The sequence below is a fragment of the Sphingopyxis sp. JAI108 genome, from assembly GCF_013410105.1.
Lineage (GTDB): Bacteria > Pseudomonadota > Alphaproteobacteria > Sphingomonadales > Sphingomonadaceae > Sphingopyxis > Sphingopyxis chilensis.
On the sequence record NZ_JACCCJ010000001.1, the window covers coordinates 899,980 to 1,015,322 of the forward strand.

A 115,343-nucleotide genomic window follows, 5' to 3' on the forward strand; every position below is an offset into this window, starting at 1 on the left:
CGGGGTCGGACATCGTCTCGACCAATACCTTCAGCGCGAACCGGATCAGCCAGGCGGATTATGGCGCCGAGGCGCTCGTCGCCGAAATCAATCGGGAAAGCGCGCGGCTGGGCCGCGAGACGGCGGAAAAATATGAGGCGCTCGATGGCCGCCGGCGCTTCGTCGCGGGCGCGGTCGGGCCGACGAACAAGACGCTGTCGCTCTCGCCCGACGTCAACAACCCCGGCTATCGCGAGATCGATTTCGACGAACTGAAGGACGTCTATCTGGAACAGGTCGTCGCGCTCGCCGAGGGCGGCGCCGACTTCATCCTGATCGAGACGATCTTCGATACGCTCAATGCCAAGGCGGGCATCGCGGCGACGCTCGAAGCCGAGGCGAAGGTCGGGCGCGAACTGCCGCTGATGATCTCGATGACGCTGACCGACCTGTCGGGTCGCAACCTGTCGGGGCATACGGTCGAGGCCTTCTGGTACGCCGTGCGCCATGCGAAGCCGCTGACGATCGGGCTGAACTGCTCGTTCGGCGCGTCGCAGCTACGTCCGCACGTAAAGGTTTTGTCCGAAATCGCCGATGCGCTGGTGATGGTTTACCCCAACGCGGGCCTGCCGAACGAACTCGGCGAGTATGACGAGATGCCTGACACGACGGCGGAACTTGTCCGCGAATGGGCCGAGCATGGCCAGGTCAACATCCTCGGCGGCTGCTGTGGCTCGACGCCCGCGCATATCGCGGCGATGGCGAAGGCGGTTCAGGGGCTGCCGGCGCGGCAGATTCCCGAGGTGCCGGTGCGCACGCGGCTGGCAGGGCTCGAGCCTTTCACGATGGCGGCCTGATCTCGCTCTGGAGATAGAACCCCGCTCGCCCTGAGCTTGTCGAAGGGCCGTCCTTTCTTCGGGCGAGCGTTGGATAAGAAGGACAGGGCTTCGACAAGCTCAGCCCTAACGGAAAAAGAAAAAAGCATGACCACCGCCGCTTCCTCCAGCTTCGTCAATATCGGCGAGCGCACCAACGTTACAGGCTCCGCTGCGTTCAAGAAACTGATCATGGCTGACGACTATGCCGCGGCGGTCGAGGTCGCGCGCCAGCAGGTCGAGAATGGCGCGCAGGTCATCGACGTCAACATGGACGAAGGCCTGCTCGACGCCGAATATGCGATGACGACCTTCCTGAAGCTCATCGCCGCCGAACCCGACATCGCGCGGATTCCGGTGATGATCGACAGCTCGAAATGGAGCGTGATCGAGGCGGGCCTGAAATGCGTGCCCGGCAAGCCGATCGTCAATTCGATCAGCATGAAGGAAGGCGAGGAGCAATTCCTCGATCATGCGAAGAAGTGCATGGCCTATGGCGCCGCGGTCGTCGTGATGGCGTTCGACGAGGTCGGGCAGGCCGACACCAAAGAGCGCAAGATCGAGATTTGCGAGCGCGCCTACAAGCTGCTCATGACCATCGGCTTCCCGCCCGAGGACATCATCTTCGACCCCAATATCTTCGCGGTCGCGACGGGGCTGGAAGAGCATGACAATTATGCCGTCGATTTCATCGAGGCGGTGAAGGACATCCGCGTCCGCTGCCCGCACGCGCATTTTTCGGGTGGGCTCTCGAACCTGTCGTTCGGATTTCGCGGCAACGAGACGGTGCGCCGCGCGATGCACAGCGTCTTCCTCTATCATGCGATCCCTGCCGGGCTCGACATGGCGATCGTCAACGCCGGGCAGCTCGACGTTTATGATACGATCGACCCCGAACTCAGGACCGCATGCGAGGATGTCATCCTCAACCGCAAGGTGGACGGTGAAGAGCTGAGCCCGACCGAGCGGCTGATCGCGCTCGCCGAACGTTACAAGGGAACGAACGCCGCGCAGGAAAAGGCGGCCGAGGAATGGCGCGGCTGGGCGGTCGAAAAGCGGCTCGAACATGCGCTGGTCAAGGGCATCGACGCCTATGTCGTCGACGACACCGAAGAAATGCGCCTGTTGATGCCGCGCCCGATCGAGGTGATCGAAGGGCCGCTGATGGACGGGATGAACGTTGTTGGCGACCTGTTCGGATCGGGCAAGATGTTCCTGCCGCAAGTCGTCAAATCGGCACGCGTGATGAAGAAGGCGGTGGCGCACTTGCTGCCCTTTATCGAGGCATCGAAGGAACCGGGCGCGAAGGGCAAGGGCAAGGTCGTGATGGCGACGGTCAAGGGCGACGTCCACGACATCGGCAAGAATATCGTCGGCGTCGTGCTCCAGTGCAACGGCTTCGAAATCGTCGACCTGGGCGTGATGGTGCCGTGGTCGAAGATCCTCGAGGCGGCGAACGAGAATGACGCCGACATGATCGGCCTCAGCGGCCTCATCACCCCCTCGCTCGACGAGATGGTGACCGTCGCCGAGGAAATGCAGCGGGCGGGGATGACGATGCCGCTCCTCATCGGCGGCGCGACGACGTCGAAGGTGCATACCGCGCTCCGCATCGACCCCGCTTATCAGGGGCCGGTGCTCCACGTCCTCGACGCGAGCCGTGCGGTCGGCGTCGCGACCGCGCTGGTCAGCGACACCGGGCGCGATGCCTATGTGCAGGGCTATAAGGATGATTACGCCCATGTCCGCGATGTGCGCGCGGGCAAGGGGCAAAGCGTGCTGCTCGGCATCGAAGAGGCGCGCGCCAATTATTACGACGCCTATCTCAGCGACAAACCCGCACCGCCGCTCCAGCCCGGTCTCCATCGCTTTGACGACTGGTCGCTGGAAGATTTGCGCGAATGTATCGACTGGACGCCCTTTTTCCGCGCGTGGGAACTGCATGGCACCTGGCCGTCGATCATGGACGACGATGTCGTCGGCGAGACGGCACAGGCATTGAAGGCCGACGCCGATGCGATGCTCGACCGGCTAATCGCCGAAAAATGGCTGACCGCGCGCGGCGTTTGCGCTTTCTGGCCCTGCGCGCGCGATGGCGACAGCGTCACCATCCACCTCGCCGAGGAGGAACGGCATGTGACGCTTCCCTTCCTGCGCCAGCAGATCAAGAAGAGCCGCGACCGCGCCAATATGTGCCTCGCCGATTTCATCGATCCCGCGGGCGACTGGATCGGCGGCTTCGCGGTCGGCATCCACGGCATCGAACCGCATTCGGAGCGCTTCCGCGCCGACAAGGACGATTATTCGGACATCCTGCTGAAGGCGCTGGCCGACCGTTTCGCCGAGGCCTTCGCCGAACGGCTGCACCAGCATGTCCGCACGACCCTGTGGGGCTATGCGCCCGGCGAGCAGCTGACCAACGAGGCGCTGATCAAGGAAGAATATCGCGGTATCCGTCCGGCCCCGGGCTATCCCGCCTGTCCCGATCACAGCCTGAAACCGATCCTCTTCGACCTGCTCGCGGCGGGCGACAATGCCGGGCTGATACTCACCGAAAGCTTTGCGATGCTGCCGACGGCGGCGGTCAGCGGCTTCTATTTCGGGCATCCCGAAAGCCAGTATTTCGGGGTCGCGCGGATCGGCAGCGACCAGCTCGAAGATTATGCGGCGCGGCGCGGTGTCGATATGGAAACCGCGACGCGCTGGCTGCGGCCCAACCTCGATTAACGGCCGTGGTGGCGGCTGTCCGATAAGGGGACAGGCGCGCGGTTAACCAGCTTCGCGGGCGACTGGGCCCGCGAAACCCGCTATGCGGCTGCGCATGTTCACGTCCATCCCGCGCCGGCCCCTGTTGCCGCTGCTCGCCCTTCCGTTGCTGCTGGCGCCGGTTCCGCTTCCGGCCCAGACGGGCGGCGCCCCCTACAGCGTCGACGGCCGGGGCTTTTCGCGCTTGCAGGACGCCGTCGATGCGATCGGCGAGGGCGAGGGGACGATCCGCATCGCCCCCGGCTATCACCGCGACTGCGCGGTGCAGACCGCGGGACGCATCGCCTTCGTGGCCGCCGAGCCGGGTCGTGCCATCTTCGACGGCGTGACGTGCGAAGGCAAGGCGGCGCTCGTTCTGCGCGGCGATGGTGCGCGCGTGGACGGCATCGTCTTTCAGAATATGCGCGTTCCCGACGGGAATGGCGCGGGCATCCGGCTCGAGACGAGCGATCTCGACGTCGTGAACGCGATGTTTCGGGGCAGCGAGGAAGGCATTCTCACCGCCGACGATCCAGAGGCGACGCTGACGATCGACCGTTCGACCTTTTCGCGCCTCGGCCGCTGCGACCGGGGTTTGAGCTGCGCGCACAGCGTCTACACCGGCATCTACGGCCGCGTCACCGTCACCCGCTCGCGTTTCGAAAAAGGCAGCGGCGGCCACTATCTGAAAACGCGCGCGATCGCGGTCGATATCAACGACAACAGCTTCGACGATACGCAGGGGAAGGCGACCAATTATATGATCGACCTGCCTTCGGGTTCGGTCGGACGGATTTCGAACAATCTGCTGGTGCAGGGCCGCGACAAGGAAAATTATTCGGCCTTCATCGCCGTCGCCGCCGAAGAGCGCAAGAATCCGTCGCGCGGCCTGATTGTCGAGGGCAATCGGGCGAGCCTGCCGGCGGGCATGGATCGCCGGTCGGTGTTCGTCGCCGACTGGAGCGGCGAGGCGCTGGAGATCGGGGCGAATGAATTGGGGGCGGGACTGACGAAGTTCGAGAAGCGGTAAGGCCTAGGCCTCGCCGCGCGTTTCGATGAGCGAGGCGGCGAGCGCCTCTGCGGGCGTCTTGCCGCCCCACAGCACGAACTGGAACACGGGGTAAAAGCGCTCGCATTCGTCGATCGCGCTTTCGATCAGCGTTTCGGTCAGGTCGAGCGACAGCCCCGCATCCGCACCGACGAGCATCCCGTGGCGGAAGAGGATCGTGCCGCTGTTCGACCACAGCTCGAAATGGCCGAGCCAAAGCTGTTCGTTGATCAGCGCGAGCGCCTCGTGCGCGACCGCGCGCTTGTCCTCGACGACGCGGATGTCGGGAAAGGCGAGGAGCTGGATCACGCCGTCTTCGGGGCGCCACACCGCGCGCAGTTCATAGGTCGTCCAGCTGCCCTGCGCGGTCGCGACGATCTCGTCCTCGCCGACCATCTCGTGCGACCAGTCGTGCGCGGCGAAATAGGACGCCAGCATTTCCATCGGCGCCGCATCCTGGCCGTCATCGTCGTCGTAAAGATCGTCACTCATGCGCGCTCCCCTAGCCGTTCTTGGGCGAGGTTGCGAGTCTGCAGGTCGCGTGGCCGATCGTCATCCCGGCGACGGGGGTTCAGAGGCGCGTGTCTGAACAGGATCGCGCCGGCATAATCGAAACGCGAGGCCGGAACCCCGGCTTTCGCCGGGGTGACGGTCATTTTTTGGGCGCGGCCTTGGCGCTGCGTGCCGCGGGTTTCGCCGCGGCTTTGGCGGCGGGCTTCGCTGCCGGGGCTTTTGCAGCCGCAGCGGCCTTGCCGGCGCCTTCGAGCTTGTCGAGCCGTGCCTTCAACGCTTCGGCCTCGGCGCGCGCGGTAGCGGCCATTTTCTTCACCGCCTCGAATTCCTCGCGGCTGACGAAATCCATGCGGCCGACGAATTCCTTCGCGCGGTCGCGCATCGCGGCTTCGGCTTCGCGTCCGGCGCCGGCGACGGTCCCGGCGATGCCGTTCACCATCTTGGCGAGGTCATCGAAAAAGCGGTTTTCGCTCTGCATGTCTGATATTCCTTCGTCGGGGCTATCCCCAGTTGTCCCTTGCGCCTTCACCTTATCTGGGTGCTGGCGGCGGCGGGGACAAGGGTTTCGGCATCGGGATTGCGCTGATCGATCTGGAAATTGAGGATCGCGGCAAAGCTGAGCCACATCATATAGGGGACGAGCAGCCACGCCGCGGCCTTGCGGATCGGCGCGAAGGCGAAGGCGGTCGCGATGGTGACCATCAGGATGAAGATGATCAGGTAAAGCGCGGTCGTCACCTGATGCTGGCCGAAGAAAAGCGGCGACCAGGCGAAATTGGCGACCAGCTGGACGAAGAAGAGCAGCAACGCGAAGCCGCGCCCTTTTGCGCCGCGCGCATGCAGGATCATCGCGAGCGAAAGGCCCAGCATGATATAGAGGACCGGCCAGACGGTGGCGAACACCCAGCCCGGCGGCGTGATCGGCGGAAGGTCGAGCGACGCGAACCAGCGATTGTCATAGCCGCTGTTCGACAAAAGTCCCATCAGGCTGCCGATCAGCACGATTGCCGGAACGGTGACGAGCGCCCAGCGCAGATAGGACATGCGAAGCTGGCCCTGTGTCGCGATTTCGGTCATGTCCGCAATATCCCCCAAATGCGAATCCGTTGCATTTGTGTCGCGATTGTGCGGCACAGCGTCAAGCCGCTCGCTTGCGTCCGGCGATAAGAAATTCGACATTGCCTTCCGGCCCCGTGATCGGGCTTTCGACGAGGTCGAGCACGTCCCATCCCTCCCCGGTCAGCCAAGCGCGCACTTCGGCACAGACGCGGGCATGGACCGCGGCGTCGCGCACGACGCCTTTCTTGCCGATCTCCTGGCGCTCGGCCTCGAACTGCGGCTTAATCAACGCGACGATCCGGGCCCCCTCTTTCGCGAAGCTCATCGGCACCGGCAGCACCTTCGACAGCGCGATGAAGCTCGCATCGCAAACGATCAGGTCGATGGGTTCGGGGATATGGTCGGCGGTCAGGATGCGCGCGCTCGTCTGTTCGTGGACGATGACACGGTCGTCCTGCCGCAGTTTCCACGCGAGCTGGTTGGTGCCCGAATCGACTGCGTAAACCCGCACGGCGCCGCGGCTGAGCAGCACGTCGGTGAACCCGCCGGTCGACGATCCGACGTCGATCGCGACCGCGCCCGCCACGTCCCATCCGAGATGGGTGAGCGCATGGTCGAGCTTGATCCCGCCGCGCGACACCCAGGGATGGTCGCGGCCCTTGACGCTGATTTCAGCATCATCGGCGATCTGCTGCCCCGGCTTGTCGATCTTGCTTGTCCCGACGAAGGCGAGCCCGGCGAGGATCAGCGCCTGTGCGCGCGTCCGGCTTTCGGCAAGGCCGCGATCGACGAGCAGCTGGTCGGCACGCTGTTTCGCCATCAGCGCTTCGCCTTGTCGGTGAGCAGGCCGGGCGTCAGGATCTGCGGCAGGATTTCGGGCTTCGCGGCGCCGGGTTCATACCAAAGGTAGAGCGGCACGCTGTTGCGACCATGATCGGCGAGCGTTCGGGTGATGACGGGGTCGCCGTTGGTCCAGTCGCCGACGAGCGTGATGACGCCCGCCTCGTCGAACGCCCGCTGCACCGCTTCGCGCTCGATTGCGCCGGCTTCGTTCGCCTTGCACGACAGGCACCAGTCGGCGGTGAAATAGACGAAAACGGGCTTGCCGGTCGCGCGGGCCCTGGTGAGCGCATCGGAGGAAAAGGTCGATCCCGCGCCGGCCACCGTGCGTTCGGCTTCGGCCACTTCGGTTACCGCGCCCGCAAGGCTGACGAGCAAGAGCAGGCCGGAGGCGAACAGCAGCCACGACCGCCGGTCGCCGCGCTGGATCGAGCCATAGTGCGTCAGCAGGACGAGCGCCATCGCCACGGCGAGGCTGGGCCAGAGAAGCTGCTCGCCGCTGCCGAGCTGGCGCCACAGCAACCATGCCAAGGCCAGCGTGGTGAGGCCCATCGGCAGCGCCATCCATTTGCGGAAACGGTCCATCCACGGGCCCGGCTTCGGCAGGCGATTGCGCAGGGCGGGCACAAAGCCGATCGCGAGGAAGGGCAGGGCGAGCCCCAACCCCAACCCGCCGAAGATCGGGAGCGCCGCCCACGCGGGCAGCACCAATGTCGCTCCGAGCGCCGCGCCGAGCAGCGGCCCGCTGCACGGCGTCGCGACGAAGGCCGCGAGCGCGCCGGTCCAGAAGCCGCCCGCCGCACCGCCCTTGCCGGCGAGCGCCTGTCCGGCGCCGAAGGACGGCAGCTCATAAAAGCCAAGCAGGTTGAGCGTGATCGCGAGCGCGAGGATCAGCAGCGCGAGCACGCTGACCGGATGCTGGAGCTGGAACGCCCAGCCGACCTGCTCGCCGGCGGCGCGCAGCGCGAGCAGCACGCCGCCGAGGAGCAGCGCGGTGACGATGGCGCCGGCGGTGTAAGCGAGCGCCTCGACTTTTGCCGAACGCGCATCGCCGCCCGATCGCGCGAGGCTCAGCGCCTTGAGGCTCAATATCGGGAAGACGCAGGGCATCAGATTGAGGATCAGACCGCCGAGGATCGCGCCGCCGAGTGCGGTCCAGAACAGGCCCATATCGATGCCGCCCGCCTTCCCGGCGATCACCTCTCCGGAGGCGGGAACCGCGCCGGGTTCGAGCCGCAGCGACAGGCCGCGGCCTCCGCCCAGCTTCAGCAGCGCCGCGATCGGTCCCGCGCGATCGCCCTTCGCACGGGCTTCGACGATGATCTGGTCGCCGTTGCGGCTGAAATTCTGGGGAGCGGCATAATCGACCACGTCCTGCGTCTCGACGAACAGGTGCGGCGCGTCGATCGCGGTGCTGGCGGGGAGGGGGATGGCAAAGCGCACCATGTCGCCGCGCTTTTCCCACGTGCCGTGCCGGTCGAGCGGCTGCGGGAGCAGCGCGCGCCAGCCGTCGAAGCGTTCGCGTTCGGCGGCCGTGACATGTCCGTTTCCCGCCTTCAGTGCGACCGAAATTACCGCCGTTTCGGGAACGCAGACCTTGTCGGTGCAGGCAAGCCAGTTGGCGATCCCCGACAAAGTCAGGTCGGTGCCGGGCGCGATGTCCTTGTCGACCTGCACGTCGGCGAGCAGCGCATAGGGGTGCTCATAGACATGGTTCATCATGCCGAAGAGGGTCAGCGCATCGGGGACGGGATAGCGGAAGGGCGCGATCGTCACGCCCTCGGGCGCATTCCATTCGACCGACAGGCCGAAACCCGCGTCGCCGCCATTGGCCCAATAACCGTGCCACGTCTTTTCGGGCGTCATGGTAAGCGCGAGCGTCGTCGTGCCTCCGGGAGCGGGTACGACCGACTCGGCGACGAGTTTCGGCCGGATATGCGTCGATTGCGCGTGCGCGGGGGTGAGGGCGACGAGGCTGAGCGCCAGCACCGCGAGAACCGCGCGCGCGACCCGTGTCACAAAAGCCTCACTCTGCAAATTCATGGCCATGCGCGCGCCCGTTCATCGTTCGAAGGCTTGCCATATAGGCGGCTTTCGTCGAGAGGACAGCCCGCGCTGACACCCCCAGGTTGGAGAAGCCGTCCGTGAAGCTGAAATATCTGTCCACCGCCCTTGCCACCGCGCTTTGCCTCGTCGCTGCCGGAACCGGCCTCGCGCAGGATTCGGCCGCGCCGGTGCGAAAGGTTACTGCCGCGACCCCGGCGCCGAAGCTGGTCATCATGATCGCGGTCGATCAGTTTTCAGCCGATCTTTTCGCCGAATATCGCGGGCGGTTCACCGGCGGCCTTGCGCGGCTCGCGTCGGGCGTCGTCTTTCCGTCGGGCTATCAGGCGCATGGCGCGACCGAAACCTGCCCCGGCCATTCGACGATCCTGACCGGCAACCACCCCGCGCACACCGGCATCGTCGCCAATAATTATTTCGATCTCTCGGTCGCGCGCGCGGACAAGCGCGTTTATTGCGCCGAGGACGAGGCCGTGGCGGGAACGACGTCGAAAGGCGGCGAATATGCTGCTTCGGTAAAGCATCTGCTCGTCCCGACGCTCGGCGACCTGATGAAGGCGCGCGACCCGAAGGCGCAGGTCGTCTCGGTATCGGGCAAGGACCGCGCGGCGATCATGATGGGCGGGCGTCAGGCCGACGAGCTGATGTGGCTCGTGCCCACCGGCCTCACCGGCTATCGCGGCACCACCTTGTCACCGACCGCGCAGCAGGCGAGCGCGGCGATCGCCGCCGCAATCGGCCAGCCGCGTTCCGCGCTGACGCTCCCTGCCGAGTGCGCGCCGCACGACATTGCGATCCAGCTCGAAAAGGGCGGTTCGGTCGGCACCGGCCGCATGGCGCGCGACGCTGGCGACTTCCGCCGCTTCATGGCGTCGCCCGAGGCGGACGGCGCCGTACTCGCGACCGCGGCTGCGCTCCGCCAGGTCCGCAAGATGGGCGAGGGGGATAGCACCGACCTGTTGATCGTGGGCCTTTCGGCGACCGATTATGTCGGCCACAGCACCGGCACCGAAGGCAGCGAAATGTGCCTCCAGATGGCGGGGCTCGACCGTGAACTCGGCGATTTCTTCGCGCGCCTCGATCAGGCCGGGATCGACTATATGGTGGCGCTGACCGCCGATCATGGCGGCCACGACCTGCCCGAACGCAACCGTCAGAACGCCTGGCCCGACGCCCAGCGCGTCGACAAGGCGCTCGATCCCGAGGCGATGAGCAAGGCGGTCGCCGAAAAGCTCGGCCTGCCGCAGCTTATTCTGTATGGCGACGGCGGCGACTATTATCTGGCGAAGACGCTGACCGCGGCGCAGCGCAAGGCGGTGCTCGCCGAACTGCTGCCGCGCCTTCGCGCGCACCCGCAGGTCGAGGCGGTGGCAACGCGCCAGGAACTCGACGCGCATCCGATCTCGAAGCGCGCGCCCGATAGCTGGACGCTGATGGACAAGCTGCGCGCCTCCTATTATCCGCAGCGGTCGGGCGACTTCATCATCGCGCTGAAGCCACGCGTGACGCCGATCCCCGAATCGGGCGTCGGCTATGTCGCGACGCACGGCTCGGTGTGGGATTACGATCGCCGCGTACCGATCCTCTTCTGGCGCAAGGGGCTGGCCGCATTCGAACAGCCCAACGCCGTGATGACGGTGGATATCATGCCGACGCTGGCGTCGTTGATCGGCCTTCCGGTTGATGCAAGCAAGATCGATGGCCGCTGCCTCGACCTGATTTCGGGTCCTGAAAGCAGTTGCCGGTAACAAAGAAGAATCAGGGACCATGACGAAGAATTTGAAGGGTTTTACCGGCCGGATGCTGCTGGTCGGGTGCGGCAACATGGCGGGCGCGATGCTCGATCGCTGGCTGAAGGCGGGGCTGGATCCCGCTGCGGTCACGATCGTCGATCCGTTCGCGGCATCGCGCGAGGGGATCGTGCGATTCGCGTCGCTCGCCGAGTGGCTCGCCGCGGGCGGAGCCGCCGAATGGGTCATGCTCGGCATGAAGCCGCAGCAACTCGGCGACGTCGCGAACGAGCTCGCCGAGGTCGTGTCGGGCGACGTCCATCTGCTGTCGATACTCGCAGGCGTTTCGCTCGCCGACCTGGCGGCGCGTTTTCCGGCGGCGCGGGCACAGGTCCGCATCCTTCCCAACCTCGCCGCGCGCATCGGCGCCGGCGTGTCGGCGGTCGCGAGCCTCGGGGACGCCGACGAGGGTGCCATCACCGGCCTGCTCGATCCGCTTGGCACCGTCGTCGCGCTTCCTGACGATGCGGCGATGGACCTCGTCACCGCCTTCACCGGCAGCGGGCCGGCCTTCGTCTTTCGCCTGATCGAATCCTACGCGGCGGCGGGCGAACGGCTCGGCCTGTCGGCCGAGGATGCGTTGAAGCTCGCCACGGCGACCTTCGGCGGCGCAACCGCGCTGCTTGCCGACAGCGGAGAAAAGCCCGGGGTGCTGATCGCGCAAGTCGCGAGCAAGGGCGGGACGACGCAAGCGGGGCTCGACGTGCTCGACAGCGACGGCCAGCTCGCGGCGCTGCTCACCAACGTGCTGCGCGCGGCGCGCGACCGCGGCCGCGAGCTGGCGGATATTGCGCGGGGCGAGGGCTGATCTAGCCCGCGTCTTTCCCCAATGCCGCGATCCGGCGGCGCTCGCGCGCGGGCACGAGCGCTTCGCTGACTTGCCAGAACCCGGTTACCGCCTGCTGCCCCGCATGGGTATAGGCGCGGCTCATCGTATCGCGGAGCGCCGTGAATATCTCGCGCTCGGTCGCGCGGCCGGCGTCGGTCAGCCGCAGCTCCTTCGCGCGCCGGTCGCGATTGCCCGGCCGCGTCGTCAGATATTCGCGCGCTTCGAGATCCTTAACCACCCGCCCCAATGATTGCTTGGTGATGCCGAGCAGCGCGAGCAGATCCGAAATCGTCAGACCCGGCTGGCGCGCGATGAAATAGAGCGCGCGATAATGCGCGCGTCCCAACCCCTTTTCGGCAAGCCGCGTATCGATCGCGCGCCACAGCGAGGCGTGGGCGAAAAAGAGGAATTCGATGCCGCGGCGCACCTCGTCCTCGCGCAAGAAAAGGGCAGAAGCGGCGGGAACTTGTGAAAGAAAATTTTCATCCGGCATAGTCGCTACCGTTGCGCGCGGTCCCGCTCTTTGGCAAGAGGCGCGCTCCCGAAACCAGCAAAGCAAAGGTGTTTTCGCATGACCGCTCCCGCCTTCACCCACCTGTCGCACCCCAATCCGGTGGCGGACGACGTACGGGCGGCGGCGATTGCGGACCCGGTTTTCGGACGTGTCTTCACCGATCATATGGTGTCGATCCGCTATACCGAGGGGCAGGGCTGGCACGATGCGCAGGTGATGCCGCGCGGGCCGCTGACGCTCGATCCCGCGACCGCCGTGCTTCATTATGCGCAGGAAATCTTCGAAGGGCTGAAGGCCTACCGCCTCGACGACGGCTCGATGGCGCTGTTCCGCGTCGAGGCCAATGCCGCGCGCTTCAACGCCAGCGCGCGCCGCATGGCGATGGCCGAACTGCCCGAGGACATGTTCATTGCGGCGGTGAAGGAAGCTGTCGCTGCCGACGCCAAATGGTTCCCGCCCGTCGATGGCGGCGCGCTGTACCTGCGCCCCTTCATGTTTGCGAGCGAAGTGTTCCTCGGCGTCAAGCCGGCTTCCGAATATCAGTTCCTCGTCATCACCTCGCCGGTCGGCAATTATTTCAAATCGGGTGCGCCCGCGATCTCGCTCTGGGTGTCGGAGGATTATACCCGCGCCGCGCCGGGCGGCACGGGCGCCGCCAAATGTGGCGGCAATTATGCCTCCAGCCTCGTCGCACAGCGCGAGGCGACCGCCAAGGGACATGATCAGGTCGTTTTCCTCGACGCGGCGGAGCATCGCTGGATCGAGGAGCTCGGCGGCATGAACATGTTCTTCGTGTTCGACGACGGCAGCATCGTCACGCCGCCGCTGACCGGCACGATCCTGCCCGGCATCACCCGCGACGCGATCATCACCCTGGCGCAGGACGCCGGGCTGACGGTCCGCGAGGAACCCTATGCGATCGATCAGTGGCAGGCCGATGCGGAAAGCGGCAAGCTGACCGAAAGCTTCGCCTGCGGCACCGCCGCGGTGGTCACGCCCGTCGGCAAGGTGACGCGCGGCGAGAAAAGCTTCACGATCGGCGCGGGCGGCCCCGGGCAGGTCACCGAAATGCTCAAGGTCAAGCTTGTCGACATCCAGCGCGGGCGCGCGGCGGATCCGCACGGCTGGGTCACGCGGCTCTGATCCGACCCGCCTTGCATTCAGCGGCGCCGCGCTATAGAGCGCGCGTCGCACCGGCTGTTGGGGCGTCGCCAAGCGGTAAGGCAGCGGCTTTTGATGCCGCCATGCGCAGGTTCGAATCCTGCCGCCCCAGCCAGCCGGTTCTGTCCGATATTCCTGTCCGCCCGCTTGACGGATGCGCCGCCCCTTATTGGAGCTGACAGATGTCGAGGACGTTCATGTCGTCATAGTCCTGATTCTCGCCAGCCATGACCCAGATGAAGGCATAGGCGCTGGTGCCCACGCCCATGTGGATCGACCAGGGGGGAGAGATCACGGCCTCGCCGTTCGCCATGACGATATGACGGGTGGCGTCGCCCCGGCCCATGAAGTGCATCACCCGCCCTTGCTCGGGATCGTCGAGATCGAAGTAGAAATAGATCTCGCTCCGGCGTTCGTGCACGTGCGGCGGCATCGTGTTCCACACGCTTCCCGGCTTGAGGATGGTGAGACCCATCGCCAGCTGCGCGCTGTCGCACACGCCCGGGATGACGAGCTGGTGAATCGTCCGGTCGTTGGCCGTCGCCAGGCTACCGCGCTCGAGCATCCTGGCGTCCGCGAGCGGCAGTTTGCGCGTGTCGCAGGCGCGATGTGCGGGGGACGAAGCGAGATAGAATCGCGCGCCGTTGCCGGAGAAGCGGACGTCTTTCGCGCTCATTGCGACGTACAGGCTGTCCTTCGCGCCGAGCGCGAATATTTCGCCATCGACGGTGACGGCGCCTTCGGCGCGCCCGACATTGACGATGCCGAGCTCACGCCGCTCGAGGAACGGGTGGCCGGCAGCCGACGCGGGCTCCGATTGATCCGGTAGCCGGACGCTCCCGCTCTCGACCAGCACCCCGCCGATCACCAGCCGATCGGCATGCGTATAGTTGAGCACGCACTGGTTCGGACGGAACAGGTTCTGGATGAGATAGCGATCGCGCAGTTCGTCATTGGACACGCACGCCATCATGTCCGGATGGGTGGCGTAATAGGTTCGATCGAACATGACTGCTCCGAAGAAGGACCGGGCCGGACCGGCGCGCCGATGTCGCCATTCCAGCCAAAAGGGCCGCGTGCAGTCGCCAGGGTGCGAAGCGCTGACGACTGCACGGGCAGGGGGGAGGGCTATTTCGCTTTCGGAAAGACCGGCGGCGTGTATGCGCCGTTCGTCGCGACGTCCCACACCTCGATGCGCGCCCATTTGCGGCCGCTGAGGTTGACGCGTTTTTCGATCGCGCGCGTACTGAATGGCGCGCTGCCGGTCAGGTCGATGCGATCGCGATAGACCTTGGTGCCGTCGCCGCTGACGATCTCGGCGAAGGCGAGCGGGAAGGTCCAGTCGATCTTCGCCCGCACCACGCTATTCCGCCCGAACGCCGCTTCCTCGCCGCTTTTCGCGCCGTTGATCGTGAATTCGGGTATCAGCACTTCGCCGGTGGTGGTGAAGAAACGGCCGCCGCGCAGCGCATCAAGCACGCTCTGCCAGCCGTCGGCATAGCGCGGCAACGGCCCGTCGAGCCGCAGGTAATTGATGTTCATATGCGCGTAGAGCTCGCTCTCGTCGGAGAGCTGGAACACGTCGACCTCGCCGGGGGCGAATTTGCGCTCGGACGGTTTCGCCGCCCAATTGTTCATGTCGTCGAGCGTGTCGAGCACGCGCGTGCCGAGGCGCGGCAGCGAATAATCGACCGGCATGTTCTTCCACGCGCCGCCGAGGAAGCGGTCGCTTTTGAAAAAGGCCGTATCCTTGTGCTTGTCGGGAAAGCCCAGCGAGCCCTTGATCCGCGGGTGCGCGGTCCACATCAGGCCATTTTCGTCCTGCATCAGCTTCAGGACATCCGCCTGCGAGCCGACATGATAGACCTTGCCCAGCTCGGGATCATTCTCGACGAAGGGCTGCCCCTCCTTGCGGTCCAGTGTCCAATAGACCGGCTTGGGGAAGAAGCTGATCCAGTGCCCGCCTAGATGGACGTTGGGTTCCTCGCCCGGGAGCAGCAGCAGCTTGTCGTCCGACAGCCGCGCGGTCTCCGCGTGCATCGTCTTGAGCAGCGTCAGCCGGTCGCCCGCGCGATCGAGCGCCTCGCGCCCCAGGTGAAGCTCGGCGAGGTGGACGATCTCGACGTTCATGTCCTTGAAGCGCTTGACGAAATCGGGGGACTCGAGCCCGTCGGGCACGCTCGTCGATTGCTGGAATCGTTTCGTGTTGAGAAAGGCTTCGGTATGCTCGACATGATAATGGCTGGTGAAGGTGCGGTGCCCGTCGAGCGCCTTGAAGCGGTCGCCGCGCGTATAGGCCAGCGCGGCCTTGGTGACGCTCGCCGCATCGCCACCGTCGGGCAGCAGGAAGACGCCCATGTCCTGCGTCGTGCCCGGCGGCGCGTTGACCCACGGCACATAGCGCCGATCGCCCTCGAGCGTCTGGCGCACGCCGAAGCTCGTCCGGCCGGCGAGGTTGCGATAGTCGTTGCCGTACCAGGCCGAATTGTCGTTATTGGCATAATCGAGCGGGTAATAGAACTGGTGCGGCGGCGGGACGATGCCAAGCGAACCGCCCGCGGCGCCTTCCGCGACGATCATTCGGGCGCGGACCTTGGGGGAAACCGCTGGCCCCCGCGACGCATCGCCTTCCTTGCGCACCATCGCGTCGCTGGTGTCGGTGAAAGCGATCGATCGCCACGGCAGCGCCGCCGAGGATGCAACCCCGAGACCGGCGTCGAAGGTATAGGCGGTGGCCTCGCGCGCGGTCGACATCACCATGGCGGCGCGGACCAGCCGCGAGCCCGGATAGATGGTGAACTCATAGGTGCCGGAGAAGGGCCCGGCGGCCGCACCGCCGACGATCACCTTGGTATATCCGCCCTCCGCGCGCACGCTGATGTCGTTGCGCGCGAGCGTGAGGGGGAAGCTTTCGAACGGGCGCTTGCGCGGGTTGTCGAAGAAGATCGTCCAGCCCTGCTTGAGATCGCGCGTGCCGACGGTGACGACGCCGGCGGGATCGACGCCGCCGAGCACCGTCTTGCCGGCGACTGCGATCGACTGGATCAGCGGTTTTTCGCGGTCGAGCGACAGGACAAGCTGCGCGCGCTCATTCTGCGCGGAGGGCCAGTCGATCGTCACCGAATCCTGCGTCTGCGCCACGCGCACGTCGCCGGGCAATGCCTTGCCCGGCTCGCTCAGAACCGTCGCCGCTGCCTGCGCGTGCGCTGTGCCGGTCATTGCGGCGCTGCCTGCCGCCAGAGCCGTCGCCAGCCCGAGCGCCGCGAACATCCGTTTTCTGTTCAAATCATCCTCCTTTTAGTCGTTCCCGGCACCCGTTTGTCCGGCCCGCGCCCGACGGGGCGGGCCGGACATATGATCGGGCTCAGAAGTTGAAGCGGACCCCGAGCGAATAGGTCGTATCGTCGTTCCGCACCTCACGGACGAAATCCTCGCGCGATTCGAAGTTGCGCGTTTTCTGGCCCGTGATGTTCGTGCCTGCGAGGCTGACCGTGATATTCGGCGTCACATCGTAATTCAGGCCGAAGTCGAGCCGTCCCGCGGCGCGGATGCCGTTGAGCCCCACGGGGATCGAAACCGGCCGGAGCGAGAGGCCATTGGTGATATCGCCGTCGAAATATCGGGAGCGATAGGTGTAGATCATCCGCGCCGAAATGCCGTATTTTTCGTAGATCAGGCCGATGTTGTAATTATATTTGGAAACGCCGAGCAGCGGCAGACCCTGAAGCCGGTCGCCGGGGGTCGTCACCTCGCTGTCGATGACCGTGAAGTTGCCGATCACGCCCGCGCCGTCGAGACCTTCGGGAAGGAAATCGAGGAACAGCTGGCCGCCCACCTCGACGCCCTTGATCTTGGCCGAACCCAGATTGCGGGGGGTCGAGATCACATATTGCAGGCCGTCGATCGTCCGGACCTCGGTCCCGTTGATGATCCGGTCCGTGATGTCGCGATAGAAGCCGACCACCGAAACATAGTTGCTGCGGCCGAAATAATATTCGAGCGACGCATCGAAGCTGTCGGCCTTTTGCGGCCTCAGGTCGGGATTGCCGCCCGACCCCGAATTCTGGATCGTGTTGACGTAGGAGACGACGTAGCTGAGCCCTGGATTGAGCTCGCCGAAGCTGGGCCGAGACAGCGTCTTCGAATAGTTGAAGCGCGCCTGGAGGCCGCCGCCGAACCGGATGCGCGCGCTGGCGTTGGGCAGGAGGTCGGTGTCGCTGGTCGAGCGCCGGACGAGTTCGATACGCGACGTGCCCGTCGCTGGATCGGTCACGCGGCCAGAACCCGCAATATTCCGGTCGGTACGGGTCAGGCGGGCGCCGACCATGCCGTCGATCGAGATCGTATCGCTGAGCGAGAAATCGTAACCCGCCTGCAGGAAGCCGGCATAGCTTTTTTCCTGCGCGTCATAGTCGCGCGTCGGATCGAAAGCGGGCGTGCCGGGCGAGATGCCATACAGCGTCCTGAGCTGCCGCTTGATCGATTCCTGTACCAGATAGTCGGGGTCGAGCTGCAGGAAGGACGCGCCGCCGTTCATCTGGGGAACGCCGGGAGCCTGCGAAAGGATGTCGCTGGGAAGTCCGGCACCGTCGAGCGGCGTCACGAACGATCCGCCCGGTGCCGGCGGGCCGCCGAGATACTGCTCGAACGCGGCCTTGCGCTTCGCAACGCGAACGCCCGCCTGGACATAGTCGAGAACCCCGTCGAAATCATATTTGGCGTCGCTCATGACGGCCCACAACGTGCCTCGGCTGCGGTTGATATTTTCGCTCATGCCGTTGACGAACGCCAGGTCCGCCGGGTCGTTCATGGGGTTGCCGGGCATCGTCGCCTCAACCTCGTGATTGACGTCGCGAACCAGGACCAGTTCGTCGATGCGCTTGCCGATATCGACGCGGAAGCTGTCGTTCCGGTTGGTCGAGGATTCATAGGAGATGTCGGTATTCCAGGTGAGCGCGCCGATCTCCTTGTTGAAGCCGGTGGCAACCACATAGATGTCGGTGCGCGACTTGTTCGCGACGGTCGCGGTGTAATATTCCAGATTGCGCGCCGTGTAGCCGGTGGCGTTGCACAATTCGCGGATCGTGCCGGTACCCGTCGGATTGTCCGGGCTGAGCACGTTCCCCGAATAATAGCCGTCGGGCCCGACCGCGAAGTCCTCGCAGGTATCGCCGGCGGTCGCCTCCAACGACGTGCCGGTGAAACCGCGGAAGGTCGGGCGCGCTTGGTAGACGTCGCCGCGATAACCCGCAAACAGGCCCTCGACATAGATTTTGGTGTCGGTATCGGGCGCCCATTCGAGCGAGAAATTGGCCTGCGGGCGCTCATATTTGCCGAATTCGATGGCGGCGGCGAAGCCGGTGGGCGCGTGCAGGTTCTGCGGCGAGCCCGCGGGGCCCGCGCTCGTGGCGCGCGTCCAGTCGTTCCACGCGATCGGCCGGGCATATTTGTTGCGCTGATAGGAGATGCCGACCATCGCCGCGATCTCGCCCTCGCCCGCGTCCCAGCGGTTGGCGACGAGCATGCTCAGCGCCGGATTGATCGTGTTCTTCGACCCCGCTTCCTGCAGATAGGTCGCCCGCGCGCTGCCCGCGATCGTCAGTTCCTTGAAGTCGAGCGCGCGGCGCAGGCGCATGTTGACGCCGCCCGCCACGCCGCCTTCGAGCCGCTCGGCCGAACTGGATTTATAGACATCGACGCCGGCAAGCGCTTCGGCGGGCAGGTCCTGAAACGAGAAGCCGCGTCCGACCCCGGTGAAAATCTCGCGCCCGTTGAGCGTGGTAACGATGTCGTCGAGGCCGCGGATACGGGCGCCGACGATCTCGTTGTTGCCGCCGACGACCACTTGCACACCCGGTACGCGCTGGAGCGCCGACGCCGTGGTCAGGTCGGGAAGCTTGCCGATATCCTCGGCGACGATCGAATCGACCACCCCGGTCGACTCGCGTTTGATCTCGGCAGCGCGGGAAAGACTTTGGCGGATGCCGGTGACGACGATGTCGCCGTCCTGCGCCTCGCTTGCGGCCGGATCGGTGGGCGGCGCGGTTTGCGCCATTGCCATGGGCGCACCGGTTACGAATGCGATCAGCGCCACGGAGGCGCGAAGACTGACCTTCAATGGACCTCTCCCTATAAGATATCATACAAGTTTGGCAGATTGATCTTATTATTCTGCCGGACGTCATTCGGTGCCTGAGTTCTCCTTCAGGTCTGTGCTTTGGTGTGGTTCAGCCCGTCGGGCTGTTCGACGACATGAAGTCGTGCAATTCGCGGTGCCGCTTGAGGCTGCCGCTCATGTGCGTTCGCGCTGCCACCCGCGCGGCGTCAGGGTCGCGGCGGATGATGGCGTCGAGAATCGCTTCGTGCTCCGCGCTGATCACCGCTTTGTAGCTGTCGCCGATATAGGCCTGGCCTTGCCGCAGATAGAGCGAGCGAGGCGGGACGAGGCGGACGCCCAGGAAATCGATCAGCTTGGCGTAATAGCTGTTCTTGCTCGCCCGTGCGATGACGTTGTGGAATTCGACATCGGCCTTCACCGAATCCTCGAGTCCGACCGCCGCCTCGCCAAGGATCTTGATCTGCTGACGCATGTTCATCACGTCAACCTCGCTGCGCCTTTCGGCGGCCAGCGCTGCCATTTCGGTTTCGACGCAGAGCCTGAGTTCCAGCAACTGGATCACGTCGCTCAGATTCTCGACCTCGTCGCGTGTGATCTGGAAAGCCTGATAACGCGCCGTCTCGCTGACGAAGAGCCCCTTTCCTTGCCGGGCCTCGACCAGTCCCGCCGCGGCGAGACGGGCGATCGCTTCGCGAATCACCGTCCGGCTGACGCCCAGCACATCGACGAATTCCGCCTCGGTGGGGAGCTGGGCGCCGGGCCCGTGTACGCCCGATAAAATGCTGGTGCGGATATGTTCGCAAGCGGCATCGACCAGTGACGGCCGCCGCTTGCGCAGCGCCAGTCGATCATCGTGCACAGCTTCGCTGCCGCCCTGCTTCACGCGCCCATCCTCCCGTTGCTGACGCGTTCAGCGCCATGCCCGCCCACTGTACTCATTATCAGTCATATGACAACTTAAATAATTTCATTTTATTTTAAAATGTGATGATCGGTTCAGGAGGCCGAGCTGCGAGGGGCGGCGGCAAGCCCCTCGGGCTCGCTTTTGTAAGGATCGTCGCCGTGTGGATTGCCGCTGCGGCCGGTTGACGGTTGCACGCCGGAGGTTCGAATCCCGCTGTCCGGGGGGCCATCAATCCGCTTCGGCCAATTCCTTCGGCGTCGGCGCGGCATAGTCGGCGCGCCGATATTCGCGCCCGCGCTTCACCGTCATCTCGATTCGTTCGATATTGTCGATATCGGTCAGCGGGTCGGCCGCCAGCACGACGAAGTTCGCGAGCTTGCCGGGTTCGATCGACCCCATATCCTTGTCCTGCCCCGCCGCGCGTGCGCCCACCAGCGTCGCCGAATGGATGACGGCGAGCGGCGGCATGCCGACATCATGCGCCAGATAGCGCAGCTCGGCATGGACTTCGGGCCAGGGGTTGCTTGCGGGATCGACGAAGTCGGTGCCGGCCGCGATCGGAATGCCGGCGCGCCACGCTTGCCGGGTCAGCCGTGTCGTTCGCGCGCCGCTGCAACGCAGCGGCTTCGCTTTCGGGTCCGCCTTGCGCGCGGCTTCGAACTTGACGAACAGGCTGCCGGTCGCGTCGAGGATCGTGCCCTGCCGGGCCATCGCCCGGTAGAGGTCGGCGACGACAGGATCGTCGCCTGTCGGCGCGAGGCGCGTTTCGTCGACCGGCGTGCGATCCTCATAGGCCGCGAGCATCTGCGGCTGCGCCTCATAGCCCAGATAGCAGACATGGCTGACGACATCGGCGCCCGCGGCGATCACCTCGGCGGGGCGGGCAGGGAAGACGGCGCTATGTGCCCAGACCGTCATTTTCTGGCGGTGCGCCTCGGCGATGATCGCCGCGACGCGCTCGGCGGGAAGGTCGGCATAGATTTTGATCGCGGTGGCGGACGTGCCGCGCGCGAGGGTCACCGCGGTGCGCAAGTCGGTATCGGCATCGACCGCCTGCATCCACGGCGCCGTTCCCGGCGCAAAGCCGCGGCTGACCGACAGGACGCGCGGGTCGGCGAAAAAGGGCGGCCCCGCCATCAGCGCGGCGTAATAAATGTCGGGGGCGGCGATCTCGCCGACCAGCGAAGCGCGCGCCAGATCGCCCACCGCGCGCAAGTCGTCGGCCATGTCGCGCACGGCGGTGACTCCGCCATAAAGCTGGCGGCGCAGGATCGCTTCGGCGCGGGTCCGGTTCGGCGGCGTCGCGAGGTGGACGTGACTGTCGATCAGCCCCGGAATGACGAAGCGCCCGGCGAGGTCGACCCGCCGGGCCGTCCCGGCCTGCACCGCCAGCGACCCATGCGCCGCGACTGCCACGATGCGCTCGCCGTCGACCAATATGTCCTGATCGGGGCGGGCCGCGCCGCCGGTGCCGTCGATGACGGTCGCACCCGCATAGAGCGTCGCTTCGGATGCCGCCGCCATCGGCGATGTCGCGAAGCCTAGGGAGGCAAGAGTGGCGAGCGCGGCCAGAAGGCGGCGGGAACGGAGCTTGATCATCCGCGAGTGGCTAGCCGCGCCGTCTCACACCTGCAATCGTCGATGGGAAATCCGCTGCCGTCGGTCCGGTGCCGGCCGGTATCGATTGCGCCGAAGCAAGCGGTGGGTACAAGCGACGCATTCGACAGGAGAATTTTATGCGTTTCGCCCTTGCCCTGATGTTGGCCCCCATATGGCCGCTTGCGGTCATGCCCGCCCCGGCGATGGCCGAGGCGGCGCCGGCGACGACGCAGGACGAGGCGCTGCTCCGCTTTCTCGACGACGCTTTCGACGCGCGGATCGCGCTTCAGCCCGAAAGCCAGACGCAGCTCGGGCTCAAGAGCGATTACGACCGGCTCGACGATTATACCGATGCCGCCGCGGTGCGCGAACAGGAACTGCTCGAACGACAGCTGAAGGAAATGCGCGCGCGCTTCCGCCCCGAACAATTGGGGCCGAGCGCGCGCGTCAGCTACCGACTGTTCGAATATGACGTCGAGCGGCGCCGCGAATCCTTCCGCTTCCGCAAGCTGCGCTTCCCGGTCACGACCAGCGGCAGCCCGGCGGGCGATATTCCGGTGTTGCTGATCAACAATCACAAGGTCGACAGCGTCGCCGATGCCGAGGCTTATATCGGGCGTCTGCGCGACACCGACCGCGTGATGCGCGAGGTCGCCGCCACGATGCGCGAACAGGCGGCGGCGGGCGCCGTGCCCAACAAGGTCAACTTCGCGCCCGCGCGTGCCGATGCGAAGAAAATCCTCGTCGGCGCGCCGTTCGACGCTGGAGCGGATTCGACATTGCTCGCAGACTTCGGGAAAAAGGTCGGCGCGCTCGACGCGTCCGACGCGGTCAAGGCCAAGCTGATCGCCGATGCAGCTGCGGCGCTGACGGGTCCGTTCAAGCACGGCTATGACGTCCTCATCGCCGCGATCGACGAGATCGAACCCCGGTCGAAGGGCAATTTCGGCGTGTGGAGCCTGCCCGACGGCGAGGCCTATTATGCCGACCGGCTGAAGACTTCGACGACGACCGACCTCACCGCCGACCAGATCCACGAGCTCGGGCTGAAGCAGGTCGCGGCGATCCGGGAGGAAATGGAGGCGATCAAGCGCGAGGTCGGTTTTGCAGGCACGCTCGAGCAATTCTTCGATCATATCCGGACCGACCCCAAGCTCAAATATCCGAACACGCAAGGCGGGCGCGAAGCCTATCTTGCCGATGCGCGCGCGGTGATCGCCGCGGCGATGGCGGCGGCGCCGCGCTATTTCAGCGTGCTGCCCAAGGCAGCGCTCGAGGTTCGCGCGGTCGAAAAGTGGCGCGAGGCGACCGCTTCGACCGCCTTCTATAACCCGCCGTCGGCGGACGGATCGCGGCCCGGCATCTACTACGTGAACCTCGTCGACATGAACCAGACGCAAAAGGTCCAGGTCGCGGCGATCGCCGCGCACGAGGGGGCGCCGGGGCATCATTTTCAGATCGCGCGGCAACAGGAGCTGGCCGGCATCCCGAAGTTCCGCAAATTCGGCGGATACGGCGCCTATATCGAAGGATGGGGGCTCTATTCGGAACGGCTCGCGAACGAGATGGGCGTGTACAAGACTCCATATGACCGGTTCGGCATGTTGTCGCTGCAGGTCTGGCGGGCGATCCGGCTGGTGCTCGACACCGGCATCCACTCGAAGCGGTGGACGCGCGAGCAGGCGATCGCCTATTTCCGCACGAACAGCTCGGTCGCCGACACCGACATCGCGCGCGAGGTCGACCGCTATTTCAACTGGCCCGGACAGGCGACGAGCTACATGGTCGGGCAATTGAAGATCGCCGAGCTGCGCGAGCGCGCCGAACGCGAACTCGGACCGCGCTTCGATATTCGCGAATTCCACGAAGCGGTGCTGAGCGAGGGCGCGCTGCCGCTGAACATCCTCGAGGAACAGGTCGCCGCTTATATCGCGTCGAAGCGATAAGGCCGGCGGCGTTCGATTGACAGAAGGCCGGCGCTCCGCTTTATCTAAAATCGAATTATTAAAGCGACTACGCTTTATGTGACGAGTCTGTTTGGCGGGGGGCGCCGGGCATTCTAACAAGCTTGGAGGACAGACCTGCAATGAGCCTCAACTTTCCGGGTCGCGACCGCCGCCAATCGGCCACGAGCGGCCCCGAGGCACGCGACGCGCGGCTGACGCTCAGCCTGTCGGGAACGAATCTCGAGCGCGCGGGCGACTATAATCAGCGGATCGTCCTTCAGGCGATCCGTCTCACCGAAGAGACGACGCGGAGCGACCTCGCGCGAGTCACCGGCCTGACACCGCCGACGATCGTCAACATCACGAAACGGCTGATCGATCTCGGCCTCGTCAAGCCGGCCGGCCGTCTGCAGGGAAAGCGCGGCCAGCCCGCGATGCGGATCGTCATCGACCCCGACGGCGCCTTTGCGATCGGCCTCAACATCGACCGCGACCACATCACGCTGGTGACGCTCGACCTCGCGGGGAAAATCCGCAGCCGTCAAACGCGCGAGATCGCTTTCGCGCTTCCCGAAACGGTCGTCGACCATGTGCGCGACATCCTGCCCCGACTGCTCGATGAGGGCGGGGTCGACCGGGCGCGCATCCTCGGCGTCGGGATCGCGCTTCCCGACGATCTTGGCCGCATCGCGCTGCCGCATCGGCCGACGGAATATGATGCGTGGGACGGGATCGACCTCGGCGCGCTGCTCGGCGAGGTGCTTCCCTGGCCGCTGCATGCCGACAATGACGCGGCGTCGGCGGCGCTCGGCGAAGTCCATCTCGGCAACGGCATCGCGCTGCCCAGCTTCTTCTACCTGCTGATCAGCGCGGGGCTGGGCGGAGGACTCGTCATCGATCGCAGCTATGTCCGCGGCGCCGATTCGCGTTCGGGTGAGATCTGGGCGATGCCCGACCCCGAACGCGGGAAGGGGGCGAATGTGCAGGACACGGTTTCGCTGTCGGCGCTCTACGCGCGGCTCGAGGCCGCGGGGCATCACGTTGATGCCCCCGACACCCTGCTCGGCAGTTCGCCCGATCGCGAAGCGGTGATCCTGCAATGGCTCGACGATGCCGCCGATGCGCTCGTCCAGCCGTTGATCGCGGTCAATTGCCTGATCAATCCCGCCGCAATCCTGATCGGTGGGCGGCTGCCGGGCAAGTTGGTCGACGGCCTGGTCGAACGGCTCAACGCCCGGATGACGGGGCTCCAGCTTCCGGTGGTCGCACCTGTGCGGCGCGCCGGGGCGTCCGACGATGCTTCGGCGATCGGCGCCGCGATCATCCCCTTCCTCGACCATATCCTGCCGTCGGAATCGATCCTGATGCAGGCGGGCCGCTGATCCGCCGAGCTTACTCGATCCGCTGCGCCATTTCGTCGAGATCGACGCCCTTCGTTTCGGGAAAGACCGCCGCGACGACGACGAACTGCACAACCATCGCGGCGGCGAAGATCGCGAAGGGCGCGCCGGGTGACCAGGCGACGAGCACCGGAAATATCCCGGCGATCAGCGCGTTCATCAACCAGTGCGTGCTGGCGCCCAGCGCGCTGCCGCGGGCACGGACCGGCGTCGGGAAGATTTCTGAAATATAGACCCATATGACCGCGCCCTGGCTGGTCGCGAAAAAGGCGATGAACCCGATCAGCGCGGGCAGCATCAGGCCGGTGCCGAGCGCGCCGAACAGCACCCCGGCCGCGGCGGCGAGGCACAGCGTCATGCCCGCCGCGCCGGCGAGCAGCAGCGTCTTGCGCCCGAGGCGGTCGATCAGCGCCATGCCGGCGAGCGTGAAGACCAGGTTGGCGACGCCGATCATCACGGCTTGCCGGTCGGGCGACAGCGACCCCGCGCGCGCGAAAATGTCGTTCAGATAATAGAGGACGGCGTTGATGCCCGCCAGCTGGTTGAACATCGCGATCAGGATGGCGAGCATCATCGGCCGCCGGTGCCGGTGCCACGACAGCTTCTCGCCCGGCGGATCGCGTTCGAGCGCCTCTTCGATCCGGTCGAGTTCGGCGGTCGGCGCGCCGATGCGGGCCATCGCCATGCCTGCTTCGTCGCGGCGTCCCTTGGCGAGCAGCCAGCGCGGGCTGTTGGGGATCGCGAAGAGCAGGATGAAGAAAAGCAGGGCGGGGGCGGCGGTCACCCCGAGCTTCCAGCGCCAGGCCGTCTCTCCACCGACCAGGCCCGCGATCGTCGCGTTGCTGAGATAGGCGACGAGGATGCCGGTGACGATCATCAGCTGGAACAGGCCGACGAGGAAGCCGCGGTGCCGCGGCGGGGCGATCTCGGCGATATAGACGGGGGCGAGGACCGACGAGCCCCCGATCGCGAGCCCGCATATGAAGCGAAAGGCGAGGAACGAGGTCCAGCCCGGCGCGAGCGCGCAGCCGAGTCCCGCGACGAAATAGAGGATGGCGAGCACGCGCAGGCTGTCGCGGCTGCCGAAAGCGTCGCCGGGCTTGCCGGCGAACAAGGCGCCGACCAGCGTCCCCCACAGCGCGGCGGAAACGGTGATGCCCAGCGTTTCGGGGGTGAGGGCGAACAGAGCGGTCAGGTCGCCGGTCACGCCCGCGATGACCGCGGTATCGAACCCGAACAACAGGCCGGCGAGCGCCGCCGTTCCGATGGCGGCGGCAAGGACGCCGCGACGCGGGCTGACTGAAGGATTTTCTCTGGAAAATGCTGGGCCGTCGGGCTTGCCGGTCATCGTCTCTCTCCCGCGGGATCGAGCTTGGCGCTCGTCCTCGTCGATCGCCGGACATGCCATAAATGCCGAATTGATCAAATAAATTAATTTTCATTATTATCTTGACGCCGACGGCGTGGACGGGGCAGGCTGTAAAAAATCGGCCGCCGGGATGCGTTCCCGGATGTCCGGCAAACCGACCCGGAAGGACGGGCGGAGCTGTGAAGGAGGGGTTTGGTGCCAGCGATCTTGCTTGCGACTCACCGGGTGGAAAAGCCCTGGGGGCGGCGTGAATTGCGGGCCCCGTTTGGCGATCCCCCGGCGGGCGGCGAACCAGTCGGCGAAATATGGTTCCAGACGCCCGGCGACGCGGCGCCCGATCTGCTGGTCAAATATCTGTTCACCAGCGAAAAGCTGTCCGTACAGGTCCACCCCGACGACGCGCAGGCGCACGATCGCGGATTGCCGCGCGGCAAGGACGAATGCTGGCTGATCCTCGGTGCCGAGCCCGGTTCGACGATCGCGCTCGGGACGAAGGCGCCGGTCGAAAAGGCGAAGCTGCGCGACTCCGCGCTCGACGGCAGCATCGAGCAATTGCTCGATTGGAAGCCCGTCAAGGCCGGCGATTTCTTCTACGTCCCTTCGGGCACCGTTCATGCGATCGGCGCCGGACTGACGCTGATCGAGGTGCAGCAGAACAGCGAGACGACATACCGCCTCTACGATTATGGCCGCCCGCGCGAATTGCATCTGGACGACGGCATCGCGGTCGCCGACCCACGGCCCTACACCGCCTATCCGTCGCCGGGCCGGGTCGCCGACGACCGCGAGATGCTTGTCGACGGTCCGAAGTTCGTGCTCGAACGACTCGCGGGCGGCGCGCGGACAATCGCGCTTCCTGACGGCGTTACGGCGTGGCTGATCCCGGTGGCGGGCAACGGGCTCGCCGACGGCGTCGCCTTCGAAGCGGGCGAATGTCTTGCGCTCACGGGTTCGGTGACGATCGCCGCCGATGCCGGTGCCGACCTGCTGCTGGCCTATCCGGGGGAGGGGCGCCTGCAATGACCGCGGCGGCGCGCAGCCAGCCGCGCCGCACAGACGCGTAACCAACGACAAGACTACAGGGAAGAGGGTCGCAATGGAAAAGGGAATGGGTTCGAACCGGGTGCAATCGCGCGCGCGAAGGGCGGCCGCCGCGATGGCGTGCTCGGCGGCGATGCTGGCCCTTTCGGCGGCTGCCGCCCAATCGCCGGTCGATCTCGCCAACCCGCTCGTCGGCACCGCGCCGCTCGACGATCCCGCGGTGATCGGCAACGCGCCGCCGCCGGGCGAACCCGTCTATTCGGGACAGACCTCTCCGGGCGCGCGGCTGCCGCACGGGTCGGTCGAGGCGGCGCCGGTCAACAACAATATCGAGCTGCTCTATCCGAACGGCGTTCCCGTTCCCTATTATTACACCAACCCGACGATGATCGGTTTCACCGGCGGTGGCGGCTCGACCTATGGCGGCGGCGCCGAGCCTTTCATCATGCCCGTGGTCGGCGACTGGTCGCCGCCGCCCGCCTACAGCCAGTCATACTATGACAAGTCGCGCGAAAAGGCGTTTCCTGGCTATTATTCGGTCTATCTCGACAGCTTCCGCACGCAGGCCGAACTGACCGCGACGCGCTGGGCGAGCGTGATGCGCTTCACCTTCCCCGAAAGTCAGCGATCGAACATCATCGTCAACCTGCCGCGCCACGGCGGCTCGGTCGAGGTCGTCGGCGACCGCATCATACGCGGCATATCGAACGACAAGGACAGTGCCGACGGCGGCTATTTCGTCGCCGAATTTTCGAAGCCCTTTGCCGCGCTCGGCACCTTCCGCAAGGCGCCCGGCGACAATGAAGGCTGGGGCATCGGCACCAGCGACGTGAAACCCGGCGGGCGCGAGATGACGGGCAGCTACGCCGGCAGCTATGTGACCTTCAAAACGAAAGCCGGCGAACAGGTGCTGGTGAAGATGGCGCACGGCACCAGCTTTGAGCAGGCCACGCAGCGGCTCGCCGCCGAAGTGCCCGGCTGGGACTTCGACGGCGTTCACAAGGCGGCGCGCGATACATGGGCGCAGCTGTTGAACCGCGTGCGCGTGACGGGCGGCACCGACAAGCAGCGCAAGCTCTTCTACTCGACGCTGTTCCAATCCTTCGCCTCGCCGCGGCTGATCGCGCAGAAGGGCGAGAAATTCGCCGACACCAATGGCAAGGTCCAGACCGCGACGCACGACCGTTACGGCCCGGTTCCCTTCTGGGACACGGGGCGCAACCAGATCGTCCTGCTCGAACTGATGGAGCCCGCGGCGGTCCAGAACATCATGGCGTCCGAACTCGCGATGGCGCGCGAGAAGGGCTATATGAACACCTCGTTCCACGGCGACAATGCGGTGTTCCTCTTCCTCGGCGCGTGGGAACGCGGCATCGAATTCGACTACGAAGCCGCCTATGAATATCTGCGCAAGAATGCGACCGATCCGAAGGGGCCGCGCGGCTATCTCGCCGAATATATGAAGCAGGGCTGGATTTCGGACATTGTGCCCGACCATAATCCCAGCCCGCCCTATGCCGGCGGCAAGGCGGGCGCCGACAAGACGCTCGAATATGCGTGGGACGATTATGCGCTCGCGCTCTACGCGAAGAAGCTCGGCAAGGACGCCGACTACCGGATGTTCCTGAAGCGCGCGGGCAATTACGCCAACGTCTTCGACAAATCGATCGGCTTCATGCGCGGGCGCACCGCCGACGGCAAATGGATCGCGCCGTTCGACCCGCAGGAACCCTATTATAATTTCATGATGAAGGAAGCGTCGGGCTGGTCGACGCTGTGGCTCGTCCCGCACGACGTAGAGGGGCTGATCGGCCTCCTTGGCGGGCGCGATGCCTTCAATGCCAAGCTCGACGAGTTTTTCACCAAGCCCTATAATCCCACGGGCATCTGCCGCGACTGCACCGGCGTGATCGGCCAATATGTCCACGGCAACCAGCCCGACCAGCAGGCGCCCTATTATTACAACTGGAGCGGCCAGCCGTGGAAGACGCAGGCGCTGGTACGCCAGATCCTCGAGAAAACCTACGCCAGCGACGCCGCGGGCTATGGCTATCCCGGCATGGACGATCAGGGCGCGACCTCGTCCTGGTACGCGCTTTCGGCGCTCGGCTTCTATCCTGTCGATCCGTCGAGCCAGGATTATATCATCGGCAGCCCGCTGTTCGACGACGCCAGCCTCGACATGGGTAACGGCAAGACGCTGCGCATCGTCGCGAAGGGCAATTCGGATACGAACGTCTATATCCAGTCGGCGACGCTCGACGGCAAACCGTGGAACAAGCCGTGGTTCAGCCATGACGACGTCAAGGATGGCGCGACCTTCGTCTTCACCATGGGCCCCAAACCGAACAAGGCGTGGGGCGCCGCGCCCGGCGCCGCACCGCCTTCGATGTCGCGAAAACGCTGACCTGACGAGCCCCTCGCCTCCGTGTCCTCCGCGGGGGCGCGAGCCCGGGATCCGCCTTCCCCCTTGGGTCCCGGGCTCCCCTCTTCAACAGGAGATACCATGCGCAGCCTTCTGATCACCGCATCCCTTCTTGCCCTCGCGCCGCTTGCGGCGCAGGCGCAGACCGCCGCACCGCCCGCCGACGATGCCGTCTACACCGGCGAGCTGACGACGCGCTGGGGCAGGGAGGTCACCCCTGAAAACGCGTGGCGGCTCTATCCGCGTCCGCAGATGGTGCGCGAACGCTGGGTCAATCTCAACGGTCTGTGGGACTATGCGATCGCGCCCAAGGCCGCCGAGCGTCCGGCGACGATGGACGGTCAGATCCTCGTGCCCTTTCCGGTCGAGTCCAAACTGTCGCGTGTCGCGCGCAAGGTCACCCCCGACGACCGAATCTGGTATCGCCGCAGCTTCACCGTCCCCGCCGACTGGCGCGGCGAGAATGTCATGCTCAACTTCGGCGCGGTCGATTATGAGGCGACGGTGCGCGTCAACGGATCGGTCGTCGGATCGCACAAGGGCGGCTTCGACGCCTTCGGTTTCGACATCACCCCCTATCTCAAGGCCGGCGAGAACGAGCTGGTCGTCGAGGTCACCGACCCGACGAGCGCGGGGACGCAGCCGCGCGGCAAGCAGATTCTCGATCCCGCGGGCATCTGGTACACCGCGGTCAGCGGCATCTGGCAGACGGTGTGGATCGAGCCGGTGCCGAAGCTCCATATCGCCGAGGTGCGCGCGACCCCCGATATCGATCGCGGCACCGTCGATGTCGCGGTGGCGCTCTCGGGCTGGGCTAACGACACCGACGCGGTGCGCTTGACCGCGAGCGCGGGCGGCAAGCCGATCGCCTCGACGATCATTCGCGCCAACCGGCAGGCGACGCTCGCGATCCCGGACGCGCATCTCTGGTCGCCCGACGATCCCCATCTCTATGACCTCAAGGCCGAACTGGTGACGATCGCCGATCCCTATGCGGGCGAGGCCGAGCGCGACCGCAAGGCTTATGACTCGCGCTTCACCGACCACGAAAGCCGCGTCTATGCGAAGGCTCAGGTTCAGGGGGCGCCGCGCGACAGCGTCGCCGCCTATTTCGCGATGCGCAAAGTGTCGATCGGCCCCGGCCGCGTTGCGGGGCAACCCGCGATCCTGCTCAACAACAAGCCGCTCTTCCAGCACGGCACGCTCGATCAGGGCTGGTGGCCCGACGGGCTCTACACACCGCCGTCAGAAGAGGCGATGAAGAGCGACATCGTCTTCCTGAAGAAGGCGGGGTTCAACATGCTCAGGAAGCATATCAAGGTCGAACCCGCGCGCTATTATCACGACGCCGACCGGCTCGGGATGCTGATCTGGCAGGACATGCCCTCGGGCGGCGGCGAGGATCAATATCTCGCCGGCACCAGCCAGTATCAGGCGATTTTCCCTTCGGAAACGCTCGCCGAGCAGCAGAAGCAATTGTCCGAAATGGTCGGCGAACTGCGGGCCTTTCCTTCGATCGTCACCTGGGTCGTCAACAACGAAGGGTGGGGTCAATATGATTCGGCGACGCTCGCGCGCTTCGTGAAGGGGCTTGATCCCTCGCGACTGGTGAACGCCAATTCGGGCTGGCTCGACGTCGCGCCGGGGGCGTCGGAGATGCTCGACATCCACACCTATGAAGACGTGCCGAGGACGCCGCCGCTTCAGACGAATCGCGCGATCGTGCTCGGCGAATATGGCGGCGTCGGCTTTCCCGTGCCGGGCCATATCTGGAAACCGGGCAAGGGCAATTGGAGCTATCAGGTCGCGCAGGACGAGAAGGAATATCTCGTCCGTTTCCGCCGCAAGATGGAAGGCGTGATCCGCCAGGCAAAGGAGAATGGGCTCAGCGCCTCGGTCTATACCCAGACCACCGATGTCGAGGACGAGATCAACGGGCTTTTGACCTATGACCGCGCGGTGCCGAAAGCGCCGGCGGAGGCGCTGGCAAAGATCGCCGCGCCGCTGTGGACGACTCCGGCGCCCGACTGACGGGCATCGGGTGAAAGCGTGACGGCACCCGCCATCCCGGCTTGGGGTGGCGGGCGCTGAGTCGTGCGACGGCTCACCGGGGCGCAATAAACAACGCAAAACTGCGGATTTATGCCGGGTTGGCAACGATTCATCGCGTCGCGCCCCCGGTTTGAAAAATTTATTTTGACAAATTGTTTTTTATATTCTGAGAGAGGCTCAACGGATCGAAGGGTCCGCCGCTCGGTGACCCGAAGGCACCGAATAACGAGCGGGGGCGAACAGCCCCTCGAACAGGGAGGTCGATGTGATGAAGGCAGGACAAATCCATATATCGAAGGCGGCGCGGCGCGAGCGGCTGGTGCGCGAACTGATGCTGAGCGCAGGCGCCATGGTCGCCTTGTGCGGTGCGGGGCAGGCGCACGCGCAGGCGGCGCCCGAAGCGCCCCCGCCGGCTGACGACGCGGCCGAGGCGCCGGGCGACGCGATCGTCGTCACCGGCTATCGCCAGTCGATCGAACAGAGCCTCGAGCAGAAGCGCGAGGCGAACTCGCTGATCGAGGTCATCACCGCCGAGGACATCGGCAAATTCCCCGACAAGAATGTCGCCGACGCGCTGCAGCGCGTTCCCGGTGTGATCATCACCCGCGACGGCGGCGAGGGCAGCCGCGTCAGCATCCGCGGGCTCCAGTCGGACCTGACGCTCACGCTGCTCAACGGCAATTTCATCGCCGGTGCCGACAGCGGCGATCCGTCGCGCTCGTTCAACTATGTGCTGCTGCCGTCGAATTTCATCGCCAGCACCGAAGTCTATAAATCGGCCGAAGCGCGGCTCGAGGAAGGCGGCGTCGGCGGTACGGTGATTCTCAACACCCGCCGTCCGTTCGACCTGCCGGCCTGGTCGGGCTTCGTCTCGGCCGAAGGCACCTATTCGGACACGACGAAGAAATTCGATCCGCAGATTGCCGGCCAGATTTCGTGGAAAGACCCCGAAGAGCGGCTCGGCTTCCTGATCGGCGCGACCTATCAGGAACGCTCGAACCGCGAATTGCGCGGCTCGACCGAAACCTGGCGCTGGTGGAGCGACCGCGACGCGAACGGCGACATCATCACCCCCGCGACCGACGTCAACGGCAATCCTTTCGAAAACGACGACGCGATTTCCTATTGGCCGGGAGAGGGCGTGACCGCACAGGATGGCACGCATTATTCGGGCCATTGGGCGCCGCAGTCGGTCAATGCCGAAGTCTTCTCGCAGCAGCGCAAGCGGCTCGGCATCCAGGCGACCGCACAGATGCGGCCGTTCGAAAATCTGACCGTCACCGCCAATTATTTTCGCTTCGACTACAAGAGCAACTTTCAGAGCAACGTGCTGAAGATCCCCGAATGGGGCTATGGCAATTTCTTCACTGGCCCGACCTTCGACGAAAGCGGCACGATCTTTCAGTCGGCCAATTTCCAGGTTCCGGCCGCGGGGACCGGCTGTTCGGCGAATGCGACGCCCTGCACGATGGAAACGCCGCAGATCGCGGGGACGTACAGCCGCGAAAAGCAGGTGTCGAACACGTTTGAGACCGAAGTCGCCTACAACACCGATAATTTCGACGCGGTGGTGAAGTTCGGCAAGACGAAAGCGACCGGCGGCCCGTCGATGCGCTTCGGCGTCGCAGCGAAACCGCGCCTGACGATCACCGGACAGGAGCAGAACGGCAATTTCCTGAGCGCGTGGGATTTCACCGGCGGCAACCTCAACATGGAATTCTCGCCCGAGCTGCAGGAAAATATCAAGAACGGCGTCGCGCAGATCGACGTCGGCTCGACCGGATCGGGCTTCACCAACAGCGCGATCTCGCAGCGTTATGCCCAGCTTGATCTCGTCCGCCGCTTCGACAGCTTTTTGAGCGCCTTCCGCGTCGGCGGCAAGTGGCGCGAGATGAGCATCCACCGCGAAACCGGCCGCAACGAATGGTATGCCGATCCGGCCACCAAGCTGCGTTATCAGGACACGCCCGCGGGTGCGGTCGCGCGGCCCGAATATTTCTACGACAATCCGATCGGCAACATCGCCGGCGGGTTCGACGCGAACCTGTTCCCGGGCATCAATTTCGAAAATTATCTCGACTATATCAACTCGACCTATGGCCCGTCGGTGCGCGTGCCCGAGCCGAACAACACCTACGACCTCAAGGAGAAGGTGTTCGCCGGCTATGTGCAGGCCGATTTCGAAAGCGGCCCGCTGCGCGGCAATATCGGCCTGCGCGTCGCGCACACCAAACAGTCGGGCGTGACGTCGGACCGCCTGCAATATCTCAGCGACTATTGCGTCGACGGCCCCGGCGGCCCGTTTGATCCCGACGTGCCGCTCGGCCCCGACGGCAATTGCCAGGTGCGGCCGCTCGACGAGCGCGAGGAGATCGTCAACACGCGCATCGATCAGTCGAAGAGCTACACCGACTGGCTCCCCAGCCTGAACGTCGTCTACGAAGTCGTGCCCGACGTCGTCGTCCGCGGCGCGGTCGCCAAGGTGATCGCGCGCCCGTCGTTCAACGATCTGGGGTCGCAGCGTTCGCTGACCTATCGTTCGGCGGCCTATGCCTTCGATCGCGGCCAGTTCGGCGAATTCGAAGGCTGGTCGGGCAGCGGCGGCAACGCCGATCTCCAGCCCTTCTCGGCCTGGCAGTACGACCTTGGCGTCGAATGGTATTTCGATCGCGGCTCGGTGCTCGGCGTCGGCCTGTTCCGCAAGGACGTGTCCGACTTCGTCGTTCCGCTCGTGCTCGACGTGACGCGCGAAGTGAATGGCGAGCAGGTGCTGATCCAGCCCTATTCGACCGTCGCCAACGGGTCGAACGCCAGGTCGCAGGGCGTCGAAGTCTATGCCCAGCATACGCTCGACTTCGGCCTCGGCGCGCAGGTGAACTTCACCTATAACGACACCTCGGTCGCCGACATCACGCTCGATGGCGAGACGGTCGGCAAATCGGCGCTCGTCGGCAGCGCGAAGACGCAGGTCAATGCGTCGGTCTTCTATGAAACCGACAAGTTCCTCGTCCGCGCGTCGTACAACCGCCGCGGCGAAGTCGTCGGCGGGCTCGCCTCGGGCCTCAACGTCTACACCGACCCCTATGAACAGGTCGACATCAACGCCTCGTACGAGCTGATGGACGGGCTGCTCCTCACCGCCTCGGTCATCAACCTGACCAAGTCGGAAGAGCGCCAGCACCTCGGCAACGACACCGACGCGCGCTTCGTCCGGAGCAATTATTTCGGTCGCCGCGCCTATGTTGGCGTATCGTACACCTTCTGATGGGGCTTCGCCTTGGCTCTCCCCCTCGGGTGGCTCCGCAAGGAGCCACCCGCCTCTTTCGGAGAGCGGGCCGGTAAAATGGGGGACGCGAAAATGCGGGTCGGGTTGAAATCGCTGATCGCCGGCGCGGCGCTGGTGACGGGCGGTGCGGCATCGGCCGAAAATCCGATCGTTCCCGGCTGGTATGCCGACCCCGAAATCCGCGTCTTCGGCGACCGCTACTGGATTTATCCGACCTATTCGGATCATGGCGAGACGCCCGACCTGTCCGGGCATTTCAACGAGCAGCAGAAAAAGCTGCGCGAACAGAAGACGGTCCGGCCGTCCTATCATTTCCAGACCTTCTTCAACGTCTTTTCATCGCCCGACCTCGTCCATTGGACGAAACATGACCACGCGCTCGACGTCGAGAATGTGGCCTGGGCCGCCTATGCCGTGTGGGCGCCGTCGGCGATCGAGAAGGACGGCAAATATTATCTCTTCTTCGGCGCCAACGACATCCAGTCCGACGACCAGCTCGGCGGTATCGGCGTCGCGGTCAGCGACCGGCCCGAGGGACCGTTCAAGGATGCGATCGGCAAGCCGCTGATCGATGCCTTCCACAATGGTGCGCAGCCGATCGACCAGTTCGTCTTTCGCGACGATGATGGGCAGCATTATCTCTATTATGGCGGCTGGAAGCATTGCAATGTCGTCCGCCTGGGCGACGACCTGACCTCGATCATCCCCTTTCCCGACGGCACGACCTACAAGGAAATCACGCCCCCCGGCTATGTCGAGGGCTCGTTCATGGTGAAGCGAAAGGGCGTCTATTATCTGATGTGGTCGGAGGGCGGCTGGACCGGTCCCGACTATTCGGTCGCCTATGCGATGGGCCCGTCGCCGACCGGCCCGTTCAAGCCGATGGGCAAGATTCTTCAGCAGGACTTCAAGATCGCGCGCGGCGCGGGGCATCATTCGGTGGTCAATGTGCCGGGCACCGACGACTGGTATATCGCCTATCATCGCCCGCCGCTCGACGAGGACGCCGGCGAGCGGCGCCAGCTCGCGATCGACCGCATGATCTTCAACGCCGACGGGACGATCGCGCCGGTCAAAATGACGAACGAGGGCGTCGCAGCGCGCCCGCTGCCGGCACGAACGGCAAACAGGGGAGAGACGAAGTGAAGACGATCCGCAAGACGATGCTGGGCGCCGCCGCGAGCGCGCTCGTGCTGACCAGCGTCGCCGCACCCGCTGCGCTCGCGCAATCGAGCGCGAACCAGATCGCGCTCGTCGATTACGTCAATCCGCTGATGGGCACCGATTCGAGCTATCGCCTGTCCTACGGCAACACCTATCCCGCGGTCGCGGTCCCCTTCGGCATGAACAGCTGGACCCCGGTGACGGGCGAGCCCGGCAGCGGCTGGGGCTATACCTATGACGGCGAGAAGATCAGCGGCATCAAGCAGACGCACCAGCCGAGCCCGTGGATGAACGATTATGCCGCCTTCGCGCTGATGGCCGAAACCGGGCCGGTGAAGGTCAAGCAGCAGGAGCGCGGCAGCTGGTTCAGCCACAAGGCCGAGGTCGCGCGTCCCTATTCGTACAAGGTCTATCTCGCCGACTATGACGTGACCGCCGAGGTCGCCCCCACCGAGCGCGCCGCGCAGTTCCGCTTCACCTTCCCCGAAAGCGACGACGCGCACATCCTGCTCGACGGGCTCGCGGGCGGATCGATGGTCAAGGTCGACGTCAAGAACCGCCGCATCACCGGCTATGTCCGCAACAACAACGGCGGCGTACCCGACAATTTCCACAATTATTTCGTCGCCGAATTCGACCGCGACTTCACGCTCGCGCGCACTTGGGCCGGCGACAACGCGCCGACGAACGAGCTGGCGCGCGAGGGCGATCATGTCGGCGCGGTGCTGAGTTTCAAGACGAAAAAAGGCGACAAGGTCCATGTCCGCGTCGCCTCGTCGTTCATCAGCCCCGAACAGGCGCTGCTGAACCTGCGCAGCGAAATCGGCAGCGACAGCTTCGACACGACGCAGGCAAAGGCGAAGGCGGCGTGGGAGAAGGAACTCTCGCGCATCCGCGTCACCGATCCGGACCCCGAAAAAATCCGCACCTTCTATTCGTCGCTCTACCGCATGCTGCAATTCCCGCGCGTCTTTTACGAAAAGGACGCGAACGGAAAGATCGTCCACTACAGCCCGTATGACGGCAAGGTGCACGATGGTTACATGTTCACCGACAATGGCTTCTGGGACACGTGGCGCGCGGTCTTCCCCTTCTTCGCGCTGATGTATCCCGAACTCGACAGCCAGATCATGCAGGGGCTGGTCAACACCTATAAGCAGGGCGGCTGGCTCCCCGAATGGGCGAGCCCCGGCTATCGCAATGTGATGATCGGGTCGAATTCGGCGAATTTGATCGCCGATGCCTATTTCAACGGCGTGCGCGGCTTCGACGTCGAGACGCTCTATGAGGCGATGATCAAGAATGCGACGACGAGCGAGGGCCGGCCGAAGGACAAGGCGGGCAAGGTCATCGCCGCCGTCGGGCGCGAAGGCGCCGAATATTACAACCGCCTCGGTTATGTCCCCTATGACGTCGGCATCAATGAAAATGCCGCGCGCACGCTCGAATATGCGACCGCCGACTTCTCGATCGCACAGCTCGCAAAGCTGCTTGGCAAGGACGGTGATGCGAAGAAATATCGCGAGCGGGCGCTGAACTACCAGAAGCTCTACGACAATCAGAGCGGCTGGATCCGCGGCCGCAACCAGGACGGGTCATGGTCGACGCCGTTCAACCCCTATAAATGGGGCGACGCCTTCACCGAGGGTAACGCGCTCCATTACAGCTGGGCGGTGATGCAGGACGTTCAGGGGCTGATGAACCTGATGGGCGGGCGCGAGAAATTCGTCGAGCGGCTCGACGCGATCTTCACCACCCCGCCGATCTTCGACGAAAGCTATTACGGTCAGGTGATTCACGAGATCCGCGAGATGCAGATCGTCGACATGGGCCAATATGCCCATGGCAACCAGCCGATCCAGCACATGCCCTATCTCTATAATTGGGCGGGTGCGCCGTGGAAGACGCAGCATCATGTGCGCGACATCATGGCAAAGCTCTATTCGTCGGCGCCCGATGGTTATCCGGGCGACGAGGATAATGGCCAGACCTCGGCCTGGTATGTCTTCTCGGCGCTTGGCTTCTATCCGGTCGCCTCGGCGACGGGCGAATATGCGATCGGCAGCCCGCTGTTCCAGAAGGCCGAACTGACCATGCCGAACGGCAAGACGCTGACGATCAACGCGAAGAACAACAGCAATGCGAACGTCTATCTTCAGTCGGTCGCGCTCGGCGGCAAGCCGCTAACCAAGACCTATTTCACCCACCGCGCGCTGTCGCAGGGCGGCACGGTCGATTTCGTGATGGGCGCCAAGCCCAACAAGCAATGGGGCACCGCCCCCGCCGACGCGCCCTTCTCGATCAGCGCGCCGTCCAAATGAATTCGGAGATGAACATGACCCTGGGCCGCCGCGAAATCATGGCCGGAGCCGGTGCGCTCGCGCTCGCCGCCGCCGTGCCGACCGCCGCACGCGCCGCCACTGGCTTCGCCAGCAAGCGCCCCGTCCCCGCCGAGCGCGCCTTCACCAGCCCCGCGATCGAGGCCGAGATCGCGCGCGTGAAGGCGCGGATCGCCGACCCCGAACTCGCCTGGCTGTTTGAGAATTGCTACCCGAACACGCTCGACACGACGGTCCAGACGGGCACGCTCGATGGCCGCCCCGACACCTTCGTCATCACCGGCGATATCGAGGCGATGTGGCTGCGCGACAGCTCGGCGCAGGTGCAGCCCTATATCCACCTCGTCGCCAAGGATCCGAAGCTGAAGCGGCTGTTTCAGGGGCTGATCCAGCGGCAGGCGCGCTGCATCCTGATCGACCCCTATGCCAATGCGTTCGACAAGGACCCGACCGCGCCGTCGAAGCTCGAATGGTCGCAGACCGACAAGACCGAGATGAAGCCCGGCGTCGCCGAGCGCAAATGGGAGATCGACTCGCTCTGTTACGCGATGCGCCTGTCCCACGAATATTGGACGCGCACGAAGGACAAGGCACCGTTCGACGAGACATGGTCGCGCGCGATGAAGCTCGCGGTCCAGACCTTCCGCGAACAGCAGCGCAAGGACGGGCCGGGGCCGTACAGCTTTCAGCGTCCCGCGCTCCAGCCGTCGGACAGCCTGATGCTCGGCGGCTATGGCCGGCCGACGAAAAAGATCGGGCTGATCCACTCGATGTTCCGCCCGTCGGACGACGCGTGCCTTTATCCCTTCCTGATCCCGTCGAACCTGTTCGCGGTGTCGGTGCTGCGCAAGATCGCGACCGTCCACCGCGAAGCGCGCGCCGACAATGCGGCGGCGGCCGCCGCCGAGACGCTCGCCGCCGAGGTCGAGACCGCGCTGAAAGCGCATGCGCTGATCGACGACGGCAAGGGTGGGCAGGTCTGGGCCTATGAAATCGACGGTTTCGGCAATTATGTCTTTATGGACGATGCCAATGTGCCCAGCCTGTCGGGCCTGCCGCTGATCGACGTTGTCGACAGGAACGACCCGCTGTTCCGCCGCACCGCCGAACTCGCCTGGTCCGACCGCAACCCCTATTTCTTCAAGGGCACAGCGGCCGAGGGGATCGGCGGGCCGCACATCGGCCTCGATATGATCTGGCCGATGTCGATCATCACCCGCGCGATGAACGCCGACGACGATGCGACAATCCTGCAATGCCTGCGCTGGCTGAAGACGACGCACGGCGGCACCGGCTTCATGCACGAAAGCTTCCACAAGGACGATCCGAAGAATTTCACGCGCAGCTGGTTCGCGTGGGCCAACGCGCTGTTCGGCCAGCTGATCGTCGAGGTCGCCGACAAGCGTCCCGCGCTGCTGTCGCGGCCGCTGTGAGCGGGAGGGGGCGATGATCACGACCAGCCGCCGCCAGCTTCTTGCCACCACCGGCCTGCTCGCGCTCGGCGGCGCGATCCCGGCCGGCTGCTCGCGCGTCGCGGGCGGGGGCGGCGAACTCGCCGTCGGCAAGCCCAACCTTTTCATCGGCACCGGCGGGCACGGCCACACCTTCCCCGGCGCGTCGCTGCCGTTCGGGATGGCGCAATTGAGCCCCGATACGAACACCCACGGCTGGGACGCCTGTTCGGGCTATCACCAGAAAGATGGCTCGATCATGGGGTTCAGCCATACTCATCTGTCGGGAACCGGAATCGGCGACATGCTCGATGTGCTCGTCGTGCCGACGCGGCGCGAGCTGAAGCTCGAACCCGGCACGATCGAAAAGCCCGGCGAGGGCTTTCGTCAGCGCTACTCGGACGAACATGCCGAACCTGGCTATTACCGCGTGAAGCTCGAGACCGGCGTGCTCGCCGAACTCACCGTGACCGAACGCTGCGGGCTGCACCGCTATCATTTCGGGCAAGGGGCAGGGCATATCCTGATCGATTTCGCCCACGCGATCGAGGATGACTGGGACAAGGGGATCGTCGTCGAAAAGGCGTCGCTCGACCTCGGCGACGACGGCACGCTTACCGGCAGTCGGCAGGTCAACCGCTGGGCCAAGGGCCGTCACATCCATTTCGCGCTGCAGATGTCGCGCCGCCCCGACCGCGTCCAATTCTTCGGCGACGACGGTAATCCCGCGCCCGACGGCGCGACGTCGATCAAGGGTAACAAGCTCAAGGTCGCCTTCTTCTTCGACGAGGCGGGCGGCGACCCGATCCTGATCAAGACCGGCCTCTCGGCGGTCGACGTGCAGGGCGCGCGCGATGCGCTCGCCGGTGAAGCGAAGGGCTGGGATTTCGACGGCGCGGTCACGGCCGCGCGCGCCACTTGGACCAAGGCGCTCGGCGGCGTCCGCGTGTCGGGCGGCACCGAGGCGCAGCGCGTCATCATGGCGAGCGCGCTCTATCACGCGCAGCTCGCGCCGACGCTTTTCACCGACCGCGACGGCCGCTATGTCGGGCTCGACCGGCAGGTCCACCGCGCGGAAAAGGGTGAGGAAGCCTTCAGCACCTATTCGCTGTGGGACACCTATCGCGCGCTCCATCCACTCTTGACGCTGATCGATCCCGACCGTGCCGCGCTGCTGACGCGCGACATCTGCCGCCAGACCGCGCAGAGCCCCGCGGGCCCGCTCGTCTGGCCGCTGCAGGGGGTCGAGACCGCGTGCATGATCGGCTGGCACGGCGTGTCGGTGCTCGCCGAGGCGCATGCGAAGGGAATCGCGGCCGACTATGCCGCCGCCTGGCCCAATATCCGCCGCCGCGCCTTCGACCGCGACTACAAGGATATCGACAGCACCTTGGGCCGCGGCTTCTATTACGACCTCGGCTATATCCCGTGCGACGAGGTGTGGGAGTCGGTCAGCCGGACGCAGGAATATGCCTATGACGACTGGGCGATGGCGCACCTTGCCGACGCAGTCGGCGCGAAGGAGGACGCCGCGGCGCTGCGCAAGCGCGCGCAAAATTATCGCGGCGTCATCGACCCCGAAACGCGCTTCGCGCGCCCCCGCTTCAAGGATGGCAGCTGGTGGCAGGATTATGATCCCGTCCAGATCGGCCACAACGTCAAAAAGTGGCGCGACTATACCGAGGCGAATGGCTGGCAGGCGACCTTCCTCAACCAGCATGACGTCTACGGGCTGATCGAGCATTTCGGCGGCGACGCGGCGTTCGAGAAACAGCTCGACGCGCTGTTCAACGCGCCCTCGACCTTGCCCGACAATGCGCCGCCCGACATTTCGGGGCTGGTCGGTCAATATGCGCACGGCAATGAGCCGAACCACCATGTCGCCTATATGTACGCCTATTGCGGCGCGCCCGCGAAGGCGCAGGCGATGGTGCGGCGCCTGCTCACCGAAATGTACAAGAACGACCCTGACGGGGTGATCGGCAATGACGATTGCGGCCAGATGAGCGCGTGGTTCATCCTCTCGGCGCTCGGCTTTTATCCGGTCGATCCGGTGAGCGCGATCTACGTCTTCGGATCGCCGCTGTTCGACGTCGCCGAGGTGACGGTGGGCGCGGGCAAGGCGCTCACCGTCCGCGCCGAGGGCAATGGCCCCGATCGTCCTTACGTGCAGTCGGTGCGCTGGAACGGCAAGCCGTGGAGCAAGAACTGGATCGCGCACGCCGACCTGATCGGCGGCGGCGAGCTGGTCTTCGAAATGGGCGCCACGCCGTCAGCGTTCGGCACCGCAAAGGCCGATCGCCCGCCCTCTTTCGACACTGCTCTCGCATGAGCCCGAAAAAGAATAATTGGTAGCGAAAAGACAATGATAAGAACGGAATCCGTCGTGAAATCTCCCCAAATCCCGCCACACCGGCGCGCCGGATCGATGGCTTCGGCCTTGCATGGCGGTCCGGCCCCCTCCACAAGCCTGACCGACCGAGCGAAGGGGTGGCGCTGATGGATGGTCCCGTAACAGACCGCGGCGAAACGCGCCTGTTCGCCGGCGTCGAGTTGGGGGGCACCAAGTGCATCTGCACGCTCGCGTCGGGACCGGACGACATTCGCGACCAGCGAACGATCGCGACCACCGTGCCCTGGGAAACGCTGCCCGCGATCAAGGCGGTGCTCGATAGCTGGGCGTCGTCATACGGCTTCTGCGCTCTCGGTATCGCTTCCTTCGGGCCGATCCGGCTCGATCCCGCAATGGCTGATTACGGCCAGATCGGCGCGACGAACAAAGCCGATTGGGAAGGCGCCGACCTGCTCGGGCCGCTGCAATCGGCCTTCGATGTCCCGATCGGGTTCGACACCGACGTCAACGGCGCCGCGCTCGCGGAAATCCGCTGGGGCAGCGGGCGCGGTCTCGACGACTTTGCCTATGTCACCGTCGGCACCGGGGTCGGGGTGGGGCTGATCGTCCACGGCCGTCCGACGCGCGGTTTCAGCCACAGCGAAATTGGCCATGTCCTCGTGCCGCGCCTTGATGGCGACGATATGACGAGCGTCTGCCGTTTCCACGATAATTGTGTCGAGGGGCTCGCCTCGGGAACGGCGCTGAACGCCCGGCTCGCCGGCCGGTCCTTGTCGGACGTCGCGGCCGATGATCCGGTGTGGGAGCCGATCGTCCACACGCTGGCAACGATGGTGCACGCGCTCGCCTGCACGACCGGGCCGATGCGCGTCGCGATGGGTGGCGGCGTGCTCGCCGGCCAGCCGCAACTGCTGCCGCGGATCAACGCGCGGCTTGAGGAGAGCCTCGCGGGCTATATGCAGATTCCCGGCGGCGGCGCCTATGTCCGGTCGCCCGAACTCGGAACCATGGCGGGTCCGCTCGGCGCCATCGCGCTCGCGATGGACGCGGCCGGCGTCCGCGCATGAGGAGGTTGGACAGCGCCCGGGCTTCGCGGCACAAGGGCGCGATGAAACGCCTGACCGCGGCCGCCGCGCTGCTCGCCCTCCTGCCGATCCAGTCCTTCGCCGAGCAGCCGGCGCCCGACCCGCTCGCCTTGGTCGACCCGATGATCGGCACCGGCCCCGAAGGCCACACCTTCCCCGGCGCGACCGCGCCCTTCGGCATGGTCCAGCTGTCGCCCGACACCGACGCGACGTGCCAGATCCGCGACTGCTACGATCATGCCGCGGGCTACAGCTATAACGACCCCACCATTCAGGGGTTCAGCCACACGCATTTCTCGGGCGCCGGCCATTCGGACCTCGGCGACATCCTCGTCATGCCGCAGGTGGGTAAGGTCAAGCTCGATCCGGGCGATCCCCAAAAGCCCGGCTCGGGCTATCGCCAGCGCTTCGACCACGACACCGAAAAGGCGAGCCCCGGCTACTACGCCGTCACGCTCGCCGACAGCGGCATCCGCGCCGAACTCACCGCGGGAACGCGCGTCGGCGTCCACCGCTACAGCTTTCCGGCGGGCAAGGACGCGCACCTGCTCCTCGACCTCCGCTCGTCGCTCTATGATTATCCGGGCAAGATCCTCTGGTCCGGCCTCCACCTCCGCCCCGACGGCACGCTCACCGGCTTCCGCGAAACGCGCGGCTGGGCGCCGGGGCGCAAGCTTTTCTTCGCGATGCGCTTCTCGGCGCCGCTCAAGTCCCACGCCTTCCTCGATCGCGACGAGAAAATTCCCTACAAGGGCTTTCAGGCACCCGGCCGCGGTAGCGACGCGCTCGCCGAAAAGCTCGGCAAGGCGCTCGAAGCGCGGCTCGATTTCGGCGCGCTGACCGGCCCGCTCGAAGTCCGCGTCGCGCTCTCGGGCGTCGACGAGGCCGGCGCGGTCGCCAACCTCGATGCAGAAGGCGCCGGCTTCGACGCCGTCCGCGCCCGCACCGAAGCCGAATGGCGCAAGGCGCTCGGCGCGCTCGAAATCGAGGCGCCCGCGCCGATGCGCACCAACCTCTACACCGCGCTCTACCACAGTCTGCTCGCGCCGAGCGTGTGGAGCGACGTCGACGGGCGCTATCGCGGCCCCGACGATCAGGTCCATGCCGCAAAGGATTTCACCTTCCGCTCGACTTTCTCGCTCTGGGATACGTTCCGCGCCCAGCATCCTTTGCTGACGCTCGTCCAGCCCGACAAGACCAACACCGACATCGTCAAATCGCTCGTCGCGAGCCGCAAGGTGAGCCCGCACGGCATCCTCCCCGTGTGGCAGTTCCACGGCCGCGAAACCTGGACGATGATCGGCTACCACGCGGTCCCCGTAATCGCCGACGCCTATATGAAGGGCGTGGGCGATTTCGACGCGAACGAGGCATTGGACGCGATGGTCGCGAGCGCCGAATACGCCCCCTATGGCGGGCTCGGCGATTATATGAAGCTCGGCTATGTTGCGATCGACCGCGAACCCGAAGCGGCGTCGAAGACGGTCGAATATGCCTATGACGACTGGACGATCGCGCGGATGGCGGAAAAGATGGGCCGCAAGGACATCGCCGACCGCTTCTACAAGCGCGCCGGTTACTGGCGGAACAGCTTCGATGCGAAGACCGGCTGGCTGCGCGCGCGCAAGGCCGACGGCAGCTTCCGCACGCCGTTCGACCCGACCGCGATCAACTATGGTTCGGACTATACCGAGGGTAACGCGTGGCAATATAGCTGGTTCGTGCCCCAGGATCAGGCCGCGCTCTTCCGCGTCCTCGGCGGCGATGCAAAGACGGTGGCAAAGCTCGACGCGATGTTCGACTATGACATCTCGAAGCTCGATTACAGCCATGCCGAGGATATTGCGGGCCTCATCGGCCAATATATCCACGGCAACGAGCCGAGCCACCATGTCGCCTATCTCTACGCCTATGCGGGAGCGCCTTGGCGGACGCAGGAGCGGCTGAAGCAGATCGTCGACAGCCAGTATAAACCGACTCCCGACGGCCTGTCGGGCAATGACGATCTGGGCCAGATGTCGGCATGGCTTGTCTTCACCGGGCTCGGTTTCTATCCCGTAGCGCCGGGGTCGAACCAATATGTGATCGGGCGCCCCTTCGTCGACCGTGCGGTGTTGAACCTGCCGGGCGGCAAGCGTTTCACCGTCGAGACGGCGGGCCTCTCCGACGCCAATCCCTATGTCGGCAAGGTCGAATTCAACGGCAAGCCGCTCACCCGCAGCTGGATTTCTGACGCCGAAATCCGCAGCGGCGGCACGCTGCGCTTCACGATGCAGGCGAAGCCAAATGCCGCGTGGGGCAAGGCCTCCGGCGCACGCCCCTATTCGCAATCGACCGAGCGCCGCGCACCCTGAATCGGTACGGACCACCCAGCGCGCACTTCCTGACGAAGGAGAGAAGGCGCTTCAGTCCGGGTTGATCATGCTCTAAGTCTCGATTCGAGCCCGCCTCAGCCTGCGGGCTCGGGCGTTAGGATCGGGTAGGGGACCGGCCATGGCCGCCGAAACAGCACATGCCGCCGAAGCCGCCGCGCACGGGTTCGACTTGTTGCCGATCGTCATCCTGCTCGCCGCCGCCGTCGTCGCGGTGCCCTTGTTCAAACGGCTCGGGCTCGGCTCGGTGCTCGGCTATCTCGCCGCAGGGCTCACGATCGGCCCCTTCGGCTTGGCGCTTTTCTCGGACGCGCAGACGATCCTCCACGTCGCCGAACTCGGCGTCGTCATGTTCCTCTTCATCATCGGGCTGGAGATGCAGCCGTCGCGCCTGTGGGCGATGCGCGGCGAGATTTTCGGGCTCGGCGCAGCGCAGGTCGGCGGCGCGATCGCGCTGCTGATCTGCGTCGGCCTCGCGCTCGGCTATCCGGTCGCGGCAAGCTTCGTCGCGGGCACCGGGTTCGTGCTGACCTCGACCGCGATCGTCATGCAGATGCTCGACGAACGGCGCGCGATGGGCCAACCCAAGGGGCGGCGGATCATCGCGATCCTGCTGCTCGAGGATCTGGCGATCGTGCCCTTGCTCGCGCTCACCGCTTTCCTCGCGCCGGGCGGCGAAGCCGTCTCGATGACCGACCGGCTGATCGCCGTCGCGATCGGTCTCGGCGCGATCGGCGGGCTGATCCTCGCGGGCCGCTACCTGCTCGACCCGATGTTCCGCCTGCTCGGTCGCGCAAAGGCGCGCGAGGTGATGACCGCGGCGGCGCTGCTCGTCGTCCTCGGCGCCGCGCTCGCGATGCAGACGGCGGGGCTGTCGATGGCGATGGGCGCCTTTCTCGCCGGGGTGCTCCTCTCCGAATCCTCGTTCCGCCACCAGCTCGAGGCCGACGTCGAACCGTTCCGCGGCGTGCTGCTCGGCCTCTTCTTCCTCGGCGTCGGCATGGCGCTCGATCTCGATATCGTCGCCGCCAATCTGGGCCTGATCGCAATCTCGGTCACCGCTTACATGACGCTCAAGATGATTATGATCTATGCGGTCGCTCGGCTGTTCAGGAGCAGCAATGCCGAGGCGGTCGAGCGCGCGGTGCTGATGGCGCAGGGGGGCGAATTCGCTTTCGTCCTTTATGCCGCGGCGGCAGCCGTCGGGATCATCGATGCGACAAGCAACGCGATCCTCACCGCGATCATTATCGTGTCGATGGTGCTGACACCGATCATGGTGATCCTGCACGACCGCTTCATGCCGCGCGCCGAGGACAAAGCCGACGATCTCGACGTCGCCGACAATCTCGACGCCAGCGTGTTGATGATCGGCTTCGGTCGCTTCGGCCAGATCGTCAGCCAGCCGCTCTTCGCCAACGGCTGCACCATATCGCTGATCGATACCGACACGATCGCGATCCGCGAATCGATGGCCTTCGGCTTCAAGATTTATTATGGCGACGGGACGCGGCTCGACATCCTCCATGCGGCGGGAGCGCGGGACGCCAGGATGATCATTGTCGCCACCGACGACCGCGAAACGACGCTCAAGATCGTCGAACTGGTGAAGGCGGAATTCCCGCACACCCCGCTGCTCGCCCGCGCCTTCGACCGCGAACATGCGATCGAGCTGGTGAATGCCCACGCCGACTATCAGGTGCGCGAAACGTTCGAATCGGCGCTGGTGATGGCGGAGGAAGCGTTGCGGCGGCTCGAGGTCGATGAGCAGGCGATCGGCGACATCATGGACGAAACGCGGCGGCGCGATCAGGAACGGTTCGACATCGATATCTGCAACGGCGTCTACGCCAGTCGCCACCTGATCCAGGGCAATGTGCCGGTCGAAGACCGCGACCGATATATCGTCAAACCCAGCGACGGACGCTGAGCGAACCTTTATCCCCCGCCCGCCGCGCTCGGCAGCCGCGACGGGGGATGAGGTTGATTGTGCACAAAAAGAACATTAGGGGAACAAAATCTGTTCGTCAACAGATTTATCGCGCTTTTCCGTCTCCACCGTCCGCCCGGTTGACGTGAACGTCAATCGCGACCAAATGCATAGCAAGCGAAGGAAAGGGAGTGTGATGGCGGAGCAACCCAAATTCGATCTGACGGGGCGCGTCGCGCTCGTCACCGGGGCATCGTCGGGCCTCGGTGCGGGCTTCGCCAAGGCGCTCGCCGCTGCGGGGGCGAAGGTGGTGCTCGCAGCGCGCCGCGCCGACAAGCTTGCCGAACAGGTCGCGGCGATCGAGGCGGCGGGCGGGCAGGCGATCGCGGTCAGCATGGACGTCACCGACGAGGCATCGACCATCGCCGCCTATGACGCTGCCGAGGCGGCCTTCGGCACCGTCGACACGATCGTCGCCAACGCCGGCGTCGCGACCGAGAAGATGGCGATGGGCCTGTCGGTCGAAGAGGTCGACTTCCTGCTCGCCGCCAATGTCCGCGGCGTCTTCCTGACCGCGACCGAGGGGGCCAAGCGTCTCGACAAGGCGGGCAGCCGCGAGAAGCAACATGGCCGCATCGTCCTGATCGGATCGATCACCGCCGAGAAGGTGTTTCCCGCGACCTCGGTCTATGGCGCGACGAAGGCGGCGGTGCGCCACCTCGGCAAGGCGCTGGCGCGCGAATGGGCACGGCGCGGGATCAGCGTCAATGTGATCCAGCCCGGCTATTTCGAATCCGAAATGACCGCCGAATTGTTCGAGAGCGAGACGGGCGCCGCGATGGTCAAGAGCTTCCCGCGCCAGCGGATGCGCCCGCCGACCGACCTCCACGCGCCGCTTCTGCTGCTCTGTTCCGACGCGGCGCTCGGTATCACGGGCAGCGTGATCACCATCGACGACGGTCAGACATTGTGACTGCGTTGCTGATCGAACGCCGCGGCGCGGTCGAGATCGCGACGCTCAACCGGCCCGAACGCCTCAATGCGCTGAGCGAGGGGCTGGTCGACGAACTCAATGCCTATTTCGGCGCGCTCGCCGACCGCTCCGAGGTCCGCGTCGTGATCCTGCGCGGCGCGGGGCGCGGCTTCTGCGCCGGGCTCGACATCCAGGAAGACCGCTCGAGCGACGAAACGCCCGTGCTTCGCACGCTGCGCACCCAGACACGCATCGGCAATATCTATCGCAAGATGCGCGCCTGCCCGCAGCCGATCATCGCGCTCGGTCACGGCGCGGCGTGTGGCGGCGGGCTGTCGCTGCTGCTCGCCTCCGACGTGCGTTATGCCGCGCCTTCGTTCAGGGCGAACGCCGCCTATATCCGCATCGGCCTTGGCGGCTGCGATATGGCGTCGAGCTATTTCCTGCCGCGCCTCGTCGGCGCCAGCCTCGCGTCCGAAATGATCCTGACCGGCCGTTTCATCGACGCCCAGCGGGCGCTGCGCGCGGGCCTTGTCAGCGAGACCGTCGAGGAAGCGGCGCTGCTGGACCGCGGTCTCGCGCTTGCCGACGAGATGCTCGCGACCTCGCCTTATGGTCTCCGTCTTTCGAAACAGGCGCTGGATCTCAATATCGACGCGCCCAGTCTCGAGGCGGCGATGGCGATCGAGGACCGCCAGCAGGTCATCCTCTCGGCGACCGAGGACCATCGCGAAGCGCTCGCCGCCTTCCTCGAAAAGCGCGCGCCCGACTATCGCGAGCGTTAAGGTTGAAGCTCCCGCACCGCCCCATTGACTTGGCGATATATTGACATAGTAAGTGCCATATCCCGAGGGGGTGGGAGTGATGGCAGTACGCAGGAGGACCACTAAATGCCGGGTCGCTTAGGCGGGTCCCGGCGTGCTGCCATCATCGCAATCGGCGCCCTGCTAGGCGCTTGTCCCGTTCAGGCGCAGCCTGCCAAGCCCGCGCCGAGCCGCCCCAACATCGTCATCCTGCTCGCCGACGACTGGGGTTTTTCCGACGTCGGCTCCTTTGGCGCCGAATTCGCGACCCCCCATATCGACGCGCTCGCCCGTGCCGGGATGCGCTTTTCGAACTTCCATGTCGCAGGGTCCTGCTCGCCGTCGCGCGCGATGCTGCAGACAGGGGTGATGAACCACCGCAACGGCCTCGGCAACATGCCCGAGACGATCCCCGACGAGCATCGCGGAAAGCCCGGTTACGACACGGTGATGAACCACCGCGTCGTGACGATCGGTGAGCTTTTGCAGGCGGCGGGCTATCGCACCTATCTGACCGGCAAGTGGCACCTCGGCAGCGACGCCGCGCGGTTGCCGCACGCCCGCGGCTACGACCGCGCCTTCAGCCTCGCCGATGCGGGCGCCGACAATTTCGAACAGCGCCCGATCGAGGGCCTGTACGACAAGGCGAACTGGACCGAGAATGGCAAGCCGGCGACCTTGCCCAAGGATTATTATTCGTCGCGCTTCGTCGTGCAGCGGATGATCGACTATATCGAGGAGGGGCGCGCCAGCGGCAAATCCTTCCTCGCTTCGATCAACTTCCTCGCCAACCATATCCCGGTGCAGGCGCCCGACAGCGACATCGCGCGCTATTCGGCGATGTATCGCGATGGCTGGACGGCGCTCCGCGAAGCGCGGGCGAAGCGCGCCGCGGCACTCGGCATCGTGCCCGCGGGCGCGGCGATGGTGACGATGCCGACGACCCCCGACTGGCGCAAACTCGACGCCGACGAACGCGCCGCGGCGGCGCGCGTGATGCAGGCTTATGCCGGCATGGCGACCGCGATGGACCGCGAGGTCGGCCGCCTCGTCGCGCATCTGAAGGTGGCCGGCGATTACGACAACACGATCTTCGTCTTCCTGTCGGACAATGGCGCCGAACCGACCAACCCGTTCGCCAGCCTGCGCAACCGGCTGTTCCTCGGCCTGCAATATGACCTCGCGACCGCGAATATCGGCCGGCGCGGCAGCTTTTCCGCCATCGGGCCGGGCTGGGCGAGCGCGGCGTCGTCGCCGCTTTCGGGCTACAAGTTCAGCGCGGCCGAGGGCGGCCTGCGCGTCCCGCTGATCATCGCATGGCCCGGCCATGCCGATATCCGCGCGGGCGGGATCACCGACGGCCTCGCGCATGTCACCGACATCTTGCCGACGCTGACCGAGCTTGCCGGGGTGGCGGGCCATGGCGGAAGCTGGCGCGGCAGGGCGGTCGAACCCATTACCGGGCGCAGCCTTGTCCCGATGCTGAAGGGCGGCGCGGGAAGCGTCCATGGCGACGCGCCGCTCGGCTATGAACTGTCGGGCAATGCGGCACTGTTCCGCGGCGATTACAAGCTGGTGCGCAACCTCGCGCCGACCGGCGACGGCCAGTGGCGGCTGTTCAACCTGAAGGTCGATCCCGGCGAGACGCGCGACCTCGCCGCCGCCGAACCCGACCGCTACAAGCGGATGCTGGCCGATTACCGCACCTATGCAAAGGCGAACGGCGTGCTCGACATGCCCGCCGGCTACACCGCCGACGAACAGATCAACCGCTATGCCTTCGAACAACAGGGCAAGCCGCGGCTGATCCGCTTCGGCCTGTGGGTCGGCGCGTTCGTCTTGCTGGTATCGGGTCTGATCTGGGGACTTCGCCGCCGGCGCCGCGCGAAAAGCGGCTGGGCGCTCAGTCGGCGGTGATCGCCGCCATCTGCGCTTCGACCATCCGCCCCATCACCGTGCCTGCTTCCTCGGCCGACAGGCTCTGGTCGTGGCGCAGCGTGCGCCAGCTGTGGAAAGACAGCGCGGCGACGAGCGCCTCGACGCCGATCCGGTCGGCGCGCACGGCCGCAGGCAACAGGCGCAGGATCAATTCGCGTTCCAGCATCACGACGCGGCTGTACTGCCCCATCAGGAATGGCGACTGATAGCGTTTGATATTGGCGGCAAGGCGGAACGGCAACGTCGTCTCGAACAGGCCGACGCGCCGGCGGACCAACTCGCGGACATTGTCGCGCCACGGCTGGTCGGGATAGGGCGCCATCACGACCGGCATCACCTCTTCGGTGATCGTCGCGGTGATCTCGGCATAAAGCGCATCCATGTCGTCGAAATGACGGAACACGGTGCGCAACCCGATGCCCGCCTCTTCGGCGACGCGCGCCGCGCTTGGCGACAGGTCGCCCTGGACGATCAGCTCCATCATCGCCTCGACGATGCGCCGGTGGCTCGACCGCCCGCGTTCGCGGCGGCCGTCGACCCGTGGCGGTGCGACCTCTTGTGCGCTCGATTTTTCCAACCCTGTCGCCATTGCGCCCCTGCTGGCCCGACTTCGCGCCGGGGTCAAACAATCTTGCGTATCGGCGCATATAGTGGCACATATAGTGTCAATAGTTTTCGGGCAAGCCGACGGCGCGATATGGGGGATGATGATGAAGAGAAAATGGGTCGCCCTCGGCGCATTGTTACTGGCCGGCGCGGGCGGATATTGGGCCTTTGAGGCGAATAAATACCGGCTGCCCGGCGTTCTTCAGGACTGGAACGACCCGGTGCAGCCCCATCGCGCGATCAGCTGGCAGCAAGGCCCCGCCAACCCGCCGGAGGGCAAGCGGCTGCCGAACATCATCCTGATCGTCGCCGATGATTTGGGTTACAACGACATCAGCCTCAATGGCGGCGGGGTGGCGGGGGTCGTCAAGACGCCGAACATCGACGCGCTCGCGCGCGAGGGCGTCAATTTCACCACCGCCTATGCCGCGAACGCGACCTGTTCGCCGTCGCGCGCGGCGATGATGACCGGGCGCTATCCGACCCGCTTCGGCTTCGAATATACGGCGGTTCCCGTCGAGTTCGCCGAAAATCTCGCGCATGGCGAGGGCGTCGGCCCGCACCGGGCGATCTTCCACGACGAGCTGATCACCCCCGACATTCCCGCCTATCCCGACATGGGCGTCCCCGCGAGCGAGGTGACGATCGCCGAGGCGGTGAAGGCGGCGGGTTATCACACGCTTCACATCGGTAAATGGCATCTGGGCGAGTCGCCCAAACTCCAGCCGCAGGCCCAGGGCTTCGACGAAAGCCTCGCGATCCTCGCGGGCGCGGCGATGTTCCTTCCCGAGGACGACCCGGACACGGTCAACGCCAAGCTGCCGTGGGACCCGATCGACCGCTTCATCTGGGCGAACCTTCGCCACGCGGTCACGTTCAACGGCAGCAAGCGTTTCCATCCCAAGGGGCATATGACCGACTATTTCGCTGACGAGGCGATCAAGGCGATCGAGGCGAACCGGAACCGGCCTTTCTTCATGTACCTAGCCTTCAACGCCCCGCATACGCCCTTGCAGGCGACGAAGGCCGATTACGACCGGCTGCCGCAGATCAAGGATCACAAGGCACGCGTCTATGGCGCGATGATCGCGCAGCTCGACCGCCGCATCGGCGACGTGATGGCAAAGCTGAAAGATGCGGGGATCGACGACAATACGCTTGTCATCTTCACCAGCGACAACGGCGGCGCCTGGTATAACGGGATCCAGGGCCTGAACGCGCCGTTCCGCGGCTGGAAGGCGACCTTCTTCGAAGGCGGCATCCGCACGCCGCTCTTCATGCGCTGGCCGGGCGGGATCGCGGCGGGGACGCAGCGCGCCGATGTCACCGGCCATCTCGATATCTTCGCGACGATTGCCGCGGCGGGCGGCGCGAAACTGCCGGAGGACCGGACGATCGACAGCGAAAATATCCTCGCCACCCCCGCGAAGCGGCCCGCGATGTTCTGGCGCTCGGGCAACTATCGCGCGGTGCGCGCGGGTGACTGGAAATTGCAGGTGACGAAGCGCCCCGAAAAGGCGCGCCTCTACAACCTCGCCGCCGACCCGACCGAGCGCCACGATCTCGCCGCGAGCGACCCGCAGCGCGTCGCCGCGCTCCGCGCGCTGATCGAGGCGCAGAACAAGGGCATGGCGAAACCGATCTGGCCGGGCCTCGTCGAAGGGCCGATACGCATCGACGTGCCGCTCGACGCGCCGTGGAAGGACGGACAGGATTATATCTACTGGACCAATTGAGGCGCGCTGCGCCAGCCAACGCCCGCCTTGGGCTGAAAGCGGCGGGGTGCGGCCCGCGAGGTAATTGGCCCGGTGATCGCTTTGTGGCAGGGCGGGCATATTGTTTCGCGCACCCGGAGATATCATGCGAGCCCTGCTGCTTTCGATCGCCTTGCTTTCGGCGCCTGCCTTCGCGCAGGACGCTGTCGTCGACACCCACGTCCACCTGCACAAGGGCGAAGCGTCGCTCGCCGAATATCGGGCGCAGCTAAAGGCGGCGAACCAGCCCGTCGCGGCTTTCGGCGCGATGTGGTTCGGCGGCCCGAATCAGGCGCTCGCGGGCAATCCGGCGGACATAGCCAGTCGCAATGACGCCCTGATCGCGCTCGCTGCGAAGAACCCCGACATGATCGCGATCGCGACGGTCCACCCCTATGACGGCGAGGCTGCGCTGGCCGAGGTCGACCGCGTTGCCGCGCGCGGTGTCCGCCTGCTCAAGATCCATCCGCATACGCAGAAATTCGACACCGCCGATCCGCGCGTGCTGACGCTCGTCAAGCGCGCGGGTGACAAGGGAATGACGGTCGTGATGGACAATGCGAGCATCGTCCCCGCCGATAACGAGAAGCTCTTCAACCTTGCGCTCGCGGCGCCGAAGACGAAGTTCATCTTCGGCCATATGGGCGGGCTCGCCTTCCGCTTCTGGAACATCCTTGCGCTCGCGCGCACCGCTGAAAATCTCTTCGCCGACAATATCTATTTCGACCTTTCGGCGAGCGTGATCCTCGCCGCCGATTCGCCGATCGAAGAAGAATATGTCTGGACGATCCGCAACGTCGGGGTCGATCATGTGCTGCTCGCATCGGACTTCCCGCAAATTTCGCTGCCCAAGACGCTGGAGGCCTTCGCCAAGCTCGATCTCACCGATGCGGAGCGCGCGAAGATCCGCTCGGGCAACGCCCGCAAGCTGCTTGGACTCTGACCGATGCCGGTTCATCTTCCCGCCCCCGCCAAGCTGAGCGTCGCCGGGCACGAGCTTGTGCCCATCGCCTGGGGTATGTGGCGCTTTGCCGGCGTCGACCTCGCCACCGCCCGCGCACGCATCGACGCGGCGTTCGACGCGGGCGTGACGCTGTTCGACACGGCCGACATCTACGGCTTCGACACGCCCGGCGGTTTCGGCTCGGCCGAAGCCTTGCTCGGCGAAGTCTTCGCCGAAGCCCCGGGGCTTCGCGACCGGATGGTCCTCGCGACGAAGGGCGGGATCATTCCCGGCGTACCCTATGACAGCAGCGCCCCCTATCTGGCGTCGGCGCTCGACGCCTCGCTCCGCCGCCTGCGCACCGACCGGGTCGAATTGTGGCAGATCCACCGTCCCGACCTGCTCACCCACCCGCAGGAGGTCGCGCGCGCGCTCGAGGAGGCGCACCGGGCGGGCAAGGTCGGCGCGTTCGGCGTCTCCAATTTCACCCCGTCGCAGACGTTGGCGCTGGCCCGCTTCCTTCCCGTGCCGGTGGTAAGCCATCAGAGCGAATTTTCGCCGCTCCATCTCGCCCCGCTATTCGACGGCCTCCTCGACCAGTCGATGGGGCAGGGGATGGCCTTTCTGGCCTGGTCGCCACTCGGCGGCGGCCGCCTCGGCGATCCGGCGGACGAGCGCGGCCAGGCGATCGCCGGGCTGCTCGACGCCAAGGCCGCCGAATATGGGGTCTCGCGCGCCGCGGCCACCTACAGCTGGGTGATGGCGCATCCCGCGCGCCCGATCCCGATCGTCGGCACGCAGACGATCGAACGAATCCGGGAAATCCCGCAGGCGTTCATGCCGCGCTGGACGCGCGCCGAATGGTATGCCGTGCTGCAAGTCTCGATGGGAGAGCGGCTGCCCTGACGTTTTCGCGGCTCGCAATGACGCGATTTCTGAAGGAGATGCCCCACCTCCACATCGAGACGTAGGAGAGCGGGAGGCGGGGCGAGCGCGCTTAAGCAGGGTGCGGCTTGCGGGTCAATGAATGAAGCGCGAATTGCAGGCGGGACGCCGGTCTTGTTTGCCCGGCCCGCGGTGATATGCCTTCCCGCCATGGAACGCACCGCCTCCTGTCATTGCGGCAAGCTGGTCCTCACCTGCACCGGCGAGCCCGCGAAGGTTTCGCTCTGCCATTGCTTCGATTGCCAAAGGCGAACCGGATCGCTCTTCAGTGTCGCGGCCTTTTTCCCGCGCGACCGCGTGGAACTGCCCGTCGCCGGCGCCAGGGCCTTCCGGCGTCCGTCCGCCAGCGGCCGCGACGTGTCCTTCCATTTCTGCCCCGACTGCGGGTCGTCGCTCTGGTGGGAACCCGACCGGCTCCCGCACCTGATCGGGGTTGCGGCGGGCGCCTTTGCCGATCGCGACTTTCCGATGCCCGAACAGGCGGTATGGGCCGATCATCGCCACGCGTGGCTCGACCTTCCGCTGCCGGAACATCCGCAAAACCCTCACCCTAAAGTCGCCGGCCAAGGCTGATGCGATCCTCGACCGCATATCCCAGCGCCCGATAGAATCGGACGACATCTTCGTTCGCCGCGCGGACCTGCAGGTTGATCTTTTCGCATCCGAGCGCGCGTAGCGCCCGTTCGGCTTCGCGGACGAGCGCCGTTCCGACCCCGCCGCGCTCGCACGTCCGCCGGACCGCGACCGAATAAAGCCAGCCGCGATGCCCGTCGTACCCCGCCATCACCGATCCGATCACCGCGTCCCCCTCCAGCGCCACGAAAAACAGGCCGGGCTGAAATGCGAGCTTGGCGGGGATCGCCACTTCGGCGCGGTTCCAGGGCGGATCGTTCGGAAACGCCTCTTCCCAAAGCCGTTTCACCCCGCCGAAGTCGGATGCCGCATAACGCCGGATTTCCATGACTAGCCCGCCCAGACCTGCGCATAGAGCATCGCCATCTCTTCGACGTCGGGCACGCGCGGATTGTTCGCGGGCGAGCCCGATGCGGCCGCCTGCGCGCACATCGTCGGCACCAGCGCCTCCCAGCGCGCCGCGTCGATGCCCCACGCCGCCGGCCCCGGTACCTCCAGCTCGCGATTCAAGGCTGCCAGCTCGTCGAGCAGGCGCGCGACCGCCGACTGGTCGCCCTCGGCCTCGTCGGCGATCCCCATCGCCCGCGCGCAATCGGCATAGCGATGGAGCGCGGCAGGCGCCGACCAGGCGGTCACCGCGGGTAGCAGCATCGCGTTCGACAGCCCGTGCGGCACATGGAAATGCGCCCCGATCGGCCGGCTCATCCCGTGCACCAGCGCGACCGAGCTGTTCGAAAAGGCGATCCCCGCCTGCGTCGCGCCCAGCATCATCGCCTCGCGCGCCGCCGCGTCCATCGGGTCGCCGCACACGCGGCGCAGATTGGGTGCGATCGCGCGCATTGCGAGCAGCGCCATGCCGTCGCTGAACGGGTTCGCGCGCTTCGACACATAGGCCTCGATCGCGTGCGTCAGCGAATCGATGCCCGTATCGGCGGTCAGCCGCACCGGCTTGGTAAAGGTCAGCTCATAATCGACGAGCGCCGCGACGGGCAGATAGGCGAGCCCCGGGCACAGCATCTTCTCGTCGGTCGCCTCGTCGGTGATGATCGTGAAGCGCGTCGCTTCCGATCCCGTGCCCGCGGTCGTCGGGATCGCTATGACGGGCAGTCCCGGCGCGTCCTGGACATGCGGCGCCTTGTAATCGGCCATCGCGCCGCCGTGGCTCGCGAGCAGCGCGATCGCCTTCGCGCTGTCGAGCGGGCTGCCGCCGCCAAATCCGACGACGCAGTCATGTTCGCCCGCTTTCAAAAAAGCCACGCCCGCATCGACCGACGCCACCGTCGGGTCGGGCACCGTATCGGCGAACGCGCGCGCCGCGATCCCCGCCGCCGCCAGCCCGTTCTCCAGCTCGGCGACGCGCCCGCTGCTCATCAGATAGGCATCGGTCACGATCAACGGCCGCGACAGGCCCAGGCTTGCGAGCACTTCGGGCAATTGCTTCGACGCGCCGCCGCCGATGCGGAAGATGCGGGGCAGGGCGATGCTGGCGATATTCAACGGTCCATCTCCTCGAGGACGATATGCGTCCCTCTTGTTCGCCCACTACCTAGCCTCATTGGAGCCGGCAGGAAATCGCCGCATTGGGGACGCGCGGCTTCGCGCGAGGCGGCCGGGCGGGCGTCATCAAAAATCTATCGGGATGGGGGGCGAAGCTGGCCGGCACCTGTCAGCCCCGGCATCGGCTTCGGTTTCCGGTAATGATGGTGCGGTCGAGAAGACTCGAACTTCCACGGCCTTTCGGCCACAACGACCTCAACGTTGCGCGTCTACCAGTTCCGCCACGACCGCACATCATGATGGTCCGGATCGGGTCCGGCACCAGGTAGGAGCGGGCGCCTAGCAAAGCTTTCGGGGCGATGCAAGCGAGCTTCGCCGCTTTTATTTTTGCAGGTGCGAACGGGCACGCCCTACGGCCGCCGCGCTTGTCATCAAAGCGACTCGAAAGAGTCATGCAAGTGTCACGGCTCTGGCGTCAGACCGTCATCGAATCACCCTAGTGGCGGCCTCACCGGGGGCGAGACGACAATCCTTATTCTTGCTCGCGGCGTGTTTTTCATCAGGGGCGCGCAGGCGCACACCGGGAACGGAGATTTTCATGGCGGCTTTCGCACGCATTCGTTTGGTCATGCTTAGCGGCGTGGCCTGTTCCATTCTTGCGGCGTGCGGCGCCGATGGCGTCGCGTCGCCCGGTGAAGGCGTGATCGTCATTCCCGCGCCGACCCCGACCCCGGCGCCCACTCCGACCCCGACGCCGACCCCCACGCCGACCGGCGTGACCCCGGCCGACGCCTGCCCGGCCATCAACGGCGCCGACCAGCTCGCCGACCTTGGCACCATTTCGGGCCCGCAGGGCACCTGGCGCAACTGCGGCTTCCCCGCGAAGTTCAACTCGACGACCGCGATTCCGAAGGTCGACGGCGTGATCTATTCGCTTCCCGGCCGCGTCGATGTCGGTAGCGACCAGGGTCCGACCGAAGAAGCCGGCGATACCGCCGACGTCACGCTGACGATCGATCCGGGCGTCACCATCTTCGCCTCGACCGGCACCGCCTTCCTCGCCGTCAACCGCGGCAACAAGATCGACGCCGTCGGCACCCCGACGCAGCCGATCGTCTTCACCGGCCGCGGCAACGTCGTCGGCTCGGCGACCGATAACACGTCGCAGCTGTGGGGCGGCGTCGTCCTGCTCGGCCGCGCGCCGATCACCGATTGCGACGCGGCGGGCGCGGTTCCCGGCACCAACGACTGCGAACGCGACACCGAAGGCACGTCGAACGCGCTCTACGGCGGCGAGATCACCAACGATAACTCGGGCCGTATGAGCTATGTCCAGATCCGCTATTCGGGCTTCAACCTGTCGCCCGACAGCGAATTGCAGGGCCTGACCCCGTCGGGCGTCGGTTCGGCGACCCAGTTCGACCATATCCAGATGCACAACAGCTCGGACGACGGCATGGAAGTGTTCGGCGGCCGTCCGAACTTCAAGCATCTCGTCGTCACCGGGGCCGAGGACGACAGCTTCGACACCGACGTCGGCTACAAGGGCAATATCCAATATGCGATCGCCGTCCAGCGTGCCGGCGGCACGGTCGGCGACTCGATCATGGAAATCGACTCCGACGGCGATGAAGATGCGGTTCCGCGTCAGGAAGTGAATATCGCAAACTTCACCTTCATCCACCGCAACGCAGCGGCCGGCAACGGCGCCGCGATCCGCATCCGCGGCGGCGCCGACTACACCTTCGCCAACGGCCTGATCACCACCGGCGCGTCGTGCATCCGCATCGACAGCGCCACCACGGTGCAGCCCGCCGACCCGGCGCTCGACGAAAACGGCCCGCCGGTGTTCCAGTCGGTGTCGATGCAGTGCAACGACCGTCCGTTCCGCGGCTCGAATGGTCCCGACGACGCCGCGGTCCGCGCGATCTTCGAACTCGGCACGAACAACAGCTCGACCTACACGCCGAGCCTGACCGACCTGTTCGTCAACGGTGCGACCGAAACCGCGCTGACGCCGTTCGATGCCAAGACGCTCGCGAGCTTCTTCGACACGACGGCCTATGTCGGCGCGGTCGCCGACGCCAACGACACCTGGTACGCGGGCTGGACCTGCAATTCCGCCACGGCGTCGTTCGGCGACACCAGCGGCAACTGCACCGACATCCCCGTAACCTGACGCGCCGACGTCCGATACCGGGGCGGGGCGCACCACGGGCGCGCCCCGCCCCCATTTCAATCTGCCAATAGGGGTTATCCAACATGACCAAGCGGTCGCTATTCGCCAGCTTCCTGCTCCTTTCGTCGGCGCTGGTGTCGCCCGCGGTGCTCGCCCAGACGGCCGAGCCCGATCCCGCGCCCGCCGAAACGCCGCCCGCCGACCCGGCGACCGATGCGGCCGAGGAAGAGGTCGATGTGTCGATCCCCGGCGGCGCCGACGCCGAAATCGTCGTGACCGGCCGCTATACCCCCAATGTCGTCCGCGCGACCCCCGAGGTCGTGTCGGTCCTCTCCTCCGCCGACATCGCGCGCACCGGCGAAGGCGATATTTCGGGTTCGCTGCAGCGCGTGACCGGCCTGTCGGTGGTCGGCGGCGGCTTCGTCTATGTCCGCGGCCTCGGCGACCGTTATTCGCTCGCGCTCCTGAACGGCTCGCCGCTGCCCAGCCCCGAACCGCTGAAGCGCGTCGTCCCGCTCGACATCTTTCCCACCAACGTCATCGATTCGACGCTGGTGCAGAAAAGCTATTCGGTCAATTTCCCCGGCGAGTTCGGCGGCGGCGTGATCAACCTCACGACCAAGTCGACCCCGCGCGAGACCTTCCTGACCTTTTCGGGCGGCATCGGCTGGGACAGCGAGACGACGAACGAGCTTGGCTATACCTATTATGGCAGCGACACCGACTGGACCGGTTTCGACGACGGCACGCGCGACGTCCCGCCGCTGCTGAAGGCGGCCTTTGCCAGCGGCAAGCCGATCCTCGAAGGCGCCGACTTCAGCCTCGACGACCTCAAGGCGATCCAGATGGAACTGGTCAACGCCGAGACGAGCCTGCTCCAGCAGAACAACCACATCCCGGTCAACTGGTCGGCGGGCGTGACCGGCGGCACGACGATCCAGCTCCCCGACGGCGAGCTCGGCATCATCGCGACGGCGGGCATCAGCAACAAATGGCGCACGCGCGACACGCTCCAGCAGACGTCGCTCGAAACCGACCTGTCGGGTGAACCGCAGACCAATTTCAACCGCGTCGTCACCGACAACCGCATCGTCGTCAACGGCCTGCTCGGTTTCGGGCTCGAGCTTGGCGATCACAAGTTCCGCTGGACCAATCTTTATATCCGCGACACGCTGAAGCAGTCGCGCCTCGGTCTCGGCACCAACCGCAACCAGTCCGACCGCGATATCCTGCAGCAGGACACCGCCTGGTACGAACGCCAGCTGATCAACACCCAGCTCGTCGCCGAATTCGACTTCGACCAGATCCAGCTCGACCTGCGCGGCGGCTATGCCAATTCGCAGCGCGAGGCGCCCTATGAGCGCAGCTTCACCTATGTCCGCACCAACCTGCCCACCGACGTCGATCCCGTGGGCGACAAGTTCGTCAACGACCTTGGCGGCAATCGCGGTTCGGCCGGCATCTCCTTTTCGGACCTCAATGAGGATCTCTGGTCGGGCGGCGTCGATCTGTCCTACGAACTGGCGCCGCGGATCACCGCGACGGTCGGCTATGCCTATAGCGACACGCACCGCACCTCGGTGCGCCGCGACTTCCTGTTCCGCGCGCAGAATCTGCCGATCGAGGTGCAGCAATTGCGACCCGATTACCTGCTCTCCGACGCCTCGATCCAGCTCTATGATATACGGCTGGTCGAAACCTCGGCCCAGGACGGCGCGGCGGCATTCGACGCCAATCTGACGACGCACGCCGGCTATGCACAGCTGCAGGCCGAAATCGTGCCCAGCGTCAATATCAACGCCGGCGTCCGCTACGAGACGGCAAAGCAGACCGTCGTGCCGGTCGACCTGTTCAACACCGGTTCGTCGGTGTTCGTGCCGACCGATCTCGACAACGACTATTGGCTGCCGGCGGTGACGCTCACCTGGGAAATGGCGCCTGACATGCAGCTGCGCCTCAACGGGTCAAAGACGATCGCCCGGCCGCAGTTCCGCGAACTGGTCGCGCAGGTCTATCTCGACCCCGAATCGAACCGCCTCTATCGCGGCAACCCCTCGCTGTCCGACAGCGAGCTGTGGAATGCCGAACTGCGCTACGAATGGTATTTCGACCGCGACCAGCGGTTGACCGTCGCGGGCTTCTACAAATCGATCGATAACCCGATCGAGGCCTATACCTCGGCGTCGGACAACCAGGTCAGCACCAGCTATGCCAATGCGCCGAAGGCGACGCTCTATGGCGCCGAATTCGAGGTGCAGAAATATTTCCCGCTCGACACATTGTCGGACGCGCCCTTCTGGCAGAGCCGCCGGCTCGTCCTGATCGGCAACTACACCTATACCCAGTCGGACATCCAGGTCGGCGAGGACGATGTCACCTTCGTCAACGGCGTCGAGCGTCCGGCCGACATCTTCTTCTTCGACGGCTCGCCGCTGACCGGCCAGTCGGACCATCTGGTCAATTTCCAGATCGGGCTCGAAGATCAGGACAGGCTCTCGCAGCAGACCTTGCTCCTGACCTATGCCAGCCCGCGCGTGACCAGCCGCGGTCCGTCGGGTCAGCCCGACCTCAAGGAAAAGCCGGGCATCCAGCTCGACTTCGTCGCGCGCCAGGGCATCAACCTGCTCAACAAGGAAATCGAGCTGAAGTTCGAGGCGCGCAACCTGACGGGGCGCAAATATCAGGAAGTCCAGACCTCGGGCGACAACAAGATCTATTTCAACCGCTACAAGCTGGGCCGGACCTTCTCGCTCAGCGCCTCGATCAAATTTTGACCCAACTGACGCCCTCCCCTTCAGGGGAGGGCAGCGAGCCCCGGACCTGATCCGGGGCGCAGGGGGTGGGGGGCATCGGCCGTGCGCAAGGCCGATGGCTCCACCCGCCCGTCATCCCCGCCTTCGCCGGGATAACGAAATGAGGAGAGTTCGGTGCTTCGCCCCCGCCCGCCGCACCGGACTCGCCCGACTGACAAAAAACTGTAATCTTCCCGTCAACTGATTGTCACCAATCGCCCCTAGGCGATTCGCGAGATGCTTTTTCGGTTGGGGGACAGATAACCACATGGCAACGCTGATGTCCGGATCGGCCATTCGGCTGCCGCGCGCGCTGCCTTCGTGGCTGCGTGCGCGAAAGCGGACCCCGCGCGAAATCTGGCCGATGCTGGTCGTGGGCCTGCTCGGCGCGCTCTTGATCTGGCAATGCGTCCGCCTGCTCTGGACCCTCCTCACCCCATTGTCGCCGCTCGGCGCGTGGCAGCCGCAGACCGCCGTCATCGCATCGCCCGCCGAACGGCGCGCGCTTTTCTCCAGCCTCGATCCCTTTTTTCGCGGCAATGTTCAGGGGCCCGCCACCGCGACCGTCACCTCGGCCGGGCTCACGCTTTTCGGGATCAACCTCAACGAAGCGACCGGCGGCGGTTCGGCGATCATCGCGGGCGAGGACGGGGTGCAGACCAGCTACGCCGTCGGCGAAGAGATCGCGCCGGGGCTGAAACTCGCCGGCGTCGCTTTCGACCATGTGCTGCTCGACCGCGGCGGTGCGCGCGAAAGCCTGTTTCTCGACCAAAGCGGCGAGGCGCCCGTTGCCAGCCCCGGGGGTGCGCTTCCCGCGCCGACGCCCGAGATCGGCGCGGCGCCCAGCGGCACCAGCGGCGAAATGACTCCCGCGGCGATCAAGGCCGGGATCGGTTTCGCCCCGCGTACCGAAGAGGGCCGCGTCACCGGGGTCGTCGTCCAGCCGCAGGGCGACGGGGCGGCGTTCCGCGCCGCGGGGCTGCGCCCCGGCGATGTCGTCCGTTCGGTGAACGGCCGCCCGATCAGCTCGGCGAGCGACATCGCGGGGCTTGCCAACCAACTTGCCCCGGGCGCGCGCATCGCGCTCGAGGTCGAACGCGGCGCCAGCGTCGTTCCCGTCGCCATCTTCCTGTCGAAGCAATAGGGTTTATGCGTCTTAAACTATCTCTCATGCTCGCCGCCGCGCTCGTTTCCGCCACGCCGGCACCCGCGGTCGCCCAATATACGCTCAACGTCCGCGACGCCGACATCCGCGCCTTCATCCAGGACGCGGCGCGGATCACCGGGCGCACCTTCGTCATCGACGGGCGCGTCAACGGCAAGGTGTCGGTCGTCACCGACCGGCCGCTGTCGCGCAGCGAATATTTCGAGATATTCCTTGCCACCTTGCGCTCGAACGGCCTCGTCGCGGTGCCGGGGCCGAACGGCAGCTACCGCGTCCAGCCGATCGACGGCGCCGCGGCACAGCCCGGCCGCATCGGCAGCGGCGGCGCGGCGCAGAACCAGTTCGTCACCGAAATCATCCGCCTCCGCCATATCGACGCCGTCGCTGCGGTCGAAACGCTGCGCCCGCTCGTCAGCGCGCAAGGTTCGCTGACCGCGAACCGCAACGCCAACAGCCTCGTCGTCGCCGACTTCGCCGACAATATCCGCCGCATCCGGGCGCTTGCGTCGAGCATCGACCGCGACAGCTCGACCAGCCAGATCGTGACGCTGAAAAACGCGGGCGCGCGCGAAATCGCCGCCGCGTTGCAGGCGCTCGTCCCGGCAGCGGGCGAGGGCGCGCGCGCGCCGGTCGCGATCGTCCCGATCGACAGCAGCAACGCGATCGCGCTCCGGGGCGACCAGGCGCTTGTCGCGCGCTTCGTTTCGATGGCGAACGATCTCGATGCCAAGGCGGCGGGGGGCACCGAACTGCGCGTCTACTGGCTCGAACATGCCAATGCCGAAACCCTGCTTCCGACGCTCCAGCAACTGATCGGCGGCGGCAGCGACCCGGCGCAAAAGGCCGGCCTGCCGCCAGCGACGTCGTCGTCCTCTTCCTCGTCGTCGGGCGGCAACAGCACACCCGCGCCGGCACCCGCGGCGACCACGTCGGCATCGACCGGCGCGGGCGGCACCGGCAGCATCTCGACCCGTGGTCCCGCCATCGTCACGCGTTACGAAGGCGCCAATGCGATCATTGTCGCCGCCAACAGCGAAGTGCAGCGAATGCTCGGCGAACTGATCCGCCAGCTCGACAGTCGCCGCCAACAGGTGCTCGTCGAGGCGATCGTCGTCGAGATCGGCGACGATGCCGCAAAACGCCTCGGCGTCCAGTTCCTGCTCGGCGGCAAGAATATCCCGTTCGTCGCGACGAGCTACAGCAATGCGTCGCCGAACATATTGACGCTCGGCGGCGCCTATGCGTCGACACAGCTTCAGCAGGAAACGACAACCGTCGACGGCACCACGGTCGTTACCCAGACGTCGAGCGCGCTCGGCAACAGTTTGCAGGAAGCCGCCGCAGCGTCGCTGCTTTCGGCGACCGGCGGCTTTGCCGGCTTCGCGGGTGACATCGGCAAGAACACCATCTTCGGCGCGATCATCAATGCCGTGAAATCGGACACGACGTCGAACCTGCTCGCGACGCCGCACATCGTCACGCTCGACAATCAGGCGGCGAAATTCCTCGTCGGGCAGGAAGTGCCGATCACGACGGGCGAAGCGCTTTCCGACAATTTCGACGAAGCCTTCCGCACCGTGCAGCGCGAAGAGGTCGGCATCAAGCTCGACGTCACGCCGCAGGTCAACGGCGCGGGCGAGGTCAAGCTCTTCCTTCGCCAGGAAGTGTCGAGCGTCGCGGGGCCGGTATCCTCGCGCAACAGCGACCTCATCCTCAACAAGCGCTCGTTCGAAACCGTGCTGACCGTCGATGACGGCGAAATCCTCGCGATCGGCGGCCTGCTCAACGACGACGAGCGCCGGACGATCGAACGCATTCCGCTGCTCAGCGACATCCCGCTCATCGGCGAGCTGTTCAAATCGCGTAGCCGGACGCGCGCGAAGACCAACCTTATGGTCTTCATCCGCCCGACCATCCTGAAAAGCCGCGAGGACAATGCCGCGCTCACCGCGCGCCGCTATGGCTATATCCGCAATTTCCAGCTGCAGCGGAATCCCGACGTCGAACCCGCGATCGACACGCTGGTGCGCGACTATATGGGCACGACCCCGCCGTCGCCGCCGACGTCGGCCGACGTCACGGTCGGCCCCGTCAATCTGCCCGAACTGCGCGGTCCCGACGGCAGCGTCACGCCGACCGACGTTCCCCCCTCGACGTCGCAGGCGCCGACGCCGCCTGCCGGAGACTATCCGTGACCGACATCGAACCGGCGGCGCCTCCTCCGGCGCCGGTTGATATTCCCTACGGCTTTGCCCGCGCACATGGCGTCGTGATCGCGCCGGGCGAAAACGGCGTCTGGCTCGCGACGCTGCGCGAGGACGGCGACCCTGCGGTGCTGATCGAGGTCAAACGCTACCTCGCACAGCCGCTGCGCGTCGTGACTGCCAGCGCCGCCGATTTCGACCGGCTGCTGTCGGATCATTATGCGGTCGACAGCTCGGCCGCGGCGATGGCGGGTTCGCTCGACGGCAGCGACCTCGATCTCGGCATCCCCAGCGCCGAGGACCTGCTCGACAGCGCCGACGACGCCCCGGCGATCCGCCTGATCAACGCGATCATCGCGGAGGCGGTGCGGCAGGGGGTCAGCGACATCCATATCGAGCCCTATGAAAGCGGGCTCGTCGTGCGCATGCGCGCCGACGGCGTGCTGCGCGAACATCTGCGCATGCCGCCCCACGTCGCCCCCGTCGTCGTCAGCCGCATCAAGGTGATGGCGCGCCTCGACATCGCCGAGCGCCGCGTGCCGCAGGACGGCCGCATCGGGCTCACGCTCGCGGGCAAGGCGGTCGACGTCCGCGTCTCGACGCTGCCCAGCCGCGCGGGCGAGCGGGTCGTGATGCGTATCCTCGACAAGGATGCGGCGGGGATCGACTTCGACGTGCTCGGCCTCTCGGGCGAGGCCGACCGGATTTTGCGCGAGGCGCTCGCCGAACCCAACGGCATCATCCTCGTCACCGGGCCGACCGGATCGGGCAAGACGACGACGCTCTACGCCGCATTGAAACAGCTCAACGACGGCCAGCGCAATATCCTGACCGTCGAGGATCCGGTCGAATATGCCGTCGACGGCGTCGGGCAGACGCAGGTGAACAGCAAGGTCGGGCTCGACTTCGCCGCCGGTCTCCGCGCCATCCTGCGCCAGGATCCCGACGTCGTGATGGTCGGCGAAATCCGCGACCGCGAGACCGCCGACATCGCGGTGCAGGCCTCGCTCACCGGGCACCTCGTCCTCTCGACCGTGCACACCAACGATGCGGTGGGCGCGATAACGCGTCTTAAGGATTTGAAAGTAGAGCCTTTTCTTCTAGCCTCCACCCTCCGCGCCGTCCTCGCGCAACGACTTGTGCGCAAACTTTGCGACAATTGCCGCGAACCGGTGCAGGCCGACAACAGCGTCGCCGCCATCCTCGGGCTCGACATCGGCACCGTGATCTGGCGCCCCAAGGGCTGCGATCACTGCGGCGGCACAGGGTTCAAGGGCCGCATCGGCGTGTTCGAGGCGATCAAGGTCGATGAAACCGTCCGGCGCTATATCTACGCCGGCGGCGACGAATCGATGATCACGCGCCACGCCTTCCTCAAATCGCCGACGCTCGCCTCGGCGGCGCGGGCAATGGTCGCGAAGGGGCTGACGACCGCCGAAGAGGCGATCCGCATCGCGCGGCGCGAGGAAATCGATGCCTGATTATCGCTATGTGGCGATCGATCCGCAGGGCCGCGAGCGCAAGGGACGGCTGACCGCCACGAACGACGACGCGGCGCGCGCGGACCTGGTCCGCCGCAAATTCCATATCGTTGCGGTCGAGGCGGCGGGCGCGAAGCCCACGGGCCGCTCGCTGCTCGCCTTTCGCAAGAACAAGCTCGGCAGCAAGGAACTCGCGCTGTTCACGCGCCAGCTCGCGACGCTCGCCGAAGTCGCGCCGCTCGAAGAGGCGCTACGCACATTGACACGGCAGAGCGAGGCCGAAAGCGCGCGCGCCGTCGTCGGCGACGTCCACGCCGGCCTGCTCGAAGGCCGTCGCCTCGCCGATGCGATGGGCCGTCAGCCGGCCAGCTTCCCGCCGCTCTATCGCGCGATGGTCGCGGCGGGCGAGACGACGGGCAGCCTGACGACGATCCTCGCGCGCCTCGCCGACCTGCTCGAACGCCAGGCCGAAGTCCGCGGCAAACTGATTGCCGCGCTCGCCTATCCGATCGTGCTCGCGGTGGTGGCGATCGGCGTGGTTGCGGCGTTGATGATCTTCGTCGTTCCGCGGGTCGTCGAACAATTCACCGATACGGGCCAACAGCTCCCGTTCCTGACCCGCGCGGTGATCGCCATTTCAAGCTTCGCCGCCAATTGGTGGTGGCTGATCGCGCTGCTGATCGCCGCTGCCACGTTCGGCTGGGTCGCCGCGCTGCGACGCCCGGCGTTCAAGGCCGCGGTCGATGCGCGGCTGCTTCGTCTGCCGCTCCTGGGGCGTCTGCTCCGTGATCTCTATGCGGCGCGCTTCGCCCGAACGCTCTCGACGATGGTGTCGAGCCGCCTGCCGCTTGTCGAAGGGCTGAAGCTGACGGTGCCGACGATCCGCAATGCCGCGCTCGCCAGCGCGACGGCGCATATCGTCGATCAGGTGCGTGCCGGCGGCGGCCTGTCCACAGCGCTGCGCGACGCCGGGGTTTTTCCGCCGCTGCTCGTCTATATGACGGCGAGTGGTGAAAGCGCCGGGCGGCTCGAAGTCATGCTCGAACGCGCCGCCGACTATCTCGAACGCGAATTCGACCGCTTTACGGCTGCGTCGATGGCGCTTCTCGAACCTGTCATAATTGTCGTTATGGGGTCATGCGTTGCCCTTATCATCCTCGCCATCCTGCTTCCGATCCTTCAGTTGCAGAACCTAGCCGGACTATGAAAATGTCGCTGATGCAGCTATTCCTTCACCTGATGCTCGATACCGCCCGCCCGCCCGTGCACCGCCGCCGCAAGAAGGATGAGCGCGGCTTTACCCTGACCGAATTGATGGTCGTCATCTTCATCATCGGGCTGCTCGCCACGGTGGTGATGATCAACGTCCTGCCGAGCCAGGATCGCGCGATGGTGACGAAGGCGAAAGCCGACATTTCGACGCTCGAAAACGCCCTCGAGCAATATCGGCTCGACAATCTGACCTACCCGGCCTCGACCGACGGGCTGAACGCGCTCGTCACTGCGCCGCCTGCGCTAGCGCAGCCCGAACGTTATCGCCGCGGTGGCTATATCAAGAAACTGCCCGCCGATCCTTGGGGGCGCCCTTATAATTATCAGGCGCCGGGGCCGAACGGGAAGGCGTTCGACGTCTGGTCGCTCGGTGCCGACGGCGCCCCCGGCGGGACCGACGACAATGCGGATATTCGCAGCGACAATTAAGGCGCGCGCGCGTCCCCCCGCCAACGGCTTCACCCTTGTCGAACTGATGGTCGTGCTCGCGATCATGGCACTTGCGGCAACGGCCGTGGTGCTGACCATCCCCGGGGAAGAGCGCACTGTGCGCAGCGAGGCCGACAGGCTCGCCGCGCGCCTTGCCGCCGCGCGCGATGTGGCGGTGATCGAGGGGCGCAGCGTCGCGGTCAATTTCGCGCCGTCAGGTTACGGGTTCGAACGGCGGATTGCGGGCGAATGGCAGCCGCTTCCCGGTCGCGCCTTCGAACGGCGGAACTGGTCCGGCAACGTCCGCTTCGAGGCGGGCGACGGTCGCGGCGCGGCGCGCCTGCTTTTCGACCGGGTCGGTACCAGCCCGACGCCGCAGGCCATAGTGCTGGCCGGCGGCGACGCGCGCGAAGTGGTGCGCGTCTCCGCCACCGGGGAGGTCAGTCGTGGCCAGTGAGCGTGAAAGCGGGTTTACGCTGCTGGAAATGCTGGTTGCGCTCAGCGTCATCAGCATCGCCGCGCTCGCGCTGATCCGCCTCGACGCCTATGCGATCCGCACCGCGGGCGACCTCGACGAAAGCACGATGGCGGGCATCGTCGCCCAAAACCGCGCGGTCGAACTGTGGACCGACCCGGCCCCGCCGACGATCGGCAACAGTGCGATCGGCGTCGCCAACGCGGGGCGCAACTGGCGCGTCGAACAACGTGTCGCCAGGACCGCCGATAACGCGCTGCTGCGCATCGACCTACTCGTCCGGCCCGAAAGCGGACGCGGGCAAGCGGCGCTGACGATCATCCGGCCATCGCAATGAGGGACGAACGCGGCTTCACGCTTGTAGAAATGCTCGTCGCGCTGTCGATCTTCGCGGCGATCGCGGCGATGGGCGTCGGCCTTTTGCGCGCCAGCGTCGATACGCAGGATGCGGTGCAGGAACGGCTGAAGGCGATGGGCGGCATCAACCGGCTGCGTGCCGTGATGGCGAACGATCTGGCGCAGGCGGTCCAACGATCGACGCGCGGCCCCGCGGGTGAGGCCATTCCGGCTTTCATCGGGTCGTCGAACGGCTTTGCCTTTGTGCATGGCGGCGCCGGCTCGCTCGATGGCAGCCCGCGCCCGAATGTCGAGCGAGTGGGCTATGCGCTTGTGGGGGAAGAGTGGCGCCGCGCGGCGCAGCCGATGCTCGACGGAACCGCGCTTGGCGACGGGGACCGGCTGGTGGGCGAGGTCGCGGCGGTGGCGGTGCGGTATCGCGACGAGCGGGGCAATTGGAGTGAAAGCTGGATTTCGGAACCGGGCGACCGATTGCCGCGCGCGGTGGAGGTAAGGCTGACGCGCACGGGGCGCGAGGCGCTGACGATGTCGTTCCTGACCGCTCCGACGCTGCCGCCGCCGGTCGCTGGAGAGCCTGCACCATGACGCGCGACGCGACGGGTGAACGCGGCGCGGCGCTGCTCAGCGTGCTGCTGCTCGTCGCGGTGATGGCGGTTATCGCCGCGACCGCGCTCGACCGCCTGACGCTTGCGACGCGTATCGCGGGCAGCGCGGCGACGGTCGATCAGGGACGCGCTTACACTTTCGCTGCCGAACATATCGCGCTGCGGCAGGTCGCCGATCTCGTCGGGCGCGATCCGGCCAAGCTGACGCTGGCGGGCAATTGGCTGGGGCGCGATTTTACCCTGCCGCTGCCCGGAGGAGAAGGGCGGGCGAGGCTCACCGATGCGAATAATTGTTTCAATCTCAACAGCCTGGTCGCCGAGACGGTGCCGGGTCGGTTCGGCCAGCGATCGGGAGCGATGCGCCAGTTCGGCGAATTGATGACGCTGCTGGGGATCGAGCCGGGCGAGGCGCAGGCGATCGCGGGGGCGGCGGCCGACTGGATCGACAGCGACGGCAATGAAGGGCGGCTCGGCGCGGAGGATAATGTCTATCGATCGATGCAAAGTGCCTATCTGCCCGCCAACCGAAAGATGGCCGATGTCAGCGAGCTTCGCGCGGTGCGCGGGGTCAGCCCCAAAATCTACGCGCGGCTCAAGCCTTGGGTCTGCGTGCTGCCGTTGACCGATCCGGTGAAGTTGAACGTGAATACACTTCTTCCCGAACAGGCGCCGCTGATTGCGATGTTGCTGCCCGGAGAAATCAGTATCGCCGACGCGCGGGCGGCGCTGGCGGCGCGCCCCGCGGGCGGCTATGGCAGCAGCGTACGATTCTGGGAGGCGAGGCCGTTCGAAGGGCGCAAGCCGCCGACCGACGTGGCCCAACAGGCGGGTGTGACCAGCCGCTGGCTCACGCTGACGACGAATGTGACGATGGGGGACGGTTTCTTGACCGCAATTTCGCTGATCGATGCCAATGGCGGGGCGCCGTCCGCAGGAATGACGCCGCCAGTCATCGTCCGCCGCGATTGGGGCGAGACCGATTGATATGTCACGCACGCTGGTTATCTGGCTGCCGCCCGTTGCGGCGCTTCGCGAGGAAAATACGCCCTATCCCGCATGGCTGCGTATCGACGATGGGGTGATCGTCGATTCGGGGCAGGACGACGGCTGGGTTGGCGCTTGGGAAACGCCGCAGGACGAGGACGCCGACGGCCGGCTGGTCGCACTGGCGCCTGCGGCCGACGTGCCGCTGCGCTGGCTTCATTATCCGGACGCCGCTCCCGCGCAAGCCGCCGCCGCCGCGCGAATCGATGCGCTGAAGGATAGCCTTGGCGACGCGGCGTCGCTGCATGTGGTCACGGGGCAGCCGGCAGGCGAGGGGCAGGCCGTCCCGGTCGCGGTCACCACTCACGCGGCGATGGCCGCATGGGCCGACTGGCTGAAGGCGCGCGATCTGGCACCCGTCGCGATCATTCCCGCCACCGCCGCCGTGCCGCCGCCCGAGCCCGATACGCTCTGGACTGCCGAGATTGGCGGCGAGCAGGTCATCCGAAGCGCCGACCGTGCCTATCTTTCGGACCCTGAGCTCGATCCGCTGATCGCCGGCAATCATGCTGTCGTGCCGCTCGATTCCGACCGCATGCGCGAAGCGCTGTTGCTGACTCTGGCGGCGCCGCCGCTCGACCTGCTCAGCGGTGGCTGGAAGCCGAAGCGCAGTTGGTCTGTCGACGCCGCGATGCTGCGGACGGCAAAGCTTTTGTTGGTAGCGCTCATCGCCATCAGCGTGCTCGTTCCGGTCATTTACGCGATACGCCTCGCCGCCGACACCGGGCGCGCCGATGAAGCGGTGGTGGCGATGGCGAAAAAGGCAGGCGTCGCCGCGCCCGATCCCGCGGCGGCGGAAGCCGAACTCGACCGCCGTCTCGCGGCCGCCGGCGGCGGACCGCTTGCCTTCTCTGTCCCCGCTTCGGCGCTTTACGACGCGATGGGGGATGCGCCCGGCGTATCGCTCAAGACGCTGTCGCATCGCACCGACGGGACGTTGTCGACGACGCTCGCCGCGCCGCGCGTCGAGGATATCAATCAGGTGCTGCTCGCCCTTCAGGCGCGCAGCTATCGCATCACCGCGCAGCCGATGGCTGGCAGCGACGGCCAGCAAATGGCCAATATCACCATCCGGGCGGTACCATGACCGAGCGCTTGAAAAACTGGTGGATCGGCCTTTCGGCGCGCGAACGCTGGCTTGTCGGCGTCGCCGGCGCGCTTGCACTTGGCGTGCTGATATGGGGCCTCGCCCGCCCCGCGGTCGCGGCCTTCATCGATCTCGAAAGCGCGCATCGCGCGGCGATCGAGCGGGAGGGCCGCGTCAAGGCAAAGGTGCAGTTACTTGGCCGGAGTCCTACGAAATCTGTGGCAAAGACGGTCGATGCGATGGCGATCGACCAATTTCTTGCGCAATCGGCGGGCGAGATCGGGCTGACGCTCGACCGCAACGAGGCAAGGGGCAGCGGGCAAGCGACAATCGCCATCGCCACCGCCAAGGCGCCGGTGCTGGTCGACTGGCTCGCTTCGCTCGAGGGGCAAGGTTTCGTCGTCGATCAACTGATTATCACTCCGGCCGCCGACGGCACCGTCGGGCTGACGGCGGAACTCCGGAAGGGCGGACAATGATCGCGCGTAGAGGATGGATCATCGCCGGAGTAGCGCTTGCACTGCTGCTTCTCATTGCGACCTTTCCGATGCGGCTCGCGCTCGCTTGGTCGGGCGCGAGCGATGCGGGTGTCTCCGCGCGTGAGGTGCGCGGCTCGGTCTGGTCGGGCGAACTCGTCGAGGCGCGGCTCGGGGCCTTACCGCTCGGCACGGTGCGGGCGAGCCTTTCGCCGCTTGCGCTTCTGGGCGGGGGTGTCGAACTGTCTTTCTCCCGCACCGATGAAAGGCTCGGTGCGCTGGCCGGACGCCTTTATGGCAGCGATCCTCGCGGCATGTCCGACGTCAGCGGCACGACGTCGATGTCGGGCGGGCTGGGCGCGATCCCGGTGGACAGGATAAGCTTCGAAGGCGCGACGGTGCGTTTCGACGATGCGGGGCGATGCGCCGCCGCCGGCGGCCGTATCCAGCTTGCCGTCAACGCCCCGATCGCGGGCCTCGATTTGTCGCGCGGCCTGTCCGGTCCGCTCAGCTGTGCCAAAGGGCGCGCGCGGGCCACGCTCGCGAGCCAGTCGGGAATGGAGCGGCTGACCTTGTCGTTCGACGGAAGCGGCGCGTATCGCGCTCAATTCGCGATCAATGTCGACCGCGACCCCGCGATGGCCGCGGCGCTGGCCGCGCTGGGGTTCCGGGCGGGCCAAGGCGGCTTCGTGCTGGCGACCACAGGCCGCTTCTGACGTGACCCTTCTCGATGCCTTGCCCTTCGGCATGGGCATCGCCTTTGCCGGCCTGATCGGGCTCATTCTTGGTAGCTTCATCGCGACGCTGGTGCTGCGGTGGCCTGCGGGCCGGTCGGTGCTCGGGCGATCGCAGTGCGACGGATGCGGCCGCCCGCTGGGCGCACTCGATCTCATCCCGTTGCTGTCGCCTCTCGCTTCGCGGGGGCGATGCCGGACGTGCGGCGCACCGATCGACCCCTTTCATTGGCGCGTCGAACTGGGAGCGGCGTTGGTCGGGGTCGTCGCTTTGGCACTCATGCCGGGAACGGCGGGTTGGCTATGGGCGCTGTTTGGCTGGCTGTTGTTGCCGCTTGCGCTGCTCGACGCGCGACATTTCTGGCTGCCTGATCGCCTCAATCTGTTGCTTGGGGCGGTCGGCCTGCTGATCGCAGGTCCGATGCTCGACACGGCATTGATCGATCGATGGGTCGGCGCCTTCGTTAGCGGTCTGACGCTCGCCGCCATCGCCGAATTCTATCGCCGTGTGCGACGGAAGGACGCCATGGGCGGGGGCGACCCGAAACTGGTCGCGGCGATCGGAGCGTGGCTCGGCTGGCAGGCGCTGCCGCTGATGCTGTTGCTCGCGAGCCTCGGAGGGATCGCCTGGGCGATCGCCGCGCAACAAAAAGGGGACCAGCCGCTTGGCGAGCGGCGGGTCCCCTTCGGTGTCTTTGCCTGCGCGGCAGCCTTTGCAACGGTGCCGCTCTGGCCGCTTATTGCCCGATAACGACGGTCACTGCGCGGCGGTTCTTGGCATAAGCCTCTTCGGTGGAACCGAGTTCGGCCGGACGTTCCTTGCCATAGCTGATGACGTTGATGCGGCTGGGATCGATGCCGAGCGACGCGAGATAATTTTTCGCGGCATTGGCGCGGCGTTCGCCGAGCGCGATGTTATAATCGCGGGTGCCGCGTTCGTCGGCGTGGCCTTCGAGCGTGACGCGAACAGCAGGGTTGCGCTGCAGCCACTGCGCCTGGCTCTGCAGCGTCGACTGGTCCTGCGCGTCGACATTATACTGGTCGTAATCGAAGAAAATGCGGTCGCCCATGGCGCCGACGTTTGCGAGGAAATCTTCCTGCGACCCCGGGATCACGCCGGTGCCGGTCCCGGCGCCGGGATCGGTCCCGGTGCCTTCGGGGGCGGGGGGAAGCGTGTCAGGAGCCTTTTTCGAGCAGGCGCCAACAGCAAGCATGGTGATCGCCGCGATCATCGCGGTGCTTTTCCGTATCGTCATGTCTTCTGTCCTCTTGTTGTTGTGGGAAATTCTGTTCGTGCGGGCAAAACAACCTGGCCGGGACGCGATATTTGAACCCAAGCCGGGCGCTTTGGTTCCGCCCTTGTCAAGGCAGGACCGGGCCCCAGCTCGGATCCGATCCGTCCTGCGGGGTGGGGAGACGGCGCAGGTTCACGCCGGTCAGGTCGACCTGCCACAGGCTCGACTTGCCTTCGCGCCCGCGCGTCGTGCGGAAAAACTGGATAACACGGCCGTTCGGCGACCAGGTCGGCGCCTCATCCTGCCAGCTGTTGGTCAGCATCCGTACCCCGCCGCCCGACGGGGTCATCACGCCGATGCGGAACTCGCCGCCGCCCATGCGGGTAAAGGCGATCAGGTCGCCGCGCGGCGACCATTCGGGGGTCGCGGCGCGGCCGCCGCCAAAGCTGATCCGCTGCTGGTTCGATCCGTCGATGTTCATCGTATAGATTTGCTGGCCGCCCGACCGATCGCTCTCGAACACGATCTTCCGCCCGTCGGGCGAGAAGCTGCCGCCGACATCGATGCCCGGGGTGTTCGTCAGCCGCACCGGCGTGCCGCCATTGGCCGAGATGCGATAGATGTCGGTGTTGCCGTTCACGGCCATCGAATAAAGGATCTGGGTGCCGTCAGGCGACCAGCGCGGCGCGAAGGTCGCGTTCGAGCTTTCGGTCACCAGCTTTTGCGTGCCTGCCGCGACATCGTAGATGAAAACGCGGACGCGGTTGTTGAGGTAGGATACGTAGACGATCTTCTTGTAATCGGGCGAGAAGCGCGGGCTGATCGCGAGCGCCTGCCCGTTGGTGATGAAGCGGTGGTTGCCGCCGTCCGAATCCATGATGGCCAGCCGCTTGATGCGGTTCCCCTTCGGACCGCTCTCGGCGATATAGGCGACGCGGCTGTCGAAGAAGGGCGCTTCGCCCGACAGGCGCGAATAGATGGCGTCGGCGCATTTGTGCGCGGCGCGGCGCCAGTCGCCGGGCTGGATTTCGAACCCCTTGCGCACCAGTTCGCTACCGAGCGCGGTGTCATAGAGATAGCAGCCGACGATCAGGCTGCCGTTCGATCCGGCATCGACAAAGCCGTGCACCACATTCTCGGCATTACGCGCTTGCCATTCGGCGAAGCGCGGCGCCTGCACCTCGGCGCGGGTGATCGCGCGGACGCCATTGGGGCCGATCGGTTCATAGAGGCCGCTGCGTTCGAGGTCGGCGGCGATAACGTCCGCGATCTGGCGCCCCAGGCTGTCGGTGCGCAGCCCCGCGACGGTCTGCACCGACGCGGTTGCGAGCGGCGGGACGCCGATGACGGTGCGTTCCTGCGACAGCGTACCCTCGATGGTCTCACGCGGTGTGGTCGTCGGCGTGACTGCGGGCGGCGTCGGCGCGATCTGTGCGAACACCGGGGCGGTGGTCAGCAGCAGGGCGAGCGAAAGGCTGATCGGACGGAGAAGCATTTCTCTTACCTCTTGATGAAATCGAGCGTGTAATTCTGCCAGAAGCTGTAATTTTCCTCTGGCAGGTCGAAAGGTGCGGCGAGTTCCACCGCGCGTTTTGCGCACTCCTGATGGCGCTGGATCTGGAATTTATTGCTATCGTTCTCGCCCGACGTGGTGATGCTGGTGAATCCGGCCAACGCGCCCGACTGCGTCAGGCGAAACTTCACGACGGTTTTGAGCTGGTCGACATCGACCCCCGAAACGCGGCAGCCGTTCCAGCGCGGGGCGACCGCAGACTTGATGCTGACGTCGATAGAACGGCGAACCTCAGCCGCCGTGGCCGCGGCCGGAGCACCCTTGCTCGACGGCGATTTGGGCTGCGACTTTGAAAGGCCTTCGGCGATACCGTCGAGCCGGCCGGTCGGGCGTGCGGGGCGATCCTTTGCCGGTGGAGCCTTTGGAGCGGCCTTGGGCTGCGCCTTTTTGGCGGCCGGGGGCTGCTTCGGCGGCGCCTGCTTCGGTCGGGCGACCTGTTTTGGCGTCGGGGCAGGCGTGGACCGCACCACCGGTTCGGGAAGCGGCGGTGTCGGTACGGGCTCGGGCGCGGCGATGTCGACGTCATCCTCTTCGCCCAACCGCGCGGCGGGCGGCGTCTCGCTGATCACCGGCGCGGTCGATTGCACTGCGCTTTCGGCAATCAGGTCGACTTCCATAGGCGGATTGTCGAATCGGCGGTCGCCCGCGGTCCACTGGACCGAGAGCAGGCCGATGATCAGGACATGCGCGCCCACCGCGATGGCAAAGCCGCGTCCTTCCTTCCCCCCAACTGCCCGGTGTTCGGCCATCGTCTTAACCTAGGTTCCGGTTTCTGAACCGTTAGTGACCGCGGCTGGCGCGCTTTCGGCGGCGCCTTCCGATCCCGTCGTCACCAGCGAAATCCGGGTCAAGCCGGCGCGGTTGAGTTCGCCCATCACGCGCATCACGCGGCCATAATCGAGCCCCTTGTCGGCGCGCAGCATGATCTGGCGCGGCCGGTCCTCACCCTCATTCGCGCGTGCGATCGCGTCGAGGCGGGCAGGAAGCTCGGCCTCCGGCACGACCTCTTCGCCGATATAGAGCGTGTCGTCGCCGTTGATCGATAGCTGCACCGGCTCCTGCTCCTCGGTCTCGACCGGCTTGGCCCGGCTTTCGGGCAGGTCGATCGGCACCGCCGAAGCGAGAAGCGGTGCGGTGATCATGAAGATGATCAACAGCACGAGCATCACGTCGACGAGCGGGGTGACGTTGATCTCCGCCATCGGCGCGCGGCGGTGGCCGCGGCCGCGCCGGCCGCCGATGCCGCCGGAGGGCCCGGTCATCGCCATCAGGCTTCGACCTCGAGTTCGCGGCTGAAGGTCGCGTGCAGCCCGTCGGCAAAGCGGCCGAGGCGCGATTCGAGCCGGTTTAAGCGCTGGGAAAAGGCGTTATAGGCGATGACTGCGGGAATGGCGGCGAACAGGCCGATCGCGGTCGCGAACAGCGCTTCCGCAATGCCCGGCGCGACGACGGCAAGGCTGCTGTTATTTTCCGCCGCGATCGCGGTGAAGCTGCGCATAATACCCCAGACGGTGCCGAACAGCCCCACGAAGGGCGCGACCGCGCCGATTGTCGCGAGCGTCCCGATCTTTTCGGCGAGCCGGTCAACTTCGCCCGCGACCGCCGAGTTCATTGCGATGCCCAGGCGCTCACGCGTGCCTTCGCGATCGACATTCTTGCCCTTGGTCGAGCGGCGCCATTCGCTGATCCCGGCGCTCAGCACCTTCGCGCTCGGCAAATCTTCGCCGCTATTCTTGTCGAAGAATTTGTCGATATTGTCGGCGCGCCAGAAATCGCGCTCGAACCGCTCCGACGCGCTCATCAGCTTGCTGACGCCCCGGCCGTGCGTAAAAATCACCATCCAGACATAAATGGACGCGAGCAGGAGGCCGATCATCACGCCCTTCACGATCCAGTCGGCTTGCAGGAACAGCGCGATGGGGGACAGGGTCGCCGCATCGGCGGCCAGCGAGATATTGTCTAGCAAGGGAAAGTCTCTCCATTCATGATGGCGGTAAATCGGTCGGCCCAACCCGCGGGCTGGCGGCGCGGCCGGCCTTCGGGCGACAGGAAGGCAGCGGTGACTTGCCCGTCGGTCAATGTCTCGCCGCTTAACGTGTCAGTTCCGCGAAGGATGCGCTGTGCGATGATCACGCTCGCGCCGCGCACCGCTTCGACCGTACTGACGACGAGCAGGTCATCGTCAAGTCGGGCGGGGCTGCGGTATTTGATGGCAAGGTCGGTGACCGCCCAGCTACCTTCGCCCGCCTCCATCGCCGCGCGCTGGTCGATACCGGCGATCCGCAGCATGTCAGAGCGCGCGCGCTCCATATAGCGCAGATAATTGGCGTGATAGACGATGCCAGACAGGTCGGTGTCCTCGAAATAGACGCGCGCCCGGTAATGATGCTCGGCCCCGGCAAAGGCGCCGGGGAGGAAGGGGGGCGGGGCGTTTATCATCTTTCCGACCGATAGCCGGTGGGCGACTCGTCGCAAAGCCCCCTTGAACGGTTCGTCGCAGATCGGGGCCGGTTGGCAGAATGAAAGCCGCGGAAATCCGCCTATTTCGCCTGATCGAAAAGTCCATCCTGCGAACCGGCGGGCGGGTTGAGCCCGAGATGCTTCCACGCGCTGGCGTTGAGCATCCGCCCGCGTGCGGTGCGCGCGATCAACCCGGCCTGGAGCAGATAGGGTTCGATGACATCCTCAATCGTGTCGCGCGGTTCGCTGAGCCCGGCGGCGAGCGTTTCCACGCCGACGGGGCCCCCGCGGTAGATATCGGCGATCATGGTGAGGTAACGCCGGTCCATCGCATCGAGCCCGAGCGCATCGACTTCGAGCCGGTTGAGCGCCTCATCCGCGGCGCTCGCGTCGACGACCGCATGGCCCGCAACGGTCGCAAAATCGCGCACGCGCCGCAGCAGCCGCCCCGCGATGCGCGGCGTCCCGCGCGAGCGTTTTGCGATTTCGAGCGCGCCATCCGACGCGATCGGCAGCGCCAGCAGGCGCGCAGCGCGCGAAATCACCTGTTCGAGTTCGCCGTGGGTATAGAAATTGAGCCGCACCGGGATGCCGAAACGGTCGCGCAGCGGCGTCGTCAGCAGCCCCTGCCGCGTGGTCGCCCCGACGAGGGTGAATTTGGGAAGGTCGATGCGCACCGAGCGCGCCGAGGGCCCTTCGCCGATCATGATGTCGAGCGCGCGGTCCTCCATCGCGGGATACAGGATTTCCTCGACCGCGGGCGACAGGCGGTGGATCTCGTCGATGAACAGCACATCGCCGTCCTCGAGATTGGTGAGCAAGGCGGCAAGGTCGCCCGCCTTCGCGATCACCGGGCCGCTGGTCGAACGGAAGCCGACCCCGAGTTCGCGCGCGACGATCTGCGCCAGCGTCGTCTTGCCGAGCCCCGGCGGGCCAAAGAAGAGCACATGATCGAGCGCATCGCCGCGCGCCTTCGCCGCCTCGACGAAGATGCGCAGATTCTCGCGCGCCGCCGCTTGGCCGACGAATTCGGCTAGCGTCTTCGGCCGCAGCGCGGCGTCGGCATCCTCGGGGGTGCGGATGGGGGTGGTGAGGGCCGGCTCAGTCATAATGCTCTATTGCATCGCCGGCGATCGAAACCCAAGGCTCCTTGCGTTCCTCATAGACCGAATAGTCGGGCACGAAGCCGTGACCGGGCTCGAAATTGCCGAGCGGGATCGCATAGGCGTCATGATAGGGACGCGCGCGGTACCAGACGCCCGAACCGCAGGTGCCGCAAAAGAAGAAGTCGGCCGTGTTGCCGCTGTCGCCGGTGTATTGCCACATCTTCGGCTCGCCTTCGGTGCGGACCTGCTCGGCGGGGAAGCGGACCTGTGCGGCAAAGGCGCTGCCGCTCCGCGCCTTGCACTCGCGGCAGTGGCAGACCGACACGCGAATCGGTTCGCCGGTGCAGGCGATGCGGATCTGGCCGCAGCGGCAGGCGGCGTGGCGGGTGGGGTCGGTCATTTGGCCGCTTTCTTGAGCGCCACGCGAACCAGCGCATCGAGGCTGGCGCCTGCGCCCAGTTCCTCGTTGGCCGCCGCGACCGCAGCACTTGCTTCGCCGGGCTTGAAGCCAAGGCCGGTGAGGGCGGTGACGGCATCGGCGACGGGGCCCGCTGTCATCGCGAGTGCGGGCAGGCTTCCCGCGATCCCGCCGAGCGCGCCGGCCCTGTCCTTCAACTCGTGCGTGATCCGCTGCGCGAGTTTCGGGCCGACCCCATTCGCGCGTGCGACCATCGCGCTGTCGCCGCTTGCCAACGCGCGTTGCAGGTCGGTGATTTCGAGCGCGGAGAGAATCGCGAGCGCGACTTTCGCGCCGACGCCCTGCACACTGGTGAGCAGGCGGAACCAGTCGCGTTCCTCGGCCTTGGCAAAGCCGAGCAGGCGCAGGAAATCCTCGCCGACGAGCATTTCGGTGTGGATGGTAACGTCGCCCCCGACGGGCCCCAGTGCGTCCAATGTCCGCGCCGATGCCTCGACCAGATAACCGATGCCACCGACGTCGATCACCGCATGGCCTGCGCCGCTCGAATCTAGCCGCCCTGTCAGTTTTGCGATCATGCCCCGTGCCTAACGCGGGGAGAACGAAAAGGGAATCAATTTCCCTTCGCCGTCGAGGCCTCCCACGTTTCGTCATGCCGGACTTGATCCGGCATCCATCGCCGCACGGACCCCGGATCAAGTCCGGGGTGATGAAGGTTTAGTATCGAGGGCGGTGGTTCGCGTGGCAGATCGCGACCGCCAGCGCGTCCGCGGCATCGGCTCCGGCGACTTTCGCGCCAGGAAGCAGGATGCGTAGCATAGCCTGCACCTGTTCCTTCGCCGCGCCGCCAGTGCCGACGATCGCCTTCTTGACGAGGCGCGGCGCATATTCGGCGACCGTCAGCCCACCGCGCGCGCAGCCGAGCAGCACGACGCCGCGCGCATGGGCAAGCTTCAGCGTCGATTGCGGATTGTCGTTGACGAACACTTCCTCGACCGCAGCGCAAGCGGGGGCATGGTCGGCGATCACAGCGGCGAGCATGGTGTCGAGATGCGCGAGCCGGTCGGGCAGGGGCGCCTTGGTGTCGGTCTTGACCTGCCCGTTGGCGATGTGGCTGATCCGGCTACCCTCGACGCGGATGACGCCCCAGCCGGTGCAGCTGAGCGAGGGGTCGAGGCCGAGGATGATCATGGAATTCCGTTCGTGTCGAGTGAAGCCGAGACACCGCGTGCGCAACCGACGGGCATCTCGACTCCGCTCGATGCGAACGGGTTTTGACTATTAGCCAAGCTTTTCCATCACCGCGTCGGGGATCTCGTAATTGCCCCATACGGTCTGGACGTCGTCGTCGTCGTCGAGCGTGTCGATCAGCTTGAAGAGGGTCTGAGCGGTCGCTTCGTCGGCGACTTCGCTCTTCAGCGTCGGGCGCCAGGCGAGCTTGACGCCCTCGGCCTCGCCGAGCTTGGCTTCGAGCGCCTTGGCGACTTCGTGCAGGCTGTCGACGCTGGTCCAGATGTCGTGGCCGTCCTCCGACGATTCGACGTCGTCGGCGCCGGCATCGAGCGCAGCCTCGAACACCGTGTCGGCATCGCCGGCACCCGCGCCATAGCTGATCATGCCGAGCCGGTCGAAACCGTGGCTGACGCTGCCCGACGTGCCGAGGTTGCCACCATTCTTGCTGAACGCCGTGCGGACGTTGGTCGCGGTGCGGTTGCGGTTGTCGGTCAATGCTTCGACGATCAGCGATACGCCACCGGGGCCATAACCCTCGTAGCGGATTTCCTCGTAATTATCGCCGTCGTTGCCCGCCGCCTTGTCGATCGCGCGCTGGATATTGTCCTTCGGCATCGACTGCGCCTTGGCGGCGTTGACCGCAGCGCGCAGACGCGCGTTGGCGTCGGGATCGGGCAGGCCCATCTTCGCCGCGACGGTGATTTCGCGGCTCAGCTTCGAAAAGAGGCTGCTGCGCTTTTTATCCTGCGCGCCCTTGCGGTGCATGATGTTCTTGAATTTGCTATGGCCGGCCACGGCCTACCTCCATCGAAACGGGAAATGTGGCGCCGCCCTAGCGCGGCGCGGCTTTTCACACAACCACGGCCGTCCCGCTCGCCGACACCATCAGCATCGAGCCGTTCTGGCCGAGCACTTCATAGTCGAGGTCGACGCCGATCACCGCATTGCCGCCGAGGCGCGCCGCCTCGGCTTCCATCTCGGCGATCGCTTCCTTGCGCGCGCGGGCGAGGACATCCTCATATTTGCCCGACCGGCCGCCGACGATGTCGGTGATCGATGCGAACAGGTCGCGGAACAGGTTGGCGCCGACGATCACCTCGCCGGTGACGATGCCCAGATATTCCCTAACCGGGCGGCCTTCGACATTGTTGGTCGTCGTGCTGAACATCGTCACTCTCCTTGCGTTTAGTCGATCCCGAGCGCCGACTTATAGACGTCGAGGATCGCTTCCATTTCCTTGCGGTCGTGGACCGGAAGTTTGCGCAGGCGGACGATCTGGCGCATGATCTTCGGGTCGTAGCCCTGCGATTTTGCTTCGTTATAGGTGTCGCGAATATCGTCGGCGATGCCTTTTTTCTCTTCTTCCAGACGCTCGATGCGCTCGATGAAAAGGCGCAGTTGTTCGTCGGACACGGTGGCTTCGCTCATTTTATACTCCGCTGAGATTGGATGATTGTTGGCGAGAATCGCCCTCGGCGCGTCCCTAGCGAGGTCAGGGATTCTTCGCCATGCTTTCTTCCATCCGCCGGAGCTGTTCGGGCGTTGCCGCGACCTGAAAGCGCGCTTTCCATTCCGCCGTCGGCATGCCGTGAACGATCGCGCGCGCCGCTTCCTTGTCCATGTCGCCGGCTTCCGCGATCCAGTCGCCCAGGCAGTTGCGGCAAAAGCCGGCCAAGCCCATCAGGTCGATATTCGCGGCGTCGCTGCGATGCTGGAGCAGGCGGACGAGGCGGCGGAAGGCGGCCGCGGCAACCGCATCGTCGAGGCTGTCGAGCGCGTCGCCGGGTTCCATCTGATCTTCACTACAGGACATGGTTCCTCCTTTTATATGATGAATAGCTATACGGTTGTTGCCTTGGCGGCATCAAGGCGGCATTGCCCTAGCGTCCCAGACCCCACCTTACCCAAGTCATCGGAGCATTTGTGGTTCAGAGCTTTACCCCCCGCCAGCGCAAGGTCCGCATCCTGGCGACCCTTGGTCCGGCGAGCGCCAATGCCGAGATGATCGCCGAACTGCACCGCGCGGGCGCCGACGCCTTTCGCGTCAATATGAGCCACGGCGATCATGAAGGCCATGCCAAGGTGATCGCCGCGATCCGCGCGCTGGAAAAGGAAACCGGGCGGCCGACGACGATCCTCGTCGACCTGCAGGGACCGAAGCTGCGCGTCGGGACGTTCAAGGATGGCCCCGCCGAGTTGGTGAAGGGCAAGTCCTTCGTCCTCGATGCCGACAAGGCGGCGGGCGACGCGACCCGCGTCCACCTTCCTCACCCCGAACTGTTCGCGGCGCTCGAACCCGACACGCGGCTGCTGATCGATGACGGCAAGCTGGTGCTGCGCGTCAAGAGCGTGGCGCCCGACCGGATCGAAACGGTGGTCGAGGTGGGGGGCAAGATTTCGGATCGCAAGGGCGTCAACGTCCCCGATGTCGTCGTCCCGCTCGCCGCGCTGACCGAAAAGGACCGCAAGGATCTCGCCTTTGCGCTCGAACAGCATGTCGACTGGATCGCGCTGTCATTCGTTCAGCGCCCCGAGGACGTCGCCGAGGCGCGACGCCTGATCGGTGGCAAGGCGGCGCTGCTCGTCAAGTTCGAAAAGCCGTCGGGCGTGCAGCGGATCGAGGAGATCCTCGAGCTCGCCGACGCGGCGATGGTCGCGCGCGGTGACCTTGGCGTCGAACTGCCGCCCGAAGCCGTCCCGCCGCTCCAGAAGAAGATCGTCGCGACCGCCCGCCGCATGGGCAAGCCCGTCGTTGTGGCAACGCAGATGCTGGAATCGATGATCGTCTCTCCCTCCCCGACGCGCGCCGAAGTGAGCGACGTCGCGACCGCCGTCTATGATGGCGCCGACGCGATCATGCTGTCGGCGGAGACTGCGGCGGGCGCCTGGCCGGTGGAGGCTGTCACCATGATGGATTCGATCGCGCGTTCGGTCGAAAGCGATCCCGACTATTATCGCCGCCTGCATTTCACCGAGACGGTGCCCGACGCGACGACCGCCGATGCGCTCGCCGAGGCGGCGGGCGGCATCATCTCGACGATCGCCGCCGATGCGATCATCTGCTTCACCGCGTCGGGATCGACCGCGCGCCGCGTCGCGCGAGAGCGGCCGGGCGCGCCGCTGCTGGTGTTGACGCCGAAGAAGGAAGCCGCGCGGCGCATGGGGTTGCTGTGGGGAGCGCATGCGGTGCCGACGAAGGATATCGGCAGTTTCGAGGAGATGATCGCGAAGGGCAAGCGCATGGCGCTGCGCCACGGGATCGGCCGGCCGGGCGCAAAGCTGGTGATGATGGCGGGCGTTCCGTTCGGCACGCCGGGATCGACCAACGTGCTCCACGTCGCCACGCTCACCGGCGACGAGCTGCGTGGATACAGCTGATCCGATTCAAATCGGCACAAAAGTTACCGGCTGATTCACAAAATTGGGGGGTTGATTCAGAACGGGACGGACTAAAATGGTAAACGCACTTTGCACCATTGACGCCGCGCGGCATAGTTGGTGCAAGGTGTGCGTCGGACCCGCGTTGGGGGGCTCCGCATCGCCAGTCCGGAGGTCTTTTTCGCGTGTCCGCACCGTTTCGTTTTCCGCGCTTTTTCGTCACCAGTCCGGCACCTTGCCCCTATCTGGCGGGCAAGACCGAGCGCAAGGTGTTTACGGAGCTGAGCGGCAACACGGCGAACGAGCTGAACGACGCGCTCGGCCGTATCGGGTTTCGCCGCAGCCAGTCGGTCGCCTATCGCCCCAGCTGCGCCGATTGTTCGGCCTGCGTGTCGGTGCGCGTCTGCGCGGCCGAATTCGCGCCGAGCAGTTCGCAGAAGCGTAACATGCGCCGCAACGGCGATCTGGTCGCCACCGCGTGCAAGCCGTGGGCGACCGAAGAACAATACGCGCTGCTGCGCTCCTATCTCGCCTCGCGCCACCCCGATGGCGGTATGGCGGACATGGACGAGCAGGATTTCGCCGACATGGTCGAGCAGACGCCGGTCGACAGCTATATGATCGAATATCGCGAGCCGGCGGCCGATGGCGGCAAGGGACGCCTCGTCGGCTGTTGCCTGACCGACCGTCAGGGCGACGGGCTATCGATGATCTACAGTTTCTTCGACGCGCACCATCCGCTGCGCGAGGGGCTGGGAACCTATATCATTGCCGACCATGTGCTGCGCGCCGGCAACGCCGGGTTGCCCTACGTTTATCTGGGCTACTGGATCGAAGGGTCGGCGCGCATGGCGTACAAGGCGCGTTTTCGCCCGCTTGAAAAGCTTGGGCCTGACGGCTGGTCGCGCTTCGATGCGACGCAGCCCGATCGCATCGCGGCGATGTTCGAACTCGCCTGAGTCAACCGGCTCATCGGCTAGTTGAGAACGCCTCGCAACTGCCGATTCTGGCGGTCGAGCGGTTGACCTTTTCCCGCTTTCAGGGGCATAGCCTGTCGCTCAGGACATTAGTCCGGGTCGCATCCAAGATTATGTCGCTTAGGGGTAAGCGATTGGGGGGAATGGGATGCCCGTGCAAGCGTTCGCCAGCATCTTGATCGCAAACGGTCGCTTCGGCGGCAGGGCGCGGGCATGAGCGAGGCGGTCAAGGTTGCGATCATCGGTTCGGGCCCGGCCGGGCTCAGCGCCGCGTCGCGCGCCGGGCAACTCGGGCTGAGCCATATGTTGCTCGAAAAGACCGATCACCTCTCCGACACCATCTTCAAATATCAGAAGGGCAAGCGCGTGCTCGCGACGCCCGAACGGCTTGATCTGCGGTCCGACTGTCGGTTCGCCGAGGGTGCGCGCGAATATATCCTTGCGAACTGGGACGAAGACGCCGCGAAGAACCAGGTGAACGTCGCCTATCACGCCGATGTCGTCGAGGTGATAGGCGCGCAGGGCGCCTTCGCGATCAAGACCGCGAAGGGTGATGTCTTTCACGCCGAGAACATCATTCTTGCGATCGGCACGCAGGGCAATCCGAACCGGATGCGCTGCGAGGGCGCCGACCTGCCGCACATCATCTATCAGGTCGACGATCCCGAGGATTTCAAGGACAAGCATATCACCGTTGTCGGATCGGGCGACGCGGGGATCGAAAATGCGCTCGGCGTCGCCGAGGAAGCGCTGGAAAACACCGTGACCATCCTCAACCGCTCGAAGGATTTCGCGCGCGCGAAGGCGAAGAACGTCTCCGACATGATGGAGGCGGGCGAAAACGGGCTGATGTCGATCCGCACCGAAACGCAGCCGAAGAAGGTCGAACCCGGCTGGCTGACGCTCGACACGCCCGACGGCGACGAGAAGATCCCGTGCGACGTGATCGTCGCGCGGCTGGGGTCGGTCGCACCGCGCGGCTTCGTCGAATCGATGGGGATCGAGTTTACGGGGCCGGACCGCGAGGCCTTTCCAAAGCTGTCGCCGACCTTTGAATCGACGGTGCCGGGAATCTTCGTGATCGGCGCACTCGCGGGTTATCCGCTGATCAAGCATTGCATGAACCAGGGCTATGACGTCGTCGAGTTCATCAATGGCAACGCGTCGCTGACCCCCGCCGATGAAAAGGATCTGGCGGCCATTTTCGCAGGCCTGCCGCAGCAGAAGGCCGTGAGCGAATGGCTCGATTATCTGCGCGAACGGGTGAGCATCTTTGCCGATGTGTCGCCGTTGCAGATGCGTGAGTTCATGCTCGATTCGAAAGTCGCCTTCTACACCAAGGGCGACATCGTCTTTGAAAAGGGCGAGCCGGGGTCGTCGCTCTTCGCGATAGCCGACGGCTTTGCCGAGGTCGAGGTGGGGCCGGGCGTTACCGTGTCGATCGAGCAGGGATCGATCTTTGGCGAGGTCGGTTTGATTTCGGGGCGGAAGCGCGGCGCGACGATCCGCGCCGGCGACGACAGTATTTTCGTCGAAGTGTCGCGCACCGCGGCGCTGAAGCTGATGGCGGCGGTGCCGGGCGCGAAACGTGCGATCAACCGCATCTCGCTCGAACGCCAGTTGCTCCAGATATTCAAGGGCGGGCTGACGGTGGAGGATCTGGGCCCGGTGGTCGATGCCGCCGAGGTCGAGCGCGTGCCCGCGGGCAAGGTCGTGCTGACCGAGGGTGAACAGGGCGACGATGTCTATGTCATCCGCTCGGGTTCGATGGTGGTCGAGAAGGATATCGGCGGGAAGCCGATCTTCCTCCGCTACCTTCCCGCCGGCAGCTTCTTTGGCGAAATGGGCGTGCTGAGCGGGCAGCCGCGCAACGCTACCGTCAAGGCGGCGGTCGGCAGCGAGGTGATCAAGCTCACCGGCGAAAGTTTCCGCAAGATGCTCGCCGCACGACCGCAGGTGCGCGAAGCGACCGAAGTAGCGGTCGCCGAACGCGCGGCGATGAACAGCTTCATCGAATCGCGCAAAGCCACCTATTCGAGCGCGGTCGACCTGTATTCGGACACCGCGAGCTTCATCATGAAGGAAGGGCTCGGCGAGGCGACCGACGCGCTCCTGATCGACGAGAATCTGTGCGTCGGCTGCGATAATTGCGAGAAAGCGTGCGCCGACAGCCATGAGGGCCTGTCGCGGCTCGACCGCGAGGCGGGCAAGACCTTCGCGCACCTGCATGTGCCGACAAGCTGCCGCCACTGCGAGCATCCGCATTGCATGGCCGACTGTCCGCCGAACGTGATCCACCGCGGCCCCGACGGCGAGGTGTTCATGGAGCCGGGCTGCATCGGCTGCGGCAACTGCATGCGCAACTGTCCCTATGGCGTGATCCGCATGGAGGCGGCGCCGCCGGAGAAGCCAAGCCTGCTCCGCTGGCTGCTGACCGGCTTCGGTCCCGGTCCGGGCGAGCCGTCGCCCAAATGGACCAAGAAACAGCTGGGCGACGAGAAGCCGAAGAAGATCGCGGTCAAGTGCGACATGTGCAAAGGCATATCGGGCGGCCCGGCGTGCGTGCGGGCGTGCCCGACGGGCGCCGCGATCCGCGTGTCGCCGGAAGAATTCCTGTCGATCGCGCGGCTCGACGAGGACACCGACTGATGGCGAGCCTGTTCCAGCGGCGTCGGTCGAAGGCCACACAGGTCGAGCGTGTTCGCGAGCGGCGGCATGAGGGCTTCCTGCGCTATGCGGGCTTTCGCTGGGCCAAGATTTCGGGCGGGCTCTGCCTTCTCATCATCGTCTCCTATGCTCTGGTCGACGTGACGCCGCGGCACAATGGCGGCAGCTGGTACGGCTATGCGCTGGGGACGATCGGCGCGCTGCTGATCCTCTGGCTCACCGCGCTCGGTTATCGCAAGCGCAAGATGACGAGCGATCACTGGTCGCTGAAGGCGTGGACGTCGGCGCATGTCTATCTGGGTTTAAGCCTGATCGTCATCGGCACCTGGCACACCGGATTCCAGCTTGGCTGGAACGTCCACACGCTCGCCTGGGTGCTGATGATGCTCGTCATCCTGTCGGGGCTTTACGGCGTCATCGTCTATGCGACCTTGCCGGCTGCGTTGTCGAACAATCGCGAGCAGATGACGCAGATGCAGATGCTGGAGGCGATCCGCGCGTTCGACCGCCAGCTGCACAGCGCCGCGCAGCCGCTGACGGCCGCGGACAGCGCGGCGGTGCTCGCCTCGCTCGACCAGGATCCGTTCGCGGGCGGCGCATGGGCGCGGCTGCGTGGGCGCTATCCGGGTTGCGCGACGACTGCCTCCCGCGGCGCGCTATCGGTGTCACAGGGCGGCGATGCCGCGCGCACAAAGGTCATCCAGCTTTTGTCTCAGAAGGAGGCGGCGCTGGCGCGGTTGCGCGAGCATCTGCGGCTGCGCGCGCTGCTCGAAGTCTGGCTCTATGTGCATGTGCCGCTGACCTTTGCGCTGATGGCGGCGCTGTCGGCGCATATCGTCAGCGTCTTCTTCTATTGGTGAGGCGCGAACGATGAGCTTCATCCTGCGCCGCATCGCGACGACGAAGACGGGCAAGCAGATCGTCCGCGACGAGCCGCTGCCGGGCGATATGATCACGCTCGGCCGTGAGAGCGGCAATATCATTCATGTCGCCGATCTGGCGGTGAACCCGCACCACGCGACGATCAGCAGCGCCGACGGGCGCCATGTGCGCGTCGCGGCGCTGGAGGGGCTGGGGTTCGATTTCAACGGCCGGACGGTCGACGCCGCCAATATCGACAGCGCCGCGGGCGCCGAGCTGCGCTTCGGCGGCCATCGACTGACGATCGCGCGCGAGGATGAAAAGGTCATTCTGCTCGTCGAGCGCATCGACGAATTGTCGCAATCGTCGAAAGATGTCGACGAGGCGAAGGCCTTTTCGCTCGCGGGGGTGATGCCCGGCAAGCGCACCGCCGCGTGGGCGTTCGGCCTCTTGATGCTGCTGGCCTTCCTGATCGGGCCGATCTGGGCCTGGTACAGCTACCGGCAGATGAACGAGCGCCCCGACGGCTATCATGCCGACAGCGCCTGGCTTTCGGGACCGCTGTCGAGCGCGCATGCGAGCCTGAAAAACGACTGCCAGTCGTGCCATGTCGAGCCGTTCGTCGCCGTGACCGACAAGGCGTGCGTGGGGTGTCACACCGGCGAGCACAAGACGATGAGCATGGCGCACGCGAATGCGCCGACCGCGATGCTGCTCGCGGCGCGTCACCCGCCGGGCGTGGGCGAGCGGATTCTCGCGGGCTTTGCCAAGACCTTCAACAAGCCGCAGGGACGCTGCGTCGATTGTCATACCGAGCATGAAGGTGCGGGGCCGATGGCGGCGACGCCGCAGAAATTCTGCGCCGACTGCCACGGCGGCATGTCGGCGCGGCTGAAGACGGCGGGGCATCCGACGACGCTCGCCGACGCCGCCGATTTCGGAACCAGCCACCCCGAGTTCCGCCCGCTCGTCCGCCCGGCGCCGGACGGAAAGCCGGTGCGCACGACGCTGACCCAAGGGATCGTCGACTATAACGGCTTGAAATTCCCGCACGACATGCACCTGCAGGCGACGGGCGGGGTGGCGCGCATGGCGGCGAGCTTCCGTGGGCGCTATGATTTCGGGAAGAAGCTCGAATGCCAGAATTGCCACCGCGTCGAGGCCGATGGCGTGCGCGTCAAGCCGGTCGAAATGGAGCGCGACTGCGCGATGTGCCACAGCCTCGCGTTCGAGACGGTTGGCGGGGTAACCCGCACCCTGCGCCACGGCGAGCCCGATCAGGTGGTTGCCGATCTCACGGCCTATTTCCGTTCGACCCCGCCCTCGCGCCCGCTCCAGCTCGGCGGGATGCAGCGACGGCGGCCGGGCGCCTATGCCGAGGGGCAGGTCTATAATATCTATTTCCGCGAGGTCGCGGTCCGGCCGAACCGGGCAGAGGACGCTGTGCGCGCGGTCTTTTCAAAGGGCGGCGCCTGTTACGACTGTCACACCGTCTTCGCGCCGCAGGCCGGGCGGGGGTGGCGTGTCGCCGCGGTCGACCAGACGCCGCGCTATCTGCAAAAAGGATGGTTCGACCACGATGCGCATCGTGAGACCGAGTGCGCGGATTGCCACACCGCGGCGCCGGCCTCGAAGATATCGACCGACCTGCTCGTGCCCGGTCTCCGCCAGTGCCGCGACTGTCATGTCGGCGAAAGTGGCGCGCGAATCGTCAAGGTCGAGACCGCCACCGAATCGCCGTGCGCGATGTGCCACGAATATCATTCGGACGGCGGAAAGCCCTGGATGCCGCCGCGCGAGCGCAAGAAAAAGGTGGCTGCAATCACAAATCAACCTATTCCGGGTACTTATCATGTGAGCCTGATCACAGGTCCGGGGGGCCGGGGTCTTTATGATGTGACGTGGCGCACACCCGCCCTGCACGGGGCTCGGCGGGGAGGGTGAGGTTTTGGACGGCCGGACGAGTCCGGTCGGAGCAGGGGACGGATATGCTGATCGCGCAGATCACAGATGTCCATATCGGGTTCGATCCGGACAATCCGGCCGAATATAACCGCAAGCGTCTCGACGACGTGCTCGACGTGCTGATCGACGGTCCGAACCGTCCCGATCTGTTGCTTGCGACGGGCGACATCACCGACCGAGGCGACCCCGACAGCTATCGCCGGCTGCAGACCGCCTTTTCGCGCTGCCCCTTCCCGGTGTGGCCTAGCGTCGGAAATCATGATCTGCGCGACAATTTTCACGAACGTTTTCCGGGCTTCGACGACGGCAACGGCTTCGTCCAGTACACCGTCGAGCTTCCCGAACTGCGGCTGGTAACGATCGACACCCTTGAGGAAGGGCGCCATGGCGGTGCCTTCTGCGAAGCGCGCGCGGCGTGGCTCGATGCCGAACTGGCGAAGGAACCCGCGAAGCCGACCTATATCGTCATGCACCATCCGCCGGTCGAAAGCGGGATCGAGTGGATGAACACCCATCCCGACGAGCCGTGGGTCGCGGTCTTCACCGATGTCGTGCGCCGCCACCCGCAGGTTCGCGGGCTGATCTGCGGCCACCTCCACCGCAGCGTCACCGTCGCGTGGGAAGGCCGCACCGTCGCGATCTGTTCGTCGACCGCGCCGCAGGTATCGCTCGACCTCCGCCCCATCGACGAAAACAAGCCCGACGACCGCCCGATGATCGTCGCCGAAGACCCCGCCTATGCCCTCCACCGCTGGAACGGCCGCGAACTGGTCAGCTTCTACGATCATGCGGGCGCCCACACGATGCTCGCCAAATATGACGAGCGGCTCCAGCCGCTGGTGCGCGAATTGAAGGCCGAACGGCCGGGCTGAACTTTATTCGTCGCCCCCGCGAAGGCGGGGGCCGTCGTCGTTCTGACTCTGCGCCGCTGTTTAGAACGACCGCAGCCACCGCCTTCGCGGGGGCGACGTGTTTTCAATAACCCAGCGTCAAATCGACGCGCGGTTCGACGGCTTCGCCCCTCTTCCAGCGACCCAGATTTTCCAGAAACCGCTGCGCCGACCGCACGAACATCTTGTCCTGCGCGCGGCCCGACAGGTGCATGGTGATATGCGCGTTGTCGAGGCTCCACAGCGGATCGTCGGCGGGCAGCGGTTCGGGGGTTGTGACGTCGAGAAACGCCGCCGCGATCTGCTTTTCGTTCAGCGCCGTGATCAGCGCATCCTGATCGACAACGCTGCCGCGCGCGATGTTGATGAGCGTCGCGGTCGGCTTCATCGCGGCAAGCTCCGCCGCACCGATCATGCCGTCGGTTTCGGGGGTCGCGGGGACCGCGAGGATCACCCAGTCGAAATCTCGGAGCTGCGCGCGCCACTGGTCGGGGTTCAGCGTGTTCGGGCCGGGCGAGCGGCGCACGACGGTCACATCGACCGCAAAGGCTTTCAGCCGCTCCTCGATCAGCTTACCGATCGCGCCATAGCCGAGCAGCAGCGCTTTCGATCCGAACAGTTCGACCTTGCCCGGCGAATCGATCAGCCATTCGCGGCGCTCCTGCGCGCGCACGACTTCGCGGTAGCCCTTGGCGACGGTCAGCATGCCCATCACGACATATTCGGCAATGGTGATCGCGTTGATCCCCGCGCCGTTGGTGACGACGGTGCCGCGCTCGCGAAGCAGGTCCAGCGGCATGCCGTCGACCCCGGCATAGATCGAGTTCAGCCATTTGAGGCCTGTCGCGGCGGTGATGACCACGGCCATGTCCTTCTTGTCGTACATGTCGAACCAGCCGATCTCGGCGGCGGGCGCGAGTTCGAGCGCCTCTTCCTTCGACGCGAAGAATCGCGGTTCGACCCAGTCGGGCAGGCGGTTTTCGACGAGCGGACGGATCAGGCCCGACAGGACGGTGACGGTCATATTTCTCCCCTCCCGCTTGCGGGAGGGGCCGGGGGAGGGCCTGTCCGCTTTACGGCGATGATGTGTGGAGGAACATGCCCTCCCCTAACCCCTCCCGCAAGCGGGAGGGGGATTTAATCGCCGAGCCGCCAGTCCCAGCCGAGCGGGTCGCCGTCCATTACCTCGACGCCGGCGGCGAGGAGTTCGTCTCGGAGCGCGTCGGATGCGGCGAAGTCCTTGGCGGCGCGAGCTTCCTTGCGGCGGACGAGGATAGCCTCGATTTCGCCTTCGGCGATGGTTGCGCTTTTCGGGCGGATGCGAAGGTCGGAGCGTTCGATTGTCAGCAAGTTCAGGCCGAGCACAGCATCCATGGCGGCAAGCGTCGCGTGTTTCTCTCCAGCGTCGATCTTCTTCATCGCCGCCGCTTCCTCGATCAGGGTCAGCGCGACCGGCGTATTGAGATCGTCCGACATCGCGGCGTCGAATTTTGCGAGCAGGTCGGTGAGGCGGCGGTCGGTCGCTGCGGCCACCTCGGCGTTCCGCGCCGGCGCCGCGGCCATCACAAGCCGTTTCAATCGCGTCAGTGCGGCACCCAGCCCCGCCCAACTGAACTCCAGCTCGCTGCGGTAATGCGCCTGCAGGCACATCAGGCGATAGGCGAGGGGGTGGTAGCCCTTGTCGACGAGGAGCCGGACGCGCAGGAATTCGCCGCTCGACTTCGACATCTTGCCCGAGCGTTCGACGAGGAAATTATTGTGCATCCAGAAACGCGCGCCGCTCGTGTCGCTGCAGCTGTGCGCCTGGTTCTGAGCGATCTCGTTCGGATGGTGAATCTCGCGGTGGTCGATGCCGCCGGTGTGGATGTCGAAGGGAAAGCCAAGCAGCGCCTCCGACATCACCGAGCATTCGAGGTGCCAGCCGGGGGCGCCGCGGCCCCAGGGTGAATCCCATTCCATCTGGCGCTTCTCACCCGCGGGGGTCTTGCGCCAGATCGCAAAGTCGGCGGGATGGCGCTTGCCGTCGACGGGATCGATGCGACTCTCGCCTTCATCGGTGCCGTGGCGCGCGAGGCGGCCGTAGTCGCTCACCGTGGTGGTGTCGAAATAGAGGCCGCCGTCGAGTTCGTAGCAATGCTTGTCGGCGATCGCTTTCGCGAATTCGATCATCTGCGGGACATAGTCGGTGGCGATCGACCAGTGTGCGGGCTGGCGGATGTTCAGCGCCTTTACATCCGCCCAATAGGCCTCGGTAAAATGGCGTGCAATGTCCCAGATCGACTGCGCCTTTTCGGCCGCCGCCTTTTCCAGCTTGTCCTCGCCCGCATCGGCGTCGTCGGTCAGATGGCCGACATCGGTGATGTTGATGACATGGGTCAGCTTGTAGCCCTTGAACGACAGCGTGCGCCCCAGCGTGTCGGCGAAGACATAGGCGCGCATATTGCCGATATGCGGGTAGTTATAGACCGTCGGACCGCAGCTGTAGACGCGCGCCTCACCGGGGTGGACGGGCTCGAAGATTTCGAGGCTGCGCGTCAGGCTGTTGAACAGCTTGAGCGGCGAGGCCGAAATAGGAGGGGCAGAGGCGTCGGTCATGCCGCCGCCCATGCCTCGCCCCGATGCGATCCGTCAACCGAAACGCGGCTATTGCGCGGGCGGCGTCCACAGATCGTCGTTGCCCGCACCGGTCACCGGATCGTCGAGCAGCGGCGCGCCGGTCAGTGGATCCACTTCGCGCATCGTGATTAGCGGCTGTGGCAGGCTGTTGCCTTCGCCCGCGCTGTCCTCGTCGCCGTCGATTTCCTCGATCACATCCTGCACCGGGAAATTATTGTCGATGTCGATCGCGACGGTGGCGCAGACGGTCGGGCTGGAGATGAGGCAGCCGTTGACGGTCGATCGCGGATCGTAGCTGCCGGCGACGGGCGCCGTGCCGCCGATGGTGAGCAACTGGAGCGTGTCGAGACCGGTTACCTGCCCGTTCGTGCCAAGCTGTACGCCGTTGACGACGATGCGCGACGGCCCTTGGGTCACGACGTCGAGCCCGCCAGCGCCGAAGGTCAGCCCGCGGCGCTGGGCAAAATCGGTGCCCGCCCCGCTGTTCTGGACATAGAAGCCGCCGACGACTTCGGCCCGGATGCCGCGTGCGAAAAGCGCGCCTTCGTCGAGCAGGATGCCGTCATTCTGTTCGAGACGCGTGTTGATCGCGGCGGTCGAGGTCGCGGCGCCGACATCCGCGATCGCTTCGGCCGTTGCGACGATGATGTCGTCGGACACCATGTTGAGTTGCCCCGCCGGGTCCGCGCCGTTCACGAGGCGCACGCTGCCCTGGCCCAGGATCACCTCGAGCGCGTCGCCTGCGACGAGATTGAGCGCGTTGGCGTCAGTGAGGCCGGTCAGTTCGACGTTGCCGATGACGCGCATCTTGCCCGGTGTGCGGATCGTCAGCGCGCCATTCGCGCCGAGATTGGAGCCCGCAGCACCGCCGGTCATGGTGAAGCCGTCGACGACGACGTCGGGCGGTGCCGCCGACCCGACCGAGGCGCCGCCAGCGGCCTGCACCGCGGGTGCGAAGATCTCGATCTGGTTGCCATAGAGGCGGGTCAGCTCGTCGGCGTCGATATGATAACCCGCAACGCTCGTGCCGGACGCGCCGCCGACGAAGGTCTGGTTGTCGCTGTTGTTGTTCGCGACCGACAATTGCTGCGTAACGCCGGCGGTGCCGACGCGGCCCGCCGGATCGATGGTGATATTCGCCGACGCGAGCGCGATCGACTGGCCGGTGACGATGCCGGTGACGCCCAGCGACGCGAGCGCGCTGGCGTCGATGCTGCCGGTGACGGTCACTGTGTCGAGATTGAGGAAACCGCCCGAATTGGCGAGTATGGCGTTGGCGGCGGCGAGCGTGCCGATGCTCATGCCTTCGCCCTGCGTGCCGAGATCGGCCGTGCCCGCGATGTTGCCGTCCGCGACCGACAGGTCGCCGTTCGCGCGGACGTAAGCGTCGCCGACGTCGGTGGCGAGGGACGCAAAGGCCAGGTTGCCGCCGCCTTCGATGCGGATCGCATCGGCGCTGGCATTGATCGGGCCGGAGGCGAGGAGACTGCCGATCCGGATGTCGCCGTCGCTGCTGTCCAAATCGGCCGTGCCGAGCACATTGGCCTGTTGCACGTCGATGCCGTTCGTGCCGGTCAGGGCGACATTCTGGCCCTCGACCGAGGTGAGGCCGATGGCGGTATCCGCCGTCAGCGCTACGTCGCCGAGTGCGCGAACGCCACCGCCCGCAATGCCGGCCGCCGAATTCACCACCACATCGCCGTCCGCGTCCAGCGTTGGAACGGCATCGCCGCCGGGATCGGTCAGCGCCGCGAGGGTGACGTCCTGCGCGTCGATTATCGTGTCGCGGCCCGCGGTGACGACACCGGTAAGGTTGGCCAGGCCGGCCGCATCGACGACGACGTCGCTGAAGGAATCGATACCCGCGAGCGTCGTTGCGCCGCCCTGCGTGCGGATGCTGCTGTCGCCGCCGGTCGTGCCGAGGCCTAGGGTGGTCGCGCCGTTGACCGCGATGCCGTTCGCGGCGTTGAGCAATATGTCGTCACCCGCCGACAGCGCCGCCGCGTCGATCGCGCCGTTCGCCGACGCCATGACGATGTCGGCGCCGTTGATGCCTTCGGTTCCTTCCCCGACGCCGATCGTGAAGATCGGGCTGCCCGAACCCGACGACAGGCCGAGGATATGCGTGTCGGCGCCCGCACCGGTGGCACTGACATTGACCGCGTCGATGTTGCCCGGTGCGTTGACGGTGACGTCGTCGCCCACGCTGACGTCGGTCAGGCTGGCGGTCGTCCCGGCGACGACGAGCATGTCCTCGCCCGCGATGCCGCCGTCGATCGATGCGGTGCCCCCCGCGCTCACACCGAACATGCGCGCCGCAGAACTGTCGGTCAGCGCCGCGTCGCCCGCGGCGATGACGAATAAATTGCCTTCGGTGGCGAGGCCGTTGCCATTGACATAGCCGCCGTTCGCCTGCGCCGACGCATCGATGCTGCCGTCCGAATTGAGAAAGATGTCGCCCCCGGCAATAAAGCTGCCCGAAAGATCGTCGGCGGAGAAGATCGAGATGGTGCCGTCGACGTCGGCGCCATTCACCGAAACCGCGCCGCCGGTACCAAAGGCGAAGAAGGAGGCGTCGCCGGTCACCGCGCCGGTCAGCGCGATGCTGTTCGCGAACAGGTTGATGTCGCCGCCGGCCGCGATCGAGCCGCCGCTGATGCCCTCCGCACCCGGTGCTGCCCCGTTGGCCGACAAGCTCACTGACAGGCCGGCGTCGATATTGTTGAAGGCGATCGATTGCCCGGAAACCTGGACGAAGCCGCCCGCGCTCGAATTGCCGAGATCGACCGCGCCCGGCGCGACGATGTCGATATCGCCGCCGGTGATGATCGAATTGAGGCCGGTTGCGAAACTGGTCGCGTTCGCGTTGAAATCATTGACGGCTTCGGCATGTTCGACAGTCGTTGCGCCTGCGCTGGTCAGCGTGATGTCGCCGCCCGCGAGCCCGTCGACGCCGATCGTTCCGCTCGTGGTCAGCGACAGCGTGCCGCCCGCGGCGATCAGGCTGCCCGGCGCGCCGCTGATGCTGGTCGGCGCGGTGGCGATCAGGCTTTCGCTCGCGCGAAGCGTTGGCGCCTGGCCCTCGCGGCCATCGTGGCGGATGTCGATCTGGTCGCCCGCGTCGATCGTCAGGGTACCATCGACGTCAAATATGCCGTTCGACTGGGCATGGACGCCGATCGAACCGTCGGTGGTCAGTGTAACGTCGCCCTGGCTGGCGATCGTGCCGCCGGTCGGCGCGACAAAGATGCCTGCGAGCGCGGTATCGGTGTCGTTGTTGGTTGGCGCGGCGATCCCGAGTGCCTCGGCAGTGAGGCCCGCGAAGTTGATATTGCCGCCCGAGCGCGATTCGATGCGCCCCGCAAAATCGCCGTTCGCGGCGATGCTTGTCGGGCCGAGATCGACTTGTCCGGCCCCCGAGGCGCCGACCGCCGTTTCAATCACCACGCGGCCGCCGGTGGTCTGATCCATGTTGCCAAGGCCGCCGTCGACGCCGCCACCCTGGCCGATGCCGCCGCTGCCGCCTTCACCAGAAACACCGCTCGCCGCGATGTCGACCGCTTCACCGTTCGAGGTGATCGTCCCGCCGGTGGCGACAAGCCGAACGGTCCCGCCGGTCCCCGCGCCGCCGTCGCCGCCGCTTCCTGACTGATTTCCTTCGCCGAAACTGCTGTTGCTGCCGGCGCCGCCCGCGCCGCCGCTTCCGCTGCTGGAAAGGGAGACGAAGTCGCCGCCGTCGAGGCCGAGCGAGACCGTTCCGCCTTCGTTCGCCGCAATCTCGATCGTGCCGCCTTGTCCGTCGCCGCCATCGCCGCCATCGGGGGCGATCGCGGGGAAAGAGCTGAAGCCCAGCCCGCCCGCGCCGCCGTTGCCGCCGATCCCGCCCGAAACGAGATTGCTCTGCACGGCCGTCAGGCTCGCTCCCGCGCCATCGGCCGCGATTCGCGAGGTACCGCCGGTTCCGTTGCCGCCGAGGCCGCCGGCGCCGTCGTTGCCGTCTGCGCCGTTGCCGCCGGTCCCGGTCGAATCGATGGTAACCGCGAGGCTGCCGGCCTCGAAGCCGGTGACGATCGCTTGGGCGGTGCCGCCGAAGCCATCGCCGCCGTCGCCGCCGACATTGTGGATGCCGCCCGCGCCGCCGGTGCCGAGCGCGACGCTGCTTGTCGCGCCGACCCCGTCGATCGGTGTTTCGAGCGCGATCGTCGCGGTGCCGCCGCGACCCGTGCCGCCTGTGCCGCCGACCCCGATGCCGGTGGCGGGGCCGCCGCTGCTCGAGAAAAAGCTGCCGCCGCCGCCGCCGCCGACGCCCGATGCGTCGGCGAGCACGCTGCTCGCGGTCGTCGTGCCGCCGCCCATGTTCACCGTTGCCTCGCCGCCGATGCCGTCGCCCGCATTGCCCGGGGTGCCGGGCGTGCCGGTGAAGAAGCTGTCGAACGGCCCGCCGTCGCCGCCCGTGCCGAGCGCGCTGGCCTGAATCACGCTGGCGTCGACGACCGCCGTGCCGCCGATGCTGATCGTAGCGGTGCCGCCGCGCCCGATGCCGCCGTCGCCGCCAGCGACGATGTTGAGCGGGTCGAAATCGTCGCCGGGCAAGCCGAAACCGCCCTGGCCGCTGGCCGAGGCCGTGATGTCGGCCGCGGTGATCGTGCCGCCCGACAGATCGATCGTCGCGACGCCGCCGACGCCCGTTCCCGACAGGTCTTGCATAGTGCCGCCAAAGCCGTCGGCGGCGATGCTGATGTCGCTGACCGACACGGTTCCGCCTGTCTGGGTGAAGGTCGCGGTGCCGCCAGTCCCGGTACCGCTGCCGCCATCGCCGGTGCCGCCGTTGGCGGAAAGTTCGATGACGTTGCCGGTGAATGTGCCGCCCGCGACGACCATGGTCATCGTGCCGCCCTGCGCGTTGCCGGCGGGAGGCTCGGCGCCGGGCGGCAATTCGCTTTCGGCCTGGGCTTGGCCGTCGGCCGTTGCGAACAGGTCGCCGGCGTCGATGCGGCTGCTGTCCGATGCGTCGGCTTCGACGCGGATCAGGATCGAACCGCCGGTGCCGGTCGGGTTGTTCGCGCCCGACGTTGCCGCGCCGCCCGACCTGCCGTCGGCGGACAGATCGGCACCGACGCCCAGATCGATCGTTCCGGCATCGGCGATCAGCTGGATCGAGCCACCGGTGGCTGCCGTTCCCGCCGCGCTGACGCCGGATCGCGCGCTGGCGGTGAGGGTGTTTAGTGCGTCGAGCGTCGCGACGATCTGGCCGCCGCCCGAGGCCAACAGGTCGATCGTCCCGCCCTGCGCCGTGCCGCCCGTGCCGGTGACATTGGCCGTGTCGCTGCTCGCATCAACGTCGTAGACCTCAGCCTGAATTGTCCCGCCGTCGGCGATAAAGCCGATGTCGCCGCCGATGCCGTTGCCGGCGCTGGTCGCGGTCGCGCTCGACATGCTGCCGCCCATCGCCTGGGCCGTCAGCGCGTTCGCTGTGGTGATCGCGCCGCCCGCCGTCGCGCTGACCGCGATATTGCCGCCGCTACCCGTCCCGAAATTCTCGCCTGCGACGCCCATGCCGACCGCGAAGAGGTTGATGAAGCCGCCGCTGGCGATCGTCGAACCGCCCGTGGCCGAGATTGTCACATCGTTCGCGCTCGCGTTACCCGTCTGCCCCGTCGTTCCGCTCGGACTGAACGCGCTTCCCGCCAGCGCCGAGGCGTTGAGCGTGATCGCGGTGAATTGCGCATCGACGCCGCCATCGACGGTCAGGGTCGCCGTACCTCCCACGGCGTCACCGCCAATGACATCCTCCGCGCCGCTCGCATCACCGCCGCGCCCGAGCGCGGAAGCGAGGAGCTGGCCCGCGGAGACGGTCGATGCTGCGTCGGCATTGATGAGCATCTCTGCGGTTCCGCCGATACCATCGCCGCCATTCTGCGTCTCAAAGGGACCGATGCTGCCGCCGCCATCGCCGCCGGCCTCGACGAAGCTTTGCGTCGCCGAGAGAAAGGATCCGGGTCCTGACACCGCGATGCGCGCGGTGCCACCGACGCCGTCGCCCGACTGGACGAGGCCGATGCCCCCGGTGCCAGTCGCGTCGAGCGACAGCAATGTTACCGGGCCGACGGTGCCGCCATTCGCCACGGTCAGGGTGGCGGTGCCGCCGATGCCGTCGCCGCTGACCGCCGGTGGGGCGCCGGCGAAGCTGTTGTCCCCGCTCCCCAGCGCATTGATGAAGATGTTGCCGGCCGTCAGCGTGCTGCCCGCATTGCTGACCGAGATGCTTGCCGCGCCGCCGCGTCCGGTCCCGGCCGCGCCGTTGGAGCCGAGGTCGGCGACGCCATTGGCTTCGACCGTGACGCCCGAAGAGGTCACGCTGCCGCCGGTGATCGTCAGGGCGGCGGTGCCGCCCTGGCTGTCGCCAGTGAGGGCGTCGGGCGTGCCCGATGCCGATATGGTCAGCGCGCCGGGCGCCGCGAGCGATCCGCCGGAAACGTTCACCGCTGCGTTGCCGGGCGTACCGCCGCGGCCCCCCGACTGGACGGTGAAGCTTCCTGTCGCGCCGCCCGACTGGTTCGGCCCGATGCCGACGGTCGCGCTGACGTCACCGATGAAAGTCCCGTTGCCTTCGACGAAGAACTGACCCTCCGACGACAGCGGGGAGGGCGAGGGCGGAAGCGTTTGCGTCGGCGCGGCGGTGAACGCGCCGCTGGCGCGCGCGATCGTGTCGCTCCGGAACAATGTATCGCCCGCGGTGATGTTCGCGGCGGTCGCATTGGCCGGCGTCGCATCGAGTTCGCCCGCGGTGATATTATAGCCCGCCGACAGCCGCACCGCGCCATCGGGGTCGACCTGCGCCGAGAGCGCGTCGTCATAGCCGATCGCCCCGCTGACCAGCATCGTGACCGCGTCGTTCTTGGGAATCGCGACCATGTAGACGCGGCTTTGATTGCCGTTGGTGTCCAGATGCGCCGGGCCGGTTGTCGTGCCCGAATGGTCGATGACGTTGCCGCCTTCGGCGCCGACAAGGACGTTGATGTCGAACAATCCGCCGTTGATCCGGATATCGGCCTGTTCCCCGGCCACATAGGCGGCCGATCCGTCGACACGGACGTCTCCCGCCTGCACGACGCGCGGCGCGACAAGCGCGACATAGCTGTTGCCCGGACTGCCCACGATATTGGCGTTGATCGCGCCGTTCACGGTGACGGCGGAGGTGCTGCCCGAAGCGCCGCGGAAGCGTATCTCGCCGCCCGGACCGAACAGCCCGCCGGTCGTGACGATATCATTGGTGGTGAGAACAAGGCTGCCGACGTTGACCACGCCGCTCGCGCCGATCAATATGCCACCGGCGTTGTAGAACCAGATATTGCCGCCGCGCGGGCCGCTCGTCGAGCCAATATAGGAGTTGACCGTGCCGTTGAGCGCGATCTCGCGGCTGAGCGATCCGCCGCCGCCGTTCACGAAGCGGTTGAGTACGGTATAGTCGCCGGTGCCGACGAAATCCCAGTTTTCGCCGGCCGGAAGCAGGTCGATCGCGCCCCCGGTCGGGGCGGCGTCGGTCGGCACCCAATTGATGATGCTTTCCGCCCCGCCGACATTCACCGTCGTCGTGTTGGTCCCGCCATCGTTGCCGATCGAGCCGGCGCCCGAAACGAAGCTGCCCGAACCGGCGACTTGTGCCGACGCGGGTCCGCCATAGGCAAGCGCAGCGATCCCGGCCGCGATCGCGCAACTGGTCAACAGGCGCTGCTTGCCTTTGCGGACGGGCGAGAGGGTGGCGGTGGCACGCATGTCGATTGTCCTCGATGCAAAGCTCATGGGTCAGCGCGCCCGCACGCCGAACTGGGTGGTCAACGATAGAAGCAGCCGCGGATCGGGTTTTTCGGTCAGGAAGCCGCCGCGGTTGAGCGGCACGGCCAGCGTCACGTCGAGCCGGCCGAGGTCGCCATAGGCGACGCGCACGCCGCCGCCCGCCGAATAGAGTTTCTGTGGGTCGAGCCCGTCGAACGCGGCATCCTCGTTCCAAACCCAGGCGGCGTCGAAAAAGGCAAAGGGTTGGAAGGCGAAGGCTTTCGTGTTGGCGGGGACGAACGAGCCGTAGCGCGCCTCGAGTGCCACCGCGACGCCGCTGTCTCCGATCACCGTGCCGGGATCGAAGCCGCGCCCGACAGTGAAATTGCCGCCCGAAAATTCTTCATAGGCAAGCAGCGGATCGTTGGTCCATTGCGCGCGGGGCGCGGCCGACAGGGTGAATAATTTTGCCGGCCGCCATTCGGCGAGCGCATTGGCGCGGACAAGGAAGGCGTCGGGCTTGCCCTCGATGCGCGTCAGTGGCACCGCGCCCGGCAGGAAGCATGCCGTGCCGCCGGGACCGCAATCGTCGCTGGCACCGAGGAAGGAGACGCCCTGTCGTGCCTCGAGCGAAGTGGCGAGCGACCAGCGCGGTTCGCTGGGATTATAGCCGCCGCGGCCGGCGATCGAGTCGGGATCGATCCAGTTCGCGTCAGCGCGCAGGCTGAAGACGCGCAGCCGGTCCTTGTTGAGCGGCACGCCGGTCAGGCTGATATCCTGATCGATGATATCGAGCCCGCCACCGACGGAAACGCGCTGGGCTTGCGTCAGTACGAGCGGATAGGAACCGAACAGACTGACGACCTGCGTGTTCGATTTGATCGGCAGGCCGGTGAGGTCCGGCCGGGTCCAGGCGTAGGTATAGCTGGCGCCAAGGCGCAGCCCCTCGCCGCCGACGCGGAATTCGTGTGACGCCTGCACGACTTTCTGCTCATCGAAATCGGGGGTCGCATAGAAGCCGACTGTGGTGAGGTCGCCCATCCCGGTCAGGCCGGTGAAACGCGCGCGCGCGTTGCCGCCCCATCGGCCGACGTCGCGCGATCCGAAATTCTGCGCATTGAAGTCGAAGATGATGGGGGTGCGCGTAACGGTGACTTCGCCCACGACTTCGCCGGGAACCGCGCCGGGACGCAAGGTCAGCCGCGCGTCCATGCCCGGAATGTCGCGCGCCAGCAGCAGATAGCGTTCGGCATCGGCGATATTGAAAACCGGCGCATCGTCGAGCCGCGAGAGATAGCGTTGCAACAGCTTTTCGTTGGCGCCAGCGTCGCCGCGCACCTCGATCCGCGTCATCCGCGCCGAAAGGATGTCGAGCCGGACGATTCCGTCGCCGATCGTCTGCGGCGGCACGCGGACGGCGGCGAGATAGCCTTGCGACCGCAGGATGGTCGCGGCGCGGTCGCGAATCTCGCATATCGCGGAAATCGGGAGATCCTGCCCGACGCGACCGGCCCAGCTCGGCGCGAGCAGCCCATTGTCGATGCCTTCGACGGTCGAAAATTCCACTGCGCGCAGCGTGAAGCGGACATTGGCGAATTCGGGATTGGCGAGCGGGCAGGGCGCGCGTTCGATGCCGTCGTCGATCGCGACGATCTGCTCACCGGGCTGCGCGGCGGGAGGAAGCGTCGGGCGCTGGATTTCCTCGCGCGTGGGGATTTGCGGGGTCGCCTGCGCCCACAGGGCGGCGGGCAGGACCGCCGCGATCAGTCCCGCCGAACCGGCCAATATCCTGCGGATATCCGCGTGCCTGGACCTCGCGGCCGCATGAACTCCCATATCCCCCGCCACGGCCATCACCACCCCTTGCGTTCCGGCGCACCGCCATTGCGGTGCGCCCATGTCATTGGCTCCACCAGTGTCCGGCGCAGCTATTTTCGACCCAAGGAAGGTTCCGCCACGCGACAGGCGGTATTTCCCGGGAAGATATCAGACGGATAGAGCGCGTTCAATTGCGCCCCAGCCGTCCCGCCTCAACCCGCCTCCGCTTCCGACATCGTATCGACGAGGCGGTCAAGCTGCGGCGTGCAACCCTTTGTCATCAGCATGTCGATCGATCCTTCGACCGTATCGGGCGCGTTTTCCACGGCGGCGAAACGCACGGTCACCGGTTGCGCCAGCCCGCCGCCCGAGAGGCGATAGTCGGCGCCATATTGCACCGGCAGGATGTCGGTCGGCCATTTGCGGAAATTGGCGCCATCGACGATCGCGACGGTCGTCTTCTTGCCGCCGCTTTCGATCTCGAGCGCGGTATCGCCCTGCATATTGGGGCGCCACAGCATCAGCACCGCGGGATCGAGGACGCAGAAGGTCCCGCCCTCGCGATAGTCGAGCAGCCAGAGATTGGGCGCGCGGAGTTCGGCAGGCATTTGCGTCACACCTTCGCGCGAAAATCCGCCGCGTGACCGCATCGTCGGCCCCTTCGCGAGCATGCGCGTTACGTTGCCGCCGAGCGACTGGCTCGCCTGCACGGTTCCCGTGGCACCAAAGGTGCCGGGCCCCGAAAGCGTGCGCGTTTTACCCGACTGCATCAACACGATCCGGTCGCCCGCCACGAGGGTCAGCTTATCGGCCGGCTTGAGCCGCGCCCCGGTCGGGTATTTGGCCGCCGACGGGCCGGTCGATCGGACGACCATCGATTGCGCGGCGGCGGCGGAAACCATCGTCATGGCGGCGACGGCAGCGGTGGCGGCCAAGCCAAAGCGGCGCATCCGGAAGTCAGGAAAGGACATAGCTTTCTCCCTCTTTGGTCTGGTTCAGGCGTTCGATCAGGAACAGGATGGATGCGTCCTGGGCGAATTCCGCGGCCAATGCTGTGGCGGCGGTCACATGGGTATTTTTATCGCCCGCCGCGTGCGCCGCGACAAGCGCCGCGATCTGCGCGCGCCGTTCCGGGACAAGATCGGGGCGCGGGGTGAAAAGGTCGACCGGCTGCGCGCGCCCGCGCAGCGTGACGCGGCCCATGGGCACGAGGTCGTCGCGGCCCGAGCGCGCGGCGGCTTCGGCCGAGATCAGCACGCCGGTCTTCAGGCTCTTGTTCGCCGCCTCGAGCCGCGAGGCGGTGTTCATGCTGTCGCCGAGCGCGGTATATTGGATGCGCCCCTCGCCGCCGAAATTGCCGACGATCGCGTCGCCGACATGCAGGCCGACGCGCGTCATGCCGATCGGGGGCACGTCTTCGGCGGCGAGGTCGGTGCGGAATTTCTCGCCCGCTTCGTACATCGCGAGCGCCGCCGCGGCCGCCCGCTCGCCATCGTCAGGCCGGCTGAGCGGCGCGCCCCAGAAGGCGACGACGGCGTCGCCGACGAACTTGTCGATCGTCCCGCCATGGTCGAGCACGATGTCGGAGAGGCGGTCGAGATATTCGTTGAGCAGCCGCGCGACGGTTTCGGGGGTCACCGCGTGGCTCAATTTGGTGAAGCCTTCGAGGTCGGTGAAGACGCAGAAGATGTTGCGCCGCTCGCCGTGCAGCGAGAGCTGGTCGGGGTCGCGCAAAATCTGCGCCGCGACGTCGGCGGGCAGATATTTGCCGAGCGCCGATTGCGCGAAGGCGCGCTGGCGCGACCCGATCGTGCGCGCCGCGGTGCCGACCGCAGCATAGCCGAACAGCCAGCCGACTGCCCAGCCGAAGGTCGGCAGCGTCGTCGTGTCGATGCCGTGCCCCTGCAGCCAGAAGGGGAAGGCGATGAAGAAGGCCATCTGACCGAGGAAAGCGAGCGCGACCCAGCGCGCGCGCAGGTCGATCAGGCTGGTGAGCCCGCCCGCGACGACGATCAGAACCGCGAGCGCCCAGAGCGCGGGTCCCGGGATCGGGCGCGGCCAGGCATTGTCGAGTTGCTGCGCGAGCATATGCGCGTGAACCTCGAGCCCGATCATCGTTTCATGCTGGCCGGTGATCGCGTCGGGAAAGCGGCTGAGCGGCGTGTTGAACTGATCATTGTCGATGATGTCGCCGCCGATCAGCACATAGCGGCCCTTGACCAGCTCCGCGAAAGCGCCGCGCATCTGGTCATCCATCGGCATCGCAAAGGTGTCGATCGGGATGTTGGCGAATACCGGTTCCTCCTGCCCCGCCGCGGCGCGTGCGGGGACGAGGAAGCGAATGCCCCCCTGAAAATCGGCATAGGCCGGATCGACCGGGGCCAGCGCATTCGCCATCAACGGCGGCAGATGCTTTGGCCGGTCGGGCCAGTTGCGGATCACGCCGTCGCCGTCGGTGCGGAACAGCACGCTCGTCGGCTTCGTCTTCGCGGTCGTCACATCGGCGAGATAGGATTCGAGATATTTCTGTTGTTCGTAGAAGATGGTTCTCGGATTGCTTGCCTGTTCGGCATAGGCCAGCCAAGTGGGCGTCTTCATCGCACGGAGCTGCGCTTTCAGTAAATCATCATCGGGGCGTGGCGAATCGAAGACGATATCGATGCCGATCGCTTTCGCGCCCATCTGGTCGAGATTGGCGAGTGCGTTCGCGAGCAAGGTCCGGTCGAGCGGCGAACGGATGCTGGTGCTGAACAGCGTCTCGTCATTATAAGTCACGAGGGTGATGCGCTTGTCCTGCCCGGCCTTAGGCGCCACCAGCGTTGCGCGCGCGTCGTAAAGCGCGCGCTCGGCGGCATCAGTCAGCGGCAGCTGCCAGCTGAAACGCGCGATCAGGATCGCGACTAGCAGAAAGACGATCGTCGCCGCCATCCGCGACGGGCCGAGCTGCATGACCAGCCGGCGGACGCGCTTGCCAAGCGGCACCGCAGCGCGCTTGTCCTCCTGCGCGGGCGGGGCCTCGGCCGGGATGATGGTTTCGGGCGCGTTCATCGGATCAGCGGGCGGCGCGGCCGGCGGCCTTTCCCTTTTGCGCGGTCGCCGCGCCGTTGTGGAGCAGCGGCTGGCCGCCGTCGCCGATGATCGCGAAGCCCGACCAATAATAGGGATGCGACGTCTGCTGGTCGTTCATCAGCCGCATTTGGGTTGCCCACAGCGCATCGGCGATGCTCGTCCCTTCGTCGGCCGCGAACAGGCCGCCGATCAGCCGCTGGGTCGCGTCGAAATCGTCGGGCGCGGGCCAGTGGCTGGCGATCACCGAGCGGCCGCCTGCGCCGATGAAGCTGCGCACGAGCCCGTCGAGCGCGCTGCCGCCGCCCGAAAGTCCCGCCTCGCGCGTCGCCGCGACGCTCGCCGCGCCGGCGGTGTCGCAGGCCGACAGGATGACGAGGTCGGCGTCGATCCGGAGGTCGAAGATTTCCTGGAAGGTAAGGAGGCCGTCCGAATCCCCGCCGCCGAACGAGGTGACGAGCGCCGGGCGCGCAGGGCAGGCCGGGCGCGGCGCGGTGACGAGGCCGTGCGTCGCGAAATGGATGATGCGATAGTCGGCAAGGTCGGCGCGGTTCTTGACCGCCGTGTCGGTGAAGGCGCCCCCGGTGAGCAGGGTTCCGGCCGCGCGGCCCACGGCGTCGCGCGCCGTGACCAGTTCGTCGGCCGAGATCGGGCGGCCCCATTGCGCGACGTCCCACAGGCAGTCGGCGTCGGCGCTGCCGCTAGCCGCGCCGCGGGTGCCGGTGGATGGCAGGAGGCCCGCCACCGGCAGATTCTCGCCGAGCCCGAAATATTGGTTGCTTGCCTTCGACGGCGGAGCCTGGCGCGCGTTGCGAAAGCCGAGCGTGGATACCGCGGTGCTCGCGCGGGTCGTGCGGCCGAGCCATGCGATCTGGCGCATGTCGAACGGGTCCGCGCCGGGGTCGAGCAGCCGTCGTTCATAATCGGTGAGCCCCGTGTCGGCGGTGATGAGCAGATTGATCGGCAGGCGCAGCATTGCGCCGTCGGGTTCGAAGATCAGATGCGGCACCGCCGCGAGCTTCGCAGCAACCGGGCCGAAGAGCTGGCCGTAAAGCTTGTAGGCGGTCGCGGCGTCGAAGGGATAGGTGAGGCGGCGACCATTTTCGACGATCGAGATCGTCGAGCGGATCGTATCGACCGCCCGTTCGAGATCCGACGCGCCGATGTCCGATTTCCAGAGCTGCGCCCCGTCCCGTTCGATCAGCGTCGCATAGACGCCTTCGCCAACGACGAGCATTTTCAGATAGGCTTCGCCGGGCCGCAGCACCTGCTGCAATTCGGGCAACTCGAGTTTGCCGGACGCGACGACGCGATATTGCGGAAAGGCCGCCAGCTGGACAAGCGTTTCGGACTGCTGGAACGCCAGATTGTCGAGCTGGGTCCTGACGTCGGTGCGCAAGGCGTTGACTTCGGGCGAAGCGGGAAGCTGGGCGAGGCGGGCGTCCTCGATCCGCGCGCGCTCGATGTCGCGGTTCAGCGTCGTCGCCTGGCGGAACAGCCGCGCCCCGTCGTCGCTGCCGCTGGACAATTCGCGCGCCAGCACCGCCTGCGTATCGGCCACACCGGGACGAATCTGAAGCTGGCTGGCGACGAAGAATTCGCCGGTCGCGGCCGGATCCGTCGCCGCGCGGTTCGCCAGCAACCGGTAATAGGGCGCCATGACGTTCGCCATTCCCGCGGTCGAACGCTGCGAGTTGGCGAGCGCGGCGACGACCTCGCGATAGATGCCGATCGCCTTGTCTTCCTGCGCATGGCGGGTGAGAAAGGCGGCATAGCGTGCGCGTGCCGAAGCGAGCGCGGTGGTTTCGGGATATTCGGCCGCGAGCAGGTCGACCGATTCGACGAAGCGCGCGTCGGCGCTGCCGATGTCACCGACCGCTTCCTCGGCCAGGGCGAGTTCGCCCAGCATCTGTGAACGCAGCCGGATGATGGATGTTACGCGGCCCTGACGCACGGCAAGCGCGTCACCGAGCCCTTTCAACTGCGCGGCTTTCGCCGCCTCGGCATCGCCGCGGAGCCGTTGGACGGTGCCGAGCAGGTGGACCGCCTGCGCGTCGATAATCTGCGCGCGCTCGATCGGAGTCAGCCGCTCACGGTCGTTCGCCTGGCGCAGGACGCGGGCATTGTCGCCGCTGTTGACCCCGGCGACGATTTCGGGGGTCAGCGTCACTGCGTCGCCCGTAATCGTAACGCCGGTGGCCAGCGGGGCGAGCGGCGCCTGGAGCAGCGCTGCCGCGCGATCATAATCGCGCTGGTTGAGCGCGTTGATCGCGCGGAAATTGCGGCGCAGGCGCAGCTGGACCGGATCGCTCGTCGGGATGGCTTCGACCTCGGCGAACAAGCGTTCGGCTTCGGCGAATTCGCCGAGGTTCGAGCGTTGCAGCGCGCGATTCAACGTAAATTCGCTCGGGTCGATGCCGGCCGCCGCCTGTTCGTCGAGCGCGCGGCGCGACAGCGCCTCGAAAAATTCGGCGGCCTCGGCATAGTCGCCGCTATGGTTGCGGCGATATCCCTCGGCCAACGCCTTGTCGACGTCGATCGCCCCGGCGAGCGTGCGCGCGAAGCCGTCATTGTCGCCGACCGATATCGTCGCGACCTTGATCACGCCGGGGATTACCCGGTGCTCGCGCACCGATTCGAGCGCGATCCGCAGCGCGTCGCCGTAGGCGGCGAAACCTTCGACGCTGTAGCTCGTTGCGCCGTCGGCTTCGATCCGGGTCGTCCAGGCGACATCGCTGCCCCGGACCGTGCAGGCGCCGTCGGCCGCGCAGGCGATCGTGCCGGCGCGCGCGCGTTCGATCCGCGCGCGCGCTTCGTCGGCGCCCGCGCGCAGCACTCGCACGGTGCCGACGGGCTGGCTGGCATCGCGGCAGATGATCGTCCAGGCGCGGTCGAACATGCCCTCGATCACGCGGTCATGCACGGTGGCTTGCACCGCGCACAGCGAACCGCCCTGCTCGCCGATGGCAAAACTGTCGCGGAGTGTCGGGTCGCCTTCCTGCGCCCGCGCGATTCCGGGCGCGGTCAAGGCCAAGGCAGCCAGAACCGGCACGAATTGCGAACGTCGAGTCATCACCAATCCCCCAAGCACAAGCATGAAGGCGCCGTGCCGATGCGATGCCGGCAAGGCGCAGTCTTCGTTGCTGCGGTACGACCCATTCCCTTGGGGCCAAACCCTAAACCCTTCGCAAGCGAAAGGGAAGTGATCTGCCGCACAGGCGGCTTGCGTCGCCGGGGTGGGCCACCTATCTGCAAGGCTAGGTTTAACCGGCGAGGACATGATGAGCGCATTCGACGATCGTGAACGGGCATTCGAGACGCAATTCGCACGCGACCAGGAGGTGCAGTTCAGAATTACGGCGCGGCGTAACCGGCTTGTCGGCGAATGGGCCGCCGAACGCATGGGGCTGACCCCCGAGGAAACCGACGCCTATGCCAAGGCGGTCGTCCAGGCCGATTTCGAGGAAGCGGGCGATGAGGATGTCATCCGCAAGTTGGCGGGCGACCTGACCGCGGCAAGCGTCGAGATCAGCGACGCCGAAATTCGCGCGGTCCTGAATGACAAGACCGCCGAAGCGCGCCGCCAGTTCATCGACAGCCAGAACTGAGGCTATCCCGATGGGCATGCGCGAGGATGATTTGCGGGCGATGATCGTCGCGGCCTTCCCCGACGCCGAGGTAACGATTACCGACCTCGCCGGCGACAACGACCATTATGCGGCGCATGTGATCAGCGCATACTTTCAGGGAATGACCCGCGTCGCGCAGCACAAGGCGGTCTATGCCGCCTTGGGCGGACGCATGGGCGGCGAACTTCATGCCTTGCAATTGACGACTGCCATCCCTTCATAGGGAGCAGATATTTTGCCTGCGCGATGGCGCGCCGGCCCGGAGACTTAGAATGACCGACCCTGCCACCCACGACCGCATCGCCAAGCTGGTCGCCGACAACCCCGTGCTGCTGTTCATGAAGGGCACGCCGCTGTTTCCGCAATGCGGTTTTTCCTCGCGTGCGATCGCGATGCTCGACCGGCTTGGCGTCGAATATGAGACCGTCGACGTGCTTCAGGACATGGAGGTCCGTCAGGGCGTCAAGGAGTTTTCGGACTGGCCGACGATCCCCCAACTCTATGTGAAGGGCGAATTCGTCGGCGGGAGCGACATCATGATGGAAATGTGGGAAGCGGGCGAGCTTCACACGCTGATGACCGGGGTTCCGACGCGCGCCGAGTAAGGCCGCACTGAGGGATGGCAAAAGCCCGCCGCGCTCAGGCTCCGGCGGGCTTTTTTCGCTTTGGGGTGGTTATCGGCCGGTCGTGCACCCCGGCGAAAGCCGGGGCCCAGTGCGGAAATATGCCAGGTTAGTGCGAGCTTTCTGGACCCCGGCTTTCGCCGGGGCACACATCTCTATCGGCAACCTCACGTCGAAACCTCCCGTTCAGGCCGCCTCGGCATCCTCATACGCCTGCGCCTCGGTGGCGATCAGGATGTCGGCGAGCATCCAATAGGCCGCGCCCCATGCCGCGAGCACTTCATCAGTCGCCACCTCTTCGCCCAGCACGTCGCGGATCGCGGGCAACAGGGCATTTGCGACGTGGGGGTAATGCTCCGCCTTTACACCGGTTTCGATATGGCGGCTCACCATGCGCGACACGGCTGGACCAAGGTTCTGGAGCTTGTCGATATTCTTCGCATAGGCGAGGATCGCGGCGGCGAGGCGCTTCGGCTGCTCGCCACTCGCCTGCGCGGCGCGGTCGAACATCGCTTCGATATCCTTGTTCTCGAACAGCCGGGCGTACATCGCCGTCGTGATCGCAAGGCCGTGCTTTTCGAGCGCGGGGGCGGACGCTTTTACGATCTCCATGGCTTGGGCCGAGACGGTGCGCATAGCTTATCCTTTTATCGATGAGTGGAGGGAGGCCTCAGGCCGCCCGCGGCCGGGGTCGTCGAGGCGGAAGAAGAGCGCGAGCCGAAGGCTTTGGGCGATGCGCGCGGCCTTGGCTTGCAGGGCGACCGCGGCGTCGGGCGGCATCAGCTCGTCGGTCGTCGCGGACCAGATCACCAGCCAGCGATCGAACATCGCGGGAGTGATTCGGGCCTTGTGTTTCAGATGCGCGGCGACCGGGCTGCCCTTGTAGCGGCCGGTCGTCAGCATCACCGACGACCAGAAGGCAATGAGTTTTTCGAGGTGCGCGGGCCAGTGGTCGACCGCGTCATCGAACAGCGGGCCGATATGGGGGTCCGCACGAACGCGGTCGTAGAAGGCGGGAATCAGGCGCGCGAGCGCGGCCTCTTCGATCTGATCCATGTCGCTCGTGACTCACTATAATCATGTATTTGATGCGCATGTATTCACAAGATTTGAAACATGCAACAAAAATACATATTATACGGCCCGAGCCGATTGGAAGGATTGCGATGCGCCTCACGCGCTACACCGACTACGCGATGCGCGTGCTTCTTTATGTGGGGGCGCAGGACAAGGAGCGGCTGAGCCAGATCTCCGAGATTTCGCGCACCTACGGCATTTCGCAGAACCATCTGATGAAGGTCGTCAACGACTTGGTGAATGCGGGCTATCTCGAAAGCGTCCGCGGACGTTTCGGCGGTATCCGGCTGGCACGGCCCGCGGCCGAGATCAATGTCGGCGCGGTGGTGCGCCATACCGAGGAGGGCTTCGACCTCGTCGATTGCGGTAGTTGCATCATCGCGCCCGCATGCGGGCTGACGGGCGCGCTCGCCGAGGCATTGACGGCGTTCTTGAAGGTGCTCGACGGTTACAGCCTCGCTGACCTTTCCGCGCAGCGCGCGAATCTCGCTGCGCTTTTCGGCACGCCGGAAATTTCGGAAGGTTGAAAGCTTCCGGGGGGCGGGGCCTTTCGGCCACTCCGCCCCCCGTCTGCATCGGGGGCAAGTGGGGTTTTCCCGGGTGGGGGCAGGGGACATCAGGGACCAGACTGATGCCCCCCACCGCTCCATTGAGCGGAACACTCGGGAACATCTGATACTATACAATTGCCGTGCCAATTTACGGCCTTCGCGGATTCTGGCGGGAGGCGCTGGTTAGCGATTCCTTACCGGCGTCTCGGCGTGTAAAAAATCCCGACATATGCCCGGGCCTATGTTCGTTCAGCAAGCGTTCAGCCCATTGACTACATTTGTAGTCGCATCAGATCGATGGTGCCAATGGGAGGGGTCCGCATGGCAGAACGAGCAAGCGAGTCGGAAATGCAGGTGCTGGCGGCGCTGTGGGACAAAGCCCCGCAGACCGCCGCCGACCTGACCCGGCGCATCGGCGCCATCAACGGCTGGACGCAGGCGACGGTGAAAACCTTGCTCGCGCGGTTGGTCCAGAAGGGCGCCGTCACCGCCGAGGCCGATGGGCGCCGTTATCTTTACAGTCCCGCGATCGAACGCGCCGATGCCGTCGGCGAGGAATCGCAGCGTTTCGTCGATCGCCTGTTCGGCGGCCGCGTCGGCCCGCTGATCGCGCATCTCGCCGACCGCGAGGCGCTGACCGACACCGATATCGCCGAAATCGAGGCGCTCCTGAAGAAGCTCAAGTCATGAGCGCCGCGATGCTGATCGAGGCGTGGGGCGATACGCTGATCACCACGGCGGCTCTCGTCCTCCTGATCCTGATCGTCCGCAAGCCCTTCGC

General features: G+C 66.0%; 91 protein-coding genes and 2 tRNA genes (2 of these 93 only partly in view). 54 read left to right on the plus strand and 39 right to left on the minus strand.

Annotated features, from left to right (window positions below; all coding sequences use genetic code 11):
* From HDC29_RS04335 to HDC29_RS04345, 3 genes are all read left to right on the plus strand, one after another.
* A protein-coding gene (locus HDC29_RS04335) for a homocysteine S-methyltransferase family protein (RefSeq protein WP_179494757.1) crosses the window boundary here: on the plus strand, positions 1 to 836 show its 3' portion. Its footprint begins 214 nt before the window's first position; only the last 836 of its 1,050 coding nucleotides appear in the window; its start codon lies off the left edge, out of view; its stop codon occupies positions 834 to 836.
* A 69-nt stretch (positions 837 to 905) separates the two neighbouring features.
* Positions 906 to 3,581 carry a methionine synthase gene (metH, locus tag HDC29_RS04340; protein ID WP_257018028.1) on the plus strand — a complete coding sequence of 892 codons (2,676 nt, stop codon included), beginning with the start codon at positions 906 to 908 and terminating at the stop codon, positions 3,579 to 3,581.
* Between the two features lie 94 nt (positions 3,582 to 3,675).
* Positions 3,676 to 4,629 carry a right-handed parallel beta-helix repeat-containing protein gene (locus tag HDC29_RS04345; protein ID WP_179494761.1) on the plus strand — a complete coding sequence of 318 codons (954 nt, stop codon included), beginning with the start codon at positions 3,676 to 3,678 and terminating at the stop codon, positions 4,627 to 4,629.
* 3 nt (positions 4,630 to 4,632) lie between these two features.
* On the opposite strand, the gene HDC29_RS04350 is transcribed toward HDC29_RS04345, so the two are convergent.
* From HDC29_RS04350 to HDC29_RS04370, 5 genes are all read right to left on the minus strand, one after another.
* Entirely contained in the window at positions 4,633 to 5,139 is a 507-nt protein-coding gene (locus tag HDC29_RS04350; protein WP_179494763.1) for a YbjN domain-containing protein, read from the minus strand.
* Between the two features lie 160 nt (positions 5,140 to 5,299).
* A complete protein-coding gene (locus HDC29_RS04355; protein ID WP_179494765.1) occupies positions 5,300 to 5,638 on the minus strand; it encodes an accessory factor UbiK family protein in 339 nt (112 codons plus the stop codon).
* A 47-nt stretch (positions 5,639 to 5,685) separates the two neighbouring features.
* Positions 5,686 to 6,237: a TspO/MBR family protein gene (locus HDC29_RS04360; RefSeq protein WP_179494767.1), complete on the minus strand. Its 552-nt coding sequence runs from the start codon at positions 6,235 to 6,237 to the stop codon at positions 5,686 to 5,688.
* A 61-nt stretch (positions 6,238 to 6,298) separates the two neighbouring features.
* Positions 6,299 to 7,039, minus strand: coding sequence for a TlyA family RNA methyltransferase (locus HDC29_RS04365; RefSeq protein ID WP_179494770.1), 741 nt, complete (start codon positions 7,037 to 7,039; stop codon positions 6,299 to 6,301).
* Positions 7,039 to 9,102: a thioredoxin family protein gene (locus tag HDC29_RS04370; protein WP_179497220.1), complete on the minus strand. Its 2,064-nt coding sequence runs from the start codon at positions 9,100 to 9,102 to the stop codon at positions 7,039 to 7,041. Before HDC29_RS04370 ends, HDC29_RS04365 begins: the two co-directional genes overlap by 1 nt.
* Before the next feature lie 101 nt (positions 9,103 to 9,203).
* Between HDC29_RS04370 and HDC29_RS04375 the strand changes: the two genes are divergently transcribed.
* Together HDC29_RS04375 and HDC29_RS04380 are read left to right on the plus strand one after the other, a co-directional pair.
* Complete coding sequence (locus tag HDC29_RS04375) at positions 9,204 to 10,871, plus strand: alkaline phosphatase family protein (RefSeq protein WP_373562755.1); 1,668 nt, start codon at positions 9,204 to 9,206, stop codon at positions 10,869 to 10,871.
* A gap of 19 nt (positions 10,872 to 10,890) precedes the next feature.
* On the plus strand, positions 10,891 to 11,721 hold the full coding sequence (locus tag HDC29_RS04380) for a pyrroline-5-carboxylate reductase (protein ID WP_179494774.1): 831 nt from the start codon (positions 10,891 to 10,893) through the stop codon (positions 11,719 to 11,721).
* 1 nt (position 11,722) lies between these two features.
* Here the strand turns inward: HDC29_RS04380 and HDC29_RS04385 are convergent, their stop codons facing one another.
* Positions 11,723 to 12,235 (minus strand): MarR family winged helix-turn-helix transcriptional regulator, encoded by a 513-nt coding sequence (locus HDC29_RS04385; RefSeq protein WP_179494776.1) that lies wholly within the window; start codon positions 12,233 to 12,235, stop codon positions 11,723 to 11,725.
* A gap of 78 nt (positions 12,236 to 12,313) precedes the next feature.
* On the opposite strand from HDC29_RS04385, the gene HDC29_RS04390 reads away from it, so the two are divergent.
* Both HDC29_RS04390 and HDC29_RS04395 read left to right on the plus strand, forming a co-directional pair.
* Complete coding sequence (locus HDC29_RS04390) at positions 12,314 to 13,399, plus strand: branched-chain amino acid aminotransferase (RefSeq protein ID WP_179494778.1); 1,086 nt, start codon at positions 12,314 to 12,316, stop codon at positions 13,397 to 13,399.
* 58 nt (positions 13,400 to 13,457) lie between these two features.
* Positions 13,458 to 13,532, plus strand: a tRNA-Gln gene (locus HDC29_RS04395).
* A gap of 51 nt (positions 13,533 to 13,583) precedes the next feature.
* On the opposite strand, the gene kduI is transcribed toward HDC29_RS04395, so the two are convergent.
* The 5 genes from kduI to HDC29_RS04420 all read right to left on the minus strand — a co-directional run bounded on the left by kduI (position 13,584) and on the right by HDC29_RS04420 (position 22,038).
* On the minus strand, positions 13,584 to 14,426 hold the full coding sequence (gene kduI, locus HDC29_RS04400) for a 5-dehydro-4-deoxy-D-glucuronate isomerase (RefSeq protein WP_179494780.1): 843 nt from the start codon (positions 14,424 to 14,426) through the stop codon (positions 13,584 to 13,586).
* A 119-nt stretch (positions 14,427 to 14,545) separates the two neighbouring features.
* Positions 14,546 to 16,702 (minus strand): hypothetical protein, encoded by a 2,157-nt coding sequence (locus tag HDC29_RS04405; protein WP_179494782.1) that lies wholly within the window; start codon positions 16,700 to 16,702, stop codon positions 14,546 to 14,548.
* A 79-nt stretch (positions 16,703 to 16,781) separates the two neighbouring features.
* Complete coding sequence (locus HDC29_RS04410) at positions 16,782 to 19,535, minus strand: TonB-dependent receptor (RefSeq protein ID WP_179494784.1); 2,754 nt, start codon at positions 19,533 to 19,535, stop codon at positions 16,782 to 16,784.
* 109 nt (positions 19,536 to 19,644) lie between these two features.
* Positions 19,645 to 20,418 (minus strand): FadR/GntR family transcriptional regulator, encoded by a 774-nt coding sequence (locus tag HDC29_RS04415; RefSeq protein ID WP_326913566.1) that lies wholly within the window; start codon positions 20,416 to 20,418, stop codon positions 19,645 to 19,647.
* Positions 20,419 to 20,667: 249 nt separating this feature from the next.
* On the minus strand, positions 20,668 to 22,038 hold the full coding sequence (locus tag HDC29_RS04420) for an amidohydrolase family protein (protein ID WP_179494792.1): 1,371 nt from the start codon (positions 22,036 to 22,038) through the stop codon (positions 20,668 to 20,670).
* 137 nt (positions 22,039 to 22,175) lie between these two features.
* Here HDC29_RS04420 and HDC29_RS04425 point away from each other — a divergent pair, with 137 nt between their 5' ends.
* Together HDC29_RS04425 and HDC29_RS04430 are read left to right on the plus strand one after the other, a co-directional pair.
* Positions 22,176 to 23,984, plus strand: a complete 1,809-nt coding sequence (locus HDC29_RS04425; RefSeq protein WP_179494794.1) for a DUF885 family protein — start codon at positions 22,176 to 22,178, stop codon at positions 23,982 to 23,984.
* Positions 23,985 to 24,124: 140 nt separating this feature from the next.
* Positions 24,125 to 25,366: an ROK family transcriptional regulator gene (locus HDC29_RS04430; protein ID WP_179494796.1), complete on the plus strand. Its 1,242-nt coding sequence runs from the start codon at positions 24,125 to 24,127 to the stop codon at positions 25,364 to 25,366.
* Between the two features lie 10 nt (positions 25,367 to 25,376).
* Here HDC29_RS04430 and HDC29_RS04435 read toward each other — a convergent pair whose 3' ends face one another.
* Entirely contained in the window at positions 25,377 to 26,732 is a 1,356-nt protein-coding gene (locus HDC29_RS04435) for a sugar porter family MFS transporter (RefSeq protein ID WP_179494798.1), read from the minus strand.
* A 216-nt stretch (positions 26,733 to 26,948) separates the two neighbouring features.
* Here HDC29_RS04435 and HDC29_RS04440 point away from each other — a divergent pair, with 216 nt between their 5' ends.
* From HDC29_RS04440 to HDC29_RS04505, 14 genes are all read left to right on the plus strand, one after another.
* On the plus strand, positions 26,949 to 27,776 hold the full coding sequence (locus HDC29_RS04440) for a class I mannose-6-phosphate isomerase (RefSeq protein WP_179494800.1): 828 nt from the start codon (positions 26,949 to 26,951) through the stop codon (positions 27,774 to 27,776).
* A gap of 73 nt (positions 27,777 to 27,849) precedes the next feature.
* On the plus strand, positions 27,850 to 30,201 hold the full coding sequence (locus tag HDC29_RS04445) for a GH92 family glycosyl hydrolase (RefSeq protein WP_257018034.1): 2,352 nt from the start codon (positions 27,850 to 27,852) through the stop codon (positions 30,199 to 30,201).
* Positions 30,202 to 30,300: 99 nt separating this feature from the next.
* The gene (locus tag HDC29_RS04450; protein ID WP_179494802.1) at positions 30,301 to 32,250 is read left to right on the plus strand and encodes a glycoside hydrolase family 2 protein; all 1,950 of its coding nucleotides are present in this window, start codon (positions 30,301 to 30,303) and stop codon (positions 32,248 to 32,250) included.
* Positions 32,251 to 32,539: 289 nt separating this feature from the next.
* Positions 32,540 to 35,536, plus strand: a complete 2,997-nt coding sequence (locus HDC29_RS04455; RefSeq protein WP_257018200.1) for a TonB-dependent receptor — start codon at positions 32,540 to 32,542, stop codon at positions 35,534 to 35,536.
* 93 nt (positions 35,537 to 35,629) lie between these two features.
* Entirely contained in the window at positions 35,630 to 36,703 is a 1,074-nt protein-coding gene (locus HDC29_RS04460; RefSeq protein ID WP_179494804.1) for a glycoside hydrolase family 43 protein, read from the plus strand.
* A gap of 17 nt (positions 36,704 to 36,720) precedes the next feature.
* Positions 36,721 to 39,042 carry a GH92 family glycosyl hydrolase gene (locus HDC29_RS04465; RefSeq protein WP_179497228.1) on the plus strand — a complete coding sequence of 774 codons (2,322 nt, stop codon included), beginning with the start codon at positions 36,721 to 36,723 and terminating at the stop codon, positions 39,040 to 39,042.
* Between the two features lie 14 nt (positions 39,043 to 39,056).
* Positions 39,057 to 40,493: a glycoside hydrolase family 125 protein gene (locus tag HDC29_RS04470; RefSeq protein WP_179497231.1), complete on the plus strand. Its 1,437-nt coding sequence runs from the start codon at positions 39,057 to 39,059 to the stop codon at positions 40,491 to 40,493.
* 13 nt (positions 40,494 to 40,506) lie between these two features.
* Positions 40,507 to 42,843: a GH92 family glycosyl hydrolase gene (locus tag HDC29_RS04475; RefSeq protein ID WP_179494806.1), complete on the plus strand. Its 2,337-nt coding sequence runs from the start codon at positions 40,507 to 40,509 to the stop codon at positions 42,841 to 42,843.
* Between the two features lie 167 nt (positions 42,844 to 43,010).
* Entirely contained in the window at positions 43,011 to 43,931 is a 921-nt protein-coding gene (locus HDC29_RS04480; RefSeq protein ID WP_179494808.1) for an ROK family protein, read from the plus strand.
* Between the two features lie 41 nt (positions 43,932 to 43,972).
* Positions 43,973 to 46,303: a GH92 family glycosyl hydrolase gene (locus HDC29_RS04485; RefSeq protein ID WP_179494810.1), complete on the plus strand. Its 2,331-nt coding sequence runs from the start codon at positions 43,973 to 43,975 to the stop codon at positions 46,301 to 46,303.
* A 139-nt stretch (positions 46,304 to 46,442) separates the two neighbouring features.
* Positions 46,443 to 48,251 carry a monovalent cation:proton antiporter-2 (CPA2) family protein gene (locus tag HDC29_RS04490; RefSeq protein ID WP_179494812.1) on the plus strand — a complete coding sequence of 603 codons (1,809 nt, stop codon included), beginning with the start codon at positions 46,443 to 46,445 and terminating at the stop codon, positions 48,249 to 48,251.
* 196 nt (positions 48,252 to 48,447) lie between these two features.
* Complete coding sequence (locus HDC29_RS04495) at positions 48,448 to 49,224, plus strand: SDR family NAD(P)-dependent oxidoreductase (protein WP_179494814.1); 777 nt, start codon at positions 48,448 to 48,450, stop codon at positions 49,222 to 49,224.
* The gene (locus HDC29_RS04500) at positions 49,221 to 50,009 is read left to right on the plus strand and encodes an enoyl-CoA hydratase/isomerase family protein (protein WP_373562756.1); all 789 of its coding nucleotides are present in this window, start codon (positions 49,221 to 49,223) and stop codon (positions 50,007 to 50,009) included. The genes HDC29_RS04495 and HDC29_RS04500 overlap by 4 nt, the downstream gene beginning before the upstream one ends.
* A 105-nt stretch (positions 50,010 to 50,114) precedes the next feature.
* The gene (locus tag HDC29_RS04505) at positions 50,115 to 51,944 is read left to right on the plus strand and encodes an arylsulfatase (RefSeq protein WP_179494816.1); all 1,830 of its coding nucleotides are present in this window, start codon (positions 50,115 to 50,117) and stop codon (positions 51,942 to 51,944) included.
* On the opposite strand, the gene HDC29_RS04510 is transcribed toward HDC29_RS04505, so the two are convergent.
* Positions 51,931 to 52,554: a TetR/AcrR family transcriptional regulator gene (locus HDC29_RS04510; protein ID WP_257018037.1), complete on the minus strand. Its 624-nt coding sequence runs from the start codon at positions 52,552 to 52,554 to the stop codon at positions 51,931 to 51,933. The genes HDC29_RS04505 and HDC29_RS04510 overlap by 14 nt on opposite strands.
* 115 nt (positions 52,555 to 52,669) lie before the next feature.
* Between HDC29_RS04510 and HDC29_RS04515 the strand changes: the two genes are divergently transcribed.
* The 4 genes from HDC29_RS04515 (at position 52,670) to HDC29_RS04530 (ending at position 56,786) form a co-directional block, all read left to right on the plus strand.
* A complete protein-coding gene (locus HDC29_RS04515; RefSeq protein ID WP_257018038.1) occupies positions 52,670 to 54,307 on the plus strand; it encodes a sulfatase-like hydrolase/transferase in 1,638 nt (545 codons plus the stop codon).
* Between the two features lie 124 nt (positions 54,308 to 54,431).
* Positions 54,432 to 55,268: an amidohydrolase family protein gene (locus tag HDC29_RS04520; protein WP_179494818.1), complete on the plus strand. Its 837-nt coding sequence runs from the start codon at positions 54,432 to 54,434 to the stop codon at positions 55,266 to 55,268.
* A 3-nt stretch (positions 55,269 to 55,271) separates the two neighbouring features.
* Positions 55,272 to 56,174 carry an aldo/keto reductase family oxidoreductase gene (locus HDC29_RS04525; RefSeq protein WP_257018040.1) on the plus strand — a complete coding sequence of 301 codons (903 nt, stop codon included), beginning with the start codon at positions 55,272 to 55,274 and terminating at the stop codon, positions 56,172 to 56,174.
* A gap of 189 nt (positions 56,175 to 56,363) precedes the next feature.
* A complete protein-coding gene (locus HDC29_RS04530; RefSeq protein ID WP_179494820.1) occupies positions 56,364 to 56,786 on the plus strand; it encodes a GFA family protein in 423 nt (140 codons plus the stop codon).
* On the opposite strand, the gene HDC29_RS04535 is transcribed toward HDC29_RS04530, so the two are convergent.
* The 3 genes from HDC29_RS04535 to HDC29_RS04545 form a co-directional block, all read right to left on the minus strand.
* Positions 56,764 to 57,174 carry a GNAT family acetyltransferase gene (locus tag HDC29_RS04535; protein ID WP_179494822.1) on the minus strand — a complete coding sequence of 137 codons (411 nt, stop codon included), beginning with the start codon at positions 57,172 to 57,174 and terminating at the stop codon, positions 56,764 to 56,766. The genes HDC29_RS04530 and HDC29_RS04535 overlap by 23 nt on opposite strands.
* Positions 57,175 to 57,176: 2 nt before the next feature.
* Entirely contained in the window at positions 57,177 to 58,343 is a 1,167-nt protein-coding gene (locus HDC29_RS04540; RefSeq protein ID WP_218844297.1) for an iron-containing alcohol dehydrogenase, read from the minus strand.
* 204 nt (positions 58,344 to 58,547) lie between these two features.
* Positions 58,548 to 58,634, minus strand: a tRNA-Leu gene (locus HDC29_RS04545).
* Positions 58,635 to 58,941: 307 nt separating this feature from the next.
* Between HDC29_RS04545 and HDC29_RS04550 the strand changes: the two genes are divergently transcribed.
* The 15 genes from HDC29_RS04550 to HDC29_RS04620 all read left to right on the plus strand — a co-directional run bounded on the left by HDC29_RS04550 (position 58,942) and on the right by HDC29_RS04620 (position 75,394).
* Entirely contained in the window at positions 58,942 to 60,522 is a 1,581-nt protein-coding gene (locus HDC29_RS04550; RefSeq protein WP_179494824.1) for a hypothetical protein, read from the plus strand.
* An 83-nt stretch (positions 60,523 to 60,605) separates the two neighbouring features.
* Positions 60,606 to 63,296 carry a TonB-dependent receptor domain-containing protein gene (locus HDC29_RS04555; RefSeq protein ID WP_179494826.1) on the plus strand — a complete coding sequence of 897 codons (2,691 nt, stop codon included), beginning with the start codon at positions 60,606 to 60,608 and terminating at the stop codon, positions 63,294 to 63,296.
* Between the two features lie 286 nt (positions 63,297 to 63,582).
* Positions 63,583 to 64,458 (plus strand): type II secretion system protein N, encoded by an 876-nt coding sequence (locus HDC29_RS04560; protein WP_179494828.1) that lies wholly within the window; start codon positions 63,583 to 63,585, stop codon positions 64,456 to 64,458.
* Between the two features lie 5 nt (positions 64,459 to 64,463).
* Positions 64,464 to 66,674: a type II secretion system secretin GspD gene (gspD, locus tag HDC29_RS04565; protein ID WP_179494830.1), complete on the plus strand. Its 2,211-nt coding sequence runs from the start codon at positions 64,464 to 64,466 to the stop codon at positions 66,672 to 66,674.
* Positions 66,671 to 68,164, plus strand: a complete 1,494-nt coding sequence (locus HDC29_RS04570) for a GspE/PulE family protein (protein WP_179494832.1) — start codon at positions 66,671 to 66,673, stop codon at positions 68,162 to 68,164. The genes gspD and HDC29_RS04570 overlap by 4 nt, the downstream gene beginning before the upstream one ends.
* On the plus strand, positions 68,157 to 69,371 hold the full coding sequence (gene gspF / locus HDC29_RS04575; protein WP_179494834.1) for a type II secretion system inner membrane protein GspF: 1,215 nt from the start codon (positions 68,157 to 68,159) through the stop codon (positions 69,369 to 69,371). The genes HDC29_RS04570 and gspF overlap by 8 nt, the downstream gene beginning before the upstream one ends.
* Before the next feature lie 11 nt (positions 69,372 to 69,382).
* Positions 69,383 to 69,865, plus strand: coding sequence for a type II secretion system major pseudopilin GspG (gspG, locus tag HDC29_RS04580; RefSeq protein WP_306455561.1), 483 nt, complete (start codon positions 69,383 to 69,385; stop codon positions 69,863 to 69,865).
* Entirely contained in the window at positions 69,840 to 70,322 is a 483-nt protein-coding gene (locus HDC29_RS04585) for a GspH/FimT family pseudopilin (protein ID WP_179494836.1), read from the plus strand. The genes gspG and HDC29_RS04585 overlap by 26 nt, the downstream gene beginning before the upstream one ends.
* Positions 70,312 to 70,677 carry a type II secretion system minor pseudopilin GspI gene (gene gspI, locus HDC29_RS04590; protein WP_326913545.1) on the plus strand — a complete coding sequence of 122 codons (366 nt, stop codon included), beginning with the start codon at positions 70,312 to 70,314 and terminating at the stop codon, positions 70,675 to 70,677. Before HDC29_RS04585 ends, gspI begins: the two co-directional genes overlap by 11 nt.
* Positions 70,674 to 71,282, plus strand: a complete 609-nt coding sequence (gspJ, locus tag HDC29_RS04595) for a type II secretion system minor pseudopilin GspJ (RefSeq protein ID WP_179494838.1) — start codon at positions 70,674 to 70,676, stop codon at positions 71,280 to 71,282. The genes gspI and gspJ overlap by 4 nt, the downstream gene beginning before the upstream one ends.
* Positions 71,279 to 72,286 carry a type II secretion system minor pseudopilin GspK gene (gene gspK / locus HDC29_RS04600; protein ID WP_179494840.1) on the plus strand — a complete coding sequence of 336 codons (1,008 nt, stop codon included), beginning with the start codon at positions 71,279 to 71,281 and terminating at the stop codon, positions 72,284 to 72,286. Before gspJ ends, gspK begins: the two co-directional genes overlap by 4 nt.
* A 1-nt stretch (position 72,287) precedes the next feature.
* Positions 72,288 to 73,433 carry a type II secretion system protein GspL gene (gspL, locus tag HDC29_RS04605; RefSeq protein WP_179494842.1) on the plus strand — a complete coding sequence of 382 codons (1,146 nt, stop codon included), beginning with the start codon at positions 72,288 to 72,290 and terminating at the stop codon, positions 73,431 to 73,433.
* The gene (gene gspM / locus HDC29_RS04610) at positions 73,430 to 73,912 is read left to right on the plus strand and encodes a type II secretion system protein GspM (RefSeq protein ID WP_179494852.1); all 483 of its coding nucleotides are present in this window, start codon (positions 73,430 to 73,432) and stop codon (positions 73,910 to 73,912) included. Before gspL ends, gspM begins: the two co-directional genes overlap by 4 nt.
* A complete protein-coding gene (gene gspN / locus HDC29_RS04615) occupies positions 73,909 to 74,625 on the plus strand; it encodes a type II secretion system protein N (RefSeq protein WP_179494860.1) in 717 nt (238 codons plus the stop codon). The genes gspM and gspN overlap by 4 nt, the downstream gene beginning before the upstream one ends.
* Positions 74,626 to 74,656: 31 nt before the next feature.
* Positions 74,657 to 75,394, plus strand: a complete 738-nt coding sequence (locus HDC29_RS04620) for an A24 family peptidase (protein ID WP_257018202.1) — start codon at positions 74,657 to 74,659, stop codon at positions 75,392 to 75,394.
* On the opposite strand, the gene pal is transcribed toward HDC29_RS04620, so the two are convergent.
* The 14 genes from pal to HDC29_RS04690 form a co-directional block, all read right to left on the minus strand.
* Complete coding sequence (pal, locus tag HDC29_RS04625; RefSeq protein WP_179494864.1) at positions 75,381 to 75,899, minus strand: peptidoglycan-associated lipoprotein Pal; 519 nt, start codon at positions 75,897 to 75,899, stop codon at positions 75,381 to 75,383. The genes HDC29_RS04620 and pal overlap by 14 nt on opposite strands.
* A gap of 106 nt (positions 75,900 to 76,005) precedes the next feature.
* Positions 76,006 to 77,373, minus strand: coding sequence for a Tol-Pal system beta propeller repeat protein TolB (gene tolB / locus HDC29_RS04630; protein WP_179494866.1), 1,368 nt, complete (start codon positions 77,371 to 77,373; stop codon positions 76,006 to 76,008).
* A 5-nt stretch (positions 77,374 to 77,378) separates the two neighbouring features.
* On the minus strand, positions 77,379 to 78,200 hold the full coding sequence (locus HDC29_RS04635) for a hypothetical protein (protein WP_179494868.1): 822 nt from the start codon (positions 78,198 to 78,200) through the stop codon (positions 77,379 to 77,381).
* Between the two features lie 9 nt (positions 78,201 to 78,209).
* On the minus strand, positions 78,210 to 78,719 hold the full coding sequence (gene tolR, locus HDC29_RS04640; protein WP_179494871.1) for a protein TolR: 510 nt from the start codon (positions 78,717 to 78,719) through the stop codon (positions 78,210 to 78,212).
* Complete coding sequence (tolQ, locus tag HDC29_RS04645; RefSeq protein ID WP_179494873.1) at positions 78,719 to 79,417, minus strand: protein TolQ; 699 nt, start codon at positions 79,415 to 79,417, stop codon at positions 78,719 to 78,721. Before tolQ ends, tolR begins: the two co-directional genes overlap by 1 nt.
* Positions 79,411 to 79,890, minus strand: a complete 480-nt coding sequence (locus tag HDC29_RS04650) for a YbgC/FadM family acyl-CoA thioesterase (protein ID WP_179494875.1) — start codon at positions 79,888 to 79,890, stop codon at positions 79,411 to 79,413. Before HDC29_RS04650 ends, tolQ begins: the two co-directional genes overlap by 7 nt.
* A 101-nt stretch (positions 79,891 to 79,991) precedes the next feature.
* Positions 79,992 to 81,020: a Holliday junction branch migration DNA helicase RuvB gene (gene ruvB / locus HDC29_RS04655; protein ID WP_179494877.1), complete on the minus strand. Its 1,029-nt coding sequence runs from the start codon at positions 81,018 to 81,020 to the stop codon at positions 79,992 to 79,994.
* Positions 81,013 to 81,417 (minus strand): GFA family protein, encoded by a 405-nt coding sequence (locus HDC29_RS04660; RefSeq protein WP_179494879.1) that lies wholly within the window; start codon positions 81,415 to 81,417, stop codon positions 81,013 to 81,015. Before HDC29_RS04660 ends, ruvB begins: the two co-directional genes overlap by 8 nt.
* A complete protein-coding gene (ruvA, locus tag HDC29_RS04665) occupies positions 81,414 to 82,013 on the minus strand; it encodes a Holliday junction branch migration protein RuvA (RefSeq protein WP_179494881.1) in 600 nt (199 codons plus the stop codon). Before ruvA ends, HDC29_RS04660 begins: the two co-directional genes overlap by 4 nt.
* 139 nt (positions 82,014 to 82,152) lie before the next feature.
* Positions 82,153 to 82,626, minus strand: coding sequence for a crossover junction endodeoxyribonuclease RuvC (gene ruvC, locus HDC29_RS04670; RefSeq protein ID WP_179494883.1), 474 nt, complete (start codon positions 82,624 to 82,626; stop codon positions 82,153 to 82,155).
* A 90-nt stretch (positions 82,627 to 82,716) separates the two neighbouring features.
* Positions 82,717 to 83,463: a YebC/PmpR family DNA-binding transcriptional regulator gene (locus HDC29_RS04675; protein ID WP_179494885.1), complete on the minus strand. Its 747-nt coding sequence runs from the start codon at positions 83,461 to 83,463 to the stop codon at positions 82,717 to 82,719.
* 55 nt (positions 83,464 to 83,518) lie between these two features.
* Positions 83,519 to 83,836: a heavy metal-binding domain-containing protein gene (locus HDC29_RS04680; RefSeq protein ID WP_062184526.1), complete on the minus strand. Its 318-nt coding sequence runs from the start codon at positions 83,834 to 83,836 to the stop codon at positions 83,519 to 83,521.
* Between the two features lie 17 nt (positions 83,837 to 83,853).
* Positions 83,854 to 84,096: a DUF2312 domain-containing protein gene (locus tag HDC29_RS04685; protein ID WP_037555168.1), complete on the minus strand. Its 243-nt coding sequence runs from the start codon at positions 84,094 to 84,096 to the stop codon at positions 83,854 to 83,856.
* Positions 84,097 to 84,160: 64 nt separating this feature from the next.
* Entirely contained in the window at positions 84,161 to 84,481 is a 321-nt protein-coding gene (locus tag HDC29_RS04690; protein WP_179494887.1) for a DUF1244 domain-containing protein, read from the minus strand.
* Between the two features lie 110 nt (positions 84,482 to 84,591).
* Here HDC29_RS04690 and pyk point away from each other — a divergent pair, with 110 nt between their 5' ends.
* The 6 genes from pyk to HDC29_RS04720 all read left to right on the plus strand — a co-directional run bounded on the left by pyk (position 84,592) and on the right by HDC29_RS04720 (position 93,388).
* On the plus strand, positions 84,592 to 86,046 hold the full coding sequence (gene pyk, locus HDC29_RS04695) for a pyruvate kinase (RefSeq protein ID WP_179494889.1): 1,455 nt from the start codon (positions 84,592 to 84,594) through the stop codon (positions 86,044 to 86,046).
* Between the two features lie 185 nt (positions 86,047 to 86,231).
* The gene (locus HDC29_RS04700; protein ID WP_179494891.1) at positions 86,232 to 87,005 is read left to right on the plus strand and encodes an arginyltransferase; all 774 of its coding nucleotides are present in this window, start codon (positions 86,232 to 86,234) and stop codon (positions 87,003 to 87,005) included.
* A gap of 231 nt (positions 87,006 to 87,236) precedes the next feature.
* Positions 87,237 to 89,672, plus strand: a complete 2,436-nt coding sequence (locus HDC29_RS04705; protein WP_179494893.1) for a cyclic nucleotide-binding domain-containing protein — start codon at positions 87,237 to 87,239, stop codon at positions 89,670 to 89,672.
* The gene (locus HDC29_RS04710; RefSeq protein ID WP_257018043.1) at positions 89,672 to 90,550 is read left to right on the plus strand and encodes a hypothetical protein; all 879 of its coding nucleotides are present in this window, start codon (positions 89,672 to 89,674) and stop codon (positions 90,548 to 90,550) included. Before HDC29_RS04705 ends, HDC29_RS04710 begins: the two co-directional genes overlap by 1 nt.
* Positions 90,551 to 90,560: 10 nt before the next feature.
* Positions 90,561 to 92,495: a cytochrome c3 family protein gene (locus HDC29_RS04715; protein WP_179494895.1), complete on the plus strand. Its 1,935-nt coding sequence runs from the start codon at positions 90,561 to 90,563 to the stop codon at positions 92,493 to 92,495.
* 44 nt (positions 92,496 to 92,539) lie between these two features.
* On the plus strand, positions 92,540 to 93,388 hold the full coding sequence (locus HDC29_RS04720) for a metallophosphoesterase (RefSeq protein ID WP_179494897.1): 849 nt from the start codon (positions 92,540 to 92,542) through the stop codon (positions 93,386 to 93,388).
* A 103-nt stretch (positions 93,389 to 93,491) separates the two neighbouring features.
* Here the strand turns inward: HDC29_RS04720 and HDC29_RS04725 are convergent, their stop codons facing one another.
* From HDC29_RS04725 to HDC29_RS04755, 7 genes are all read right to left on the minus strand, one after another.
* Complete coding sequence (locus tag HDC29_RS04725) at positions 93,492 to 94,430, minus strand: D-2-hydroxyacid dehydrogenase (RefSeq protein ID WP_179494899.1); 939 nt, start codon at positions 94,428 to 94,430, stop codon at positions 93,492 to 93,494.
* Between the two features lie 113 nt (positions 94,431 to 94,543).
* Positions 94,544 to 96,013, minus strand: a complete 1,470-nt coding sequence (gene cysS, locus HDC29_RS04730; RefSeq protein ID WP_179494901.1) for a cysteine--tRNA ligase — start codon at positions 96,011 to 96,013, stop codon at positions 94,544 to 94,546.
* A gap of 36 nt (positions 96,014 to 96,049) precedes the next feature.
* Entirely contained in the window at positions 96,050 to 103,798 is a 7,749-nt protein-coding gene (locus HDC29_RS04735; protein WP_179494903.1) for a hypothetical protein, read from the minus strand.
* A gap of 30 nt (positions 103,799 to 103,828) precedes the next feature.
* Entirely contained in the window at positions 103,829 to 105,583 is a 1,755-nt protein-coding gene (locus tag HDC29_RS04740; protein ID WP_257018045.1) for a ShlB/FhaC/HecB family hemolysin secretion/activation protein, read from the minus strand.
* Between the two features lie 245 nt (positions 105,584 to 105,828).
* Positions 105,829 to 106,587: a hypothetical protein gene (locus HDC29_RS04745; RefSeq protein ID WP_179494907.1), complete on the minus strand. Its 759-nt coding sequence runs from the start codon at positions 106,585 to 106,587 to the stop codon at positions 105,829 to 105,831.
* Positions 106,574 to 108,664: an adenylate/guanylate cyclase domain-containing protein gene (locus HDC29_RS04750; RefSeq protein WP_179494909.1), complete on the minus strand. Its 2,091-nt coding sequence runs from the start codon at positions 108,662 to 108,664 to the stop codon at positions 106,574 to 106,576. The genes HDC29_RS04745 and HDC29_RS04750 overlap by 14 nt, the downstream gene beginning before the upstream one ends.
* Before the next feature lie 4 nt (positions 108,665 to 108,668).
* Positions 108,669 to 111,755, minus strand: a complete 3,087-nt coding sequence (locus HDC29_RS04755; protein ID WP_179494911.1) for a CHAT domain-containing protein — start codon at positions 111,753 to 111,755, stop codon at positions 108,669 to 108,671.
* Positions 111,756 to 111,963: 208 nt separating this feature from the next.
* Between HDC29_RS04755 and HDC29_RS04760 the strand changes: the two genes are divergently transcribed.
* The 3 genes from HDC29_RS04760 to grxD are packed head-to-tail and all read left to right on the plus strand — an operon-like array spanning position 111,964 to position 112,916.
* Positions 111,964 to 112,290, plus strand: coding sequence for a DUF1476 domain-containing protein (locus HDC29_RS04760; protein WP_179497249.1), 327 nt, complete (start codon positions 111,964 to 111,966; stop codon positions 112,288 to 112,290).
* A gap of 10 nt (positions 112,291 to 112,300) precedes the next feature.
* A complete protein-coding gene (locus HDC29_RS04765; protein WP_179494913.1) occupies positions 112,301 to 112,534 on the plus strand; it encodes a BolA family protein in 234 nt (77 codons plus the stop codon).
* A 49-nt stretch (positions 112,535 to 112,583) separates the two neighbouring features.
* Positions 112,584 to 112,916: a Grx4 family monothiol glutaredoxin gene (gene grxD / locus HDC29_RS04770; protein WP_179494915.1), complete on the plus strand. Its 333-nt coding sequence runs from the start codon at positions 112,584 to 112,586 to the stop codon at positions 112,914 to 112,916.
* Between the two features lie 204 nt (positions 112,917 to 113,120).
* Here grxD and HDC29_RS04775 read toward each other — a convergent pair whose 3' ends face one another.
* Together HDC29_RS04775 and HDC29_RS04780 are read right to left on the minus strand one after the other, a co-directional pair.
* Positions 113,121 to 113,570 carry a globin domain-containing protein gene (locus tag HDC29_RS04775; RefSeq protein ID WP_179494917.1) on the minus strand — a complete coding sequence of 150 codons (450 nt, stop codon included), beginning with the start codon at positions 113,568 to 113,570 and terminating at the stop codon, positions 113,121 to 113,123.
* 3 nt (positions 113,571 to 113,573) lie between these two features.
* A complete protein-coding gene (locus HDC29_RS04780; protein ID WP_179494919.1) occupies positions 113,574 to 113,990 on the minus strand; it encodes a group III truncated hemoglobin in 417 nt (138 codons plus the stop codon).
* A 110-nt stretch (positions 113,991 to 114,100) separates the two neighbouring features.
* On the opposite strand from HDC29_RS04780, the gene HDC29_RS04785 reads away from it, so the two are divergent.
* The 3 genes from HDC29_RS04785 to HDC29_RS04795 form a co-directional block, all read left to right on the plus strand.
* The gene (locus HDC29_RS04785; protein WP_179494920.1) at positions 114,101 to 114,538 is read left to right on the plus strand and encodes an Rrf2 family transcriptional regulator; all 438 of its coding nucleotides are present in this window, start codon (positions 114,101 to 114,103) and stop codon (positions 114,536 to 114,538) included.
* Positions 114,539 to 114,883: 345 nt separating this feature from the next.
* Entirely contained in the window at positions 114,884 to 115,252 is a 369-nt protein-coding gene (locus HDC29_RS04790; protein ID WP_179494922.1) for a BlaI/MecI/CopY family transcriptional regulator, read from the plus strand.
* Positions 115,249 to 115,343 carry the 5' end (the start) of a M56 family metallopeptidase gene (locus HDC29_RS04795; protein WP_179494923.1) on the plus strand. 1,579 nt of this gene lie beyond the right edge of the window, so the window shows 95 of its 1,674 coding nt (coding positions 1–95); its start codon is at positions 115,249 to 115,251; its stop codon lies off the right edge, out of view. The genes HDC29_RS04790 and HDC29_RS04795 overlap by 4 nt, the downstream gene beginning before the upstream one ends.

Bases quoted from the DNA above. Each gene is read 5' to 3' on its own strand.
- HDC29_RS04345 (WP_179494761.1), top strand. From the start codon at position 3,676: ATGTTCACGTCCATCCCGCGCCGGCCCCTGTTGCCGCTGCTCGCCCTT.
- HDC29_RS04350 (WP_179494763.1), bottom strand. From the start codon at position 5,139: ATGAGTGACGATCTTTACGACGACGATGACGGCCAGGATGCGGCGCCG.
- HDC29_RS04355 (WP_179494765.1), bottom strand. From the start codon at position 5,638: ATGCAGAGCGAAAACCGCTTTTTCGATGACCTCGCCAAGATGGTGAAC.
- HDC29_RS04360 (WP_179494767.1), bottom strand. From the start codon at position 6,237: ATGACCGAAATCGCGACACAGGGCCAGCTTCGCATGTCCTATCTGCGC.
- HDC29_RS04365 (WP_179494770.1), bottom strand. From the start codon at position 7,039: ATGGCGAAACAGCGTGCCGACCAGCTGCTCGTCGATCGCGGCCTTGCC.
- HDC29_RS04370 (WP_179497220.1), bottom strand. From the start codon at position 9,102: ATGAATTTGCAGAGTGAGGCTTTTGTGACACGGGTCGCGCGCGCGGTT.
- HDC29_RS04380 (WP_179494774.1), top strand. From the start codon at position 10,891: ATGACGAAGAATTTGAAGGGTTTTACCGGCCGGATGCTGCTGGTCGGG.
- HDC29_RS04385 (WP_179494776.1), bottom strand. From the start codon at position 12,235: ATGCCGGATGAAAATTTTCTTTCACAAGTTCCCGCCGCTTCTGCCCTT.
- HDC29_RS04390 (WP_179494778.1), top strand. From the start codon at position 12,314: ATGACCGCTCCCGCCTTCACCCACCTGTCGCACCCCAATCCGGTGGCG.
- kduI (WP_179494780.1), bottom strand. From the start codon at position 14,426: ATGTTCGATCGAACCTATTACGCCACCCATCCGGACATGATGGCGTGC.
- HDC29_RS04420 (WP_179494792.1), bottom strand. From the start codon at position 22,038: ATGATCAAGCTCCGTTCCCGCCGCCTTCTGGCCGCGCTCGCCACTCTT.
- HDC29_RS04425 (WP_179494794.1), top strand. From the start codon at position 22,176: ATGCGTTTCGCCCTTGCCCTGATGTTGGCCCCCATATGGCCGCTTGCG.
- HDC29_RS04430 (WP_179494796.1), top strand. From the start codon at position 24,125: ATGAGCCTCAACTTTCCGGGTCGCGACCGCCGCCAATCGGCCACGAGC.
- HDC29_RS04435 (WP_179494798.1), bottom strand. From the start codon at position 26,732: ATGACCGGCAAGCCCGACGGCCCAGCATTTTCCAGAGAAAATCCTTCA.
- HDC29_RS04445 (WP_257018034.1), top strand. From the start codon at position 27,850: ATGGAAAAGGGAATGGGTTCGAACCGGGTGCAATCGCGCGCGCGAAGG.
- HDC29_RS04450 (WP_179494802.1), top strand. From the start codon at position 30,301: ATGCGCAGCCTTCTGATCACCGCATCCCTTCTTGCCCTCGCGCCGCTT.
- HDC29_RS04455 (WP_257018200.1), top strand. From the start codon at position 32,540: ATGAAGGCAGGACAAATCCATATATCGAAGGCGGCGCGGCGCGAGCGG.
- HDC29_RS04460 (WP_179494804.1), top strand. From the start codon at position 35,630: ATGCGGGTCGGGTTGAAATCGCTGATCGCCGGCGCGGCGCTGGTGACG.
- HDC29_RS04465 (WP_179497228.1), top strand. From the start codon at position 36,721: ATGCTGGGCGCCGCCGCGAGCGCGCTCGTGCTGACCAGCGTCGCCGCA.
- HDC29_RS04470 (WP_179497231.1), top strand. From the start codon at position 39,057: ATGACCCTGGGCCGCCGCGAAATCATGGCCGGAGCCGGTGCGCTCGCG.
- HDC29_RS04475 (WP_179494806.1), top strand. From the start codon at position 40,507: ATGATCACGACCAGCCGCCGCCAGCTTCTTGCCACCACCGGCCTGCTC.
- HDC29_RS04480 (WP_179494808.1), top strand. From the start codon at position 43,011: ATGGATGGTCCCGTAACAGACCGCGGCGAAACGCGCCTGTTCGCCGGC.
- HDC29_RS04485 (WP_179494810.1), top strand. From the start codon at position 43,973: ATGAAACGCCTGACCGCGGCCGCCGCGCTGCTCGCCCTCCTGCCGATC.
- HDC29_RS04490 (WP_179494812.1), top strand. From the start codon at position 46,443: ATGGCCGCCGAAACAGCACATGCCGCCGAAGCCGCCGCGCACGGGTTC.
- HDC29_RS04495 (WP_179494814.1), top strand. From the start codon at position 48,448: ATGGCGGAGCAACCCAAATTCGATCTGACGGGGCGCGTCGCGCTCGTC.
- HDC29_RS04505 (WP_179494816.1), top strand. From the start codon at position 50,115: ATGCCGGGTCGCTTAGGCGGGTCCCGGCGTGCTGCCATCATCGCAATC.
- HDC29_RS04510 (WP_257018037.1), bottom strand. From the start codon at position 52,554: ATGGCGACAGGGTTGGAAAAATCGAGCGCACAAGAGGTCGCACCGCCA.
- HDC29_RS04515 (WP_257018038.1), top strand. From the start codon at position 52,670: ATGATGATGAAGAGAAAATGGGTCGCCCTCGGCGCATTGTTACTGGCC.
- HDC29_RS04520 (WP_179494818.1), top strand. From the start codon at position 54,432: ATGCGAGCCCTGCTGCTTTCGATCGCCTTGCTTTCGGCGCCTGCCTTC.
- HDC29_RS04525 (WP_257018040.1), top strand. From the start codon at position 55,272: ATGCCGGTTCATCTTCCCGCCCCCGCCAAGCTGAGCGTCGCCGGGCAC.
- HDC29_RS04530 (WP_179494820.1), top strand. From the start codon at position 56,364: ATGGAACGCACCGCCTCCTGTCATTGCGGCAAGCTGGTCCTCACCTGC.
- HDC29_RS04535 (WP_179494822.1), bottom strand. From the start codon at position 57,174: ATGGAAATCCGGCGTTATGCGGCATCCGACTTCGGCGGGGTGAAACGG.
- HDC29_RS04550 (WP_179494824.1), top strand. From the start codon at position 58,942: ATGGCGGCTTTCGCACGCATTCGTTTGGTCATGCTTAGCGGCGTGGCC.
- HDC29_RS04555 (WP_179494826.1), top strand. From the start codon at position 60,606: ATGACCAAGCGGTCGCTATTCGCCAGCTTCCTGCTCCTTTCGTCGGCG.
- HDC29_RS04560 (WP_179494828.1), top strand. From the start codon at position 63,583: ATGGCAACGCTGATGTCCGGATCGGCCATTCGGCTGCCGCGCGCGCTG.
- gspD (WP_179494830.1), top strand. From the start codon at position 64,464: ATGCGTCTTAAACTATCTCTCATGCTCGCCGCCGCGCTCGTTTCCGCC.
- gspF (WP_179494834.1), top strand. From the start codon at position 68,157: ATGCCTGATTATCGCTATGTGGCGATCGATCCGCAGGGCCGCGAGCGC.
- gspG (WP_306455561.1), top strand. From the start codon at position 69,383: ATGCAGCTATTCCTTCACCTGATGCTCGATACCGCCCGCCCGCCCGTG.
- HDC29_RS04585 (WP_179494836.1), top strand. From the start codon at position 69,840: ATGCGGATATTCGCAGCGACAATTAAGGCGCGCGCGCGTCCCCCCGCC.
- gspJ (WP_179494838.1), top strand. From the start codon at position 70,674: ATGAGGGACGAACGCGGCTTCACGCTTGTAGAAATGCTCGTCGCGCTG.
- gspK (WP_179494840.1), top strand. From the start codon at position 71,279: ATGACGCGCGACGCGACGGGTGAACGCGGCGCGGCGCTGCTCAGCGTG.
- gspL (WP_179494842.1), top strand. From the start codon at position 72,288: ATGTCACGCACGCTGGTTATCTGGCTGCCGCCCGTTGCGGCGCTTCGC.
- gspM (WP_179494852.1), top strand. From the start codon at position 73,430: ATGACCGAGCGCTTGAAAAACTGGTGGATCGGCCTTTCGGCGCGCGAA.
- gspN (WP_179494860.1), top strand. From the start codon at position 73,909: ATGATCGCGCGTAGAGGATGGATCATCGCCGGAGTAGCGCTTGCACTG.
- HDC29_RS04620 (WP_257018202.1), top strand. From the start codon at position 74,657: ATGGGCATCGCCTTTGCCGGCCTGATCGGGCTCATTCTTGGTAGCTTC.
- pal (WP_179494864.1), bottom strand. From the start codon at position 75,899: ATGACGATACGGAAAAGCACCGCGATGATCGCGGCGATCACCATGCTT.
- tolB (WP_179494866.1), bottom strand. From the start codon at position 77,373: ATGCTTCTCCGTCCGATCAGCCTTTCGCTCGCCCTGCTGCTGACCACC.
- HDC29_RS04635 (WP_179494868.1), bottom strand. From the start codon at position 78,200: ATGGCCGAACACCGGGCAGTTGGGGGGAAGGAAGGACGCGGCTTTGCC.
- tolR (WP_179494871.1), bottom strand. From the start codon at position 78,719: ATGGCGATGACCGGGCCCTCCGGCGGCATCGGCGGCCGGCGCGGCCGC.
- HDC29_RS04650 (WP_179494875.1), bottom strand. From the start codon at position 79,890: ATGATAAACGCCCCGCCCCCCTTCCTCCCCGGCGCCTTTGCCGGGGCC.
- ruvB (WP_179494877.1), bottom strand. From the start codon at position 81,020: ATGACTGAGCCGGCCCTCACCACCCCCATCCGCACCCCCGAGGATGCC.
- HDC29_RS04660 (WP_179494879.1), bottom strand. From the start codon at position 81,417: ATGACCGACCCCACCCGCCACGCCGCCTGCCGCTGCGGCCAGATCCGC.
- ruvA (WP_179494881.1), bottom strand. From the start codon at position 82,013: ATGATCGCAAAACTGACAGGGCGGCTAGATTCGAGCGGCGCAGGCCAT.
- ruvC (WP_179494883.1), bottom strand. From the start codon at position 82,626: ATGATCATCCTCGGCCTCGACCCCTCGCTCAGCTGCACCGGCTGGGGC.
- HDC29_RS04680 (WP_062184526.1), bottom strand. From the start codon at position 83,836: ATGTTCAGCACGACGACCAACAATGTCGAAGGCCGCCCGGTTAGGGAA.
- HDC29_RS04685 (WP_037555168.1), bottom strand. From the start codon at position 84,096: ATGAGCGAAGCCACCGTGTCCGACGAACAACTGCGCCTTTTCATCGAG.
- HDC29_RS04690 (WP_179494887.1), bottom strand. From the start codon at position 84,481: ATGTCCTGTAGTGAAGATCAGATGGAACCCGGCGACGCGCTCGACAGC.
- HDC29_RS04705 (WP_179494893.1), top strand. From the start codon at position 87,237: ATGAGCGAGGCGGTCAAGGTTGCGATCATCGGTTCGGGCCCGGCCGGG.
- HDC29_RS04710 (WP_257018043.1), top strand. From the start codon at position 89,672: ATGGCGAGCCTGTTCCAGCGGCGTCGGTCGAAGGCCACACAGGTCGAG.
- HDC29_RS04715 (WP_179494895.1), top strand. From the start codon at position 90,561: ATGAGCTTCATCCTGCGCCGCATCGCGACGACGAAGACGGGCAAGCAG.
- HDC29_RS04720 (WP_179494897.1), top strand. From the start codon at position 92,540: ATGCTGATCGCGCAGATCACAGATGTCCATATCGGGTTCGATCCGGAC.
- HDC29_RS04725 (WP_179494899.1), bottom strand. From the start codon at position 94,430: ATGACCGTCACCGTCCTGTCGGGCCTGATCCGTCCGCTCGTCGAAAAC.
- cysS (WP_179494901.1), bottom strand. From the start codon at position 96,013: ATGGGCGGCGGCATGACCGACGCCTCTGCCCCTCCTATTTCGGCCTCG.
- HDC29_RS04735 (WP_179494903.1), bottom strand. From the start codon at position 103,798: ATGCGTGCCACCGCCACCCTCTCGCCCGTCCGCAAAGGCAAGCAGCGC.
- HDC29_RS04745 (WP_179494907.1), bottom strand. From the start codon at position 106,587: ATGTCCTTTCCTGACTTCCGGATGCGCCGCTTTGGCTTGGCCGCCACC.
- HDC29_RS04750 (WP_179494909.1), bottom strand. From the start codon at position 108,664: ATGAACGCGCCCGAAACCATCATCCCGGCCGAGGCCCCGCCCGCGCAG.
- HDC29_RS04755 (WP_179494911.1), bottom strand. From the start codon at position 111,755: ATGACTCGACGTTCGCAATTCGTGCCGGTTCTGGCTGCCTTGGCCTTG.
- HDC29_RS04760 (WP_179497249.1), top strand. From the start codon at position 111,964: ATGAGCGCATTCGACGATCGTGAACGGGCATTCGAGACGCAATTCGCA.
- HDC29_RS04765 (WP_179494913.1), top strand. From the start codon at position 112,301: ATGGGCATGCGCGAGGATGATTTGCGGGCGATGATCGTCGCGGCCTTC.
- grxD (WP_179494915.1), top strand. From the start codon at position 112,584: ATGACCGACCCTGCCACCCACGACCGCATCGCCAAGCTGGTCGCCGAC.
- HDC29_RS04775 (WP_179494917.1), bottom strand. From the start codon at position 113,570: ATGCGCACCGTCTCGGCCCAAGCCATGGAGATCGTAAAAGCGTCCGCC.
- HDC29_RS04780 (WP_179494919.1), bottom strand. From the start codon at position 113,990: ATGGATCAGATCGAAGAGGCCGCGCTCGCGCGCCTGATTCCCGCCTTC.
- HDC29_RS04785 (WP_179494920.1), top strand. From the start codon at position 114,101: ATGCGCCTCACGCGCTACACCGACTACGCGATGCGCGTGCTTCTTTAT.
- HDC29_RS04790 (WP_179494922.1), top strand. From the start codon at position 114,884: ATGGCAGAACGAGCAAGCGAGTCGGAAATGCAGGTGCTGGCGGCGCTG.